We start from the raw sequence: 111,219 nt of genomic DNA, 5'->3' as shown, positions 1-111,219 counted from the left end.
CAACCGGCCGCTCGCGGACCATATCCGCGCGATTGCGCCGAAAGAAGCGAAGATCGCGAATTACCATCAGTTGAGCGCGGCGGTGGCGCGCGATGCCGGCAGTCCGCCTGATTTCAGCCAGCCCAACGTCTTCACGACGCTCGAAGAGCGCTTCGCCGCCGTGCCGGTGCCTGAGCACTGGAAGACGGATGTGCTGATCGTCGACGAGGGCCAGGATTTTCATGCGGCGTGGGTCGAAGCGCTGGAACGGCTGCTCAATCCGGATGGCGCATGGTGGTGGCTCGAAGACCCGATGCAGAACCTCTATTTGCGCGAGCCGGTTGCGCTGCCCGGCTGGACGATCCTGCGCGAAAGCACGAACTATCGCAGTCCGCGCGACGTGCTCGGCTTCATCCGCAAGATCGTCGGGCCGAACGTGCGGCTAGAATCGGGGAGTCCGTTCGATGGGTCCGATGTCACGGTGTCCACTTACGAGGACGGCCATCCCGAGGAAGTGATCGAAGCGACCAAGCGCGCGATCACTCACGCGCTGTCGCTCGGCTTTCGCAAGCAGGACATCGCGGTGCTGTCGTTCCGGGGGCGCGAGGGCTCGGCGCTGACGGCGGTCGATCATCTCGGGCCGCATCGGCTGCGCGCGTTCACCGGAACGTATGATTTGTTCGGCAATCCGGAGTATCGCGAAGGCGACGTGCTGCTCGAATCGATCTATCGCTTCAAGGGCCAATCCGCGCCGTGCGTGATTCTCACGGAAGTCGATTTCGATGTCCTCGACGATCAGGCCGCGCGCAAGGTCTTCGTCGGCGCGACGCGCGCAACGATGAAGCTGATCGTGGTCGCGTCGGAGCGCGCGGCGCACGAAATCGACGCGCTCGGTTGAGCGGCGTCGCCCGCCACGCCCGCTACGATCGAACATGGCCATCAATCGCACCGACGCTCCGCTTCGCACGCCGGTCGCGCGTCCGTGGCTGCGCCGCCTCTGGTACGCGGTGATGCTCGCGCTGGCGGTGGCGCCGCCGTTCGGCATCGTCGGCTATATGGTGTATTCGGGGCTCGTCTCGCGCGAGTCGCATCACATCGTGACGCCCTACGAAGGCGTGTACTGGAATGCCGCGCAGTTGCAGATCGCCTATGAGCGATTCGAGACGCAGGTGCTGCTGTATCGCAATGGCATCGACGAGGATGCCGACGCCGTGCGCGAAAGCTATGCGCGCCTGCTGGCACGCCTCGACGACGCCTCCAATACGACCCGCACGCCAGAGGGACACGAGGCGCTGCTCGCGCGTCAGCGAGAGATTTTGCGGCAGTTGCGCACGGCGCTCGCTTCAATCGAGTTCGATGTGCAGACCCTCCAGGGCGAGCGGCAGCGCACGCTGCGCATCATCGGCGTGCTGCGGCAGAACGCGCCCGCCGTCTCGGAACTGGCGAGCGGCCGGCGGCTCATGGATGCCGCCGAGCACGAGGCCATCTACTACGATTTTCAGGCGAAGCGCCGTTATCTGATCTATAGCGGCATTCTGCTCGGGCTGCTGTCGGCGGGGGCGACGTCGCTGCTGCTGCTCAACGGCTACCGGCGCACGCGGCTGATCGAACAGCAACGCGCCGCGCTCGCCGCCGAACATCAGGCGACGCGGGCGGCGCGCGAGGCGGGCGTCGCGAAAGACACGTTCCTCGGCATGATCAGTCACGAACTGCGCACGCCTTTGCACGCCATCGTGTCGTCGATCGAACTGCTCGGGCTCAATCTGCGCAACGAGGCGGACCGCAAGATCATTCAGCGGCTGGAAACCGGGGCGCGGCATCTCGAAGCGCAGATGCGCGATCTCACCGACTACGCGCGCCTCGGCGCGGGCAAGCTCGAACTGCGCATGGCCGTGTTCGATCCGGCGGAGTTGCTCGAATCCATCGTCGATGCCAACGCGCCCGCCGCCACGTCGAAGGGCCTGCATTTGCGCGGCGACTATACCGGCAAGCGCGGGCCGCTCGAGTCGGACCCGCATCGGGTGCGGCAGATCGTGACGAATCTCGTGACCAACGCGATCAAATACACGGATGCCGGATCCATCGACGTGCATTTCGCGCGCTCGGAAACGCGCCTCGACATCACCGTGACGGATACCGGGCCGGGCATTTCGCGCGAGCAATTGCCGCTGATTTTTCAGGAGTTCACGCAACTGGATTCGTCCAGCACACGGCGTTTCGATGGCGCGGGCATGGGCCTGGCGGTCGTGCGCGGGCTCGTCGAACTGCTGGGCGGGACCATCGAAGTGTCGAGCGAAGTGGGCGAGGGCGCGGCGTTTCGCGTGAGCTTGCCGGCGGCGTCCGTCGAGCGCATGCCCGAACTTGGCGAAACGCATGCCGATGCGCCCGGCTCGCGCAAGTCGCGCGTGCTCGTCATCGACGATCACGAGGCGATCCGCGAATCGCTGATCGAAATGCTGACGCATCTCGGCTATTGGGCAGTCGGGGCGCCGGATGTGGACAGCGCGCTCGCGTGGCTGCGCGCCTACGACGCCGACGTGATCCTCGCCGACCTCCACATGCCCGGCAAGGACGGCTATTCGTTCGCGAACGAGTATCGCGCGCGCACGGCGCCGGGCGGGAGCGTGCCGATCATCGCGGTGAGCGCGTATGTGCCGGAACTGGTCGATCCGAGCGCGTCGGTGCTGTTCTTCGATTACCTGCTGAAGCCCGTGCGATACGACGTGCTGAAGGCCGCCGTGCACCGGGCCGCGACCGCGCGGCGGCGCGCCGCCTGATGCGCGGCGCAATTGCGTTCAGGCGCGCAATAGCCGCTTGGACAAGTCCGCGACCAGAATGCCGAGCCGCGCGGGTTTCTCGAAGCACGTGACGTTGTAATCGCGGATGATCTGGCTGATCTCCGATTCGCTCGCCTTGCCCGTCATCAGTTCGCCGGTGAGCACGAACACCGGCGCATCGCGGTTGTCCGACTCGCGCACGGCCTTGATCGCGTCCGCCGACGTGTGGACGCCGAAGAGCCAGTCGATCACCACCGCATCGAATACCTGCGACTGCAGCGCGTCGAGGAACGCGTCGAGCCCGTAGAAGGCCATCGCCGTGAAGCCGGTCATCTCCAGATAGTCGTGCAGGTTGTCGGCGGAGGCGTGATCGTCATCGACGACGGCGATGATCGGCTTGTCGGTATCCGCACGGCGCGGCAGGATTTCGATCTTGTGCACGTCGCAGGCTTCCTGCAACAGCACGCCTTCGTGACGCGTCACGAGCCAGCGGCCGTTGACCTTCTGCGTGATGAAATCGGGCCGCGTGCCCGGTTCTAGCGCATTGCCGATCCACGCGGTGCACGGAATCTCGACGGAGCCGAGTTTCAGCACGGCGTCGTGCGGCACGCCTTCGGTGTCGTCGGGACGCGCGTTGATGGCGTCGAAGAGCTTGAGCGCGGGTTCGTCGAAGGCGTCGGCGACGCGGCGAATCTGCGCGATCGTCCACGGGCTGTTGCCGCGCAGTTTCCGGTGCCCCTGCGAAAAGCTGAGGTCCAGAATGCGGCACAACTCGGCCGTTTGCTGCCGCTTGCCGATGCCGTGACGGCTCATGAGCTCGCGCACGCGCTCGGCGACAGCGAGCGATTCCGAAGAAGACGTTTCAGTGACCATGCTGCCAGGCGAGTGCTGTAGGAGGTGGCGCGGGGTGGCGCCGGGGCGCATCGCGCGCACGCGGCCGATACGCGGTAAACGTTGATTGTAAACGCCGGCGCATCCTGCCCGAAAAAGCGAAACGGTCGATACACCGATGGTACGCGCCGCCGACAGCCGATCGCGTACGCTGGCGCGCACTGCGGTGTGATCACAAGCCGTCGATGACCGCATCGACGAGTTCCCGCGGCGTCGGAAACGCGCCGTGGCGGCGGCAAGACGGTCGAGACACTTGCGGATGACGCGGACGGAACCGGCCGTGCCGCTGGCGCTGATTTTTGTGACGTTCGCGTCGACTGGCGACAAGCGCACCGGTGGGAGCGGTTCGATGTTCGGCGCAGGCTGGCGTTGCATCCGGCGCAAGCGTCCGTGTTCCACCGCGCGTGATCGTCGAAAAAAAACCGCGAGAGTTGATCACCCTCGCGGCTTTTCATTGATTACGGCCGGCTTATTGCGGCTGAATGTTCGCGGCTTGCAGACCCTTCGGGCCTTGGCGCACTTCGAACAACACCTTCTGGTTTTCCTGCAGCGACTTGTAGCCGTCCGCGCGAATCTCCGAGAAATGCGCGAACACGTCGGGCGTGCCGTCATCCGGCGTGATGAATCCGAAACCCTTCGTGTCGTTGAACCATTTCACAGTGCCAGTTGCCATTTATTTCCTCTTCTCCTGCAGCGTTGAGCGAGGCATTCCTCGCGTGGGTTGATTCCGTTGTGCGGGCGGCGGGCGCGCGTTACGCCATCGCCGGCTCTTGCGGCATTTCGTCCAGCAGCGTGGCGAGCTGGCTGTCAGTATCGCGTCCGCTGAACTCGCGCAAGGTCGCGAGCAGCGTGCGCCACGGGGCAGGCCAGCGCGTTTCCCGCACGCATCGGCCCGTGCTGGCATCGGTGATCCGAAGCAGCGTGGTATCCGGAAAGTAGGTCAGAGTGACGGGCATTCCGTCGAGAACACAGGTCGCGGTACAGGCTTTTGGTTTGAACATGCTTTTTTGGTCGGTAGAAGTCGCTGGCCATTCAGCGGTGGTCGCATCAAGCAACGTGCGTGCCTGAGCCGCTCAGGGGCGGGCATATCGGTGCAAATCTGAAATTAGCTGCCATATTGTTGAACGAAGTATTGTCGTTTTCCCGGTTAATTGACGGAAGTTATCGTCTTATACTGCGCTGCAATAATGCTTTGGGAGGTATTCCATGTTCGTCGCTGTGCTGCTTCTGTGCCCCGTTGGTGTCGCTGCGCTTTTTGCGTTCGCACTCTTCGCCGACAAGGTTTTTCACAACGCCCGCTTGCCGAAAGCGCCACCTGTCGTCATTCCACAAGTGCCGCGCCGCGTCCGGATCCGGCATCACTGACGCCGGCCGATCCGGTTTCCCTATCGAACGATCGCCCTTTCGAATTGTTGCGTTATTGGTCCCCGGTCTATAGTGCTTGTCACGGCGCAAAGCCGATGCAAGAACAACGACAGGAGATAGGGCATGAACCGTATCGATCTGGCAGGGCGCAGTGTCGTCATCACGGGTGGCGCGCGGGGCATCGGCCTCGCCGTTGCCGAGCGCGCGCTCGCGTCGGGCGCGAACGTGGCGCTATGGGATGTCGACGCCGAGCGGCTCCAGCGCACGAGCGCCGAACTCGCGTCGAAGAACAAGGAGCGCATCGTCAGCGACGCCGTTGTCGAACTGACCGATGAAGCCTCCGTCGAAGCCGCCGTGCAGAAAACGCTTGCCGCGCACGGCAAGATCGATGTGCTCGTGAACAACGCGGGCATCACCGGCGGCAACGGCGCTACATGGGAACTGGCCCCCGACGTGTGGCGGCGCGTGATCGACGTCAATCTGATCGGCCCGTTCCTGACCTGCCGCGCGGTCGTGCCGCACATGCTGAAGGCGGGCTACGGCCGCATCGTCAATATCGCGTCGATCGCGGGCAAGGAAGGCAATCCGAACGCCTCGCACTACAGTGCGTCGAAGGCGGGGCTGATCGGCCTCACCAAGTCGCTCGGCAAGGAACTCGCGGGCAAGAACATCCTCGTCAACGCGGTCACGCCGGCCGCCGCCAAAACCGAAATATTCGATTCGATGTCGCAGCAGCACATCGACTACATGCTCTCCAAGATCCCGATGAACCGCTTCCTGATGCCGGAAGAAGCGGCGTCGCTGATTCTCTGGCTCTCGTCCGAGGACTGCGCGTTCAGCACGGGCGCGGTGTTTGATCTGTCGGGCGGACGCGCGACTTACTGATCCGCCCGTTTCACCGGAGAGAGACATGGAACATTCCGCATCGGCGGAAGGCGCGGTCACGTCTCGCGTGATGCGCCGGCTGCTGCCATTCCTCCTGCTGATGTACGTGCTCGCCTTCCTCGACCGCGCGAACATCGGCTTTGCGCAGAAGGCGCTGCAACAGGACACCGGCCTCACGAACGCCGCGTTCGCGTTCGGCGCAGGCGTGTTCTTCGTCGGCTACGCAATCTTCGAAGTGCCGAGCAACCTGCTGCTCCACCGCGTCGGCGCGAAGCTGTGGATGTGCCGCATCATGGTGACGTGGGGCATCGTTTCAGCGGCGATGGCCTTCGCGCATTCCGCGACCACCTTCTATGCGCTGCGCTTTCTGCTCGGTGTCGCGGAAGCCGGGTTTTTTCCCGGCATCGTCTATTACCTGACGCGCTGGTTTCCGCAGGCATCGCGTGCGCGTGCGCTCGGCGTGTTCTACTTCGGCGCGCCGCTCGCGTTCATCTTCGGTGCGCCGCTTTCCGGACTGCTGCTCGATCTGCACGGCATGCTCGGCCTCAAGGGCTGGCAGTGGCTGTTCCTCGTGGAAGGGCTGCTTGCTTCGATCGTCGGCGCATGGGCGTTCTGGTATCTCGACGACGATCCCGCCCGCGCACGATGGCTCACGCAGGAACAGCGCACGCTGCTCGTCGCGCGTCTCGCGGATGACTCGCGCCGGGCGTCGTCGCACGGACCGAAAAGCGTGCTGGCGGCGCTCGTCGATCCGCGCGTGCTCGTGCTGTGCTGCGTGTACTTCCTGATTCAGGCGTCGGTGTACGGCGTCGTGTTCTATCTGCCGCAACAGGTGGCGGCGCTGCTCGGCACGAAGGTCGGCTTTCGCGTCGGGCTCGTGACCGCGCTGCCGTGGATCGCGGCGGTCGTCGTCACGTGGATCGTCCCGCGCTATGCGGATCGCACGTCGAAGCACCGGACTTGCGCCGTCGCGCTGCTCGTGATGTCGGGTGTGGCGATCGCCGTCTCGGGTATCGCGGGTGCGCCGATCGTTTCGCTGCTCGCGCTGTGTTGCGCCGCAAGCGGCTTCATCGCCGCGCAGCCGCTCTTCTGGACATTCCCGACGTGCTATCTCACCGGCGCGGCCGCCGCCGCCGGCATTGCGCTCATCAACTCGCTCGGCGGACTCGGCGGATTCTTCGCGCCGATGGCCCGCACCGCTGCCGAAGCCGCGTTCCATTCGACCAGCGCCGGTCTCGCCGTGCTCGGCGCGGCGAGCGTGCTGGCCGCGCTCGTCATCGTCGCGCTGGTGCGCGTGCCGGAGCGCGATCCGATTTCGGGCGGCGAGACCGCCAACGCATCCTGAACAAGAGGAGACAAACGATGTCCATGCCGACCATCAAGCACGTGCGCGCCTTCACCGTCCGCGGCGGCGGCGCCGATTACCACGACCAGGGCGCCGATCACTGGATCGACGATCACGTCGCCACGCCGATGGCGCGTTACCCCGAGTATCGCCAGAGCCGGCAATCGTTCGGTCTGAACGTGCTCGGCTCGCTGGTCGTCGAGATCGAAGCGAGCGATGGCACCGTCGGTTTCGCGGTGACGACGGGCGGCGAAATCGGCGCGTTCATCGTCGAGAAGCATCTCGCGCGATTCCTCGAAGGGCAGCGCGTGACCGACATCGAAAAGATGTGGGACCAGATGTACAACGCGACGCTGTATTACGGGCGTAAGGGCATCGTGCTGAACGCGATATCGGGCGTCGATCTCGCGTTGTGGGACCTGCTCGCGAAGGTGCGCGAGGAACCGGTGTTCCAGTTGCTCGGCGGCCCGGTGCGCGACGAACTGCAGTTCTATGCGACGGGCGCGCGTCCCGATCTGGCGAAAGAGATGGGCTTCATCGGCGGCAAGATGCCGTTGCAGCACGGCCCGGCCGAAGGCGAGGAGGGGCTCGCGGCGAACATCGCGAAACTGGCCGACATGCGCGCGAAAGTCGGCGACGACTTCTGGCTGATGTTCGATTGCTGGATGTCGCTCGACCTGAATTATGCGAAGCGTCTCGCCACGGCGGCTCACGAATACGGCCTGAAATGGCTGGAAGAAACGCTTCCGCCGGACGACTATTGGGGCTACGCCGAACTGCGCCGCTCCGTGCCGCGCGGCATGATGGTGACGACGGGCGAGCACGAGGCGACGCGCTGGGGTTTTCGCATGCTCTTCGAAATGGGATGCGCGGACCTCGTGCAGCCGGACGTCGGCTGGTGCGGCGGCATCACGGAACTGATCAAGATTTCCGCGCTCGCCGACGCGCATAACGTGCTCGTCGTGCCGCACGGATCGTCGGTGTACAGCTATCACTTCGTGGTGACGCGCCACAACTCGCCGTTCGCGGAATTCCTGATGATGGCCCCGAAAGCCGATCAGGTCGTGCCGATGTTCAACCCGCTGCTGCTCGATGAACCGGTGCCGGTCAATGGCCGCATGAAGGTGCCCGAGACGCCGGGCTTCGGCGTGCGGCTCAATCCAGAATGCGCGCTCACGCGGCCTTACACTCACTGACGAGGCGCACCATGCTGCTGGAAAACAAGGTCGTGATCGTGACGGGCGGCTCGCGCGGCATCGGCCGGGCGATCGCGCTGGCATGCGCGAGCGAAGGCGCGAACGTGGCGATCAACTATTGGCGCGACAACGATCAGTCGTACGGCAAGGCATCGGCGGCGGAGTCGATCATCGGCGACATCGAGGCGCTCGGACGGCGCGCGATTGCGGTCGAAGGCAACGTCGCCGAACGCGAGACGGGCATCGAGCTGGTGCGGCGCACCGTGGAGGCGTTCGGACGCGTCGACGTGCTGTCGAGCAACGCGGGCATATGTCCGTTTCACGCGTTTCTCGACATGCCGTCATCGGTCTATGAAACGACGGTCGCCGTCAATCTCAACGGCGCGTTCTATGTGACGCAGGCCGCCGCGAACCAGATGAAAGCGCAGGGCACGGGCGGCGCGATCGTCGCGACGAGTTCGATCAGCGCGCTCGTCGGCGGCGGCATGCAGACGCATTACACGCCGACCAAGGCGGGCGTGCATTCGCTGATGCAGTCATGCGCGATCGCGCTCGGGCCGTACGGCATCCGCTGCAATTCGGTGATGCCCGGCACCATCGCGACGGACCTGAACGCCGAAGACCTGTCCGATGCCGAGAAGCGCGCGTACATGGAAAAACGCATCCCGCTCGGGCGGCTCGGCGCACCCGACGATGTCGCGCAATGCGTGGCGTTTCTCGCGTCGGACCGGGCGCGCTATGTGACGGGCGCGTCGCTGCTGGTGGATGGCGGCTTGTTCGTCAACTTGCAGTGAGCGCAAGCGACGCCGCCGAATACTTCCGCAAGAGCGCGATGAAATACTCGGCCGGCTCGCTCAAGGTTTCGGATTTGCGTCGCAAGAGGCCGAAACCGGACAGGCTCTTGCCGATCTCGATGGGAAGTTCCGTGAGCAAGCCCGCGCGCAGGTAATCGCGTACGACGGACTCGGGGAGCATCGCGACGGCGTCGCTGTTCTGGAGCAGTTGCAAGGTGGCGAAGATGGACGCGCATTCGACGATATCGGCGGGCGTCGTCAGCCCGGCGCGTGCCAGTTCTTCCTCGAAGAGGCCGCGCGCCGGACTCGTGATCGGCTGAAGAATCCACGGCCAGCCGACGAGCATGTCGAGCGCGAGCGATGTCTTCACCGCAAGCGGATGCCCCGCCCGGACCACGAGGCGCATCGCTTCGCGTGCGAGCGGCTCGAAGTCGAAGTCGTTGTGTTGCAGGGGCGTGGTGAGCCGGCCGAGCGCGAGATCCACTTCGCGCCGATGCAGCAGTTGCACGACCTGATCGCTCGTCTCGCCGAGAATGCGCACGTTCAGAAGCGGCCGCTCGGACTTGAGTTCGGTGACGGCCATCGCGAGGACGTCGGGCGCGGCGCCCATGATCGCGCCGACGGTCAACTGGCCGTGGCCGCCACGCCGCTTGTTGTCGAGATCGTCGGCGAAGCGGGTGAGGTCCGCGAGCGAGCGTCGCGCGTAAGCGAGCGCGGCCGTGCCGAGCGGCGTCGGATGCATGCCGCGTGCGTTGCGCTCGAAGAGCAGGAAACCGAACGCCTCTTCAATGTCCGCGAGCATCCGGCTTGCGCTCGGCTGCGCGACGTTGACGGTGTCGGCTGCCTGATGAAGATTGCGCGTGTCGTCGAGCGCGACGAGCAGCGCGAGGTGCTTGAATTTCAGGCGGTTGACGAGCGATATCTGGGAGACGTTCTGATTCATTTGGCTGTCCGGATGATGCAAGCAACGCAACACGACATCGCGACCCTGCCTGATACGGTTTTGCGATCGGCCAATCCTGCTTTCGGATTGTCGTGTTATCGGTCGGCGCATTATAGTCGCAGCACAACGCGCCTCGTCTCACCGACAGGCGCACACACATAAAAAGGCGGGCCGCCATGGAGACAGTGGCATTTCGCATGACCCTCAAGCCGGGCATGCGTGAAGAGTACGCACGGCGCCATCGCGACATATGGCCCGAACTGGCCGATGCCCTGCGCGCCGCGGGCATCCGCGATTACCGCATCTTTCTCGACGAAGCGACCGGGCATCTGTTCGCCATCTACCAGCGCGCGGACACGCACAGCACCGATGCACTGCCTGCGTTGCCCATCATGCGCAAATGGTGGGATTACATGGCCGAACTGATGGACACGCACGCGGACAACGCGCCCGTTACGGCGCCGCTCGTGCCGGTGTTTCATCTTCCCTGAAGCGCATCGCTCGCGAGGAACCATCATGCAGGTCGTCGATCCGCATATTCATCTGTGGGATCTCTCCACGCATCACTACCCGTGGCTGGCGAATCCGCAGACATCGTTCGTCGGCGATGCGCGCGAGCTGAAGCACGATTATCTGATTCGCGACCTGCTGCGCGACGCGGGCAGCGTCGCGGTGCTGAAAGTCGTGCATGTCGATGCGAATCACGATCCCGCCGATCCCGTGGAGGAAACGCGGTGGCTGCAAGGTATCGCCGATGGAGAAGGGCGCGGCATGCCCGATGGCATCGTGGCGGGCGCGGATTTGTCGGCGGACAACGCGCCGCAAGTGCTGGAAGCGCACGCGGCGTTTGCGAACACGCGAGGCATTCGCCAGATTCTCAACGTGCATGACGATCCGCTTTACGACTATGTCGGACGCCACTACATGCACGAGCCGCAATGGCGCAGGCATTTCGCGCTGCTGAAACGCTACGGGCTGTCGTTCGATCTGCAACTGTATCCGTCGCAGATGAACGATGCGGCGGCGCTCGCACGCGAGCATCCGGATACGCGGTTCATCGTCAATCACGCGGGGATGTTCGTGGATCGCGCATCGCGTTCGGGGTACCGCGCGTGGCGCGAAGGCATGCGCGCGCTGGCCGCATGCCCGAACGTCGCGGTAAAGATAAGCGGCCTCGCGATGTTCGATCACGACTGGACCATCGAGAGCTTTCGTCCTTACGTGCTCGAAACCATCGACACCTTCGGCTGCGAGCGCGCGATGTTCGCATCGAACTTTCCGGTGGACCGGCTCTTCGGCTCGTACACGGCGATATGGAATGCGTATGCGCGCATCGTCGCCGATGCAAGCGAGAGCGAGAAGGACGCGCTTTTCGTGCGCAACGCCGAGCGCATCTACCGCATTTAGGAGGCACGATGACGACGCCCAGACTCGAACTGAGGCACGCGAGCAAGGCATTTGGCCGCGTGCGCGCGCTCGGCGATGGCAGCCTGCAACTCTTTCCCGGCGAAGTGCATGCGCTGCTTGGCGAAAACGGCGCGGGCAAGTCCACGCTCGTGAAGCTGCTCGCGGGCGTGTATCAGCCCGATGCGGGCGAACTGCTCGTCGATGGCGTGGCGCGGCGCTTCGGCAATCCCGCCGAAGCGCGCGATGCGGGCATCGCCGTGATCTATCAGGAACCGACGCTGTTCGCGGACCTGTCGATCGCGGAGAACATCTACATGGGCCGTCAGCCGCGCGACCGGTTCGGGCGCATCCGCTACGACGAGATGCATCGCGAAGTCGATGCGCTGCTCGCATCGCTCGGCGTGAGCCTGCGCGCGCAAAGGCTCGTGCGCGGGCTGTCGATTGCGGATCAGCAGGTCGTCGAAATCGCGAAGGCGCTGTCGCTCGATGCGAACGTGCTGATCATGGACGAGCCGACTGCGGCGTTGTCGCTGCCGGAAGTCGAGCGTCTCTTCGCCATCGTGCGCGCGTTGAAAGAGCGCGACGTCGCAATTCTCTTCATCACGCATCGGCTTGACGAAGTGTTCGCGCTCACGCAACGCATGACGATCATGCGCGACGGCATGAAGGTCCACGACGCGCTCACCGCCGACATGAGCATCGACGCGATCGTGAGCCGCATGGTCGGCCGCGATCTCGACACGTTCTATCCGAAAGCCGATGTCGCGCCCGGCGACGTGCGCCTCGCGGTGCGCAATCTCACGCGCGAGGGCGTGTTCAAGAACGTTTCCTTCGATGTCCGCGCGGGCGAAATCGTCGCGCTCGCGGGGCTCGTCGGCGCGGGACGCAGCGAAGTGGCGCGCGCCATTTTCGGTATCGATCCGGTCGACGGCGGCGAAGTGGCCGTCGCGGGCAAGAAGCTCGCGCTCGGCAAGCCGGCGGCGGCGGTGCGCGCGGGCCTCGCGCTCGTGCCGGAAGATCGCCGCGCGCAAGGGCTCGCGATGGAACTGTCGATTGCGCGCAATGCGTCGCTGACGGTGCTCGGCCGATTGATGCGGCATGGCCTGATCTCGGCGCGCAGCGAATCGACGCTCGCCGCCGACTGGGGCAAGCGCCTGCGCCTCAAGGCGAGCGATCTCGATGCGCCCGTCGGCACGCTGTCGGGCGGCAATCAGCAGAAGGTCGTGCTCGGCAAGTGGCTGGCGACGAACCCGAAGGTGCTGATCATCGATGAGCCGACGCGCGGCATCGACGTGGGCGCGAAGGCGGAGGTGTATCGCACGCTGGCCGAACTCGTGAAGGAGGGCATGGCCGTGTTGATGATTTCGAGTGAGTTGCCGGAAGTGCTCGGCATGGCGGATCGCGTGCTCGTGATGCACGAAGGCCGCATCAGCGCGGACATCGCGCGCGCCGATGCGAACGAGGAACGGGTGATGAGCGCGGCATTGGGCGCGCCGTCGCAGACCCTGGGGCGCGCAGCATGATGACACGACATTCTCCAACGCTACCCGCGATGCCGCCCGCCGAAACGAAGCGCGACAGCCTCGCCGTTTCCATCGCGAAGAGCCGCGAGCTGACGCTTTTCATCGTGCTGCTCGTGCTCGTCGGCGCGACGGCCGTCGTCAAGCCCGACTTCCTCAATGTGCAGAATCTGCGCGACGTCCTGCTCAATGTATCGATCATCGGCTTGCTGACGGCGGGCATGACGATCGTGATGCTGATGCGGCACATCGACCTGTCCGTGGCGTCGATCGTCGGCGTGAGCGCGTATGCGGTCGGCAGTCTCTTCGTGATGTTCCCGCAGATGCCGGTGGTCGTCGCGATGTTGGCGGGCGTCGGCGTTGGGTTGGCAATCGGCGCGGTGAACGGCGCGCTCGTCACCTTCGGGCGCGTGCCGTCGCTCGTCGCCACGCTGTCGACGCTGTATATCGTGCGCGGCGCGGACTACGCGTGGGTCCACGGCGGACAGATCAACGCGACCAGCCTGCCCGACGCGTTCGCCGCCATCGCGACCGGCACGCTGATCGGCGTGCCGAACCTGGTGTTGATCGCGCTCGTCGTGCTCATCGCGCTGTCGGTGTATCTGAAGCAGTATCGCGGCGGGCGCGAGCACTATGCGATCGGCTCGAATCCTGAAGCGGCGCGGCTGGCGGGCATCCGCGTCGACCGTCGCGTGATGATCGGCTTCCTGCTGTCCGGCGCGATCGCGGGGCTGGCCGGCGTGCTGTGGCTCGCGCGCTTCGGCACCGTCGACGCCAGCACGGCGAAGGGCATCGAGCTGCAAGTGGTCGCGGCGGCGGTCGTCGGCAGCGTGGCAATCACGGGCGGCGTGGGCACCATCGCCGGCGCGACGCTCGGCGCGCTCGTGCTCGGCGTCATCAACATCGCGCTGGTCGTGTTGCGCGTGTCGCCGTTCTGGCAACAGGCGATTCAGGGCGCGCTGATCGTCGCGGCAATCACGCTCGATACCTTGCTCGCGCGCTCCGTCGCGCGCCGCATGATGAGGAAACGCGATCATGGCTAAGCCCGACTCGGCTTTGTCCACGGCCCGGCGCCGTCACGTGCAGTGGGAAACGATGCTCGTCGTCGTGCTCGCCGTCTCGCTCGCGGCGGGGCGCGTGCTGTCGCCGATGTTCCTCTCGTCCGCGAATCTCTCGAACATGCTCGCGGATTTCACCGAGATCGCGCTGATCGCGTTGCCGATGACGCTCGTGATCGTCGCCGCCGAAATCGACCTGTCGGTGGCGTCGGTGCTCGGCGCTTCGAGCGCGCTGATGGGCGTGCTGTGGCACATGGGCTTGCCGATGCCGCTCGTCATCGCGTTGGTGCTCGCCTTCGGCACGCTGGCGGGGCTGCTCAACGGGCTCGTGATCGTGCGCTTCGGCCTGCCGTCGCTCGCGGTGACCATCGGCACGCTCGCGCTGTTTCGCGGGCTGGCCTACGTGCTGCTCGGCGATCAGGCAATTGCGGATTTTCCCGCGTCGTACACGGCGTTCGGCATCGAGACCATCGCCGGCACCTTCGTGCCGATGCCGTTCGTGCTCGTCATCGCGGGCGCGATCGTTTTCACCGTGCTCCTTCAGGCGACGCCGTTTGGCCGCAGCCTGTACGCGATCGGCGCGAATCCGACCGCCGCGCAGTTCTCCGGCATCGACGTGGCGAAGACGAAGCTCAGGCTTTTCATGATGTCCGGCGCGATGGCCGCGCTCGCGGGCGTCGTCTATACGCTGCGCTTCACGAGCGCACGCGGCGACAATGGCGAGGGCTTCGAACTGTCCGTGATCGCGGCGGTGCTGTTCGGCGGCGTGAGCATTTTTGGCGGACGCGGCTCGATGATCGGCGTGCTGCTGTCGCTCGTCATCATCGGCGTGCTGCGCAATGCGCTGACGCTCGCGGATGTATCCAGCGAAACGCTCACCATCGTGACCGGCGCGCTCCTGCTGTCGTCCGTGCTGATACCGAATCTCGTTGCGCGCTGGCGGGCGGCGCGCGAGAAGCGCCTGATGGCGCAGTTGCCCTGAACGCGTGTCGTGCCCGTTGATAACCAGCGCAGTCCTGCGCAATGACAGGAGACTTACCGACATGAAAACACCGTACCGACTCATGCGCGCCCCGCTGCTCGCGGCGGCTTTGCTGGCGGCCAGCGTCGCGCTGACGGCGAGCGCCGCCGAAGTGAAGAGCGGCCTCAAAATCGCGTTTTTGCCGAAGCAGATCAACAATCCCTACGAGGTCATCGCCGACGATGGCGGCATGGCCGCGATCAAGGAGTTCAAGGGCGAGGGCAAGGTCGTCGGCCCGTCGGATGCGGGGGCGTCGTCGCAGGTCAGCTACATCAACACGTTGATCACGCAGCGTCAGAACGCGATCGTCATCGCCGCCAACGATGCGAACGCCGTCGTGCCGTATCTGAAGAAGGCGATGTCGCAGGGCATCAAGGTCGTCACGTTCGATTCCGACACCGCGCCCGATGGACGGCAGATTTTCGTCAATCAGGCCGAATCGGAGGCCATCGGGCGCGGGCAGATTCAACTGCTGTCGAAGCTCGTCGGCGGCGAAGGCGAATTCGCGATTCTCTCCGCGACGCCGAACGCGACGAATCAGAACACCTGGATCAAATGGATGCAGGACGAGTTGAAGAAGCCCGAGTATTCGAAGCTCAAGCTGGTGAAGATCGCCTACGGCAACGACGACGATCAGAAGTCTTTCGTCGAAACGCAGGGCTTGTTGCAGGCGTATCCGAACCTGAAGGGCATCGTTGCGCCTACGTCAGTGGGAATCGCGGCGGCGGCGCGGTATATCTCGACTTCGCCGTCGAAGGGCAAGGTCGTCGTGACCGGGCTCGGCACGCCTAATCAGATGCGCGCGTTCGTGAAGAACGGCACGGTCACCGCGTTCCAGTTGTGGGACCCGGGCCAGTTGGGTTATCTGGCCGCGTTTGCAGCGGCGAATCTCGCGTCCGGCACCATCACGGGCAAAGAAGGCGATTCCTTCGACGCCGGCAAGCTCGGCAAGCGCACAGTTGGCAAGAGCGGCGAAGTGATTCTCGGCCCGCCGACGACCTTCGATGCGAGCAACATCGACCGCTTCAACTTCTGAGGCGAAACACGCGTGAGGCGGGGCGCCATGCTCGCATGCCGCTTCGCCTCAACGCCGCGACTTGGACAGCAAATGCCCGAGCCCGAGATTCGTCGCGATTTGCCAGACATAGACGCGCGAGTAGCGCACGCCGTAGCGCCGTTCGATCACTTCGCGCAGGCGCGAGTTGGTCCATGTATCGCTTGCGAAGCCGTGATCGCGGGCGGAGCCTTGCAGCGCCGCCGCAATCCAGCCGAGCGCGTTTTGATCCAGCACCGAGGCCCGCCCGCCGACGCCCATTTTGGCGAGCGCGTCGAGACCGCCTTCCGACACCAGCGCCTTGTAGCGGCGCACGGTCTGCACCGACAGATGCAGTTCATCCGCCACCTGTTCCACCGATACCCCTTCGAGCAGCATGCGGCCCGCCGTCATGCGACGCATGACGGTCGGGAGGGAAGCGGAGCGGGAATGCATGGCGCTCGTCCCTCGATGCGTCAACGAAGGCCGCACATCGTGATTCAGGCGCGGCATCCGCAAGCGCGATCGCCGTCCGGCGTTCGCCCAGGCGGGAACGGAAGTGCGTCGAGGGTAAGTTCGCGGCGTGCCTGTGCGTTCATGCGTGGCTCCTCCCGACCGGGAACGTTCGGACGACTCAACAGGGTCGATGCGCGGCGGACTTGTGCCCGCCGGCTACAGAGAAGAGCAATAAACCGTTTCCGGCACGATGGGGATGCATCGCCGAAAATTTTTGAACTTGATAAACGGCAGCGAATTGCCTATGACGCGATGGGCCTTCGATACGCCATGCGTAACGTCGCGCGCGTTGATTTCGCCCGGTTCAAGCGCGATCGTTCGATGCAATGTTCACGGCAACGGTTGGCCATGAAGCCGTCGCCTCACACGCGATAAAACTCGATGTCCTGTCCGGCATGCACCGCGCGTTTGAGCCATTCGGGCATATCGCCGACGCCGTCCCATGTATCGCCGCTGGCGTTGCGGAAAACCGGCTGGTCGCCACGGCTTTGCGGCATGACCGGAAGTTGCGGCATCGCCCGTTTGGGTTTCTGCGCGCCATTTGCTCCGTTGGTTTTCGTGAGCATGGGCGGCGGGGGCGTCTCCGACGCTTCGGCTAATGCTTCTGCCAATGCGCTTTCGGTGATGCCGAATTCGGCCATACGGCTGCGCAAATACGCAATGATGCTATCTCGCTTTCTTTCGTCCACGGCTTCCCTGATTCAGCTTTTTGATTTGCAGAAGACGAACCGATGCCCGCGCGGACCGGGGCGGTTCGATGGCCTGAATATGTATTTAATACAAGCGTGGCGCAGCGGCTGCTGCGCGTCAATTAGTGTATTTACCGCAAGGCTGTTTTTTTAATCCGCCAGTCGATGCCTGAATAGCCGGCATCGGGCCGATTGCGGATATCGTCAGTTCGGGGATCACCGTGACGGACGCGCGACGAGCGTGCGCGCGGAAGTCACGCCGCAAGGCCTGAACTGGCCATGATCCGTGGAACACGAGGCTCGCGCCGCCGCGATTGCCGTATGGCTACATCCTCGCTTTGAACGCCGCTTTGGACTCTATTGTATGCTGCGCGCGGCAATTATTAAAAAAGTTTTAACGGCTATGCTGCTCTCCCGGTAATTCCGCACCGTGCGCGCGAATCGCGGCAATCAGTTCCGCCGGCGTAATCTCATAACGCACTTCACGATGAATTCCGGGTTTGCGCTCGTCGATTTCGATGAGCAGGACGGCCTTGCCGTCAGCGGCGGGTTCGAGCCGCAGCGAGCGCACTTCCTGGCCGCTCGCCTCATCGTATTCGGTCAGGAGCGTCATGGCTCCGGTGGCAGCGCTTCTCGGCATCGACATTCTTCCTCCCACTTGCGACATCGTTGTTGTTGTCCGCCGCATCGCCGGGCCGCGCGCAGGAGAAGGTGCGCGCCCATTCGACGATGCGTGGCGGTAAGACAGACGCGAAGCGCGGCCGCTTGATGCGGCGGGCGGCGCGGCTCCGGTGTCTCATTATTGCCTGTCAAAAGCGCGCGCGTCCAGCATGGGCCGCTATCCGGCGCGCCGTTCAGGCGGCCGCGCCGATGGCGTCCCGGGCTTCGGCGGTGATTTCGAACGAGCGCAGGCGCGCCGTGTGGTCGAAAATCTGCGCCGTCACGATCAGTTCGTCCGCACGCGTCTGCTCGATAACCGAACGCAGCCCCGCCTCGACGTCCGCACGATTGCCGACGACGGAACACGCGAGCGAGCGCTCGACGCCCGCGCGCTCGGCCGGCGTCCAGTCGATCGACTCGACGGGCGGCGGCAGTTGCCCCGGCGTGCCGCGCCGCAGATTGACGAACTGCTGCTCGAGCGACGTAAACAGAAAACGCGCTTCTTCCGTGGTATCGGCGGCGAAGACGTTGACGCCGACCGCCGCATAGGGCTTCTGAAGCGTCGCCGACGGACGGAACTGCGAGCGATAAACGTCCAGCGCCGTCAGCAGATAGTCCGGCGCGAAATGGGACGCGAACGCGAACGGCAGTCCGAGCGCGGCGGCGAGTTGCGCCGAAAACAGCGACGAGCCGAGCAGCCAGATCGGCACGTGCAGGCCCGCGCCCGGCACCGCGCGCACTCGCTGACCCTCGACAGGATCGGCGAAGAAGCGTTGCAACTCGGCGACATCGTCCGGGAACGAATCGGCGCTGCCCTGCAGGTCGCGGCGGAGCGCCCGCGCGGTGGTCTGGTCGGTGCCCGGCGCGCGGCCGAGCCCGAGGTCGATGCGCCCCGGAAACAGCGAGGCGAGCGTGCCGAACTGCTCGGCGATCACGAGCGGCGCGTGGTTCGGCAGCATGATGCCGCCGGAGCCGACGCGGATCGTCTTGGTGCCCGCCGCGATATGGCCGATCACGACCGACGTCGCGGCACTGGCGATGCCCGTCATGTTGTGATGCTCCGCGAGCCAGTAGCGCAGATAACCCCAGCGTTCAGCGTGCTGCGCGAGATCGAGCGAATGAGCGAACGCATCGGCGGCGGTAGAGCCGAGCGGAATGGGGGAAAGGTCGAGCAGCGAGAAGGGGATCATGGCGGAATCTTGGCTTTCGGTGACGTGACGCTCCCGCGCGATTAACACTGCGAACGCGGCAAACGCGGCAAACGCGGCAAACGCGGCAAACGCGGCGAACGCGGCAAACGCGGCAAACGCGGCAAACGCGGGAAAACTCGATTGTGCCGAAAGTCAGGAAAGTCTGCCGGGACCGGCTTGGAGGGATGCGCGGCGTGCATCGCGGTTATTCGCAAATGGAAGCTGCCGCCGTGATACACGTCCCGGCCGCGGTTTGTCTCCGAACGAATCGCAAGCATCTATCCGCGAGAAGGCCGTCTACCGAAACAACGACGCACGAACGCAAAAATCAGCATCCCGAACGGATTGCGTCCCGCTTTGACGCAGCCCGCACGGACGAGCGCGCGCGTGAGAGTGAGGGTTCGCCGACCGGCGTGAACGCCATGAGCGACGCGGAGCGGCAGGCGCTCGCCAGGATATGCGCGGCCTGATTTCACGCGAGCCGCGGATACCCCAGCTCGATCGCCTCGCGTTCGTATCGGTCGATGCACGCGTAATCCGCTTCCGTGAAGCGCAGGACGCCGCGGAGCCTTAGCCGCCCAGCCAAGGCCTCGTCCCGTGCGATGACATCGGATAGCGCGGTGGCGAGTGCATCGACGAGACCTTTCGGCACGCGCTTCGACGCGATAAACGGTAGCGCAGGCGCACTCGCCGTCACGCCGAGTTGGCGGATGCCCGCCGCCAGTTCCGGCCGATGCGCCCGCACGAACGCGAACGTAACGCAATCGATGGCGGCGACGTCGGCTGACCGCTCGACGGCGATCGCCCGCAGCGACGCCAGATGCCCGCCGCTCTTCGTGGCCGATGAAAAGAACCGCCCATCCGATGCCAGCGGCGCGACCGCATGACGAAACAGGTTCATGCCGCTGTTGGAATCGTCGTCGTTATAGACGGCGCGCAGTCCGCGGCACGCTTCGAGCGACGACGCGCCGACCTGTGCGCCCGCTACCAGCACGCTGCGATAGCCGCCGCGCTCGCAGCCGGGCGCATCGAACGCGGGCGTCGCGACCAGCTGCACGCGGCCATTCAGCGCGCGCAGCAGCGGATAGCCGCAGGTTTGCGAGAGCAGCACGTCGTCGCGCAGCCAGAAGGCGGTAAGGTCCGCGCCGGGATCGACGATCCGCACGGTATCGCCACGCGCGTCGAGCCACGGGGATACGCGCGTCACCACAGCGCCGAGCAGGGCGCGCCAGTCGTCGGCAAGGGCGGGCGCGATGTCGTACATCGGCAGAGCGGCGATCCACTGCATGAAGACGGGTAATCAGGCGGAAGGAGACTGCATCGTACCCAGTTCGCGACGGCCCGGCGCAATCCGCGCCGCAGCCTGCGCGCCCGTGTCCTGCGCAAACGGATGCACCGGCGACGCCGCTTTTGTGAACGCGTGCCGCGCGAACCATTCGCCATATCCCTGCACGACGAAGCCGCCGTTACCCGCGCGATACGCGTTACGCCGTTGCGCATAGATTTCGCCGAGGCCATACCACGGTACGCCGGGCAAGTCGTGATGCACCGCGTGATAGTTGTTGTTGAGGAAAAGCAGCCGCCACGGCCACGCGGCCTCGTTGATGACCGTGCGTTCGCGTTCGTCGTGAACCGCGCGATGCTCGCGAAACGATCGCACCGAAGCCAGCGCCAGCGACGCATAGCCGACGCCGAAAATAAACGCGCGCCACGGAATGCCGCATCGCGCATCGAGCCACCATGCGAGCGCAATCAGCGCCGTGACGTGAACGATCCAGCTTCCGGCGATTCGCCAATGCCGCGTTGCGAGCGCCTGCGCCGCTTCGCGCCACGACGCCGCGATCGAAAACCACGGCCCGATCAGCATGCGGCCTGCGAACGTGTTGCGCGCGGCGATCGCGGCCCGCAGCAGCGCGACCGCGTTGTTCCATTGTTCGGGCGTGACATAATAGCTCTCCGGATCGCGGCCGGGCACGGTGAGATGCGCGTCGTCGTGATGCCGCAGATGCGAGTCGCGATACACCGCGTACGGAAACCACACCGCGAGCGGCGCGATGCCGAACAGCATGTTGATGAACGGCCAGCGCGTCGGATGCCCGTGCAGCAGTTCGTGCTGCAACGACATATACCAGCACGACAGCACCGTCAGCAAGACGAGCGCGACCGGCAAGCCGAGCCTTTGTGCGTTGGTCGCGACGGCGAACCAGCCGCCATGCACCGCGACGATCACGAGCCACGTCGGCCATTCGCTGCGCCAGCGCCACGACGCGCGCCGATCCTGAATTGCATCGCGTTGTGCGTCGTCGATATAGCGTGGCATGGCGGGCTCTGTTCAGAGGAAGGACCATGTTAGCCGCGCAGCCTCATTCGCCCAACGAACGAATCGGCCTATGTTTTTCGCGGTGAAGGGAAAGGCGCGGGCATCTCCTGCGCCGCCTTGGGCTTTGCAAATGTTGACAAGTCGGTCGCACGCCCGTGCTATACCTCTGCCCGCTTGAAGAAGCGCATCCGTAACATGCCGACATTGCTTGATGGTTAGACATGCCAACGTGATGCAGTCACGGCGCGCGGCGATGCTCTCCGCGACGCCAATTTCATGAGCTGCAAGGAGAAAGAGTTGAAGAAGCTGATGGCTATGAGCGCCTGTGTGGCCGCCATTTCCGTGCTGACGGGTTGTTCCGGTCTGAACCGCACGAACGAGGAAGCCCTGAACCAGGCGGCGGGGATTGAAGTGACGAAGACGGATCAGGGTGTCGGCGTCCGTCTGCCGGAGAAGGTGCTGTTCGACTTCGACAAGGCCGCGTTGCGCGCCGGTTCCGCCGCCGCCATCGACCGCTCGGCCGTGCTGATCAAGCGCAGCACGAAGCCGGTGCTGGTCGAAGGTCATACCGACAACATCGGCGATCACGCCTACAACCAGACGCTGTCGCAGGAGCGCGCCGAGACCGTCGCGCGGGCGATCGCTGACAAGGGCGTGGCGCCGGCGCGCATCAACTACAAGGGCTATGCGTACGACCGTCCCGTCGCCAGCAACGACACCGACGAAGGCCGCGCGCGCAATCGCCGCACCGAAATCGTGATCATCGGCGAATCCGTCGAAACGATCATGGGCAAGTAAGCGGGTTCATTGCCGACTCGTTCCATCGCCCGGCCGTCGCATGCTTCGCGGCGGCCGGGCGATTTCGCTTGAGCGATAGCGAATATTGACCGGGGACCGAAGCGGGGTATTCTCTGACGCTCCGTCCAGCCCCGCGCGCATATGGCCCGATCTCCCGAACCCGGCACCGCGTCACTTTCCCCCAGTTCTTCCATCACGCCCCGGCTGCCGCGCCGCTCGATGCGCCTGCTCGCCGGGCTCGTCGTGTTCAATATCCTCGCCTGGGTCTGGGCGCTCGTCGCGTTTCGTCACTATCCGCTGCTGTTCGGCACGTCGATGCTCGCGTATTCGCTGGGGCTTCGCCATGCCGTCGACGCGGACCACATCGCCGCCATCGACAACGTCACGCGCAAGCTGATGCAGCAGGGCAAGCGCCCGCTCGCCGTCGGCATTTTCTTTTCGCTCGGGCATTCGACCGTCGTCGTGCTCGCGACGGCGCTCATCGCGGCGACCGCGCTCGCGGTGCAGGACCGCTTCTCGTCGTTTCGCGAGATCGGCGGACTGATCGGCACATCGGTGTCCGCGCTCTTTCTGTTGGCGATCGCGGCGATGAACCTGTTCGTGCTGCGCGGCGTGTGGCGAGCATTCCAGCGCGTGCGCCGCGGCGGCGCCATCGCCGAAGCGGATGCCGACATGCTGGTCATCGCCGGCGGTCCGCTCGCGCGCATCGTGCGTCCGCTGTTCGGCTTGATCGGCAAGAGCTGGCACATGTATCCGCTCGGCCTTCTGTTCGGACTCGGTTTCGATACGGCCACGGAGATCGGGCTGATGGGCATCGCCGCAAGCGAGGCGGCACGCGGCATGCCGGTCTGGTCGATCCTCGTGTTTCCGGTGCTCTTCACGGCGGGGATGTCGCTGATCGATACCGCCGACAGCATGTTGATGCTGGGCGCGTACGGCTGGGCCTTCATGAAGCCGGTCCGCAAGCTCTACTACAACCTGACGGTGACGCTGGTGTCGGTGGTGATCGCCGTGTTCGTGGGCGGCGTCGAGGCGCTCGGCCTGATGGCGGACCGGCTGCAACTGAAAGGCGGGTTATGGGATTTCGCCGCAATGCTCTCGGAGCACTTCGGCGCGCTCGGCTATGCGATCGTCGGTCTCTTCGCCGCATGCTGGCTCGTGTCGGCGCTGATCTACAAGTGGCGCGGCTACGACGCGCAGGACGCCGTCAATGCGCGCTGACTGACATTCTCTTTACACGGGCATCGTTCCTGCTGTCACCGTGCGCGTGCCGCCCATCGATCCTGCATCGGGCGGCCTACACGGAGAACAATCATGGCAGAGCTGGACAAGGACCCGTCCGCGGGACAAGACTCACCGCACCTCGACGACGCCGAACGCGAACAGGCGGCCGAGCACTCGACGCCACACGCGCTCGTGATTCACGAGATCGTGCGCGAAGAGGGCGAGGCCGCGATGGAGCGCACCTTCGCGGCCCTCATGTGGTCCGCGCTCGCCGCCGGCCTCTCGATGGGCTTCTCGTTTCTCGTCCAGTCGATCCTCGAAAGCGAACTGCCCGATACGAGCTGGCGCAGCCTGATCGCGAGCTTCGGCTATACGATCGGCTTCGTCTTCGTGATCCTCGGACGCCAGCAGCTATTCACCGAGAGCACGTTGACGGCGGTTCTGCCGGTGCTGACGCGGCGCGACCTGAAGACGCTCGGAAAGACGTTCCGGCTATGGGGCATCGTGCTGTTCTTCAACCTCGTCGGCACGGTGATTTTCGCGGGCCTGCTGCAGATTCCCGGCGTGTTTTCGCCGGACGTGATCGAGTCGCTCGCGAAGGTGTCGAAGGCGCCGCTGTCGGGTGAATTCGGCGTGACCGTCGTGCGCGCGATGTTCGCCGGCTGGCTGATCGCGCTAATGGTGTGGCTGCTGCCGAGCGCCCGTTCCGCGCGTCTTCTCACCATCCTGCTCGTGACCTATACGGTCGCCGTGAGCAAGCTGTCGCATGTGATCGCGGGATCGGTCGAATCGGCGTATGCGGTGATGACCGGCGCGGCCAGCGTATCGGACTACTTCCTCGTGTTCCTCGTGCCGACGTTCATCGGCAATGTGATCGGCGGCGTGTCGCTGGTGGCGATCGTCAATCACGGCGCCATCGCGCCGGAGATCAACGGGACGGCGCGGCACGCGGACTGAATGCAAGGAGGGCCCGCGCGCTGCGATGCGACGCGGGCTACTTGTTGTTGCCCGCGCCCGTGCCGTACAGGCCGTTGTTGAATCCGCCCGCGCCGTCGGTCTTGTGTGCCTTTCCGACGGTCGAGCCGCGCGACTTGCCGGCGGCATCCTTCGATTGCGGACGCTGCGATTCATGCACCACCGTTCCCGATGGATTAGCCCGGTTGGTCGAATCCGACGTGCGGTTTTCCTGCTGATCGGAACCGGCAGGCTGCGTGATCTGGGCGTGGCTGGTCGTGCCGAATGCGGCGGCAGCACACGCTACAAGAGTGGCGGCGATTCGATGTGACGATACTGACATGGCGCCTCCAGGCGTGGCTCAAAGGAGTTTCATATCGAGCACGAACGATGCCTGAGGCCAATTCGCCTGCCGGGTATTGCAAGCACGCGCGGTATGCCCCGCGCAAGACGACCGGGGATCGCGCCCGCGGCGCGAGTGGCGAAAGCGGTTGTCAGGCCGCTTTCGCCCAAAGCCTGTTGGTCGTCCTTTTGCGGCTTCCGCCGTCGCGTGGCGTGCTTTGCATGGCGTCGAGCGCAATGCGCAACGCCTCAATGCGCTGCGTCTGCGCCGGCACGAGCGCATAGCCGTTGACGACGGCCGTGAGTCGTTCACGCCAGTATTCGACGTTGAGCGTGCCGGGCGACTGATTATTCATCGTGCGAAGCTGCGCGACCGCGCGTTCGATATGCTGAAGTTCGACATCCGCCAGAGCCGAGGGCAACAGGCTGCCCGTGGCCTCGCTTTTTTTCTTCTTCATCGCTGGTCTTCCTCTCAGCCGCGCGGCGCACGCTCTTCGTCGTTACGCCAGCCGGCACCCCGTTTCGCCCGCGCGATCTCTGCTGAATCGTCGCGAGCGGCCCTTGCTCGTTATCTTCACGATCGTGACCGTTGTGCTTCTTTGAATCCTTGTCGATCAAAGGTACGACCGTTGAACGAAATGTACGCAACGAGCCCCGTATGGCTCCGTCTGTCAACGCACACTCGACGCGGGCGACGCCCGGCTTTCGATGCTGCGACGCGCCACACGCGATGCAGGGGACCTACGCGTCTTCGTCCGATAACGGCCCGCCCGCGCGCTTGCCGCTGCGTCCGATTTGCGCTTCCATCGCCTGGTCGAGCTTGCTGACCTTGCGCGGCCTGGCCGGCTCGCGCGCGTTGACGAATGCGATGAAGTCGTCCATCGGCAGCGGCTCGCAGAGCTTTCTGGAGCCTTCAGCCGAGCGTTCGATGAGATAGAAGTAGCCGCCCGGCATGCTGACGGCCGCGTAGTTCGGATTGCCGCTGCGGGTCTTGAGCCGTTCGACGGCGTTGATGGCTTTGGTCGAGCGCATGATGCCTCAGGCTCCGCGCGTCACGGCGCGCATTTCTTGCCCGCGCCTTCGAGCCACAGGTTCGATGCGTGGCGCTCGCCCGGATAGAAGCGATAGACCGTCTGGCCGTTGTCGTAACGGACCTTGATGACGTTCGAATCGCCGAATTCGAGCATCGCGCCTTGCGGAATCGCGGTCTGCTTGAACGTGGCGTCGTGCTTCTTCGCTTCCCCGGCGATGCATTGAACGATGCTGTTGACCTTGTTTTCCGTCGATGCGGTATCGACTTCCGGCTGGCCTGCATCGGCGTTATAAAAGCGGCCGCAAGCGGCGAGGAGCATGGGCAGCGCGAGGGCCGCGGCGAGTTTTTTCATGGTCTTCCCGTTATCGTGGGTTCAGGCGATCACGTGATTAGAGCACAGCGCCCTTTACAGTTCGGACAAGTAGCGGAGCAACCTCCGCGCCCGCGCTTCCTTGGCGCTGCACCGGCGCTCTATCGGCGCTTCATGCGTCCGGCGGGATGCCGAGCAGCGGCAGCGCCGCGCCGACGATGCCCGAGAACACCGGCCCCGCGACCGTTCCGCCGTAATACGTGCCGCCGGACGGCTCGTCGATCATCACCGCGACGATCACGCGCGGATCGCTCATCGGTGCGATGCCGACGAACGATGCGCGGTACTTGTTCGCCGCATACGACCGCCCGACCTGCTTGCGCGCGGTGCCGGTCTTGCCGCCCACGCGATAGCCGTCGACTGCGGCGGCGCGTCCGGTGCCGTTCGGGCCCATCGCCATTTCGAGCATGTTGCGCACGGCGGCCGCCGTCGCGGGCTTCATGAGGGGCACGCTCTCGCGCCGTTTCTCGCCATGAATGAGCGTGGCTGCGTGGAAGTGCCCGTCGCCGGCATAGGGCGTGTAGAGCTGCGCGATTTGCAGCAGCGAGAGGGAAAGGCCGTAGCCATACGCCATCGTCGCCTGTTCGATGGGCTTCCATCGCTCGGGCGAGCGCAGCCGCCCCGTCGCCGCGCCGGGAAACGTGAGTTCCGGCGCGCGCCCGATGCCGTATTCGCGATACTTGTCCCAGATGGTCTGCGCGGGCAGTTGCAGCGCGAGCTTCGTCAGCGCGACATTGCTCGACATCTGCACGGCTTCCGACACGGTGATGACGCCGTGATTCGACGTATCGTGTATCACGTTCGGGCCGATCTTCATGGTGCCGGGGCTCGTGTCGATGCGCGTATCCGGCCGCACCTTGCCGAGGTCGATGGACAGCGCCGCGACCAGCGGCTTGATGGTCGAGCCGGGTTCGAACGTGTCCGTCAGCGCGCGATTGCGCAACTGCTCGCCGGTGAGCCGGCTGCGGTCGTTCGGGTCGAAACTCGGGTAATTGGCGAGCGCGAGCACTTCGCCGTTCTTTGCATCGAGCACGACGACGCTGCCCGCACGCGCCCGATGCTTCGCGATCGCCATCTTCAGTTGCGAATGCGCAAGCTGCTGAATGCGCCGGTCGATGGTCAGTTGAATCGTCTCGCCGTTCTGCGGCAGGTCCGTTTCGCCGATCTGTGACACGACGCGCCCCAGCCGGTCGCGAATGACTTCGCGCTGGCCCGCTTCGCCGGCGAGACGCGCATCGGCGGCCAGTTCGACGCCTTCCTGACCTTTGTCCTCGTTATCCGTGAAGCCGACGACATGCGCCGCCGATTCGCCCTCGGGATAAAAGCGTTTCGTATCCGGCACCAGCGTGACGCCCGCGCGCCCGATCTCCGCGATGTGCTCGGCGGCTTGCGCTTCCACCTGCCGCTTGAGCAGCACGAAGCTGCGATCGGTGCCGAGACGCCGCGTCAGCTCGCGCGGCGGCATGTCGAGGAGGCGGGCGATGTCGTCGGTGCGCGCGCCGTCGAATCGTTTCGGATTCGCCCAGACTTCGTACGTGGACAAGCTCACGGCGAGCATCGCGCCATGCCGGTCGACAATGCGCCCGCGTGTCGCCGCGAGCGCCAGCGTGCGTTGATAGCGCTTCTGTCCTTCGCCGATGTAGAACTCGCGATCGACCACTTGCACCCACATCGCACGTCCGGCGAGCGCGAGAAACGCGGCCGTCACGCCGGCGAAGACAAGCCGCGAGCGCCACGCGGGCAAGCGGCTTCCGAGCATCGTGCTGCGGTGATGCGTATGAAACTCGCGGCCGCCGGTCGTTTTTTTTCTGAACATCGGGTGTGTGCGGTCTCGTGTGATCAGGCCGGATCAATTGAAGGAGGCGTGAAGAGCCGTGCGAGCGCGGCGTCCAGGTCGGCGGAGGAAACGGGGTTCGCGCAATCGGGCGCATCCGGCAGATGAATGCCGATCTCTCCGCTCAACGTGCGGCGCAGGTCCGCCACGCTGGACGACTCGCGATGCGTAGTGCCTTCGTGATCGTCGTGCGAGGAGAAGCGCTGGTTGAACAGCCCGTAGCGGCGGCCCGGCGCGAGGCGCGCGGCGAGCAGGTTATGCACGAAGATCGACTGCGGAAAGGTCGAGACGAAGTGGTTCGACATCTCGTAGTCGATGTCGTATTGCGGATCGAAGTCGAAGCGATAAACCGGCGTCCACTTGCCTTCGATCAGCGCTTCCAGCCGGTAGTGCGGCAGCCGCGCGTCGGGCTCGATGCTCTCCAGGCGAAACGCGCCGTGAGGCGTGATCTGCTCGAGCCCGCTTGCGAGCGCGAGCGGCGCGGACAGCGTCATGCCGCCGAAGCCGACATCGGTGACGAACGCGCCTTCGTCCAGTTCGACGACCAGCAGCATGTGCGAACGCGGCGGCATCGCGGCGTCGGTGCGGCCCCACAGCACGCGCGCCGCGTAGCTTCTGACGCGAAAACCCAGCGCTTCAAGTACGCTGCGGAAAAGCAGATTGTGTTCGTAGCAGTAGCCGCCGCGCCGGTCGGTCACGAGCTTGCACTGCAACGACGCCAGATCGAGCCGCACCGGACGCCCGAGCAGCACGTCGAGATTTTCGAAAGGGATCGCCTGAGGATGAAGCAGATGCAACGCGCGCAGTGTGTCGAGCGTCGGCGCGGGACGTTGTGCGTCGCGATAGCCGATGCGCGCGAAGTAAGCGGACAAATCGATGGATGTGTCGGTTGCGTTCATGTGAGTAAGCGGTGAAGGCGCGACGCGTCGTCGTCAGCGCGGACATTTTACGACACGAAAGGCGAGAAATTACAAACAGCATACAAAGAAGCGCACGCGCCGAAAGACGCAGCGTCGAATTGAACTGTGCCGCATCGGCGAGGGTCTTTCCAGCTTCAGCCCAACGGATGAGGATCTCAAGTCATGTCAATTGACGCAAAGCAGTCGAGCGATTCGAGCACATCGGCGAAGCGAGCGCCCGCCTGCACGCTGGTCATCTTCGGCGCCGCAGGAGATCTCACGAAGCGGCTGCTGATGCCCGCGCTCTACAACCTGTCCGCCCAAGGCTTGCTCGACGACGACATGCCGATCATCGGCGTCAATCATGGCGAGCGCGAAACCGCGCAATGGCGCGATGAACTGACGCAGGCGCTGCGCAAGTTCGCTGCCGACAAGGCGAGCACCTTTCATACGTCGGAGTTGAACGAAGACGCGTGGAACCGCATCGCGCAAAAGCTCGAATACTTCTCGGGCGAGTTCGCCGAAGACGAAACCTTCACGCGCCTCAAGGAACGGCTCGCGCAGCAAAAGAGCGGCAATGTCGTGTTTTATCTCGCCGTGAGCGCGCGCTTCTTCGCGCCGATTGCCGAGCGGCTCGGGCGCACCGGCTTGCTGGAGCAGAAGGACGGCGCGTTCAGGCGGATCGTGATCGAGAAGCCGTTCGGCACGGACCTCGCCTCCGCGAAGGAACTCAACCGCTGCATCCTCGCGCATGCGGACGAATCGCAGGTGTATCGCATCGATCATTTTCTCGGCAAGGACACCGTGCAGAGCATCCTGGCGGTGCGCTTCGCCAATGCGATGTTCGAGCCTGTCTGGCGGCGCGAGTACATCGACCACGTGCAGATCACGGCGGCGGAAACCATCGGCGTGGAAGGGCGCGGCAGCTTCTACGAGCAGACGGGCGCATTTCGCGACATGCTGCCGAACCATCTGTTCCAGTTGCTGGGCATGGTCGCAATGGAGCCGCCGAATTCCTTCGATGCCGAAAGCGTGCGCGACAAGAAAGCCGACGTCTTCGACGCGATCAAGCCACTGACTGCGAACGATGTCGTGCTCGGCCAGTACGAAGCCGGACCCGCCGGCTGCGCGTATCGGGACGAGCCGGGCGTCGCAAAGGACAGCCGCACCGAGACCTACGCGGCGGCGCGCGTTTATGTCGAGAACTGGCGATGGGCGGGCGTGCCGTTCTATCTGCGCACCGGCAAGCGGCTGACGGAGCGGCGCACGGAGATTTCGGTGCAATTGAAAGCTGTGCCGTTCCGCCTTTTCCGCGATACTCCCGTCGATGCGCTTACGCCCAACGTCTACACGCTTCGCATCGATCCGGCGCACGGCACGAGCTTCGATTTCAACGTGAAGATGCCCGGCCCGCGGATGCAGGTCGGCGCGGTGCGATCGGCGTTCGACTACAGCGATTTCTTCGCCGCGAGCGCGAATGTCGGCTACGAGACGCTGCTATACGACTGCATGCTCGGCGACCCGACGCTGTTTCAGCGCGCCGACAGCATAGAGACGGCGTGGGCGGCGGTGGATCGCGTGCTGCATCCGGATGCCGAATTGCCCGTGCACGGCTATGCGTCGGGCAGCGCGGGCCCGGAAGCAGCGGATCAGCTGCTCGCCGCCGATGGCCGCGCGTGGCGTCCGCTGACCGATGCCATCGACAAGAAGTAATTCTCTTTCGAACAAGGACAAGCAGCGTGAGCACGGAATCGAAAACGAAGCACAGGACGCGCGTTTCCACCGCCAAGGGCGCGCCGAAGGCTGACCGTATCCTCGCCATCGACATCGGCGGCACAGGGTTGAAGGCGGCGGTTCTCGCCGAAGACGGCGAGATGAAGAGCGAGCGCGTGCGGGTGCCGACGCCCAGGCCCGCCACGCCCGATGCCGTCGTCGATACGCTGATGACGCTCATCGAGCCGATCATCGCCGAGCCGCCGACGCATCTTTCGATCGGCTTTCCCGGCGTCGTGCGCGACAACGTCGTGCTCACCGCGCCGAATCTTGGCAACGAATACTGGTATCGGGTGCCGCTCGCGGACATGATCGCCGCGCGTCTCGGCGGCGTGCCCGCGCGAATGATCAACGATGCGGAGATGCAGGGTCTCGCCGTGATAGAAGGCAGCGGTATCGAAATGGTGCTGACGCTCGGCACCGGCGCGGGAACCGCGCTCTTTCGCGACGGCGAACTGATGCCGCATCTGGAGCTCGCGCATCATCCGGTCTCGAAGGGCCGCACTTACGACGAATACATCGGCAATGCGGCGCGCGAGAAGGCGGGCAACAAGCGCTGGAACCGGCGCGTCGAGAAGATCATCGGCATACTGGCGACGCTCGTGAACTACGACAAGCTGTGGATCGGCGGAGGAAATGCCGCGCATCTGAAGTTCGACTTGCCGCCGAATGTCGCGGCCGTGTCCAACGCGGCGGGCATCGAAGGGGGCGCGAAGCTGTGGCATCCGCGTTCGGTTCGCGAGACCCGTCAACTGCCTCACTTCAATCAGCGCGAAGGAGCGCTCTCATGAACGCCAAAGGCCAATACGGTTTGCATAGCGTCGACGGCGACGACGCGGCCGCCTTCGAGGCGCTTGCGCACGTGGAACTCGTCGTATCGGATTGCGACGGCACGCTGCTTCATACCGACAAGTCGATCAGCGACGCTGCGAAGGACGCCGTGCGCCGCCTGCACGAAGCGGGCGTCGCCTTCACCGTGGCGAGCAGCCGGCCGGGCGCGGGCATGCGGTATATCGTCGAAACGCTTGCCGTCGACATGCCTTACGCGTCGTACAACGGCGGCAATCTCGTCGATCCGCGCACGCGCGAAGTGCTCGCCGCCCACAAGCTGCCGCGCGACGCGGTGCAGACCTCGCTTGAAGCGCTCGCGGCGGCGGGCGTCGATGCATGGGTGTTCGTCGGCGACGTGTGGTATCTGACGAATGCGGAGGGCGCATACGTGCCGCGCGAGCGTCGCACGGTCGGTTACGACGGCGTGCTCGTGCAGCGTTTCGATGACGTGGATCTGGATGCAGTCGACAAGATCGTCGGCTCGACCGCCGATGCGCCGCTGCTCGAACGCGTCGAGCAGCAATTGCAAACGCGGCTCGAAGGGCGCGCGAACGCGGCGCGCTCGCAGAGCTATTACCTCGACATCACGCACGTGCTGGCCAACAAGGGCGAAGCGGTGCGCGAACTGGCGCGTCGCAAGAACGTGCCGCTCGAACGCGTGGCCGTGCTCGGCGACATGACCAACGACATCGCGATGTTCGAGATTGCGGGGGTATCGATTGCGATGGGGCAGGCGTCGGAAGGCGTGCAGCGCCGCGCGAGCCTGGTATCGGCGACGAATGACGCCGATGGATTTGCGGTGGGAATCAACGCGCTGCTGTCGGCGCTAGGGTAAAACCGGGGCGCCGCCCGCCGCGGATCAAGGGCTTTGAAGCAGCCTTCGGATCAGCGGTGGACGCTACTGACACACGCCGGTTGCTTTAGCGCCGGCGCATCGGTGCGCGTGCCGCGCCGCCGCTAGCACGTTCGTCTTTGTGACGGAAGTTGATGCGGCCTTTCGTGAGGTCGTACACGGACAGTTCCAGCGTGACACGATCGCCCGCCAGAATACGAATGTGGTTCTTCCGCATGCGGCCCGATGCGTACGCGCCGACGACAACGCCGTTGTCGAGCGTCACGCGATAGCGGCTGTCGGGGAGGACTTCGTCAACGATGCCATCGAGTTCGATGAGTTCTTCTTTCGCCATGTGAGCTCCAGTTATGAGTTTGTAAGGTGATGCGCTTGCCTGATTCACACATCCGTTGCCCGCGTCGGCGCAATCGCGCGCTCTTTCTCAGGCACACAACGCCGATTCGCGGATGGAGGCATGAACGGCCGCGCCAGAAGGCATCGTCGCTGCAATGCGTCAGAAGCGATGTAAAGCGTAGTCCGGCACGCTCGAACGGCGAGCGCGCCACGTCTCGATTCAGGCTCGTCTTGAGCTTGACGGCATAGGCCGGAACGACTGCGCTCGCCGGAAGACGGGGAACGCTGGCCGGCATGACCGGGACGGCGACATTGGCGCGGGAATCGCTCGACGTGAGGGTCAGGCGACGGCACGGCTGCCAACGTGCGGTGTGATGCGTGACTGCAGGAGTGATGTGTCCGCTGCTGCTACTAGTTGCGGCCCGCGACCGGAATTGCAAGGCTCCGGGCTTTCAGCAAACATGTCCGATTAGACAGACGACACCGCGCAAAAGTTCCCGCGCGACGCCCTATGAATGATCGGTATTCGATGCAGACTTCGCATCGCAGGCGCCATTATAACCAACCTGCCCTCTTGAAGCGCAGATAAAGCAGGACATCGACGATCAGCATGACCGCGATGCATGTCGGATAGCCGTACGTCCAGTCCAGTTCCGGTATGCGATGAAAGTTCATGCCGTAGATGCCGGCGATCATCGTAGGGACGGCGAACAGCGCAGCGAACGAGCCGAGGCGCTTGGTCACCTCGCTTTCCGCGAGCGCGATCAGACCGAGATTCACCTGAATTGCCGTGACGATCATTTCCCGGCGGCCTTCGATGGTCTTCACGATGCGCAACAAGTGGTCGTACACGTCGCGGAAATAGTCCTGCATGCCCGCGCATACGCCGGGCGGCCGGCCGCCGTACAGCTTGCTGACGGCTTCCAGCAAAGGCGCGGTGTGATGCTGCATGAGCGTCATGCGGCGCTTGAGCGAGTAAAGATCCTCGATGATCTCCCGCGACGCCGCCGAACCGTTGTGCTCGAAGATGCGCTCTTCCACTTCGTCGAGATCCGCGCCGAGCGTCTCCAGAATCGGGAAATAGCGGTCGACGACGGCATCCAGGAGCGCGTACATCACGAAGGCCGGGCCGTGCTTGAGCAATTGCGGCTCACGCTCGCAGCGCTTGCGCACTTCCTGAAAGCCTTGCGTCGTGCGGTTGCGCACCGAGATCACGTAGTTCCGTCCGACGAACACATTGATTTCGCCGACGAGCAGTTCGCCTTCTTCGTCGAACTCGACGGTATGAAACACGGCAAAGAGCGAATCGCCGTATTCCTCGATCTTCGGCCGCTGATGCCCGTGTTGCGCATCCTCGACCGCCAGTTCATGCAGGCCGAACTGATGCGCCATATGCGCGAGTTCGCCCGGCCCCGGTTCCTTCAATGCGACCCAGATGAAAGAGTCGGGCAGGTCACGATACGCGTTGATGTCGTCGATATCGACGTCTGCCAGTTTTCGGCCGTTCTGATAAGCCGCGCAATTGACCAGCATGGGGCGCCCTTGTTAACTCGATGTAATGAGCCGTGCGCCTCATGCCCGGCGGGCGCGAGCGTGCGGCTTCGTCATCGTTCGAATCTTAGCGGATTGGCTTGTATAACGGGCCTTGGCGTCCCGCGCGGATACCGAATGCGTACCGCCTCGTTCAGTTCGGCGAGTAGTCGAGCGCGGGCACGACTTCGGAAGCGGGCAGTGCGGCGGGGCCCGATTGCATCGAGTCGAGCTTGGTCAGCTTGCCTTCGACCGTCGCGCCGACATCCATGCGCAGCTTTTGATAGTAGATATTGCCGTGGACGTGCGCGTTCGGTTGCAGCTCGACGAAATGCGCGACCATCACGTCGCCGACGACGCGGCCATTGATGATGACATCGTATGCGCTCACGTTGCCGTGAATCGCGCCCTGATCGCTGATGACGAGAAGCGATTCGTCGCCGGGGCGGCCGGTGACGTTGCCGGTCACCTGACCGTCCATGCGCAGCCCTTCGCTGAATTCGAGGTCGCCCGAGATATGCACGTTATGGGCGATGAGCGTGGAGAGCTTGGCCGGCTTGACGCCGTGGGGGTCCTTCTTCGATGAAAACATGGCGAGTCCTTGCGATGCGATAAAGGTTGCTTCAAACAGCCACGCCGCGCGGCGTGGCAGTGTCGTCCGGATGAATCAGCGTTGCTTCCTGAGGAAGGCGAGGTCCGTCTGCAATCGTTCGATTTGCGCGGTGCCTTGCGCCACCCGCTGCTCGAGCGCGGTGCGGGTGGCGGCTTCCTGTTCGAGCGCAAACTGCGCGTGCGTCAACTGCTCACGCAGTTCCCGTTCGGCGACGGGCGGCGCGCACAGCACGTCGAGTTTGCGCGACTGGTCCTGCGAATTCTTGAGCGCGAAGCCCGCCGCCACGAGCGCGCCGGCCGCGCAGATAGCGGCGATGATGCCGGGCACGTAGGCGGCGTTGCGCTTCGGCGTCAGCGAATAGCTATGCTGCGTGAGCTTCAGCGACGCGCGTTTGGAATCAGCTTTGCGCATGGGGCTTGTGCCTGAAAAGCGAGAGATAGGGCTTCGGATCGAGTTGCGCGCCGCCGACAATGACTTCGAAGTGCAGGTGCGGCCCGGTGGAGCGGCCCGTCGATCCGACTTCGGCGATTTCATCGCCGGGCATCACGAACTGGCCTTCCTTGACCAGTAAGCGCGATGCATGGCCGTAGCGTGTGACGACGCCGTTCGCATGACGGATATCGATCGCGTTGCCGTAGCCGTTGCGCTCGCCCGCCAGAACCACACGGCCGCCTGCGCTGGCATAGATGGCCGTGCCGGTCGGCGCGACCATGTCGAGGCCCGGATGAAAGCTCACGTGGCCCGTGAACGGATCGACGCGGTTGCCATAAGGCGAGCCGTAGCGAGAGCCGGGTGCGGGATCGCGGCCGGGAAACGCCATGTACGCCGTGTAGTGCGCGAGCGTCTGGCCTTGCAGTTGCGAAAGGGTGTCGTCGAGACAACCGACCATCTTTTCGGCGCGCTTGAGCCTCTGCGCCGGCGTGCCGGCGCTCGCGCGATCCGCATTGCACAGGCGCGGCGGCAGTTCGGGGCCGCCGGAGCCGTCGAGCGCCGTCGCGGATTCCTCGCTGTCGGGCAGCGGCGGAACGTCGTGCACGCCTGACGCCGCGCCGCTGCCCGGCGAGCCCTTCAGCCGGCTGTCGAAGTCGCGCAGTTCGCCCACCTGCGCCGACAGCGCCGCGACGCGTGGAGCAAGCGAGCTGAGATCGGCGTCGATGCGGCCAAGCTGCTCGATCTCGAACGAACGCCGCGCCGCGAGCGCCTGCTTTTCGCCGAGATGCGTGCGGGCGAACATCGTGCCGATGACGATGCCGAGCGCAAGCGCCGCGACCAGAAGCGCAATCAGCGCAATGACGGCGATGGTGCGCGCGGTGCGCGCTTCGACGAAGCGAACGCGCTGGCTGGACATCGACCGCATGGACCAGATGACGAACGACATCAGCGGGCGGCAGTCGGTTGACGAGGTTGATCGAAGCAGGATTCGAAACGAATCGCGCGATGCATCGGCGTTTGTTCGGGATAGCGAATCAAAATAATACGGAGCTGGTTGTTGACGTCTTGTGACGATGTGCGATGCATCGTCGGAAAGCGGCATTAAAACACTTGAGCGCGATAACAACGTCAAAAAGGGTGAACGGGCGATGGGGCTTGGCCCCGGCGTGCGGCAACTGGAGCGCAATGGCCGAAAGGCGGGCGTCGCCGCATCGATCGGGTGTTGCTCTAGTGCCGTGAAGGACGGTTGCCTCACTATACTCAGAGGGTCGAGCATTCCGATAATCCGACCAGGGAGACATCCGTGAACACCGTTGCTGAACAACCGGCGCAGCGCGCGTCCGTGCGCACCGCCAAGCTGCTGATCGACGGCGAGTTCGTCGATTCGAAAACGAGCGAGTGGCGCGATATCGTCAATCCGGCGACGCAGGAAGTCGTCGGCCGCGTGCCGTTCACGACCGCCGACGAAGTGAACGCGGCCGTCGCCGCCGCGCAAAAGGCGTTTCAGACGTGGCGCACGACGCCGCTCGGCACGCGGATGCGGATCATGCTGCGCCTTCAGGACCTGATCCGGCAGAACATGAAGCGGATCGCACAGACGCTGACCGCCGAGCAGGGCAAGACGCTCGCGGACGCCGAGGGCGATATCTTCCGCGGGCTCGAAGTGGTCGAGCACGCATGCTCGATCAGCACGCTGCAACAGGGCGAGTTCGCGGAGAACGTCGCGGGTGGCGTCGATACGTACACGCTGCGTCAGCCGATCGGCGTCTGCGCGGGCATCACGCCGTTCAACTTCCCCGCGATGATCCCGCTCTGGATGTTCCCCATGGCGATCGTGTGCGGCAACACGTTCGTCCTGAAGCCGTCCGAGCAAGACCCGCTTTCGACCATGGAACTCGTGGAACTCGGGATGGAAGCGGGCATTCCGCCGGGCGTGCTCAATGTCGTGCACGGCGGAAAGGATGTCGTCGATGCGCTGTGCACGCATCCCGACATCAAGGCGATATCGTTCGTCGGCTCGACGGCCGTCGGCACGCACGTCTATAACCTCGCCAGCCAGCATGGCAAGCGCGTCCAGTCGATGATGGGCGCGAAGAATCACGCCGTCGTGCTCCCCGACGCCAACAAGGAGCAGACGCTCAACGCGCTGGCGGGCGCGGGCTTTGGCGCGGCGGGCCAGCGCTGCATGGCGACGTCGGCTGTCGTGCTGGTCGGCGCGTCGAACCAATGGCTGCCGGAACTCGTCGAGCGGGCGCGCGGGCTCAAGGTGAACGCGGGCGCGGAGCCGGGCGCGGACCTGGGGCCGGTCGTGTCGCGGGCGGCGCAGGAGCGCATCCTCGGGCTCATCGACAAGGGCGTGGAAGAGGGCGCGACACTCGCGCTCGACGGACGCGGCGTCAAGGTGCCGGGCTATGAGAACGGCAACTTCATCGGCCCGACCATCTTTTCCGGCGTCACGACCGACATGAGCATCTACAAGACGGAGATCTTCGGGCCGGTGCTGTGCGTGCTCGAAGCGGCCACGCTCGACGACGCCATCGCGCTCGTCAATCGCAATCCGATGGGCAACGGCGTCGGCCTCTTCACGCAAAGCGGCGCGGCGGCGCGCAAGTTCCAGAGCGAGATCGACATCGGGCAGGTCGGCATCAATATTCCGATTCCGGTGCCGGTGCCGTCGTTCAGCTTTACCGGCTCACGCGGCTCCAAGCTCGGCGATCTCGGCCCGTACGGCAAGCAGGTCGTGCAGTTCTACACGCAGACCAAGACGGTGACGGCGCGCTGGTTCGACGACGCCACGGTGAACGACGGCGTCAACACGACAATCGCGCTGCGATAAAAACAGGAGGAAGGCAATGCAAATCGGTTTTGTTGGCCTCGGTCACATGGGCGGCCCGATGGCTGCGAATCTGCTGAAAGCGGGTCATGCGGTGACCGCCTTCGATCTGTCGGCGCCCGCGCTCGATGCCGCGAAAGCCGCGGGCGCAACGCTCGCCGCATCGCCGCGTGCGGCGGCGGAAGGCGCTGAAGCCGTCATCACGATGCTGCCCGCCGCGCAGCACGTGAAGGCGGTCTATCTGAACGACGACGGCGTGCTCGCGGGCGTGAGCGCGGGCGTGCCGCTCGTCGACAGCAGCACGATCGATCCCGCGACGGCGAAGCTCCTCGGTGAAGCGGCGGCCGCGCACGGCAATCCGTTCGCGGATGCGCCGGTGTCGGGCGGTGTCGTCGGCGCGCAGGCGGGCACGCTGACCTTCATGGTCGGCGCGGACGAGGCGCTGTTCGAAACGCTGCGTCCGGTGCTCTCCGGCATGGGAAAAAACATGGTGCGCTGCGGCGAAATCGGGACCGGGCAGATCGCGAAGATATGCAACAACCTGCTGCTCGCGGTCTCGATGATCGGCGTTGCCGAAGCGATGAAGCTCGGCGAAACGCTCGGCATCGATCCGGCGAAGCTCGCGAACATCATCAACACCTCGACGGGGCGATGCTGGAGCGCGGACACGTGCAATCCGTATCCGGGCATCGTCGAAACAGCGCCGGCATCGCGCGGCTATAGCGGCGGCTTCGGCGCGGACCTCATGTTGAAGGACCTGGGTCTTGCCGTCGATGCGGCGCGCGGCGCAAAACAGCCGGTTTTCATGGGGGCGCTGGCGCAGCAGTTATATCAATCAATGAGCCAGCAAGGACTCGGCGGACTTGATTTTTCAGGCATTATCAAGCTATACGGGAAGCAATAGTTCGCACGCACGTGCGTGCAGAATAAAGTCTCATAAATAGCTGTTTTATTAAGCCGCACTGCACAATGCATCGCGCTCGGCCTTAGTGGTCGAACTGATCGGGAATACGATGATTCGCTTTCCCAAAAAATGTCCTATTCTGAAAGCACGACGCGCGTGTGCCGTTGAATTAAGCGTCTCGCTAAACGGCTTCACGCGTGTCACCGATGCAGGCGAAAAGCCCGGCCTTTCGGGCGATCAGATGAGGAGTACGCGATGCAAGTCACACGTCACTTGAACATGGAATTGCGGCACGCCACCGTGCCGACTTATGTCGCCAGCTATTTCTTTCCGTTGCTCTTATTGGCATACGAAGCGTGGCGAGTGGGATCTTGGGTCGCGGTGAATGGCTTCAACTTCACCAACTTCAGCGCGATGGGCTATGAGTTCGCGCTGATGATCGCTGTGTTCGCCATGCAGGTGATTGTCGAAATCGCGTTTTTGGCGGGTGCCGTGCTGACGCGGCACAAGGACGTCGGCCACCGGCTGGCGAATCTGTCGCTGGGTCTGTTCTGCTCGCTGGTCGTGCTCGGCTTCGATCTTGCACTGCAATATGGATTGGGCGGAAGCTGATCGACTACGGTTGCATCGCAATGAAAAAGGCCGGCTTTGCAGCCGGCCTTTTTCTTCTAATGCGCGGTCTAGCAACCCGCCGCGCTCGGCCATCCGGGCGTCGCTTCCGCGCGTTTCTCGTAGCACTTCTTGTCGGCGTCCTTCAGCGCCGTGCGCAAGCCTTCCTCCACCACCGGGTGATAGAACGGCAGCTTGAGCGCGTCATCGAGCGTCAGTTGCAGTGGAATCGCCCACGCGAGCAGATGACCCAGGTGCTCCATCGCCGGACCGCAGCCTTGCGCGCCGCGCAGCCTGCCGGTCGTCGCATCCGCATAGACGTGCAGCAGGCCGCGATTCTGCCGCATCACCCGGCTTCGGCCCTGCGTTTCGAACGATGCCTCGCCGGTCACGGTCATCTGCTTGTCGAGACTGTCGTACGATGCGCCGACCATCACCGCCTGCGGCTCGCAGAACACGATCGAGAACGGCACCTTGCGCTTGACCGCCTGCACGTCGGGAAAACGCGCGGCGTTGTCACCGGCGAGCTTGCCTTCGTCGGCGGCGTCGTGGAGCCAGGGACGCGTGCCGTCGCAATCGCCCGCGATGAAGATGGCGCTCTCGCCGCATTGCATCGTGGTTTCGTCGAACAGCGGCACGCCTTTGTCGTTCAGTTCGATGCCCGCTTTATCCAGCGCGAGCGGCTTCACATTCGGCGCACGGCCCGTCGCGGCAAGAACGAGGTCGAAGCGTTCGGTGCGTTGCGCGCCATCGGGCGACGTGAAGCGCAACGTCGGCTGACCGTCTTCGAGCGTCATCTCGTCGATCTTCGCGTCGGGGTCGAAGTAGAACTCGCTCGCGAGCGCGGCGGTGAGCGAATCGCGCACCGGCGTGTCCGACAGCGCCGCGACGCTGCCGCCCTTGCCGAACATGAAGACGTCGACCGACAGCCGCGACAGGGCTTGCCCCAGTTCGAGCGCGAGCGGCCCCGCGCCGAACACCGCGATGCGCTTTGGCAGCACGCGCAGTTCGAACAGATCGTCGCTCGTGATGAGCTTGTCGCCGAACACTCTCAACTCGTCGGGGATGCTGGGCGATGCGCCCGTCGCAATGACGACACGCTTCGCTTCGACGCGCGTATTCGCACCGACGATCAGGCATCCCGGCGATTCGAACCGCGCCTGACCGCGCAACAGCGTTCCTTCCGGAAAGTCCCGCGTTTCCTCGATGACGCCGCTCACGAAGTGATCCCGCTCGCGCCGCACGTAGTCCATCACGCGCGCGGAATCGGCTCGAAGCGCAGCGCCGCCGCCGATGCCGCGCGGCTCGAGCGAGCGTGCGTCGTGCAGGCCGTTGGCGGCGGCGAGCAAAAGTTTCGACGGCATGCAGCCGACCCGCGCGCACGTCGTCCCCAGTTCGCCGCCTTCGATCAACACGGCTTTCGCGCCCGCATCGCGCGCTGCGCGAAATGCGGCCATGCCGGCCGTGCCCGCGCCGATCACGGCGACATCCACTTCGATTGTTTGCATGAGACCGCCGTTTTCGATCGGCCGCATGTCAGCCGTTGTCCGCGAAGCCGGGATAAAGCGTCATCCCGCCATCGACAAAAAGCGTGGTGCCGACGACGTAATCGCTCTCGTCGGATGCAAGCCACACCGCCGCGCGCCCGATATCGTCCACTTCGCCGATGCGTCCGTATGGCACGAGCGTCAGCAGCCGGTCCATCGCTTCCTTCGATGCCCACGCGTCCTGGTTGATCGGCGTGCGGATCGCGCCGGGCGCAATCGAGTTCACGCGAATGCGCTGCGGCGCGACTTCCTGCGCGAGCGATTTCATCAGCATCTGAATGCCGCCCTTCGACGCCGCGTAGTTCACATGGCCGGCCCACGGAATCACTTCATGCACGGAACTCATGCAGATGATCTTGCCGAGCGCCTTCGAGACCGGGCGCGGCCCGCGTCGCTGAAACTCGCGCACTGCGCGTTGCGCCGTCAGGAATTGACCGGTGAGATTCGTATCGATGACCTTGCGCCAGTCGGCGAGCGTCATGTCGGCGAAGGCCGCGTCCTGCTGCAGGCCCGAGTTCGCGATCACGATATCGACGGTGCCGAAACGTTCGATGACGGCCTTGAACATCGCGTCGACGTCGTGTTCGTCGGAAACATCGGCGGCGACCGGCAGCGCTTCGCCGCCAAGCGACGCAATCTCATCGGCGAGCTTTTCGGCAGGCTCCGCGTGCGAGTGATAGTTGACGGCGACGTGCGCGCCCGCTTCGGCGAGCGCCTTCGCGACGCCCGCGCCGATACCCGAACTTGCACCCGTCACGAGCGCGATCTGGCCTGCGAGAGCTTTCTGCATGAATGTCCCTGCTGTCGTGTGAATATCTGGCTCGAGCAAGGGACGCGCCCGCATCACGGCGCGAGCAGTCCCTGATACACCTCGGCGTAGCGCAGCGCCGCCGATTCCCAGCCGAAGTTCTGCATCATCGCGCGCTTGACGACCGCTTTCCACTCGGTGCGGCGTCCCTTGAGCGCGAAAGCCCGGCGGATCGCGGCGACGATGCCCGCACGGTCGAAATGCTCGAATACGAAGCCGGTCGCGAGCCCGTCCGCGAGATTTTCCAGCGAGCAGTCGGCGACCGTGTCCGCGAGCCCGCCCACGCGATGCACCAGCGGCAGCGATCCGTAGGCGAGCGCATAGAGCTGCGTGAGTCCGCAAGGCTCGAAGCGCGAGGGCACCATGACGACGTCGCTGCCCGCGATGATCGAATGCGAGAGCGTCTCGTCGAAACCCAGCACGACCGCGACCGCGCCGGGATGCGCCGCCGCTGCGTTCTTCATGCCGGTTTCGAGCGCCGGATCGCCGGTGCCGAGCACGACGAGCTGTCCGCCGCGCTGCACGATGTCCGGCACCGCCGACAGCAGCAGGTCGAGCCCCTTCTGTTCAGTCAGCCGGCTGACGACGCCGAAGAGCAGGGCATCGTCGTCGCGCGCGAGGCCCACGCGTTCCTGCAGCGCCGTCTTGCACTTGCTCTTGGCGGCGGGCTTGGCGGCGGTGTAGCGCGCGGCGATGGCCTCGTCGATCGACGGACTCCAGATCGTATAGTCGACGCCGTTCAGTATGCCGCTGATATCGTGGGTGCGCGTCTGCAGGAGACCGTGCAGTCCCGCGCCGTGCGCCTGTGTCTGGATTTCCCGGGCGTAGGTCGGGCTGACCGTGGTGATGCGGTCCGCGTAGAACAGCCCCGCCTTCAGGAAGGAAACGTGGCCGTAGAATTCGAGGCCGTCGACCGCGTAGAAGTCGCCCGGCAATTGGAGCACGCCGAATTCCGACGCGGGGAACACGCCCTGATAGGCGAGGTTATGCACGGTCATCACGCTCGCGACATGCGGTGCGCCGTCGCGCTCGAACGCGCGCAGATAGGCCGGCGCGAGGCCCGCGTGCCAGTCGTGCGCGTGGACGATATGCGGCTTCCATTCGGGATCGGCGCCGGTGGCGATGCGCGCGGCGGTCCATCCGAGCAGCGCGAAGCGGCGATCGTTGTCCGCGTACGGGCGATGCGCGGCATCGAGATAGGGATTGCCGGGGCGGTCATAAAAGGCGTCCGCACGCACGACGTAGACGACGACCCCATGCGGCTTCAGCACGCCGCGTTCGAGGCGTACGCCGGCTGCGCCGAATGCGCCGCCGAGATCGGCGACGGGCGTGAGATCGGCGAGGCCCGCGAGCACGGCGGGAAAGCCTGGCAGCACGACGCGCACGTCCATGCCTAACTGCGATTGCGCGAGTGGCAGCGCGCCGGCGACATCGGCGAGTCCACCGGTTTTCAACAGCGGAAACATTTCTGCTGCGACGTGCAGCACGCATACGGTCATTGATCCTCCTGTTGGCTGCGGTTGGTGCTTCACCGCCTTATTGCGGCGCCATGCGAGAAATAGCGGTCGGTCGCGGTTGGCTGTTGTAGCGGCTTATTGTGGCTTCATGCGGCGAAGTAGCGATTGGCGCTTCAGCAGTCTCACTGCGGCTCCGTGCGACGAAGTAGCGGCCGGCCGCAGTTGACACCTGAGCGCGCTACCACAGCCTCATGCGACGAAGTAGCCGCCCTCGCGCCCCGAAAGCGGCAATGCGACTTCGACTCACCGAACGCGCCGAAGCGGCGCTTCAGCGCATACTCCGGCGTCCGGGCAACATCGGTTCTGTCGGTAGTCATCTGGCTTCGCTCGACAGCGCCTGCGAAGCCCAAGCCCAACTACCGCGGCGCAAGCCGATCGAGCGCCTCCCGCGTGACGAGCGTGATCCCCGTCTCGGTGCGGAAAAATCGCGCGGCGTCGTCGTCCGGATCCTCGCCAATGACGAGCCCTTCCGGCACCGTGCATCCCCGATCGACCACCACGCGCTGCAACCGGCAACTTGGCCCTACGGTCACCTGCGGCAACAACACGGCCTCGTTGATGTTGCAGAACGAATGCACGCGCACCGCCGACGAAAACACCGACTTCGACACCTGCGATCCCGATATCACGCAGCCCCCGCACACGAGCAGGTTCGTGATCGCGCCTTGCTGGCCGTTGAGATCGCGGACGAACTTGCCCGGCGGCAGCTGTTCCTGATTGGTCCAGATTGGCCAGTTGCGATCGTAGAGATCGAGCTGCGGAATCGTTGAAGCGAGATCCAGATTGGCTGCCCAATAGGCATCGACGGTGCCGACATCGCGCCAGTACGCCGGCGCGTTCGGATCGGCGTCCGAGGTGACGCAGGACATGCTGAACGGATGCGCGATCGCCCGGCCGCTCGTCACCACGCGCGGCAGGATGTCCTTGCCGAAATCGTGATCCGTGCTCGACGCAGCGATGTTCTCTTCGAGCAGGTGATATAGATACTTCGCGCTGAACACGTAGATGCCCATGCTCGCGAGCGCGATATCCGGCTTGCCGGGCATGGCGGGCGGATCGGCGGGCTTTTCGAGGAAGTCGGTGACGCGGCGGTTTTCATCGACATGCATCACGCCGAAAGCGGTCGCCTCCATGCGCGGCACTTCGATGCAGCCGACCGTGCAGTCCGCGCCGCTCTCGACGTGGTCCAGCACCATGCGCGTGTAGTCCATCTTGTAGACGTGATCGCCCGCGAGCACGATGATGAATTGCGGCGCGATCGACCGGATGATGTCGAGATTCTGGAACACGGCGTCGGCGGTGCCGCGATACCAGCTCGAATCGACGCGCTGCTGCGCCGGCCAGATATCGATGAACTCGTTGAACTCGCCGCGCAGAAAACCCCAGCCGCGCTGCAGATGGCGCAACAGCGAATGCGCCTTGTACTGCGTGACGACCGCGATGCGGCGGATGCCCGAGTTGAGGCAGTTGGAAAGCGCGAAATCGATGATGCGGTATTTGCCGCCAAAGTGGACGGCGGGCTTCACGCGCTTGTCCGTAAGCGGCCCGAGACGCGTGCCGCGCCCGCCGGCGAGCACGATTGCGAGGGTCGACTTTTGCAAATCGGTGCGATTCTTAGACGGCGTCTCCATGTCAGCTCCTGATTTGACTCGGGTTCGTTAATGTCGTGTATGCGGGTGGTGCAGGGGTCCTCGTGTGATGGCCGTGCGTGGGGCGCGGGCGGCGCGCCTTTGCAATCGTTGCATTATCCGGCGCGCATTCGAATTCGTGTGCTGAAGTCGTTCGATTTTTTATTGCGGTGCTGACCGAGATATCCGCAGCGGACCAGTGCACGGCATCGGCGACGGTTCGAGCAAGCATCATGCCGTCGCAGTCGTGCCTGCTGTTGCAGGCGCGCGACTACGCGGCATGCTTTGCCGCAATTTATAACCGCCACACCATGCCGCGGCGCGTCGAGGCACGGCACAATACGGAGCACGTTCAGGCGTCGCCTGCCTGGACGCCCGCCGATCATCGCTCATGCCTCGCCCCGGAATCGCAATATGAATAACGTCCTGAGTATCCAGTCGCACGTCGTCTTCGGGCATGCGGGCAACAGCGCGGCGGTGTTTCCCATGCGCAGGCTCGGCGTCAACGTGTGGCCGCTCAACACGGTGCAGTTCTCGAATCACACGCAATATGGCCGCTGGACCGGCGGCGTGGTGGATGCGGAAGAACTGCAAAGCGTGATCGAAGGCATCGGCGCGATTGGCGTGCTCGGCCGCTGCAACGCGGTGCTGTCGGGCTATCTCGGGGCGACCGAACAAGGACGCGCGGTCGTCGAGATCGTGAAGATGGTGAAGGCGGTGAATCCGCGCGCACTGTATTTCTGCGATCCGGTGATGGGCACGACGGGCGGCTGCACGGTCGCGCCGGGCATCGAAGATTTCCTCGTCACGACGATGCCCACCGTCGCCGACGCGATGATGCCCAACCACACCGAACTCGAGAAACTCGCGGGGCGGACTATCGAAACGGTCGAAGAGGCGGTCGATGCATGCCGCGACGTCATTGCGCGCGGGCCGCGTATCGTACTGGTCAAGCATCTGCTCGATCGCAACAGCCGTGCTGATACCTTTAACATGCTCGCCGTCACCGCGAGCGAAGCGTGGTTCGCACAGCGGCCGTTGTATCCGTTTGCGCGGCAGCCGGTTGGCGTCGGCGATCTGACGAGCGCGGTGTTCGTCGCGCGCACGCTGCTCGGCGATTCGCTGCGCAATGCGCTCGAACATACGCTGGCGGCAGTGAACGCCGTCGTCAAGACAACCTACGATGCCGGCCGCTACGAACTCGAGATCGTGGCTTCGCAGGATGAAATCGCGAAGCCGACGGACCGCTTTCCGGCCATCCGCGTGACGGGCGGCGACGTCGTGCGACGCGGCTAGGCTCCGCACCGGACTCAGGCAGTCGCCGCGGCTGCCATCGCCCGGAAATTCTCTGGCGTAGCGAACGCCAGGTACTGGGCCTGCATCTCGGGCGTGAGGAATTCGAGCATGGTCGAGTTCTCGATCCAAAGCTCGATCACATCGAAGAAATCGTTGCCGCGCGTGCATTGCACGGCGCGCCATCCTTCGCGCTCGCCAATCGCCAATACCTGATCGGCGCTCCGCTTCGTGGCGATTGCCATGTGGAATGCGCTGTATTGAGGGCGGTCTATCGACCCCGCGCCGTAACTTACGCTCGTCTCGTGTCCGCCGCCCGGCGTGATGACGCGATCGCCCGGATAGACCTCGATGATGGTGCCGCGATCGTCGCCGGCCACGGCCATCCAGGCATCGGGAAACGGCGAGAAAGGCGCGGCGAAGCCGTCCCATAGTTCGGCGAGCACATGAGCGACGTGCTTCGGATCACGGGCGGGAATGGATGCGTGGAAGATCATGGGGAGCGCTCCGGTCGGGATGAGGAGACTGCGCGGGCGATGCTTTCATGCGGCTGTCAGCGCTGTCAATTGGCGTTTTCGGACGAGTTGCGGATTAATACTTTATTTTGTCTTCCGCCGTCGAGCAGTATGAACATATGAACGATTAAAACCGCGATAAAATCCGCCCGCACTGGAATATGGGGACATTTCTACTTGCGACTGCGCAGCTTGAACGTTACGCTTCGTCTCACCGGCGAATTCGCTCGCCGAAATGCGTTTCTATTAATCACCGTATTCGTGATTGATTAACCCGCGCCCGTCAGGGCGTTATTCCGTGGCCTTCGGCACAGGTCCGGCTAAATCGACCGAATGTCCAGGCCATACACGGCAAAACTTGCGTGCATGAGACCCGCGCCCGGAGCGAAACGAACCGTTTCGTCTGTCTTATGCCGTTTTCAATGGTTTTGCGAGTGTGCTCGATTCACGCGGACAAGGCATGCATGCGCATGCCGTCGAATGCGTTGTGCGTTTAAAGCGTACCTCGCCACAAGAGTTTGATTAACGAAAAGCGGAGTTGAGACATGAAAGAAGGAAAGCATGCTTATTGGATGAGCGCAATTGCTTCGGCGGCGGCGCTCGTCGTACTGGCCGGTTGCGGCGGCGGAGGTGATTCGTCGAGCGCGAGTTCGCCCTCGGGCGCGAGCTCGCCCTCGGGCGCAAGCGCGCCCTCCGGCGCCAGCACCCCGACGACGACCACGCCCACGCTCGCCGCAGCGACACCCGTGATCGACGGCAGCACGATCGGCGCCGCGCAATGGCCCGATGGCTCGACGGCGACCGGCGGCGCGGGCCAGGCGGTCGGCGGCCTGAGCTGCGCACCGGCAGGCGCGTCGTACACCTATTCCCATCTTTCCATCTATCAGAACGGCAAGCAGCTCGCGCTGCCCGCCAACATTGGCACGTTGGGCTCGAGCCTCACTCTGCAGCGCGGCTGCGTCTATCCGGTCCACACCGACGACGCCAGCGGCAAGATCCGCATCGATGCGACGACCAACACGCAATACACGCTCGGCCAGTTCTTCGCGGTCTGGGGTGAGACGCTGTCGGCGACGAACGTCGCAGGCGTGACGGGACCGGTCACGGCATGGGTGAACACGGGCGGGACGCTCACGAAGTACACGGGCGATCTCGCGAGCCTCGTGCTGCCGCGCAACGGTGAAGTGACGCTGGAAGTCGGCACGCCGCTCACGCAGATTCCGACCTATGCGTGGACCGATCCGCCGCCGCTCGCCACTACGCCGATCACGCTGACTTACGGCGGCACGGTGGGCACCCTGTATTGGCCGAACGGCGCGACGTCGACGGGCGGAACCGGCTCGCCGGTGGATGGCGTGGTCTGCGCATCGGGGATGGCCGAAACGTACCACGTGCATACGCATCTCGCGATCGTCTATAACGGGCAAACGCGTGCGCTGCCGGCGAACATCGGGCTTCCCGGCTCGTGCAACTATGAGCTGCACACGCACGACAACACCGGCATCATTCACGTCGAGACGCCCAACAACAAGCGCTTCACGCTGGGTCAGTTCTTCGACATCTGGGGTGAGCCGCTCACGACGACGAACGTCGCGGGCCTGACCGGAGACGTGGTGGTCTACATCCGCGACAACGGCGACATCCGGCGCTATATGGGCGATCCGCGCAACATCCAGCTCGGTTCGCTGCGCGAGATCACGCTGCAGGTCGGCACGCCGCCCATCGGTTCGATCGCTCAGTACAACTGGTACGAAGCGCAATAAGCGCGTGACGTGAGCTTGCAGGACGAAGCCGCCGTTTCATACGGCGGCTTTTTCTTTGCGCCAAAAAAAAGCCGCCTGGGGTGGTAGGCGGCGAGAGCGCGTCCGTTGCGAGACTGTCCCTGTCGGGGAACGGACGCGTGAGGAGACAACTGGACCTCGGTCAGTATGGCAAACGCCGATGACCGGCTCAATCGTCTGTTTGAAGCAGTGCGTTTCGGTTCGGCCCGATTATGCCGATGCCCCGATACGCCGCCGCGCGATCGCGATGAAGCAAGCGATCCGTACTGAAACGGCGGCATGGGCCGTTGCCGTTCAGCGGTTCAAATCAGCATTCGTTCGACGGCGCCAGTCGCGGGTAACCCGGCTGCGCGGAATCGATCGTCGTCACGCATGCACCATCGGGAAGATCGAGCGTGCTGTCGATGTCGCGCTTTACGCCTTCGCGCATCTGAATGCTGTAGCGATAGACCTTGGCCGTCGGCTCCGGGCTTTTGTCGAAGAGGCTCGTCAGGTCGAAGCTCAGTCCCGCACCGGCTCCGACGCCGCTCCATCCGCCGCCGCCGATGCCGCCCGCGCCCACGCCGACCGTCGGCGCAGACGACGATGCCGCACCGGTCGCGACCGTCGTCAGATATTGCTTGCCGGCGACACGGCCGCTCGCGAGCTTCGCATCGGGCGGCATCGCCGTGGATGCGCCCGGTCCGCTCGCGCATGCCGCGAGCAGCGCCAGCCCGGCAGCGGCGACGCCTGCGCGCGCCACGCGTTTCAAAATGCGTTGGTTAGAATTCGTCACAGCTTGATTGACCCTTGATTGACCCTCTGTTCTCGCCGGCGTCGGCGTCGGGCAAAAAAATGCCGCCCGTGAAAGGGCGGCTGGTCGATGCAGGCCATGAGTGCGGCCCGCTGCCATGCCGGGCCAGCGTGCGCTCCCGAGGGGACGATGGCGCGGCGCTATGGTGCAGGAACGCGCCGGCCGTTTGAACCAGACTGGTCCTATTCCCAACGCGCGTTGCGAGGAATCAGCCCTTGATCAGATAGTCGACGATCGCATCGCAGACGCGGCCGAACATCTGCGTGCCGGTGACGGTCGGACAGCCGCGCGCGCGGGCCGCTTCGATGAACGGCGTAAGCGGCGGCTTGGTCACGACATCGCCGACAAAGGTCGTCGGGGCAAGGCGGGAGACGTCGATCGGAAGCGGATCGCCGGGCCGCATCCCCGCCGGCGACGCATTCACGACGATGTCGTAGGTCTCCGCGCCCGCGTCATCGGCGATGCCGACCGCGCCGCGCCCGAGCGATGCGAGCCGCGAGGCGAGGGCGTCGGTGCGCGCCGCATCGAAATCGCGGATGGCGAGCGACGCCACGCCCGCCTCGACGAGCGCATGACCGATCGCCGAGCCCGCGCCGCCCGCGCCGATCAGCAGCGCGCGCTTGCCCTGCGGCTCGCAGCCCGCATCCCCGAGCGCCGCGACCATCGCGACGCCATCCGACATGCCGCCGTGCCACGTGCCGTCGGCGTTGCGCCGGAGCATGTTCGTCGCCCCGAGAAAGGCGGATTCGCTCGCGAGGGTGCCGCAATACTTCGTCGCGTTGAACTTGTGCGGCACCGTGATGATGACGCCATCCACGTTTTGCATCCGCGTGACGCCCGCGAAGAATGCGTCGAGGTCGGCGGGCGCGACGTGCGCGGGAATCACGATGGCGTCGCGTCCGGCGGCGCGCAATGCCGCTGTCACGCCGGAAGGCGAGCGCACCTGCGCGATCGGATCGCCGACGATGAAGTAGACGCGCGTTGCGCCGCTCAAGCCCGCATCGAGCGATGCAGAGAAGGTTGTGTCCTGCGCCATGCTTTCGATGTCTCCTGTGAAGCGCCCGTCGTGGAGCGTGCGAGCGCGTGATGTCTCGATGAAAAAATTCGTCAACGCGTGGACGAAACTGTAGTTGAAAACGGAATAGGATTCAACAAAACGCTTTTTTCCTGTGAGGCAACTAACCGTCGACCTTTTCCAACTACAGCGAATCGGAGGAGCACACGCATGATCAAGAAACGGCTGGCAATTGCAGGCGCGGGAGCCATCGGACGGATGCACATGGAGCGCGCGCGTCTGCATCCTGATTGCGAAGTGATCGCGGTGGCGGACCCGTCGGCGGGAGCGCAAGCGTTTGCGCAAGAGCACGGCGCAAGCTGCTTCTCCGCCGTCGACGCAATGCTCGACGCCGCATCGCCCGACGGCGTGATCGTCGCGACGCCGAACGCCACGCACGTCGAAGCGGGCCTCGCGTGCATCGCGCGCGGGATCCCGGTGCTGATCGAAAAGCCAATTGCCGATACGGTCGAACAGGCGCGCGTGCTCGTCGATGCCGCCAGTCGCGCGGGCGTGCCGCTTCTGGTCGGTCATCATCGGCGGCATAGCCCGATTCTGCGGCGCGCACGCGAAATCGTCGCGAGCGGGCGTATCGGCAAGCCGGTGTCCGCTAATGCGCTCGCGACGTTCTACAAGCCCGATCCTTACTTCGATATCGACTGGCGCAGGCAGGCCGGCGGCGGACCAGTGCTGATCAACCCGATCCACGACATAGACATGATGCGGTTCCTGCTCGGCGAAATCGCCGAAGTGCAGGCGCTGACGTCGAGCGCGGTGCGCGGCTTCGAGGTTGAAGACACGGCCGCGGTGCTGCTGCGCTTCGAGAATGGCGCGCTCGGCACGCTGACGGTGTCGGACTGCGCGGTGTCGCCGTGGAACTGGGATCTGGGGGCCGGCGAGGCGGCGCACTATCCGCGGCAGAGCGTGAATACGCACTTCGTCTCCGGCACCGATGCGTCGCTCGCCTTGCCGCAGCTCGATGTCTGGGAGTATCGCGGGCAGAAGGGTTGGCACGATCCGCTGACCATCGAGCGCACCGCGCCGCATGCCGGCGATCCCTATCACGAGCAATTGCGCCATTTCGCGGCGGTGATCGACGGCAAGGAAACGCCGCTCTGTTCCGGCCATGACGGCGCGCGCACGCTCGCCGCGACGCTGGCGGTGCATCGGTCGGCGAGCGCGCGCGCGCCGGTCGCACTGGCGTACTGACCCGGTATCGCAAAAAAGCGCTTGGCACGAGCTGCTATTGTGGAATAGCATTCCACAATCGGATACGGTTCCAAGAAGGGGCGAAAGATGGTGGAGACGGTAGCGAGCCTGAGCGGCAACGAATTATTCGATGTGGTCGTCATCGGCGCGGGCGGCGCGGGCATGTCGGCGGCGCTGTTTGCAGCGATCGACGGCGCGCGCGTGCTGCTCGTCGAAAGCACGGAATACGTCGGCGGAACGACTGCCTATTCGGCGGGCACAACATGGATTCCCGCGTCGATGCACATGGCGAGCGTCAATCGCGACGATTCGCAGGCGACGGCGGAAGCCTTTCTGAACCGTGCCGTCGGGGCACGCAGCAGCGCCGCGATGCGCCGCGCGTTTCTCGACGCCGGGCCGAAGGCGGTCGCGCATATCGAAGCAAACTCCGATGTGAAATACCGGGCGCGCCCGTTCCATCCCGACTACCTCTCGGAACTCGAAGGCTCGACGCTCTGCGGCCGTGCGCTGGAGCCGCTGCCTTTCGACGGCCGCAAGCTGGGCCGCGCATTTGCGCTGATTCGTCCGCCGATTCCCGAGTTCACCGTGCTGGGCGGGATGATGATCGACCGCGACGACATCGGGCATCTGCTCAACATGACGAAATCGCTCGCGTCGTTCAAACATGCGGCGAAGCTGCTGGCGCGACACGCACGCGACCGGATCGGGTCGCCACGCGGCACGCGGCTCGTGATGGGCAACGCGTTGATCGGCCGTCTGCTTCATTCGCTGATGCAGCGCGGCGTCACCGTGCTGACTCGCACGACGGTCGGAGCACTGCATACAGGCAAGCGGGGCGTCGAGGGCTTAACCCTCGCTCAGGGCGCCGAGCGGCGGCGCGTTTCGGTGACGGGCGGCGTGATTCTCGCGAGCGGCGGCTTCAATCGTCATGCCGCGCGGCGTGCCGATATGCTGCCCGGCGCCGATGCCGCATGGTGCCCAGGCGCGCCCGGGCATACCGGCAACGCGCAGGATCTCGCGCTTGCCGCAGGCGCGCGGTTTGGCGAGGGCGCGTTGTCGCACGCGTTCTGGGCGCCGGTTTCCGTGCGCAAACGAGCCGACGGCACAACCGCCGTGTTCCCGCACTTTCTGATGGATCGCGGCAAGCCGGGCATGATCGTCGTCGATGCCAGCGGCAGGCGCTTCCTGAACGAGAACACGTCGTATCACCTGTTCGGCATCGCGATGCAGGAAGCACATCGCACGAGGGCGTCGGTGCCGGCGTACCTCATTGCGGATTCCGAAGGAATTCGTAAGTATGGGCTTGGCATGGTGCGTCCCGGCGGCAAAGGACTTCAACCTTTCATCGACGATGGCTATCTCACGCAGGCCAGCTCGCTCGACGAACTCGCAGCGAAGCTCGGCATCGACAAGACAGGGCTTGCGGATAGCGTCGCGCGCATGAATCGTTATGCCGAAACAGGCGTCGATCCGGACTTTCAGCGCGGCACGACCGACTATCAGCGCGCGAACGGCGACGCCAACTGGACAGGCCCGAATCCTTGTCTCGGCCCGATTGCACAAGCGCCGTTCTACGCGGTGCGGCTTTATCCCGGCGATATCGGCGCGGCGACGGGGCTCGTCACCGACACGAACGCCCGCGTGCTGAATCGCGACGATCAGCCGATCGGCGGCCTCTACGCGTGCGGCAACGACATGCAGTCGGTGATGGGCGGCGTCTATCCGGGGCCGGGCATCACGCTCGGGCCGGGGCTGGCTTTTGCGTATTTGGCTGGCCGGCATGCGGCGGCGCGGGCGGCATCGCCGGAAGCCAGTCATGCGGTTGCGCGCGAGGAAACGCGAGCGCAGAGATCATGAGCGCGCTGCAATGCGACGTCCTCGTGCTCGGATCGGGCGCAGGCGGCCTGTCCACGGCGGTCACATCAGCTACGCTGGGTTTATCAGTCATCCTATGCGAAAAGGAAGACGTGTTCGGCGGCACGACCGCGTGGTCGGGCGGCTGGATGTGGCTTCCATGTAATCCGCTCGCGAGGCGCGGCGGTATCGTCGAACATGCCGATGCACCGCGCACCTATCTGCGCAACGAACTCGGCAAGCACTACGATGCCGGGAAAGTCGATGCGCTGATCGAGCACGGCCCGCGCATGATCGAGTTCTTCGAGCGGAATACGTCGATGCGTTTCATCGACGGCAATCGCATTCCCGACTTTCACACGACGCAAGGCGCGGGCAGCGGAGGCCGCTCCGTGTGCGCGATGCCGTTCGATGGCCGCGCGCTTGGCCCGCTCATCGACAAGCTTCGTCCGCCGCTCACGGAGATGACGATCAGCGGCATGGCGATCGCATCGGGACAAGATCTCACGCATTTCTTCAACGCGACGCGCTCGGCGCGCTCCGCGTGGCACGTGACGAAGCGCTTCGCCGCCTTTGCGATGCACAAGCTGCGCCATGGCCGCTCGATGCATCTCGTGAACGGCAACGCGCTCGTCGCGCGTCTGTTGAAGTCTGCCGCCGATCGCGGCGTGCGGCTGGAAACGCGTGCAAAGGCCGTCGATTTGATACGCGATGGCGCACGCGTGACCGGCGCGCGCGTCGAGATGAATGGCGTGCTGAAAGACGTGATCGCGCGACGAGGCGTCGTGCTGGCGTGCGGCGGCTATCCGCACGACCGCGCCCGCCGCGCGCGCACCTTCGCGTACACGCCATCGGGCGATGAACACTGGTCCGCTGCGCCGCGCAGCAATACAGGCGACGGCGTGCGCATCGGCGAAGCGGCCGGCGCGCATTTCGACGCATCGATGAAGGCGCCGGCGGCGTGGGCGCCCGTATCGCTCGTGCCGAAGCGCGAACGTGATGCGGTCGCGTTCGCGCATCTCATCGAGCGGGCAAAGCCGGGCTTGATCGCGGTGACGCGGGCCGGGCGGCGCTTCGTGAACGAGGCGTCGTCGTATTACGACTTCGTCTCGGCGATGATCGACGTCACGCCGCCTGGCGAGGAAGTATGCGCGTGGCTCGTCTGCGATCACCGGTTTCAACGGCGCTACGGGCTGGGCGCGGCGAAGCCGTTCCCGTTCCCGCTGCATCGCCATGAGCGCGCCGGCTATCTGAAAACCGCGCCGACGATCGAGGCGCTCGCCCGCCAGTGCGGCGTCGACGCCCACGCATTGAGCGAAACCATCGCGGCCTACAACGCGCATGCGAAAGACGGCGCCGATCCGCAGTTCCACAAAGGCTCGACGCCCTACAACCGCATACAGGGCGATGCGTCGCACGAGCCGAATCCGTGCGTCGCGCCGATCGTCGATGGTCCGTTTCACGCGGTCAAGGTACTGCCCGGCAGTCTGGGGACCTTCGCGGGCCTCGCCTCCGATGCGCGCGCCCGCGTTCTCGATGAGACCCGCACGCCGATTCCCGGCCTCTACGCCGTGGGCAACGACGCGGCCAGCATGATGGGCGGCCACTATCCGGCGGGCGGCATCACGCTCGGACCGGCGATGACGTTCGGCTATCTCGCGGGCCACGACCTCGCTCGTCCCGCCGATACCGATATCGACGCCGATACCGATAACGCATTTTCTCTATCCAGTCACGCAAGGACGATCCCATGAATCTGTACGACACAGTCACGCTCACCGTGAAGATCGGCGCCAACGCGCAGGTGTTCGAGCACATTCAGGCAAGCGCCGCGCAGCCCGGTTCGACGCTGCTCGGCTGCTGGTATTCCGATATCGGCGCGCTCGGCAAGGTGATGGTGCTGCGCGGCTTCGAATCGGAAGCGGCGCTGATCGGCGAACGCAGGCGGCTTCTTCTCGAAGGCAATCCGTTCGGCTGCGGCGAGTTCGTCACCGATGTCGAAGTGAACAGCTACGCGATGTTCCCGTTTCTCCCGCCGATCCAGCCCGCTGAACACGGCGGCATCTACGAGATGCGCGTCTATGGCACGAAGCTGGCGAGCCTGCAGCACACCATCGACGCGTGGGAGAAGGCCGTCCCCGAGCGCACGAAGCGCTCGCCGCTGATCGGCGCGATGTTCGCACTCGACGGCGCGGTGCCGCGCTTCCTCAACATCTGGCCGTACAAGTCGGTGGACGAGCGCTCGCGCATTCGCGCGGAAGCGGTGAAAGACGGCATCTGGCCGCCGAAGGGCGGGCCGGCGCATCTCACGACGATGGAATCGACCATCTACGTGCCCGCGCCGTTTTCGCCGCTGCGCTGAGGATCGCGACATGACGACGCCAACACGCAAACTGTCGCTTTCCGCACTCACGGTGCTCGAACTGACGCCGCCGCAGATGGTCGAGTGCGCGGCGCGGGCGGGTTACGATTTCGTCGGCCTGCGGCTCTTGCCCGCGACGGACACGGAGGTTCGGCACGAGATCATCGGCGCGACGCGGCTCAAGCGCGAAACGCTCGCGGCGCTGCGCGACACCGGCATCCGCGTGCTCGATGCCGAAATTCTGCGGCTCCAGCCCGATACCGATGTGACCGCGTACGAGCCGATGCTCGAGACCGCCGCCGAACTGGGCGCGCACTTCGTGCTGGTCGCGGGCAACGATCGCGATGAGGCGCGCACCGTCGACCGGCTCGCGCAACTGTGCGATATCGCCAGGCCCTACGGTCTCGCGCCGAGCCTGGAGCCGATGCCCTGGACCGACGTGAAGGACATCGAGCAAGGCGCGCGCATCGTGAAAGCGACGGGGCGCGCGAACACCGGGCTGGTCGTCGATCCGATTCACTTCGACCGCGCGGATTCGTCCGTCGATGCGTTGCGTGCGCTGCCGCGTGAGAATTTCGGCTATCTCCAGTTCTGCGACGCGCCCGCCGAGCGCCCGGCCGATCTCGCGACGCTGCTGCATCAGGCTCGCTGCGCGCGGATGATTCCGGGCGAAGGCGCCATCGACCTTGCTGGCATTCTTCGCGCGCTGCCGGACGACTTGCCGATTTCCATCGAAGCGCCGATGGACGAATGGGCCAAGACCGCGACGGCGCTCGAGCGCGCAAAGCGTCTGCGGGAAGCGACGATAACGGTGCTCGACGCGACGTACGGTTGAATTCCGCGGTGGAATCGTGTTCTCATTCCGAACAGGACATTTCGAACGAGAAACTAAATGGCAGGAAACCTCGAGCGCGCGTTGTCGATCATCGAATTGCTCGCGAAGAACGGCGGGCGCATGCCGCTCGCGACCATCGCGGATACGCTCAACATTCCGCGCAGCGGCACGCATCGGCTGCTCGCGATGCTGATCGACGAGGGCTACGTGCGTCAGGACAAGGATCACGGCGAGTACATGCTCGCGCTGAAGCTTGTGTCGCTCGCGCTCATCTATCTGTCGACGGGCGGCGTGCTCGATGTCTCGCAGCCGGTGCTGGACCGTCTCGCGGCGGCATCGGGGGAACTGGCGCGGCTCGGCGTCGTCGAGGACGATCACATTACGTTCGTCGGCAAGGCGCAGGGCGCGAAGTCCGGCCTGCGCTACGACCCCGACATGGGCAGCCAGCCACCGCTGCATTGCACGGCGAGCGGGCAGGCGTGGCTGTCGTCGTTGTCGGACGAAGAGGCGCTCGCCCTCGTGTCGAAGCAGGGCGGCCTAGGTAAGCCGGGACAAGGCGGCCCGAAGGCGCCCAAGACCATTCAGCAATTTCTCGCCGAGCTGCACGCCGCCCGAAAGCGCGGCTATGGCATCGCGAGCGAGACGTACGAGGCCGGCATGACGTCGATGGCCGCGCCGATTCATCATCCGGTGACGGGCGCGGTGGTCGGCGTCGTGAGTCTCGCGGGACCGACGAGCCGCCTGCCCGACGCACGTCTGAAGGAACTTGCGCCTGCGTTGCTGGAGGCGGCGTCGGATATGGGGGCCGCGACGTTGAGCTCGCCGTACTTCAAGCGTTCCGCGATGAAGGCCGATGCTCCCGAACCGGCGCGCACGGAAGGAAAGAAGCGCAAGACGGCGGTTTGACCGCGATTGGCCGAACGGTCGTCGACCGTGCAGTATCATGGTTTGCGCGACTCGAAGTCATCACGTCGCGCACGCGCGCCAGCGTCATATGTTCGACTGAAGCGCCTCACAGAAACGCATCCAGGAGACCTCCGTGCAACGAGTCGATCCCGCTGCCTTCACTCCCGAACTCGCCGTCGATGCCCTTTTGAACGGTCCCGGCGCCATCTGCGTGCGAGGCTTGTTCAGCGCGGCGCAGGTCGACGAAGCGCGGCGGATCGTCATGGCGCAGTCCGACGATCGCGCGCAGACGATCACGCATTTTCAGGGGCAGGCCGCGCAAGACGACACGCTGCATTTGCAGCGCCGCGTATGGAACCTGCTCGCGAAAGGCGACGTGTTCTCGCAGATGGCCGAGCAGGAAAGCATCGTCGCGGCGATGCGGCGCTTTCTCGGCGACGACTTCATCATGGGCTCCATCGCGGCAAACCGCATTCTGCCAGGCGGGCCGGGACAGGAGCCGCACATCGACTATCCGTACTGGGACTATCACATGCCCGCTACGTTTCCGGTCGGCATCAACGCGAGCTTTCCGCTCAACGCACAAGTGACCATTCCGCTCGATCCGTTCACCGCCGAAACCGGCGCAACGGCGTTCGTGCCGCATACGCAGCATACGCTTCGGTATCCGAACGAAAATGATCGCTTCTACGAGCGGGCGGCACGCATGGAGGCGGAACCGGGCGACGCCATCGTGTTCTTCGGCGCAACGTGGCATTGCGCGATGCCCAATCACAGCACGCGCGACCGCAGCGCCGTCCTGATCCAATACCTGCCGAAATTCGTGAAGCCGATGGAAGACCTGCGCGCGATGGTCGGCGAAGCGTTCGTGAAGCGCGCGAGCAAGACGATGCGCCAGTTGCTCGGACTGAACTACCCGTATCCGCAAAACCTCGAAGCCATCGAACGGGCCACGAACGCTGAAGGCCGAACGAACGCGAAACGCTACTGAGCGGCGGGCGGCACGCCGCCGCCGGTCGCCATCCAGAGCACTTCCGCGTCATCCTCGCTGGTTGAAATCGCGGCGTGACCCGTGCGGCTGTCGAAGTAGAGACTGTCGCCGGCGTTCAGATGCGTCGGCGCGTACAGTTCCGAATAAAGACACACGCTGCCGCTGATTACATAGAGGAATTCCTCGCCTTCGTGACGGCCCCAGTCGTCGAACGCGTCGAGCGTGTGCGCCGAGATGCGGATGCGAAACGGCAGCATCGCCTTGTGGGCGAGATCGGTGGCGAGCAATTCCATCTGATAGCCGCGATACGCATGGCGCTGGCCTTCGTTGCGGCGCGTGAGCGCGCGGCGGCCGCTCGCGGTAGGCGCGCTCGCGCTGCCGAACAGTTCGCCCAAATCGATCCGCAAGCCGCGCACGATCTTCTGCAATACGTCGAAAGTCGGCGACATCAGCCCGTTTTCGATCTTCGACAAGGCCGAGCGCGACACGCCGCATAGCCGGCTCGCGGTTTCGAGCGTCATGTTCTGCGCGACGCGGGCCTGTCTCACTCTGCGCCCGAGATCGGCGAGAGACGCTTCGGGCGAGTGGTTCATGGGGACGGTGTTCATGGGGGCGAGGCGCGTTTTGTTTCCGATAATACATCAGCGCCCGGCCGGCCGTCCGGACTGGAGAAAACCCGAATATTGGCTGCATTGTGAGCGCGGACAACGGCGAGTATAGTCTCCGGACAGCGAAAAGTTTCTGATCAGAAACACGCGGCGCCTCTCAACGCATCGGCTTCAAAAGGACTTCATCGTGGACGCTCAATCGATTCTTTCCGACCTCGGCGTCAGCAGCCTCGTCGCTGACGGCGACATCGCCGTGACTTCACCGATCACGGGCGAAGTCATCGGGCGCGTGAAGCGTCACACGTCCGCGCAGGTCGACACCACCCTCGCGAACGCGCGCACCGCCTTCACCGCGTGGCGCAATGTGCCCGCGCCGCGCCGTGGCGAACTCGTTCGATTGCTCGGCAATCGCCTGCGCGAGAAGAAGGCGGCGCTCGGGCGGCTGGTGTCGCTCGAAGCGGGCAAGATTCTTCAGGAAGGCCTCGGCGAAGTGCAGGAGATGATCGATATCTGCGACTTCGCCGTGGGCCTGTCGCGGCAGTTGTACGGGCTCACGATCGCGTCCGAGCGCCCGGGGCACCGGATGGCGGAGACGTGGCATCCGCTGGGCGTCTGCACCATCATTTCGGCGTTCAATTTTCCGGTCGCGGTGTGGTCGTGGAATGCGGCGCTCGCACTCGTCTGCGGCAACGCGGTCGTGTGGAAGCCGTCCGAGAAGACGCCGCTTACCGCGCTCGCGGTCGATCGCATTTTGCGCGACGCCATCGAGGAATTCGGCAGCGCGCCTGAGGGCCTGGCGTCGGTCGTCATCGGCGATCGCGACATCGGCGCGCAACTGGTCGCGGACAAGCGTTCGGACATCGTCAGCGCGACGGGCAGCACGGAGATGGGCCGCGCGGTGGGTGTTGAAGTGGCGCGGCGCTTCGGACGCCCCATTCTGGAACTCGGCGGCAACAACGCGGGCATCGTCTCGCAGACGGCGAATCGCGATCTCGCGCTGCGCGGCATTCTCTTTTCGGCGGTCGGCACGGCGGGGCAGCGCTGCACATCGCTGCGGCGTCTGTTCGTGCATGACAGCATCTACGATGAAACCGTCGCGCGCCTCAAGGACCTCTACGCGAAAGTCCCGGTCGGCAATCCGCTCGAAGCGGGTGTGCTGATGGGGCCGCTCATCGACGTGCAGGCGTTCGCTCGCATGCAAGATGCAATCGAGCAGGCCAAGGGCGAGGGCGGCAAGGTCTCCGGCGGCGAGCGCGTGGCGGTGGACGGTTGCGAAGGCGGCTATTACGTGCGTCCGGCGCTCGTCGAAATGCCGGCGCAAAGCGAGATCGTGTTGAAGGAAACGTTCGCGCCGATTCTCTACGTGATGCGCTACACCGATTTCGACGAAGCCATCGCCGCGAATAATGCCGCCGTGCATGGCTTGTCGTCTTGCGTCTTCACCACCGACTTGCGCGAGGCCGAACGCTTCCTGGCGGCGTCGGGGAGCGACTGCGGCATCGCGAACGTGAACATCGGGCCGAGCGGCGCGGAAATCGGTGGCGCATTCGGCGGCGAAAAGGAAACCGGCGGCGGACGCGAATCCGGTTCCGACGCATGGAAGGCGTACATGCGGCGCGCGACGAACACCATCAATTACTCGTCGGAATTGCCGCTTGCGCAGGGCATCGACTTCAACCTCGGCTGACGCATTCACTCGCGACGGGGGCGGCGTGGCATCTCATGTGGTGATCGTCGGTGGCGGGGTGATCGGCAGTTCGGCGGCGTATTTCCTGCGCGCATCGGACCCGAGCGTGCAAGTGACCGTAATTGAGCGCGATCCGACTTACGCGCGCTCGTCGTCGGCGTTGTCGGCGGCGTCGATCCGGCAGCAGTTTTCCACGCCGCTTTCGGTGCGGATGTCGCTCTACGGTATCGAGTTCCTGCGTGCGGTCGGCGAGTGGCTCGAAGTGGATGGCGAGCGTCCTTGCATCGATTTGCACGAGGGCGGCTATCTCTTTCTCGCGACGCCTCCCGGCGAAGCGACGCTGCGCGAGAACCATGCGATGCAGCGCGATCTCGGCGCGGATATCTCGTTGCTCGATCCCGCCGGCCTGCGCGCGCGCTTTCCGTGGCTGAACACCGACGACCTCGCCGCGGGCGCGTTCGGTGAAAGCGGCGAGGGCTGGTTCGACGGCTACGGGCTCGTGCAGGCGCTGCGACGAAAGGCGCTATCGCTCGGTGCGCGCTACGTCGCGGCGGAAGTGACTGGCATCGAACGCGAAGGCCGGCGCGCCACGCGCGTGCGTGCATCCAACGGCGAAGCGTATGCCTGCGATGTCGTCGTCAATGCGGCGGGCGCATGGTCGCGTTCGCTGGCGGCGATGCTCGACATCGACATTCCCGTGCGTGCGCGGCGGCGCAGCATCTTCAATGTATCGTCGCCCGCGAAGCTCGAGCGTAGTCCGCTGCTCATCGACCCGACCGGCGTGTATTTTCGGCCCGAGGGACGCACCTATATTTGCGGCGCTTCGCCCGCCGCCGATAACGACCCCGATGACCTTCCGCTCGACGAAGTGGATCACGCGCTTTTCGATGACGTCATCTGGCCCGCGCTCGCGCATCGCGTGCCGCAATTCGAGGCCTTGCGCGTCGAGCATTGCTGGTCCGGCTATTACGAATACAACGTGCTCGATCAGAATGCGATTATCGGCGCGCATCCGGGCATCGATAATTGCATCTTTGCCAGCGGATTTAGCGGGCACGGTCTTCAGCACGGTCCGGCGACGGGGCGCGGCATTAGCGAACTGATTTTGCACGGCCGCTATACGACGCTCGATTTGTCGCCGCTTGGCTGGGCGCGCATTATCGAGGGAAGGCCGATTGTCGAGAAAAACGTCGTGTAAAAGCGATCGTTTAAAATGCCGTCGCCGCGAACGGGCAGGCATCATTCTGGCTGGCTTGAAGACAGGCGGAATCGTTATCGAGGTCAGGCAATTGAGAAGCGTCCGCCAGGCGCGCATTTTTTAAATCATCCGCACAGTTTCGGACTGCGTCCATCAATGAAATCCACTAGGGCCACTTGGCCCGTAGAAGCGCATTCTGGAACTGTTAAGGAAAAAGGAGGCGAAAGATGGATGTTCGATCAAATATGTCCAACACGCGTTCTGCGGAATGGATGGAAGACTCCGAAGCACCGGGCGATACGACGGCTCATGCGTCGCATCGTTCCAGCCAGGTCAGTGGCGAGCCGGAATATGTTGCCGAAATTTGCGGCCGTTTCGCCGGCGAAAAAGCAGACGAGGAACAAAAGTCTTGCGTGGTTCGGGGATATAACTAATCGTTTTACGACGTAATGACTTGCGCGCGCTATCGCTATTTAGCGGGGCGCGCAAGGGCGGTTGCCCCTAGTCCAGATCAATTCGCGCTTTGACGCGAAGTTTCTCTAATTCCTGCGGCCCCGAATCTCGCCAAACTGCCGTCGCACATAACGCAGCGCACAGGCACGGCGACACGATGGCACAATCCCTTGCATCGGATCATTGAGACGACCACGCATCTTGTCGTCCACGGCAATTACGACGCAGGGAGACTGTAGCTTGGCGAATCTGGATCTCGACAATCCTTTCCTCGAAGCGCTCGGCGCGACGCTGACCGAATGGCGCGCCGGCTACGCCGAATTCACGATGCCCATTCACGCGGGCCATCTGAACCGTCAGCGCATCCTTCAGGGTGGCGCAATCGCCACGCTGCTGGATGTCGCCTGTGGTTACACCGGCCTGTTCACGACCGGCTCGACACCCATACACGGCTTCACGTTGTCGCTGACGGTGAACTATCTCGATCGCGGCATCGGCGACAAGGTCGTGGCGAAGGGCTTTCTCGAACGGCAGGGCCGGTCGGTGTACTTCGCGCGTGGCGAAGCGTGGGTCGATGGCCGGCTCATGATCGCGAGCGCGCAGGGTACCTTCAAGTACGCGCGGTGAACAAACAGGATGCGGCGAATGGCATGCGGCATGCAATGCGCTGCATGCCGCATGCAAAATGCCAACTCAGTGAGCCAGCATCCGTCGGCAATGCCGCGCAATCTGCCGCTCTTCGTCCGTTGCTACGACACGATGTTCGGCATGCAAAAAACCAAGACCATCGAGTATTTGCGTGCGGATCGCCTCAGCATGTTCGCCGATTCCGCCGCTGAAGACGATCAGATCGACGCCGCCCAGCAGCGCCGCATACGCGCCGATGTGTTTGCGGACTGCCGCGCAGAACACGTCGATCGCGAGCGCGGCGTCCGCATCGCCACGGTCGCGACGCGCGAGCAGCCCTTCCATGTCGTCATCGGAACCGGATAGCCCCTTCATGCCGCTTGCGCGATTGACGAGCGTTTCCAGCGCGTCCGCATCGCGCGCTTCGTGGCGCAGAAGGTGAATGAGCACGCCCGGATCGAGATCGCCGCTGCGCGTGGCCATCGGGATGCCGCCGGTCGGCGTCATGCCCATCGACGTATCGACGGAGCGGCCATCTTTCACGGCGCACAGGCTCGCGCCGGAGCCCAGATGCGCGATCACCACCCGCGAAGGCAAGCGCGCGCCGAGCGTGTTCACGATCGACTCGTACGACAGCCCGTGAAAGCCGTATCGCACGACGCCGCGCTCCGCGTACTCGCGCGGTAGAGCAAAACGCTGCGCGCGCTCGGGCATCGTGCGATGAAACGCGGTGTCGAAGCACGCAAAATGCGGCACGGTCGGGAAGATGCGCTGCGCCTCGTCGACGAGCGCGAGCGATTGCGGCAGATGCAGCGGTGCAAATGGAATCGCCTCACGCAACGCGTCCTTCACGCTCGCTGTGATTTCGCCGTGCGTCCGCACATGCGGGCCGCCGTGCACGATGCGATGCCCGACGCCCGCCAGCGGCTCGCGCAAATGGCTCGCAAGCGCATCGGCGACGCGCTGCAAAGCATCGTGCTGCGACTCCATCAAGTGATCTTGCGCGATATCGATCTTGCCATCGGACGAGCGCATCGACAGCGAACCGCTCGCGCGTCCGATGCCTTTTGCGCTGCCCGAGAGCCACGCCGCTTCATCGCCATCGCGCGCGATGAATACGCCGAACTTGAGCGACGACGAGCCGCTATTGAGCACCAGGATGCCTTGTGTCATGGCCTCAGCCCTTCCAGGTCCAGTCGCGAATTTCCTCGCGATCGATGCCTTCGTCGTGCGCGTAACGCACGCTTTCGATGATGCGGTTCTTGAGCAGCTCCTTCGTATGCGCGGCGGTGCTGGAAAGACCCGGCACGCGATCGATCACGTCGATTGCAAGCGTATAGCGGTCGACGCCGTTGATGATCGCAAGCTCGAAGGGCGTGTTGATATTGCCGCGCTCGCGATAGCCATGCACGTGCATGTTTGCGTGATTGGTGCGGTTATACGTGAGCTTATGCACGAGCGACGCATACGAGTGAAAGTTGAAAATCACCGGCTTGTCGCGCGTGAAGATGGAATCGAAGTCGCGATGCGACAGGCCATGCGGATGGTCTGTGTCGGGCATCAGCCTGAACAGATCGACGACATTGACGAAGCGAATCTTCAGCTCCAGGCATTCGGCCTTGAGTATTTCGACGGCGGCGAGCGCTTCCATCGTGGCGATATCGCCGGCGCATGCGATCACCACATCCGGCTCATGCCCCTGATCCGTCGATGCCCAGTCCCAGATGCCGATGCCCTTCGCGCAATGGACGATCGCATCCTGCATGTTCAGATACTGCAAATGTGGCTGCTTGTCCGCGACGATCACGTTCACGTAGTCATGCGAGCGCAGGCAATGATCCGCGACGCTCAGCAGGCAGTTCGCATCCGGCGGCAGATAAATACGCACGACGCCCGGGCTCTTGTTCGTAACGACATCGAGAAAGCCGGGGTCCTGATGCGTGAAGCCGTTGTGATCCTGCCGCCAGACGAGCGACGTGATCAGCAGGTTGATCGATGGCACCGGCGCACGCCACGCGAGTTCGTTCTTCGCCTTTTCGAGCCACTTGGCGTGCTGGTTGAACATCGAATCGATCACGTGCACGAACGCTTCGTAAGTCGCGAAGAGGCCGTGGCGGCCGGTCAGCACGTAGCCTTCGAACCAGCCTTCGAGCGTGTGCTCCGAGAGCATCTCCATCACGCGGCCATCGGGCGAGAGCGCGCCGCCGTCGGCGTCTTCCGGCTTCGTTTCCGCAAGCCACCGCTTGCCGGATGCTTCATAGACGCCATCGAGCTTGTTGCTCGCGGTTTCATCGGGACCAAAGAGGCGGAACGTCTTCATGTTGCGGCGGATCACGTCGCGCAGGAACGTGGCGAGCACGGCGGTCGGCGATTGATAGATCGCGCCCGGCTTCTCCACATCGAACGCATACGCGCGAATGTCGGGCATATCGAGCGATTCGCGCAACACGCCGCCATTCGCATGCGGATTCGCGCTGATGCGCCGCGTGCCCTCCGGCGCGAGTTCGCGCAGGCTTTCGATGAGCCGGCCGTCGTCATCGAAGAGTTCTTCGGGCTTGTAGCTTCGCATCCATTCTTCCAGCACCGCGAGGCTCTTCGGATTCGTGGCCGGATCGGGCACCGGCACCTGATGGGAGCGCCAGAAGTTTTCCACCTTGTGACCCGCGAATTCCTTGGGGCCGGTCCATCCTTTCGGTGTACGAAGCACGATCATCGGCCACCGCGGGCGCGTAAGCTCGCCCGGATTCGCGCGTGCGCGTTGCTGGATGTCGTTGATGTCGCCGATACAGCGTTCGAGCGTCGCGGCCATCGCCTGATGCATGAGTTCGGGCTCGTCGCCTTCGACGAAATGCGGCTCGTAGCCGTAGCCCTTGAACAGCGCTTCGAGCTCGTCGTGCGGAATGCGCGCGAGGATCGTCGGATTCGCGATCTTGTAGCCGTTGAGATGAAGGATCGGCAGCACGGCGCCATCGGTCGCCGGGTTAAGGAACTTGTTCGAATGCCACGATGTGGCGAGCGGTCCCGTTTCCGCTTCGCCATCGCCGACTATGGTTGCGACGATCAACTGCGGATTGTCGAAGGCCGCACCGAATGCATGCGACAGGCTATAGCCCAATTCCCCGCCTTCATGGATGGAACCCGGCGTTTCCGGCGTGCAATGCGAGCCGATGCCGCCCGGCGATGAAAACGCGCGAAAGAGCCTGAGCATGCCGCGTTCATCGTAACTGCGGTCGGGATATATCTCGGAGTAGTGGCCTTCGAGATACGAATTGGCGAGCGTCGCGGGCGCGCCGTGACCGGGGCCCGACACGAACAGCACATCGAGGTCGTCGCGCTTGATGAGCCGGTTCAGATGCACCCAGACGAACGATTGACCGGGGTCCGAGCCCCAGTGCCCAAGCAGGCGGCGTTTGATGTGTTCGGGCTCGAGCGGCTCGCGCAGTAACGGATTGGCGCGCAGATAGATCATGCCGACGGAGAGGTAATTGCATGCGCGCCAGTAGGCGTCGATGTTGCGCAACAGGTCGGCGGAAAGCGGTGCGGGCGTTGCGGTTTTGCCCTGGACGTCGTCGTTCACTTGCTTCTCCTTGCGGTCAGCGTTGCGTGGAGCGTCGGTCTTGCGGCTTCGTACCCGGGAAGGATGAGGAAGCGTCGCGCTGATCATACTTTGGATCGCGCGACGCGTTGTTGACAGAAACGGAGGGCGCGCTCACTCCATGGCGGATTGCGTGACGTCGTAATCCATCAGCAAGGCTTTGTTGTCTTCCCACGCACCGATGTAGTGAACCATGAAGCTGTCCGGGAGGCGGTAAGACCACGGCGTATTCCATTCGATGAACGACGAAATGTGCGTTGCATCGAAGCCCGCATGCTGCTTGAATTCGCGGCTGAAAAAAAACTGGTCCCCGTGATTCACATAGACGCTCGACCTGTCCGGAAGTTGCCCGCATACATCGAGAATGCGCTGGAACGCATCGTAGTTCTGCTGCGTGCGCTTGAATCCCATGATGCCGGAATTGAAGATCCAGGTGCCGACATCGCGGGCGAAAAGGGCATCGTGCCCGTACATGATCGATTCGAGCTTGCGGTTCGTGTCGTTGAAAAGCACATCGGCATCGACCCAGAAAACCCATTTGTGATGCGGCAGATACTCACGCAAGAGCGCGGGCTTGAGCCAGTTGCCGGCGGTCTTGCCATCGTTCAGATGCGACGGAATCTCGCGATGCAGATAGAGCGTATAGCCGTGCCGCTCGCAATAGCGTCTGAAGTTCGCCTCGGCAATGCGTCCGTAACGCACGACGTTCGGCGTGTAAAGCGTGACGACAGCGATGGCCTGTTCCGGCTGATAGACGCTATGCGGCTCCGTGTCGCAAGCCTCGGTGCCGGGAAACGAGAGCAGCGGCAGGTTGCGCGTCAAGCGTTCGTTGACATGCGCGAAGAGCGCCGCGCGAAACCGCCGATGATGCTTGTCGTCGGCGATACAGACGGAAAACGTGCTCCACGTGGCCCAGACGCTCTCCAGATTGGCCGCAGCCGGAACGACCACATGGGCATCGGCGATCTTGTGGCGCGAGGGCAGCGCTTCGAAGTCGCATAGCAACTGGCCTTCGTCGGGGGGAAGCTCCACGCCGAACCGGCAGTGCGTGACGACTTTGAGCAGCTTGCGACGAACCCGCTCGGTGTTGCGCCAAAGCTGGATATCCGTCTGAGGAAGCGGCGATTCGGCGCATGTGAGAAGCCAGTCGCGGCCGTCGAGCAGCGTGGGAAGCGGCGTCGAGCCGAGAATCACGGCGTTCTCGCTGAGCAGCAGCACGATCTCGCCCGGCTCCACACGTTTCAGCTGGTGCAGCAGCACCTCGTATTTGTACGTCCACAGCTTCTCGGGCGCGCTGCCGGATTGCTGCGACATGTCAATCTGCACGTGCCGGTAATCATGCATGCGTGCGTAGCGGCGATGATTGGCGAGCGCGCCCGGCGCGTGATCGAAGAAAAGGCTGATGACGAGCATGAAGAGCCTGAAGGCGAGCGATTGAAAACCGCCTAGCATCGCCTCAAATAGGAACAGTTCGGATGGGACGTGTCCTAAAACAGCGCCAGATCGCTTGAATGCACCGTTGCGCGTCCTGTCGCGAGCGACTCTAGAATGTTCCGATGACCGCCGAATCCGAATCCCCTTCACCCGATACCGCGCTCGACGGCTTTCATGCCGCCGTCGCCAAGTGGTTTCGCGCACATTTCGCCGCGCCGACGTCCGCGCAGGCGCGCGCCTGGCCGCTCATTCATGCACGCCGCTCGACGCTCGTCGCCGCGCCGACGGGCTCGGGAAAGACGCTGACCGCGTTCCTCGCCGCGCTGGATGAACTGGTGCGCGACGGCGTGGCGGGTGGCGGCGTTCTGCCGGATGAGACGCGCGTCGTGTATGTGTCGCCGCTGAAGGCGCTGTCGAACGATATCCGCGTCAATCTGCAGGAGCCGCTTGCCGGCATCGCGCAGCAATTGCGGGAGATGGGCGCGGCCGCGCCGGAAATCCGCGCGGCGGTGCGCACCGGCGACACCACTCAGCAGGAGCGCAACGCGGTGCGCAAGCGTCCGCCGCATATCCTCGTGACGACGCCCGAATCGCTCTACGTGCTGCTGTCGTCGGAATCCGGCCGCGCGATGCTGTCCACCACGCGCACGGTGATCGTCGACGAAATCCACGCCGTCGCGGGAAGCAAGCGCGGCTCGCACCTGAGCCTCAGCCTCGAACGGCTCGATGCGCTCTGCGAGGCGCGCGGCGCGTCGCGTCCGGTGCGCGTCGGCTTGTCGGCGACGCAAAAGCCGATCGAACTCGTCGGGCGTTTTCTGGCGGGCGAGGGCCAGCCGTGCGAAATCGTCGATGTCGGGCACGTGCGCGCCCGCGATCTCGCGCTCGAACTTCCGCCGATGCCGCTCGAAGCGATCATGTCGAACGACATGTGGGAGCGCGTCTACGACAGGCTCGCGGAACTGTCGGCGCAGCATCGGACGACGCTCGTGTTCGTCAACACGCGCCGCATGGCCGAGCGCGCGGCGCGGCATCTGACGGACCGGCTCGGCAAGGAGGCCGTCGCGGCGCACCACGGCAGCCTGGCGCGCGAGCATCGGCTGGACGCGGAACAGCGGCTCAAGCGCGGAGACTTGCGCGTGCTGATCGCGACGGCGTCGCTGGAACTGGGTATCGATATCGGCGATGTCGATCTCGTCTGCCAGATCGGCTCGCCAGGATCGATCGGCGCGTTCCTGCAGCGCGTGGGGCGCTCGGGGCATCACGTCGGCGGGCTGCCGAAAGGACGGCTCTTTCCGACTTCGCGCGACGATCTGATCGAATGCGCGGCGCTGCTCGATTGCGTCCGCCGTGGCGAGCTCGACGCGCTGACGATTCCCCGCGCGCCGCTCGACGTGCTCGCGCAGCAGATCACCGCGGAGGTGGCGTGCCGCGAGTGGGGCGAGGACGAACTGTTCGGGCGCATACGGCGCGCGCACCCTTATGCGACGCTCGACCGCGCGCACTACGACGCGGTGCTCAGGACGCTGGCGGAAGGCTATACGGGGCGGCAGGGCGTGCGCGGCGCTTACGTGCATCGCGATGCGGTGAGCGGCACGCTGCGGGGCCGGCGCGGCGGCAAGCTGACGGCGGTGACATCGGGCGGCGCCATTCCCGACAACGCGGACTTCGCGGTGCTGCTCGAGCCGCAGGGCTTGCAGATCGGCACGGTGAACGAAGACTTCGCCGTCGAAAGTCTCGCCGGAGATATCTTCCAGCTTGGAAATACGTCGTACCGGATCGTGCGGGTGGAAGGCGGCCGCGTGCGCGTCGAGAATGCGAACGGACAGCCGCCGAATATTCCGTTCTGGCTCGGGGAAGCCCCGGGACGCAGCGATGAGCTGTCGTTCGCAATTGCGCGGCTGCGGGCGGAAGTCGATGCCCGGCTTAGCGAGGGCGATGGCGCACAGGCCGCAGGAAGCAGTAACGTCGATGCCGCCACCGCCTGGCTCGCCGGCGAAGCCGGCATCGGCATGGAAGCCGCGCGTCAGATCGTCGGCTATCTGGCCCGCTCACGCGCCGCGCTCTCCGTGCTGCCGACGCAGGATACGCTCGTCATGGAGCGCTTCTTCGACGAATCCGGCGGCACGCAGCTCGTCATTCACGCGCCGTTCGGCAGCCGCGTGAACCGGGCATGGGGACTCGCGCTGCGCAAGCGCTTTTGCCGCACCTTCAACTTCGAACTGCAGGCGGCGGCGACCGAGGACGCCATCGTGCTTTCGCTGACGGGCGGGCACAGTTTCGCACTCGATGAAGTCTGGCGTTATCTGAAACCGGCGACGGCCGAGCACGTGCTGATTCAGGCGCTGCTCGACGCGCCGCTCTTCGGCGTGCGCTGGCGCTGGAACGCGACGAACGCGCTCGCGCTGCCGCGTTATGCGGGCGGGCGCAAGGTCGCGCCGCAATTGCAGCGGATGAAAAGCGAAGACCTGCTCGCCGCCGTGTTTCCGGATCAGGTTGCGTGCGCGGAGAACATCGCCGGGGAGCGTGAGGTGCCGGCGCATCCGCTCGTCGAACAGACCATCGACGATTGCCTGCACGACGCGATGGACAGCGACGCGTGGCTCGCGCTGCTACGGCGCATCGACGCGGGCGCGGTGCGGCTCGTGACGCGCGACTTGCCCGCGCCTTCGCCCCTGGCCGCCGAAATCCTGTCGGCGCGGCCTTACGCGTTTCTGGACGATGCCCCGCTCGAAGAGCGCCGCACGCAGGCCGTGCTCGCGCGCCGGTGGACCGATCCGCAGTCGACCGACGATCTCGGCGCGCTCGACGCCGAAGCCATCGCGAGCGTGCGTGCCGAAGCATGGCCGTCGGTGACGAGCGCCGACGAAATGCACGAGGCGCTGACGATGCTCTCCTGCATCACCGATGCCGAAGCCGCCGCGAGCGACGGCTGGCCCGCCTGGCTCGACGGCCTGGCCCGCGCCGGCCGCGCGACGCGCCTCAGGATCTCCGATGACGACGCGCTGTGGACGCCGGTCGAGCGCCTCGCGTGCGTGCGCGCCGTCTACCCGCATGCGCCGATGCATCCGCGTCTCACGCCGCCGCCCGGCTTCGACGATGCCTGGAGCGAAGACGACGCGCTGGTCGAAATGGTGCGGGCGCGGATGTCGGGCTTCGGGCCGCTGACCGTGCCGGAGATCGCGCGGCCGCTGGCTCTGCCGGCATCGGCCGTCGCGGTTGCGTTGACGCGGCTCGAAAGCGAAGGCTCCGTGATGCGCGGCCACTTCACGCCGCACACGCCAGGCGCGCCGGGCATGGACGAACAATGGTGCGAGCGGCATCTGCTTGCGCGGATTCATCGGTACACCGTGCGCCGGCTGCGTCGCGAAATCGAGCCGGTCGAGCGGCAGGACTTCATGCGCTTCCTGTTCGAATGGCAGCGCGTGGCCCCCGATGCCCGTGGCGAGGGCCGCGACGCGCTGCTCGCCGTGCTCGAACAGCTCGAAGGTTTCGAAGCGCCCGCCGTCGCGTGGGAGGACGAGATTCTGCCCGCGCGCATCGCCGATTATTCGGGCAACTGGCTCGATGAAATTTGCCGCGCGGGAAAGATCGTCTGGTCGCGGCCGGCGGGGCGCGCTCGTGCGACGGGCGGCCCGGTGCGCGGCACGCCGATCGTCCTGTTGCCGCGTCGCCAGCTTGCGGCGTGGAACGCGCTGACGGCCGCGGACGAGTCGCCGCAACAGTCATCCCGGGCGCAACGGGTCTTCGACGCGCTGAGCGCGCACGGCGCGATGTTCTTCGACGAACTGCTCGCGGACACGCGGCTCCTGCGCACCGAACTCGAAGACGCGCTCGGCGAGCTCGTCGCGCTGGGACTCGTCAACGCCGACAGTTTCGCGGGTCTGCGCGCGCTGCTCGCTCCCGCCGCGAAGCGCAATGCGTTGTCGCGCCGATCGCGCGGGCGAACGGGCGGCCTGTTCATCGGCGGAATGGACGATGCGGGGCGCTGGGCGTTATTGCGAAGAGCAAGCGCGGGCGAAGAGCACGGTCGAGGCGGCGACATCGAGCACGTCGCGCGGACGCTGTTGCGGCGTTACGGCGTCGTGTTCTGGCGGCTGCTGGAGCGCGAGGCGCAATGGCTGCCGCCGTGGCGCGATCTGCTGCGCGTCTATCACCGGCTGGAAGCGCGCGGCGAGATTCGCGGCGGGCGCTTCGTCGCGGGGCTGGCGGGCGAACAGTTCGCGTTGCCCGAAGCGGTGCCGGTGTTGCGCGAAATGCGCAGGCGGCCGAAGGAAGGCGTGTTCATCGCGCTGAGCGCGGTGGACCCGCTCAATCTCGTCGGCACGCTGCTGCCGGGCGAGAAGGTGCCGGCGCTGGCCGGCAATCGCGTGCTATATCTGGATGGCGTGCCGGCCGGCGCGGTCGTCGCGGGCAAGACGCGCTATTTGGGCGGCTCGGGCGACGCGGACGGCGAGACGCGCGAACGCATGCGTCTCGCGCTCGTCAGGCGCACGGCGCGCTCGTTGAGTCCGGGCGCCGTTGTGCAAGGTTGATGCATCACTTCGAAACGATCTTGTTGCGGAATGGCCCCGGCTGCTGAACCGGCACGTCCTTCACCGGCACGCCCGGATAATCGACGACTCGCCCGGGATTCGAAGCGCGTATGCGAAACAGCGGACGCGCGGCATCGCGTGCGCCGCCGGCGATCGTCGTCATTGCCTGCCGGTCTAGCTCGACGCTGTCCGCGAGATCCCTGATTTTGATGACAGCCATGACTGCTTCCTCCTTCGTGATGGAGCCGTGCCGCGGGGCATCGTTTCGAGTATAGGCAATCCCGGCCGGCTCCTTGCCGCGATCGCATCGAGGCGACGCCATCCACGTGATAGCGACGAAAGGCGGCGAAAAGCCGAAGCTTTTCGCCGCAAACGCCGCGTTCGATGTTCGATGCTTCTACTGCGGCGCGCGCGTCAGAACGACGCCGATGCGTTCAGCTTGCCGATCTGCATCGGGTTGATGTCGAAGTGCGGCGAGACGCCCGCGCCGACATAGCCGATGTTGCTCAGCGCCGTGACATCGACCTTCTGAATCTGCGTGAGGTTCTGAAGAATGCCGACGTTCACTTCGACGTTGGCATACGGCCCGTAGCCTTGCCCGCCGGATACGGCGGACATCGCGCGGCAGTCGAGTTCCTTGCTATGGGACAGGTCCCTGACGATGATGGACGACATGGTGGTGCTCCTCGCGAAGGGTGTCGTTGTTCCGGCTCAAGCCCAGGCGAGCCCGCCGCCGATGTTGATGTTGCTCGTGTTGCGCGCCTTCTGATCCGGCTGGACCTTCGAGTGAATGTCGTCGGCGAACGCGACATTGACGCCGTTCTCGTTGAACGTCTTCTGGTCCTGTTGCACCATCTGCTGCGTGTTGAACGACAGCGAAACCTTCGAGATGTCGAAGACCGGCACGAAATAGCTCGAGCCGCCTCGCACGGCCGACATCGCGCGGCGATCGAGTTGTTCGGTGACGGGCAGGTCCTTGATGGTCAGCGTCTTCATTGCGGTTCTCCTGATTGCGCATGGCGCGTTCGGTGGTGGATTGAGCAACATGTCTGCTCGGGCCACTACAATGCATCAGCCATGCCATGCGTGATGCTGCAAAGCGCCAGACGCTGCGATGCCTTACGTGACGGGCGTGTGCGGGGGAAGAACCCGCGCGCCGTGAAATCGTCGATTCCATTGAATGCCGCCGCGCGACCGACAGCCGTCGCGATGTGTCGGTATCCGAACGACATGTGCGCGATGCCGCTCTTCGCTGAAAACGCCATTTGCCTAAGCCGCATGCGAGGGCTAGTATCGAACGAGCATGGGTTGTTTGGTACGACAAGTGAGTTTGTCGGTCGATTGGCGCCGCAACGAGTCGCACAGATGACTAGCTTCCGAGAAGCGCTTCGCACATATCGGGGCGATGGCGGTTCGCGCGACGCGTTTTTTGCAGGGGTCGATGGCGCATTGGCCGCCGATCGCACGCCGGGCGCGCGGCTCATCGAGATCCTCGACGAGGAGAACGCGGCGAATCCCTTGCCGCGCGATATCTATTCGGCCATACGTCGCCGCATCGAACATACGGCGCGCATGCGCCCGACGCCGGACCCCGGCACGACCTATCAGCCAGGTCGCGACGAAACACGCCTGCACGTGACGCCCAATGCGCCGCCGCCGCTGCCGCCGCGCGCATCGGACGCCGCAGGCGCGGGCGCCGACGCGACCGGCGGGACCGGCGCGACATCGGGACAGGCGACGCAGGTGCTTCCCGAAGTCGATCAGGTGAAGGGCGTCGGCGATACGCTAAACAATCGCTTCGTGCTCGAAGAATGTCTCGGCATCGGCGGGATGGGCACCGTTTATAAGGCGCTCGATCTGCGCAAGCTCGAGGCGTCGGACCGTCGCCCTTATGTGGCGATCAAGGTGCTGAATCTGCAGTTTCGCGGCAATCCCAATTCGCTGATCGCGCTGCAACGCGAGGCCCGCAAGGCGCAGCAACTTGCGCATCGCAATATCGTCACCGTGTACGACTTCGACCGTGACGGCGCCGTCGTCTATCTCACGATGGAATATCTGTCCGGCCAGCCGCTATCGAAAATACTTCGGATGCCGAATTTCAGGGGCATGCCATTCCACGAAATGTTCCGCATCTTCAAGGGCATGGCGACGGCGCTGGCGTATGCGCACGAACGCGGCTTCGTGCATTGCGATTTCAAGCCTGCCAATGTGTTCGTCACCGATGCGTCGGAAGTGAAGGTCATCGACTTCGGTATCGCGCGCGTGATTCAGCGGCCCGAAGAGGACACCGAGGCGACCGTCTTCGATCCCGGCAGCCTCGGCGCGCTGACGCCCGCGTATGCGAGCCCGGAGATGCTCGCGCATCGCGAGCCCGATCCGCGCGACGATATCTATGCGCTCGGCTGCATCGCGTACGAGCTGTTGACCGGAAAGCATCCGTTCGACCGCGTGCCCGCGTTGCAGGCGAAGAGCGCGGGCATGAAGCCGCAACGTCCCGAGAATCTCGGCAACAAGCAATGGAAGGCGCTGAAAGCCGCGCTCGCTTTCGAGCGGGAAGAGCGGACGCCGACCGTCGCACAGTTTCTCGATGAGTTCAGCGAGGAACAGCCGGTTGCATCGGCGCAAGCGAAGACGAAGCGCGTTGCAGCGCCGAAGCTCGCTATCGGAGCGATGGCGCTGGTGTTGATCGCCGGCGCGGGGTACGTGTTCTTCGCGCATCAGAAGGGCCGCAATTCGACTGCGACGACGGCGACGACGGCCGCGCCAGTGACCATGCCCACGCCCGAACGACCCGCGATCACGCCGGCGTTGCCCGCAGCACCCGCGCCGACGCTCACGATTGCCGCGGTCGCGCCGGTGCTCGCGAGCGTGCCGTGCTCGGCGCTCGTGGCGTCGGTGCACGATCAGACGGTCGACGTGCAAGGCTTCGTGTCGGAGAAATACGGGCTCGCGCGGCTGAAAGAATCGCTCGGCCGCGTGCCGGGCGTCCGTGCGACGAACTTCGGCGTGCAGCAGGTCAGCGACGACAAGTGCGACATGCTGACGACGTTGGCGCCGTACTGGACGGCCAATCGTCAGGCGGGGCGTCCTGCGTCAGTGCATACGCGATCGAGCCAGACGCGCCTTACGGAAGGCGATCCGCTGATCGTCGAACTAATGACGCCCGCGTTCGATTCCTACGTGAACGTCGATTACTTCATGCTGGACGGCAGCGTGGTTCATCTGCTGCCGAACGGGCGTTCGCGCGACAATCAGGCGCCGCCGAGCTATAGCGCGACCATCGGAGCGATGGGCGACTGGGTGGTCGGCAAGCCTTTCGGCGCGGAGATGATCGTGTTGACGGTGGCGCCCGCGCCGCTCTTCGACGCTCCACGTCCCGACAGTGAAGCGAAGCCGGAATATCTGCGTGCAGTGGACAAACGCCTGAAGGCGCTCGCGGCCCGTTACGGACGCGAGCGCGTGCTGGTCGATATCTTTCAAATCACGACGCAGCCAAAGAAATAACCTAGCTTTGCGGCTTCTCGATGGCCGCCTTCAGTTCGTGCAGCGCCTCTTCGACGCGTTGAGTTACGAGCGCATAGGCCTCGGCCTGCGTTTGCTGCGTGGTGCGCGCGATGTCCTGCATGTCGGCGAGCGCATTGTGCAGTGTGCGCTGCACGACTTCGTTCGCATTGAACGGCGGTTTTGCCGACGACGAAGCGAACTGCTTCGCAATGTCTTCGAGTTCGCCGAGCGTGCGGCGCAGGATTTCGACTTGCTTGTCGCGCAACGCTTCCATGCCGCCGAACGCCACACGATTGGTCGCGGCGAGCGCTTCGACGTCCTTGCGCCGCGATTCCATGATCGCGGTGACATCGAAGCCCGGCAATTGATATTGCTGGAACATGGCGGCAAACTGGCTGAACGGATCGCTGAATTTTGATTGATTCATCTTGCCTCCCAGGTTCTTCCCGTATGACCGCGAGCGAGACGGAAGAAACCAGCGTCGTCGCGCGGCAATGTGCGGTCGCGGCAATTGCAAAGACGCCGCATCCCGACCCCGATACTACCAATATAAGTACCCGAAATGGGGCAAGGGAAAACACCAGAACGGCGGGGCCGCCTTGACTCAGGTCAATACGGATACCGCAGCAGCGCCGACGATAAAAAATGAAGGCGCCGTGCGGTGCAAAAGGGGAAAGAGATGATAAGCACCGAAGCGCGGATCGTCGCGGCGGCGATTGCGGTCTTCACGGCGCTGGCGGGAATCGTCGTCGCGCTGCACGGCCTTGTCTTCGACAAGCTGAGCGTGCTCAACTATGGCGTGCTGACCATCCTCGTCGGGGTTGCGTCTTTCGCCGTCATGCTGATGCCGATGCCGGAAGACCAACCCTGAATGCCATCGTGCGGCGGGTTGACGGGCTAGACCCGCCAGGCGTCCTCCTCGCCGGCGAATACGCTGTGCTCCGCCTTGATTTGCGCCCGGTCGATGCACTGCACGTGCCACCGGCCCGCGCACTCCTGACGCGCCGCATCCCCATACCAGACGACGCGCCCGGCGAGCCCTTCGCTCGGTCCGTCGGGCGCGTCGACGTCGAGTTGCTCCAGCATGCAAATGGGCTGCTGCGTGTGCTGATCGCAGATCATCGTTCCGTTGGAACCCGAGCGCAGTCCGCCCCAGTCCGGCACGTCGATCGCCTGGTGGCCCTCACGCGACCAGCGGCGGGATTCCTTGTCGAGCCACAGGATGGCGTAGGCGGCGTCCTGAGCGCCTTCGAACCCATCCAGCTTGACGGTGATACGCATGACATCCTCCATGAACATCGAGTTCAGCGAATGCGACGCTCCGGCGCGATCGCGCTGGCCATGAGCGTTCGGTTTGTATGCGGCATTTCACCCGGACTTCGAAGTGTCTCGCGCCGCTCGTCGTGCGTCGATTGAATCGCGTGCATGCCCTGGATTTGACACGTCGACATGATTGCACGCGCACCCGGTTCGATTGATTGAACGGCTTTCAGTTCGCTCTTCGTGATGCGAAAGATCTTGTGCGCCGCATCAGTGCGGCACGGTCTGTCAAAGCAAGTCCGGTGCCGGGCGTTTGATCCCAGCTTTTTCTTTCAGCTTAGCTGCGTATTTTGACGGTGACGCGACAAGCGTCATGAGCGCGGTGAATTGTCCGCATGGTTCGCGCGCTCTGTTCGTGCATGCGTGCACGGATCGCAAGCGCGACGCCCAAGGATGCGGCGCGGATCATTAAGGCATGCATTGCATTGCACCATGAACCGGTCAGCCGATGCGCTCGAGCCGCGTACGATCCACGATACGCAGTTGCCGTCCGTGAAGCGAAATGGCGCCCTCGCGCTGCAGCTTCGACAGCATGCGGCTCACGGTTTCGAGTTCGAGGCCGAGATAGCTGCCGATATCGGCACGCGTCATCGGCAGGATCACATCGTCGCAGGCATCGGGCCGCGCGCCGCCCGCATCGAATCGCATCGACAAGTCCAGCAAGAAGGCGGCGACGCGTACGAGCGCGGGCATCGTGCCGAGCATCAACGCGAGCCGCGCCGCGCGCACGATCTCCGCACTCATGATCGCGAGCAACGCGTGCTGCATCGGCGCATATTCGCGGCAAAGCGGTTCGAGAATGCCGACCGGCATGATGCGGACGACGCTGTCTTCGAGCGCGATCGCGTCGCTTTCGTGATGACCCGTGCAGATGCCATCGAGCCCGAGCGTCTCATCGATCAGATGGAACGCGGTGACTTGCGCATGCGGAACGGCGTCGTCGTTGGCGCTCGGGTACGCGGCCACGCTCTTGAAGCAGCCGGACTGCACTGTATAGAGGCTTCGCAACGGCTCGCCTGCGCAATACAGCGCATCGCCGCGAGCGATGGAGCGCGTGGGAAACGGAAGTGCATCCGTGTCCGTGAAGTGAACGTGCAGGGCAGGGACGTGATGCCGCGCACCGGGACCCGCTGGTGTGGCCATGGTCTTCTCTCCTGCCGGTTCCACCGCTTTTAGTATGGGCGATGGCGGCGGGATTGGTACTCCGTTCGATTCACGGCTGCGTTTCGTTTGGCGATGCCGGCATTGGCAAGACGATGACCGCTTCGACGCCGCCGCCTTTACGCGCGCGCAAGTCGAACCGGCCGCCATGCAACCGTGCGATGCGTTCGACGATCGCAAGCCCGAGGCCCGTGCCTTTCGGCTGACCTTCGCCGCCGCCGCGCTTGAACGGCTGCTTGAGCGATTCCGGGTCCTGCGTGCCGAGGCCCTTGCCGCGATCCGCCACGACGATGCACGCCGCGTTCGCCTGCTCATCGGTCCATGTACGCACTTCGAGTCCGCTGACGCCATAGAGCACTGCGTTCTGCATGACGTTCATCAGCATGCGCATCACGCTGATCGGACGAAACGCGAACGTTCGGATGCTGCCGAGCGATAGCGAAAACTCATGCCCAAGACCCGCGAAATCCGCCGCAAGACTGGCAACGAGCGCATTGAGATCGCCGGCGACCGGCGTTTCCTTCGCGCCGCTGCCCGCGTAATCCATGAACTGCTGAAGAATGCTGTCGATCTGATCGAGATAGCTTTCCGCCGATGCCGCGAACACTGCATCCGTCGATGGCACAGCGGACATCGCCATGGCGAGGCGCAGCTTCGTCATCGGTGTGCGAATGTCGTGGGAGATGCCTGCGAGCATCAGCGCGCGGGTGGCTTCGGCTTCGGTGAGCGCCGCCGTCATGCGATTGAACGCGTCGCTGACCTGGGCGATTTCGGTCGGGCCGTCGGTCGGCAGCACGCCGGGGTCATCGCCGCTGGACACGCGGCGCGCGGCATCGGCGAGATGTTCGAGCGGGCGATTCAGATGGCGCTGGATCGCATACGCCGTCGCGACGGCGAGCGCGCCCAGTCCGAGCGAGAGCAGCAGCGCCGTCGCGAGGCCATCGTCGTGCGCCGCTTCGGGAACGGGCAACGCCATCCAGCGCGGCTCGCCCGACAGATGCACGCGAATCCATAGCCGCTGCTGTCCATCGTCGGACGTATCGGCGCTTTGCCAGCGCACGGGCATATCGGCGGGAAGATGACGGCGCAGGCTTTCGACGAACGTCTCGCGCTGATACGTCCGGTAGAACCGCAAACGCGATTCGTCGACACTCGCGCTGGCGGCGGCAGGAAGATCGCGGCGCACGTCGAGATGCGCGGTGACGTCGCGCGCCGTGCCGGGTGAGGTCGAACGTAGCACCGTATCAAGCGTCTGGATATAGCTTGCGAACGTGGCCGCGGCGCGTTCGATGCGCGGCGTCTGGATGAAATGCAGCAGCACCGCGAGCGCGCATACCTGACTGACGGCGACCAGCGCGACGAGCAGCAGCACATTGCGCGCGAACAGCGAGCGCGGCGCCACCCTCACGATTCGACATCCGCGAGCAGCATGTAGCCGACGCCCCACACCGTCTTGATGAAGCGCGGCTTGCCGGGATCGTCCTCGATCAACTGACGCAGCCGCAACACCTGCACGTCGATGCTGCGATCGAGCGCGTCGTGATCGCGGCCACGCGTTCGCGCGATGAGGTTGTCGCGGCTGACCGCGCGATTCGGTGACGACCCGAGCGCGTGCAGCAACTGCATCTGCGCGGAATGCATCTGGAACGGTTCGCCGCCGCGCGAAAGCCGTTGCTTGGCGAGATCGAGCCGGAAATCCCCGAAGCGGATGACTTGCGAAGTCAGCGTCGGATCGCCCGCGGCGATCTTCTGGCGGCGCAGCAACGCGCGCACGCGAGCGACGAGTTCTTGCGGAAGGAAGGGCTTGGCGAGGTAATCGTCGGCGCCGGTTTCCAGGCCCACGACCTTGTCGACCGGATCACCCTTCGCCGTGAGCATCAGGATCGGCAGCGTGTGGCCCTCGGTACGCAACCGGCGGCAGACGGAGAGGCCGTCTTCCGGCTCCATCATCCAGTCGAGCACGAGCAGGTCGTACGGTTCGCGCTGGAGATAGCGGTCGAGCCGCTTGCCGTTCTCGACGACGCGCACGTCGAAACCGTGCGATGTCAGGAAACGCTGAAGCATGTTGCGCAACTCGGCTTCGTCGTCGAGCACGATGATCTTCGGCAGGGCTTCCATGCAGCGGCCTCCGTGGGCTTTCAGCGTTGCGTCGCGTGTTCGCGCAGGAAGGCCTCGATCTGCGGCAGTGTGACGTAGCCGTTTTTTTGCGCGTCGATTTCGTCGAAGTGTTTCGCGACCATCGGCATGCCGGTCAAGGCCTGATCGCGGGTGAGCTTGCCGTCGTGCGTGGTGTTGGCCTGCGCGAAGCGCGTCTGCAGCTTCGGCATGGCTTGCGCAGCCTGTCCGATGTGCGGGCTCGCGCCCATCGGCTGCGTCGCGGTTTGCGCGTATGCCCCGCCCGACGCGAGCGCGGCGCAGCAGGCGAGCACGGCGGCGATCTTGTGCATCTCTTTCTCCTCGATTCGAATGCAACGTCGATGTGATTCTATTGAGCCGCACGCCGATGGCAATGTCAGGGATGCTACCGGGCATGTCGCCATATTTCACGGCATCGCGGCGCGTGATCGCCGACATTCGGCGACACATCTTTGCGCTCACCGTTTGCGCAGTCCTTCGCTATCGTTCTGCTGGCCGGCTAAGCCGCCACTTCTTTCGATGATCGAGGACATCCATGATGAACATCCGTCTCTTCAGTGCTACTGCCGTCGCCGCAATCGGTCTGACGTGTGCGCAAGGCGCATCGGCGGCAACGACCGTCAGCGTCGCGTACGTTGCGCCCGCCGTGGTCTACGCGCCGCCGCGCCCGGTGTACTACTACGCGCCGCGATACTACGTGCCGGCGCGCACTGTCGTCGTCGCGCCTGCCGTCGCGCCGGTGGCCGTGCTTCCGCCGCCGCCGCCGATGCCCGCGCCCGTCCCCGTGTATGCCCCCGTTCCCGTCTATGCGCCCGCCGTGCGCGTCACGTACGCGCAGCCGGTGCTCGTCGCGCCTGTCGTCGTGATGCATTGAGGATAGTGCATTGCATGCTCAGCGATGTCCATGCGGGTCCGCTCCTTGCGCATCGCTTGCGATGGCGCCGTCGCCGGCTCCTATACTGGATGAGACCGCATCGGGCAGACGCGTCCGATGCGGGATCGCCGGAAGGAGGGCCGAGCCATGTTATTCATCGTGAACTGGACCGCGCTGCCCGAAGTGCAGAAAACGGCAGCCGAACGCTTCTTGCAAAGCGGCGGTGCGCCGCCCGATGGCGTGCGCTTGCTGGGGCGCTGGCACGGGATCGGATCGATACGCGGCTTCGCCGTGTGCGAATGCAGCGAGGTGGAACCGATCGCGCGATGGGCGCTTGGCTGGGCCGACCTGTTCTCGCTCGACATCGTGCCCGCGATGACCGACGAACAAGTCGGCAAGCTGCTCACGGAAGCGGCCGCGCAATAACTTTGTCGAAGACGGGCATCGGTCATTCAAAAGGAGACAAGCGTGACGCAAGCCACCACCACCGAACCGTGCATCATATCCGTCGCCATTACCGGGTCCGTGCCGCGCAAGAAGGACAATCCGGCGGTGCCGATCACGATCCCCGAGCAGATCGAAAGCACGCACGAGGCTTACGAAGCGGGCGCGACGCTCGTTCATCTGCATGTGCGCGACGAGGACGAGAAGTCGAGTTCGGACCGGCATCGCTTCGCGGAGCTGCAAGAGGGCATCCGCAAGCATTGCCCCGATATCATCATCCAGTTCTCGACGGGCGGACGCGGACGATCGTTCGAACAACGCGGCGCGATGCTCGACCTGAAGCCCGACATGGCGTCGCTGGCGACGGGATCGGTCAATTTCCCGACCATCGTTTATGAGAACCCGCCCGACTTCGTGCGCTCGCTCGCGCAGCTCATGCTCGATCACAACGTAAAGCCCGAAATCGAAATCTTCGATCTGGCGATGCTCTACAGCACGGTCGATCTCGTCAATCAGGGCTTGCTGAAGCCGCCGGTTCACGTGCAATTCGTGCTGGGCGTGAAGAACGCACTGCCGGCGCGCCGGGAGATTCTCGAATTCGAGGTGGCGCAACTCAAGAACCTGCTGCCCGACGCAACATGGACCGCTGCGGGCATCGGACGTCATCAGCTCGAAGTGAATCACTGGACGCTGCAAATGGGCGGCCACTGCCGAACGGGCCTCGAAGACAACGTGCGCTGGGACAAGGACACGCTCGCGAAGAGCAATGCACAACTAGTCGAACGGGTGGCGTCGCTGTGCGCGGAGTATGGACGGCCGGTGGCGAGCGCGAAGGAGGCGCGGCAGTTGTTGGCGCTTTGAGCGGGACGGCGAGGCGAGTGGCGAAGCGGGATGCCGCGATCGAGGCGATTGTTTTCAGGTCGACAAGTCCAGAATCTGTCTTACAATCGACTCCCATCCTGACAAGCACGCCACGGCGCGAACATGAACGAGCGTAAGTCGCACGGCCTCGCGGACCGCATCTACAGCGATATCCTCAGCAGCATTATCGAAGGCGAGTTCAAGGAGGGCGACCGGCTGATGACCGAACACGCGCTCGCCGAACGCTTCGCCACTTCGCGGCCGACTGTCCGCGAGGCGCTGGCGCGTTTGCGCGCGGACGGGATCATCGTCACGCGACGCGGTTCGGGAACCACGGTCGGTCGCCGGCCCGACCCCAATGTGCGCCGTTTTGCACCGCTCGAAACGCTGTCGGACATCCGGCGCTGCTACGAATTCCGCATTGTCACGGAAGCGGGCGCCGCGGAACTGGCCGCGTCGAAGGCGGACGACGACGACCTTTCTGCCATCCAGGACGCGTGGGATAGGCTGGAGCGCGTGGTGGAAGCGCAGCAGGGCATCGGCGCCAAGGATGATTTCGCGTTCCACCTCGCCGTGGCGCGCGCGTCGAAGAATCAGTTCTTCATCACGGCGTTGTCGTTCATCGAAGAGCAGGTCGTATTCAGCATGAACCTGTCGCGCAATCTGTCGCTCGTGAAGACGCTGGAACGGCAGCGGCTGGTTCAGCGCGAGCATCTCGATGTGCTCGATGCCATCCGCGCCAGGAATACCGCACGCGCCGCCGATGCGATGAAAACGCACCTCGAGAACGCGCTGGACCGCATGTTCGGCGACTAGTTGTCATACGACTGTCCTGCGATTTCTGGCGGCTTTTCGATCTGGCTCTAGGTTGTTTGACAACTTTGGCGGGACTTGTTACTTTCTGCGCACATCCAGTCACCAGGCGAGGCGCAATGAAAGTCGATCCCATAGCAATCAGCGAACTCTCTGAAAGCGTGATGGCCGTGCCGCCGCTGGCACGGCGCGCAGACTTCACGCTGGAACCCGAGCAGAACCGCGCGCTGATTGGCCACATCGAAACAGGCGGCGTTCGCACGCTCCTTTATGGCGGCAATGCGAATCTCTACCACGCCGCCGTGAGCGAGTATCGCGAGTTGCTTGACATGTTGGCCGAAAGCGCGGATTCGCAGACGCGGGTGATCCCCGCCATCGGTCCGGATTATGGGAAGATGCTCGACCAGGCGGCCATCCTCGCGCAGACGCAATACCGCACCGCGATGGTCCTTCCGCTCGCGGGCTTCACCACGCCGCAGGGCGTGGCGACAGGCCTGAGACGCCTCACCGACAGAGCCGGGATGCCGTTCACGCTCTACATCAAGAGCGAGGACTATATCGACGTCGACACGCTCGCGGCGCTCGTCGCTGACGGCACGCTGCTCGCGGTGAAATACGCGATCGTCCGCGCCGATCCGTCCTGCGATCCTTACCTGCGCCGCCTGCTGCAGAGCGTGCCCGCATCGCAGGTCGTATCGGGGATGGGCGAGCGTCCGGCGCTGATCCACACGCGCGATTTCGGGCTCGCCACGTGGACCACCGGCTCCGGCTGCATCGCGCCGCACGCGGTGATGGCGCTGCTGCGCGCCGCGAAGTCCGGCGATACCGCCGCCGCCCAGCCGCTCTACGATCGCTTCCTCCCGCTCGAAACCCTGCGCGACGATATCTCGCTGATCCGCGTGCTCCACGATGCCGTGACGCTGTCGGGCATCGCCGACATGGGGCCGATCCTGCCGCTGCTCAGCAACACGCCCGATCACGCGCTGCCCGCCGTCGAACAAGAGGCGCGGGCGCTGCTCGCGTTCGACCGTCGCTGTCGTGATAACGAAGGAAAACGGCGGTTAAAAGCGGTTAAACAAGTCGGGTAACAAGCGGTTCGGGTATATCCCGACCGTCTCACGGAGCGTCAATCCGCGCGTGGACCAGGCACCTTTCAGCGGGCTTGGGAAACACGCAAAGGCGACCGCAATTTGCTTGACATACGACGAGTGGGTTGGCTATTTTTCAGCTTCGTGAGCTAATGACGGATCGCGAGGACGCAAACCGACACAACAAAGTCCGCGCGGCCCGGGGCAAACAACCAGAACGAAGTTCCAACAGCGGTTGCGAGAGAAGTGAGGAGACAAAATGGCTTTCAAGGCAGGACTGTCAGTGAAACTGGCGGCGTTGTGCGTCGCTGCGAGCGCGGCGTTCGCGACTAGCGCGGCCCATGCGGCCGATCCCGTGGCGATCAACATCGTCGACGTCGCGGGCAATCTTCAACTGACGCAGAAGGGTTTCGAGGCGTTCAAGGCCAAGTACCCGAACCTGGTTTCCAGCATCACGTTCACGAACGCGCCCGCACCGCAATTGCCGGGCAAGATCAAGGCGATGCAGGGCGCTGGCCGCTCCGACATCGACCTCGTCGTGACCGGCACCGATGCGCTCGCCGCCGGCATCCAGCAAGGCCTGTGGGAGAAGCTGCTGCCCGAGCAAGCGGCCGTGTTCCCCGGTGTGCTCGACAAGTACGCGCCGGGTCCGCGCAAGATGCAGGACATCGCGCAGGGTTACGGGCTCGAAGTCACCTACATGCCCGCCGGTCCGTTGCTCGAATACAACCCGGCGAAGGTCAGCGATCCGCCGAAGACGCCTGAACAACTGCTCGCCTGGTGCAAGGCGCATCCGAACAAGCTGATCTACGCGCGCCCGGCCAACTCCGGTCCCGGCCGCACCTTCCTGATGGGCCTGCCTTACGTGCTCGGCGACAAGAACCCGACCGATCCGATCAACGGCTGGGACAAGACGTGGGCGTTCCTTAAAGAGCTGAACGAATGCATTCCTTACTATCCGGGCGGCACGTCGGCGGTGATGAAGGAACTTGGCGAAGGCACGCGCGACATGACGGTGACCGTAACCGGTTGGGACATCAACCCGCGTGCGCTCGGCATCGTGCCGGCGGAATTCAAGGTGCAGGCATTCGACAACATGACGTGGGTGAACGACGCTCACTACATGGTGATCCCGAAGGGCGTGCCGAAAGAAAAGCTCGACGTGCTCTACAAGCTGATGAACTTCATGCTGGAGCCCGCGCAGCAGGCGCTGACCTATGACGACGGCTACTTCTATCCCGGCCCCGCCGTGAAGGACGTGCCGCTGTCCGCCGCGCCCGCGAAGAGCCAGGAAGTGATCCAGAAGTTCGGCCGTCCGGAGTACGCGAAGCTGCTGGCTGACCGTCCGCACGTGGTGCCGCTGAACGCGCAGGCGATGGTCGCCGCGTTCCAGAAATGGGACCGCGAAATCGGCGCGCAGAAGACCAAGTAATCGGCTGTTCATTGCCATGAGACGGCGGCGCTCCTCGCGAGGGGCGTCGCCGCTTGCACAAAGAGCGCGGGAAATCGTCATGAAGCACACTTTTGAGCAGTTGCGCCTGGACTCGGTCTCGCGCAGCTTCACCAACGCGGAAGGGCATCAGCTCGCCGCGCTGAAGGGCCTCGATCTCAACATCCAGCGGGGCGAATTCATCGCGTTGCTGGGACCATCGGGTTGCGGCAAGTCCACTGCGCTGAACTGCATCGCCGGCTTGCAGCCGTTGACGGGCGGGGGCATCTGGCTGGATGACACGCGCATCGACATCCTGCCGCCCGAGAAACGCGGTTTCGGCATGGTGTTTCAGAACTACGCGCTGTTTCCGCATATGTCGGTGCTGGATAACGTCGGCTTCGGACTGAAGATGCGCGGCGTGCCGAAGGCCGAGGCGGTCAAGCGCGCGAAGGCCGCGCTGCAACTCGTGCAACTGATCGGCCACGACGCCAAGCTGCCCGGTCAGCTGTCGGGCGGCCAGCAGCAGCGCGTGGCGATCGCCCGCGCGATCGTCATCGAACCGCCGCTGGTGTTGATGGACGAGCCGCTGTCCAACCTCGATACGAAGCTGCGCATCGAAATGCGGGCTGAAATCCGGCGCATCCACGGCAAGCTCGAACGCGCGACCATCTACGTGACGCACGATCAGGACGAGGCGCTGTCGATGGCCGACCGCATCGTCGTGATGAGAGAGGGCGTGGTGCAGCAAGTGGCGTCGCCGAAGGAAGTCTATTCGCGGCCGAAGAACCTGCACGTCGCGCGCTTCATGGGCTTTCGCAATGTCGTGCCGTTCACGCTCGAAGGCTCACAGGGCGAGTCCGTCGCGGTGACTGCGAACGGCGTGCGCCTGCTCGGCACGCCGATGGAAGGCTTCGACAGCAAGCAGGTCAGCGTCGCGCTGCGTCCGGAAGACATGGAACGCGCGTCGCCCGGCGACCAGAACGCATTCGACGCGCACGTCGAAACCGTCGAATACGGCGGGCGCGATTCGCTCATCATCGTGAACACGGCGTTCGGCAAGCTGTGGGCGCGCATCGCGGGCGAATGCAGCGAAGGCGAGCGCATCGCGTTGCGCGTCGCGCCGTCGAAGGCGCTCGTGTATGGAGAAGAAAAATGATCGCGCTTCCCGCGCAGCCGCGCGATCCGAAGGGCTGGCTCGTGACGCCGGCGCTCGTCTTCATCGTCGCGCTGTTCATCTATCCGTTCGCGTATGGACTCATGCTGTCGTTCAACCCGATGAACGGCGGCGGCGTCCTGGCCAACTACGTCACGTTCTTCACCGATACGTCGATGTGGCCGACCATCATCGTCACGCTGAAGCTCGCCGTGCCCGCGACGATCATCAACGTGGGCGTCTCGGTGCCGGTGGCCTTCGCGCTCAGGCGCTCGTCGCCGTATCAGAAGTTCGCGACGACCCTGCTCGTGATTCCGGTCACGCTCGGCACCGTGCTGATCGCCGACGGCATGCTCACGTACTTCAGCCCCAACGGCTGGTTTCCGCAGGCGGTCCAGGCGCTGCATCTCTACGGCGACGAAGTGCGGCTCACGCATAACTACTGGGGCGTGCTGATCTCGCTGATCGTGTCGGGCTTTCCGTTCGCGTTCCTGCTGACGCTGTCGTACGTGACGGGCATCGACCCGACGCTCGCGCGCGCAGCGGCCACGCTCGGCGCGAGCCCGTGGCAACAGTTTCGCCAGATCTATCTGCCGCTCCTGCTGCCGGGCCTCACGATGACCGCCTGCCTTTCGTTCGTGCAGGCGTTCTCGGTGTTTCCATCGGCGGTGCTGCTCGGCGCGCCGGCCGGCCCGACGCGCGTCATTTCGATCGCCGCATCGGAAGCCGCGTTCGAGAGTTACGACTATTCGCTGGCATCGACGATTGCGATCGTCATGGGCTTCGTGCAACTGCTCGTCGTGGCCGGCATGCTCGGCGCACGGCGCTTCTTCTACACGGGTCCGGTGACGGGAGGCAAGGGATAATGGCTACCGACAATCGCGCGGCTTCCGCCTGGCAAGCCCCGGCTCCGACTCAACGATCCGGCAAGAACATGAAACAGCATGCGAGCCTGCGCGACAGGCTGTGGAAGTTCTTCGTCTGGACGACGATGGGCTTCTTTCTCGTCAACGTCCTGCTGCTGATCGCGACCGTCGCGGTCAACTCGGTCGCGACGCGGTGGTTCGGCACGCTCTTGCCGCAAGGCTTCACGCTGCACTGGTATGCGCAGGCGTGGAGCGACTTCCAGTTGTCGAGCGTGCTGCTCGTGACGCTGGAAGTGGTGGGCGCGGTGGTGCTGCTGTCCATCGTGCTCGGCGTGCCGGCCGCGTATGCGCTCGCTCGGGTGCAGTTTCCCGGCAAGCGCCTCGCCATGCTGATCTTTCTGCTGCCGCTGATGGTGCCGCCCGTGACTTACGGCATCCCGATGGCGACGGTCATGTACAAGTTCCATCTGGCCGGCACGCTGACTGGCGTGATCCTCGCGAATCTCGTGCCGGCGCTGCCGTTCGTGATTCTCGTGATGACGCCGTTCATCGAGCAGATCGATCCGAATCTCGAATCCGCTGCGCGCATTTTCGGCGCGAACACGGCCCGCTATTTCCGCTATGTGCTGTTGCCGCTGCTCGTCCCCGGCATGCTCGCGGCGGGATTGCTGGTGCTGGTGCGGACCATCGGCATGTTCGAGCTGACGTTCTTCACCGCCGGTCCGACGACCCAGACGCTCGTCGTCGCGCTGTACTACGCGGTCTTTTCGACGGGCGTGCGCGCGCCGCAATCCATCGACGCCATGGCGATGATCTATATGGCCATCACGCTGATCTGGGTTCTCATCGCGCTGCAGTTCGTGAGCCCGACGCAGCTCGTCTCGCGCGTGAAGGAGCAGCGATAGCGATGCGCCCGGTTCTCGACCTGAAGGCCGAGCCGCTTCTGCGGATCGCGAATGGCGCGCATAGCGTGTATGTCGCGCCAGCGGCGGGCGGGCGCATCACGCGTTTCACGACCGATGACGCGCACGGCACGCACGACTGGCTCGTGCCGATCACCGCGTCGGCATGGCCGTGCGATGCGTGGCCGAAAGGCGGTAGCTATCCGCTGGTGCCATTTTCGAATCGCGTGCGCGACGCGCGGTTTCCCGCGCCCGATGGCGCGCGTATCGAGCTGGCCACGTTTCCCGGCATGGCGCACGCGCTGCACGGCTTCGGCCAGTACGCCGCGTGGAGCGTCGAGCGTCATGATGCGGATTGCATCGCGATGCGCTATGTGCATCGCGAGGGCGAGCATGGCTGGCCCCGGGCCTTCGAAGCGATACAGACCATCGAAGCCACCGCCGATGGCGCGCGCCTGTCGATGCGCGTCATCAATCGCTCCGCGCAGCCGATGCCCGCGGGCTTCGGTTTTCATCCGTATTTCGCGGCGCAGGAAGTCGAACTGGACGCTACGACGCTCTGGCGTCACGAAGCGGAAATCGCGGTCGGTGTGTCGGACGAAGCGCCGCCGCAACATCACGCGAGAGAGGACGACGGTTACACGCGTTATCTCAGCGGTTGGAACGGCCGCGCGACGCTGCGTTACGCCGATGGCCGCACGCTCGCGCTCGTCGCCGATGGCCCGCTCGATCACGTCGTCGTGCATTGTCCGGCGGGCGCGGGGTATCTGTGTGTCGAGCCGGTTTCGCACGTGAGCGACGGTTTCAACCTCCATGCGCAGGGCATGGCGGGGACGGGTGTGGTCGCGGTGCCGCCAGGTAGTGAAGTATCGGCGTCGCTCGTGATGGCAACCGGCGCAGGCCCGCACGCGAACCGCGCCGCCGGCGCCGCCTGACGCGCGCTTCGACGCAGCGCCTTGCGTTGGTCGAGTGCATCGCGTTCACCGGGAAACGGGGGTGGAAAAGAACGCATCGACCATATCGACGATGCGCCACGTCGAACACGGCCGGCGGCAATGCGCGTCGAAGCCGGCGTCTTTCAGCGATTCGACGGAATCGGCGGGCCATACGTTGCTCATCGCGACGAGCAGACGCCCGGTGACATCCGCGTCCATGCGCAGCGTGCGGATGAAGACATAGCCCGATTCGCTGTCGAGGCTCGTATCGAGCGCGAGCGCCTGCGGGCGCCAGTTGTGCACGAGCGAGCGCACCGAGCCGAGGTCCTGCGAATGAATGACCTGCAGGCCTTTATCCCGCAGTTGCAGCGCGAGCGAATCGCAAATGGACTTGTCCCTGTGCGCGATCAGCACGCGGCGCGTCGAAGCGCCGGCGGCTGCGCGCTTGATGCGCCACAACGCGAATTCGCTTTCGTGATCGGCTGATCGGGGCGACATGGCATCCTCCTCTTCGTCATGCGCCCAGTGTCGGCGTTGCGCGCCGCGCGCCCAACCCGGCACGGGCGGGGAGTCGCAAAGATTTTAGGAGACCCGCGAATGTATCCCTGCGAAAGGAGGGATGGGAAGCCGTTCGAGCCGCGCGTAACATCGGAAGCGTTCTCGGGGACTCGCAATGGAAAACGGTTATTTCAAAACAGTATTGCTGGTGGAGGACGAAGGGCTCACCAGGAGCGCGATGAAAAGCCTGATCCTGGCGAACGAGCCTCTACTCGATATCGACGAGGCGGACGGCTTCGAGCAGGCGAAAGCCAAGCTCGCGACGAACTCGTACGACCTGATGTTCCTCGACTACAACCTGCGCGGCGAGGCCACGGGCATCGATCTGCTCAACTGGATCCGCGAGGAAGAGCGCGAGGTTCAGACCATCATGCTGTCCGCGCAGGACGACCGCGATACCGTGCTCGAATGCATCCGCCAGGGCGCGTGCGGCTTCATCTCGAAGGGCAGCGAGCAGGGCGCAAGCGTATTCCGCGAGGCGCTCAAGACCATTCTGAACGGACGCGTCTACTTGCCCAACACCGTGCTTGGCAAGGGCGGTCATAGTCCAAAACCCGTTTCGACGCATTCCGGCGTGACGGTCGAATCGCTCGACCTGCCGCCGCGTCTCACCGAAACGTTGCGCTATCTGCTGCAAGGGCTGTCGAACAAGGCCATCGCGCGCAAGATGAACATCAGCGAAAACACCGCCAAAGAATATTCAAGCGACCTGCTCGCGCGTTTTCACGTGACGCGGCGAACGTTTCTGATCGTCGAAATGGCGCGGCGCGGAATTGAAATGCCGATGGGCAACACGTCGTCCGCTTCGTAGTTTTCAGACGGCGTCTCCCCGATTCTCAAAAATCCGAGCATTACACGCCGGGATGGTAAGGTAACGCTAGGACTATTTCTAAGACGGGATGAGTGCAGGTGAATAGCAGGTCGATGGTCAACAGAATGAAAGGCGCCGGCAAGGCCTTCGCGTGTGTAGCGGCAATTTCAACAGTGTTCGCACTCGGCGCGTGTGCGCCGCTCCCCGAGCAGCAGGCCAGCGCCGACGCAGCCGCCGCCGCTTCCGCCGCTTTCGCCGCATCGGCGGCACGGGCCGCGAGCGCCGCCGCAGCGGCATCGAAAGCCGCCGCGCCCGCGCCGGGGCCGACGGAACAGCGCATCGTCGTCGGCGGGGCTGGCGGGTATCGCATGACGGTCAAGGTGACGCCGCCCGCGCAGGTCTGCGACAACGCGGCTTTCGCCGATGGCGTCCGCTACGGCTACGCGCTGACCTGGAACCGGCTCGTCGGCGAGGAAATGCGCAACAGCGGCGGCAAGCCGCCCAGGCACAAGCTCGTCAAGTTCGACGCCTCCGCCGTCCACTCTCAGGACGACGACTACAAAATCCAGTGGAACGGCAAGGAGCGCACGAACGCGTGTGCTTCCGACGGCTATCTGATCGGGCGCATCGTCGGCACGCATCTGGCGGGCGAAGACCTGCGCAACGGCAAGTCCTCGTAAGCGCGACGCTTCAGTCGCACACGTGCGCGGCCGTCACGTAGCGGCTCGCCGCGATTTCGCCGTAAATCGTATAGCCGGTTCCTCTCGCGGCGGGTTGCGCGACGACGAGCACCATCGACGCGCCGCCCGCACCTTTCACCGACACGGCCTGGCTATCCGTGCCGAGCGCGTATTCGCGCACCGGGCCGCCGAGCGGCGTCCATCTGTCCTTCACGCAGCGCACAAAATCGAAGGTCGCCAGGGTCGACGTGCCCGAGCCGATTGGCACGGTCTTGAGCAGGGCGTCGTCCGTGGTCGCGCATCCGGCGAGACCAACCGTGATACAAGCCATCAACGCATTTGCGACAGTTTTTCTCATTTATCCGATCCCTCAGTGAGCGGTATCCGCTTAGTCTTTGCGCCGATGTTCGCGACGCGGCTTTTTTCGATGAGCAGCCATCGCTCCCGGCAGCGACGGTTTCGTCGATAGCAGTCAAGTCGGGTCAACCGTAGCCGTTATACAGACGTTTCTCAGTTCACAACGTTTCACATGGCGCGAGCGCAACGGTCGAAAGCCGAAGCCTCGCCCACTGTGCATCACACGCGGCCCCACTACAACGATTCGCGCGGCAACTGGCGGTTTCATCGTCGAGCTGCGGCGCGAGCAAGTTCACATAACGCATGTCTCGCAGAAAGTTGTTCGCCCGGCTTCGCGCCCACTCCACGCCCGGAGATTCCAAAGGCGCCTTTCCTGATTTGCAGCGCTTCGCGGCGCCCGCGCTGACGGTCGTCGTGTGCGCGCTGCTGCTCGTCCTGTTCCAGCATCTGTCGCATTCGGTCGATTACAAGTCCGTGGTCCGCTCCCTGCGCCTGCTCACGCCGCAAGCGTGGGGCGGGGCGCTGTTCGCGACGGCACTCAGTTTCGCCGCGCTCGTCGGGCGCGACGCGATCGGCTTGCGTCACATCGGCGTGACCGTGCCGCGCTCGCTGCTGTGGGTCGGCGCGACGGTCGGTTCCGCGCTCGGCAACGTCACCGGCTTCGGCGCGCTGACGGGCGGTGCGGTGCGCTGCCGCGTGTACGGCGCGGCGGACGTCACTGCGGCTCAAGTGGGCCGCCTGTCGATTTTCACGGGCGTGACGCTCGCCCTGTCGCTGGCGTTCATGACGGCGGTCGGCATGGTCGCTTCGGCGGGCACGCTCGCCGGCATGATGCATCTTTCTCCGGCGATACTGCGCGCGATCGGCGCGGCGCTCCTCGCCGTATTTGCCGCGATGCTCGTCTTCTGCGGACGCGAGCAGCGCACGCTGCGTTCGCGCTGGAGGTGGCTCGCGTTCAACGTGCCGACGCGCCGCGATTTCATCGCACAGACGGCGCTCGCCATCGTCGATGTGTTCGGCGCGGGCCTCGCGCTCTGGGCGATGCTGCCCGGCGCGCACGTCGGTCTCGCCGAGTTCATGACGGTGTTCTCGGCGGCGATGCTGCTCGGCATGATCGGCCACACGCCGGGCGGCGTCGGCGTATTCGAGGCGGCGATGGTTTTCACGCTGGGCCGCGAGGTCGCGACGCCCGACGTGCTCGCCGCGCTGCTCGCGTATCGCGCGATCTACTTCGGCCTGCCGCTGATTCTCTCCGCCGGCGTGATGGCCGCGTTCGAGGGCCGCGCGCTCAAGGGCCGCTTCGCGTTTCTGCGCCCGCATCGCGTGTCGCAGCTTGCGCCGCTGTTTCTGGCGATCGTCACGTTCGCAGCCGGCTCGATGCTCGTCATCTCCGGCGCGACGCCCGCCTTCAAGATGCGTATCGCGTTGCTCCAGACCGTGGTGCCGCTGTGGGTGCTGGAAAGCTCGCAATTGCTCGGCAGCGTGCTTGGCGTGCTGCTGTTGTTCGTCGCGCGTGGCCTGATGCGCCGGCTGGACGCCGCGTGGTGGCTCGCGTTGATCCTCGCGGTGGCGAACTTCGCGCTGTCGCTCGCGAAAGGCCTGGCATTCATCGAAGCGGGCGTGCTCGCGTTCCTGATCGTGCTGCTCGTCGCGACGCGCGAGCGGTTCAATCGCCGGGCCTCGCTTTTTGCCGAGCGCTTCACGCTGACGTGGCTGTTCTCCGTCGGCATGGTGATGGCGGTGGCCGTGTGGATCATGTTCTTCGCGTTCCGCGACGTCCCCTACGACACCGACCTCTGGTGGCAATTCGCCTTCGACGAGCGCGCCCCGCGTGCGTTGCGCGCGACGCTGGCCGCCGGCGTGTTCGCCTCGGCGTTCGCGGTGTGGCAACTGCTGCGTCCGGCGGCGGGCCGCTTCGTGAAGCCCGCGCCGCAGGATCTCGCCAACGCCGCGCGCATTTTCCGCGCGCAGGAGCGCAGCGACGCCGGCCTCGCGATGATGGGCGACAAAAGTTTCCTCTTCTCCGAATCGCGCGAAGCCTTCCTGATGTACGCGAAACATGGCCGCACGTGGGCCGCGCTGCACGATCCGGTCGGTCCGCGCAGCGAGTGGGCGGGGCTGATCCGCGAGTTCGTCGCGCTGGCGCACAAGCACAACGGCCGCGCCGCGTTCTATCAGGTGCGCGCCGATGCCCTGCCGCTGTATCTCGACGCCGGTCTCACGCTGATGAAGCTCGGCGAGGAAGCGCACGTCGCGCTGGCGGATTTCGACCTGAAGGGCTCGCACCGCGCCCATCTGCGCTACGCGCTCAAGCGCGGCGAACGCGATGGTTTCGACACTGAACTGATCGGCCCGGACCGCATCGCCGAATGCATGCCGATGCTGCGCGAGATTTCCGACGACTGGCTCGACAGCCGCTCCGCGCGTGAGAAGAGCTTCTCGGTCGCCGCGTTCAATGAAGACTATCTGGCGGCGCAATCGGTGCTGCTCGTGCGTCAGGCGGGCGCGCCGGTCGCGTTCGTCACCTTCATGACGACGGACCTCAACACCGAAGCGACCGTCGGCGTGATGCGCCATGTCGCGAATGCGTCGTCGTATGCGATGGAGTATCTCTTCACGAAGCTCGCGCTGCATCTGAAGGAAGCGGGATTCCGCTCGCTGTCGCTCGGCATCGCGCCGCTTTCGGGGATGGAGCCGACGCCGCTTGCCTCGCACTGGCACCGGCTGGCCGGACTAGTGTGGCGCTTCGGCGGGCGCTTCTACAACTTCCGCGGATTGCGCGGCTTCAAGAGCAAGTTCCAGCCGCACTGGGAGCCGCGCTATCTGGCGGCGTCCGGTTCGGTCGGCGTATTTTTCACTTTGGCGGACCTTTCGCTGCTGGCGGGAGGCTGGCGTTCATGATTCACTTTGGCAAGAAACTGGCGGCGCTCGCCGTATTGGGCGTATCGATCCTCGGCGCGGCCCACGCCTCCACCATTTCCGGCGGCCGCTACGGGCAGGTGACGCTGACCAGGCCCACAGGTGAAATGACGGGATTCGTCGTCCTGTTCTCCGATAAAGCCGGCTGGAGCCCCGCCGATGCCCAGGCCGCCGATGCGCTCGCGGCTAAAGGCGCGATGGTCGTCGGCGTCGATACGCCGCGTTATGCCGCACGCCTCGCGACGGAAAAGAAGGAGACATGCCACAACCTCGTCGGCGATGCGGAAGACATGAGCCATCAGCTCGAACGCACCGTGCAGACGAGCCGCTATTTCTCGCCCATTTTCGCGGGCTCCGCGCAGGGCGCGATGGTGAGCGAGCAGGCTTTGACGCAGGCTCCTGACAACACGGTGGCGGGCGCGGTGTCGCTGGCGGCGGATGCGCAGCTGGACGCGCGCTTCAAGCCGTGTCCGCCCGACCCGACGATCATCCACATGAAGGGCTTGCCCGGTTTCCTGGAGCGCGCCGCGTTGCAGCCGGGCCGCACCCGGGCCGATGCGATCGTCGCGATGACGGCGCCGCATCTGAAAAAGGCGGAAGCGCCCGTCGATAACGATGTCTCGGATCTGCCGCTCATCGAACTGCGGGCCGCCAAGCCGACCGATCTGCTCGCCATCGTCATTTCCGGCGACGGCGGCTGGCGCGATCTCGACAAGACGATGGCGCTCGCGCTGCAACGCGATGGCGTATCGGTGATCGGCATCGATTCGCTGCGCTATTTCTGGAGCGAGAAGTCGCCGGAGCGCACGGCAACGGACATCGCGCGAGTGATTCGCACCTACAACGCGCGCTGGCATACGAACCACGTTGCGCTCGTCGGCTACTCGTTCGGCGCGGACGTGATGCCGTTCGCGTACAACCGCTTGCCGGATGGGGTACGCGCGCAAGTGTCCTATGTCTCGCTGATGGGCTTCGCGCCCGAGGCGGATTTTCAGATTCGCGTGACGGGCTGGCTCGGCATGAAAGCGAGCGAGAAGGCGCTGAAGGTCAAGCCCGAACTGACGAAGCTGCCGCCCGCGATGGTCCAGTGCATCTACGGCGAAAAGGAAGACGACACGCTGTGCCCGACGCTCACCAAGACGGGCATCGAAGTCGTGAAGCTGCCGGGCGATCACCACTTCGGCGGCGATTACGATGCGCTCGCTCGGCGCATTCTGACCGGCTGGCGCAAGCAGATCGCGGCGCGGGCGGGAGCCTGAGCCCGCCCGATCTCGATCCGAGCTTTGCTTCGTGCCGACAGCGCCGCTCGATGGCCTTATCGAGCGGCTTGCACTCCGTTCAAACGCTCACTTGAGCGCGCCGAGGTAGTCGCGCTTGCCGATCGGCGCGCCGAGATGGCGCAGGATGTCGTGCGTCGTGACGACGTGAAAATAGAAATTCGGCAGCCCGAAGCCGAGCAAATAATCGACGCCTGAAAACGACGGCGAAAAGTCCGGAAACTTGAGCGTGACCGTGCGCGTTTCGCTATCGGCGAGCGCGGCCTGGTCGATGCTCTTCAGATACGCAATCGTCTTCGCGATGCGCTCCTGCAGCTTCGCAAAGCTGTCCTCGTCGTCCTCGAAGCGCGGCGCTTCGACGCCCGACAGGCGTTGCGCGGAGAGCTTCGCCGTATCGCTGGCGCGCTGAATTTGCGCGGCGAGCGGCAACATGTCGGGCGCGAGGCGTGCGCCGATCACATCGGCGTGGGCGAGGCCCTCTTCATCGGCGAAGGCTGCGCCTTTCTCCAGCAGGGACGAGCACACTTCCAGCCCGCGAATAAAAACCGGAATCGACGCGCGATACATCGAGAGGGACATGGTCTTGCGCTCCTTGGTTGTGCGGACCTTCGCGGTCCTCTTGTCGAAAGGACGACAAGCATAGCGCCGTGCGCTATCGGGCGCTCGAATGACCGCCCGCTATCCTTGCAAGCCTGGCGCATGCCGCGCTTCCCACGCACGCAATTGCTGATCGTAGCGGTCGAGCGCGTCCTGATAAAGATCGAAGACGCACGGATGGCAGCCGCTGTGGCAGCACTCGTCCGGCGATGGGCGTTCGGGCGGCGTCGGGCGCGGGTCGCCGGGTGTTTTCTCGGATGAGGTCATCGAAACTCTTCATTCTCGTGCGCGGACTCGGTCTCCCATTGTGCAACCCGCCGATGCTTTGCCGCTGGGGCTGCAAGCGACGCCGCGACGCCCCATGAGCCGGAGCTAACTTTTGGCGGTGCGCGCGCGCTGCACGGTGCGATACTGGCCGACATTCCGCCCTGGCTTCCGCCCAATCGAGTGATCGGAGGACCGTGACCGATGAATCAGACCGTCATCCGCGCGATGCTCGGCGCGCTCGCCATCGCGATGCTCGCCGGCTGCGCCGCGTCGCAAGAGGCGTCGCAGCGTGCCGACACGGCGCCGTATCGCGCAGAGATTCGCCGCACGCAGTCGGGCATCCCGCATATCCGCGCCGCCGACTGGGGCAGCCTCGGCTACGGTTACGGCTATGCACAGGCGCAGGACAATCTGTGTTCGCTCGCCGATGGTTTCGTGACCTGGCGCGGCGAGCGATCCGAGCATTTCGGTGCGGATGCGCGCCCGCCGAATCCGTCGATCTTTGGCGAGCCGCGCAATCTGGACTCTGACTTCTTCTTCCGCCTCGTCGATGACCAGGCCGCCGTCGACCGCTATCGCGCCGCGCAATCGCCGGATTTACGCAGTCTTATCGACGGCTTCGCTGCTGGCTACGACCGTTATCTCGCCGATCTCGACGCCGGCAACTTTCCCGGCGCTCATGCGGCCTGCCGTGGCGAGCCGTGGGTTGGCCAGATCAAGCCGGACGATATCTACCGGCGGCTGATCGCGGCGAATCTGGCGGGCGGATCGGCAAGATTCGTCGGGGCGATCGCGGCGGCGCATCCACCGAAGGCCGGAGCCGTGTCGGGCGATCCGGATGCCGTGCGTGGCGCACCGGGTGTCGGCAGCGCGCTCGATGCGAACGTCGTTCAGCCGCCCGAGCCAGCTCCGTCTGCGCCCCGCGTCGCTGGCGACGCGCTCGCGTCGAACGTGGCCGCAAGCAATCTCCGCTATCCCGTAGGCGAATTGCCCGGCATCGGCAGCAATGCACTCGCCTTCGGCGCGCCGATCACGCGCGACAAGCGCAGCATCCTGTTCGGCAATCCGCACTGGTTCTGGCGCGGTCCGGATCGTTTCTATCAGGCGCAACTGACCCTTCCCGGCCGGCTCGACGCAGCGGGCGTGTCGTTTCTGGGCGTGCCGCTGATCGTGCTCGGCTTCAACGAAAACATCGCGTGGACGCATACGGTGTCGACCGCGCGCCGCTTCGGCCTCTTCGAACTGACGCTCGATCCCGCCGATCCCACGCGCTACCGCTTCGATGGCGCGACCGAACCGATGACGCCCGTCCCGCTCTCCGTGCGCGTGCGCCGCACCGACGGCTCGATCGAGTCCGTGGCGCGCACGCTGTATCGGACGCGCTTCGGTCCGGTCGTCGATCTGTCCACGCTCAACGCCGCGCTCGGCTGGAACGCGCAGCGCGCCTACGCACTCGCCGACCCGAACGCGGACAACGTGCGCAGTTTCGAGAACTTTTTCGCGTGGAATCAGGCGCGCTCGCTCGAAGATTTCATCGGCATTCAGAAGCGCTATGCGGCGATTCCGTGGGCCAACACGTTCGCGATCGGCCGTGGCGATCCGCGCGCCTGGTTCGCGGACATCGGCGTGATGCCCGGCGTATCCGACGCGCTCGCCGATGCCTGCACGCCGCCCGCCGGCCGTGCGCTCGCGAGCCGCATGCCGGGCGTGCCGTTCCTCGACGGCTCGAAAAGCGCGTGCGCGTGGACGCAGCGGGGAACGCTGCCCGTCGATCAGATGCCGAGCGCGGCGCGTGGCGATTACGTCGGCAACTTCAACGACAGTTACTGGCTCACGAACGCGAACGCGCCGCTGTCGGGCTATCCGCGCATTGCGGGGGCGACGCGCTACGAGCAGTCGCTGCGCACGCGCTACGGGCATCTGCTTGCCGCGCGGCTGCAGCGGGAAAGCGCCGGGGTCACGCGCGAGGCGGTGGAATCGGCGGTGCTGGAGGCGAAATCGATGTCGGAGGCGCTTCATCGGCAGCCGCTGCTCGACGCCGTCTGCACGCCCGGGGCTGCAGCGAGCGCGCTCAACGACGCCTGCGACGTGCTGCGCAACTGGAACGGCACAGCGGATATCGACGCACGCGGCGCGAATCTCTGGGACGAGCTGTGGCAGCGTCTGATGCGCATCCCGCCAGAGCGTCTTTTCGGGACGCGCTTCGATCCGTCGCGTCCGCTCACGACGCCGAGCGGCATGAACACCAGCAATCCCGCCGTCGTGCAGGAGATCCGGCAGGCGCTGGGCGGAGCCGCGCTGTCGCTGCGGTTGAACGGCTTCGCACTCGATTCGCGGCGTGGCGATTTGCTGTACACGACGCGCGACGGCGCACGCATCCCGCTGTTCGGCGGCTGCGACGAGGCGGGCTATTTCACGGTCGTGTGCGCCGGGCGGCCGCTGGACGCGAAGGGGTATCCAATGGACGCGAACGGCGAGGGCGACAGCTACCTGCAAGTCGTGACCTTCACCGGAACCGGGCCGCAAGGCGTCGAAGCGGACACGCTGCTCGCGCCCGCCGAATCGGACGATCCTGCCTCGCCGCATTTCGGCGACGCCACGCGCCTTTTTTCGGCGAAACAGTGGCGGCGGTTTCCGTTCACGGATGAGGCGATCAACGCGGAGTCGTCCGCCGCGCCGTTCGTCGTCACGGGTCCGCGCTAGAAACGGCCCATTGTTCATACGGCAGGACATCACGCGGATCGTAAAGATTCCCGTCTATCATGGTGGTTTGTCCGCATGGAACCACCGTCATGAACTCTGGCGACAGCACACAACACGAAGAAGCGGTACGGCTCGATCCGTCCGCATTGCAGCAGTTCGTTAATCAGAAGTGGGACGACGAGATCGTTCCCGCCCTGACCGACTACATCGCGGTGCCCGCGAAAAGCCCGATGTTCGACGTCGACTGGGCGCGCCACGGTTTCATCGAACGCGTGGTGACGGACGCCGCGGACTGGGCGAAGAGGCAGCCCGTGAAGGGCCTGAAGATCGAAATCGTGCGGCTCACCGGCCGGACGCCGGTCATCTTCTTCGAAGCACCCGCGACACGCTCGGGCAGCACCGAGACTGTCGTCCTCTATGGACACCTCGACAAGCAGCCCGAATTCGAAGGCTGGCGCAGCGATCTCGGCCCGTGGACGCCCAAGCTCGAGGACGGCAAGCTCTACGGCCGTGGCGGCGCCGACGATGGCTACGCGACCTACGCGAGCATCACCGCACTCGCCGCGCTGGATGCGCAGGGCGTGGAGCGGCCGCGTTGCGTCGGCATCATCGAGACGTGCGAGGAATCGGGCAGTTACGACTTGCTGCCGTACATCGACGCGCTGCGCGACAGGCTCGGCGACGTCGGCCTCGTCATCTGCCTCGATTCCGGCGCGGGCAATTACGATCAACTATGGCTCACCACGTCGCTGCGCGGCCTCGTCGCCGGCGACCTCGAAGTGCAGGTGCTCGAAGAAGGGCTGCATTCGGGCGGCTACGGCGGCATCGCGCCGTCGACATTCCGCATCATGCGGCAACTCTTCGAGCGGCTCGAGGATGCGGCGACCGGCAATCTGCTACCGAAGAATTTCCATTGCGCGATTCCCGGCCAGCGCATGAAAGAGGCCGAAGCAACCGCGCACATCCTCGGCGACGATGTCTGGAAGAAGTTGCCCTGGAGTTGCGGTCAGGACGGCGGCAGCGTGCTGCCGACCACGACCGATCCGAAAGAAGCGCTGCTCAACTCGACATGGCGTCCGTCGCTGACGGTGACGGGCGCGGCCGGCCTGCCGCCGCTCGCGGACGCCGGCAACGTGCTCGCGCCGCGCACGGCGTTCAAGCTGTCGCTGCGCCTGCCGCCGCTCGTCGAAGCGACCGAAGCCGTCGCGCAATTGAAGTCGCTGCTCGAACTCGATCGCCGTACAACGCGAAGGTCACGTTCAAGCCCGAAGCCGGCGCGGCGACCGGCTGGAGCGCGCCGGAGCTTGCGCCGTGGCTGGCGTCGTCGCTGAACGATGCGTCGCGTCGTCATTTCGGCGCGGATGTCGCGTATATCGGGCAGGGCGGCACGATTCCGCTGATGAACACGCTCAAAGAAGGTTTCCCGCGCTCGCAATTCATGGTGTGCGGCGTGCTCGGGCCGAAGTCCAACGCGCACGGGCCGAACGAATTCCTGCACGTGCCCTACGCCAGGAAGCTGACGGCGGCTGTGGCCGAAGTGATCGCCGCAGCGCCCTGAGCGGTTCAGGGCTATTCCGGAAGACGGACGCCCGCCACGAGCGGGCGCTTTTTCGCCGTTTTCAGCGTTTTCTGAAAAACGAACTGGTCAGGCCAGTTGAACGTCTGTAAAGTAACAGGCACGCGCGCTTCTTCAGAAAGCGCCGCACCAGTAATCGATCAAAGGAGACGAGAGTCGCAATGAACGAAACCAGCAAACCCGAACAACGCATTGCCGCCGATACGCTGCACGCCTACGTCCGCGCCATCTGGGAACGCGCCGGAAGCGCGCCGCGCGAAGCGGAACTGGTCGCCGATCACCTCGTGATGTCGAACCTGTCGGGCCACGATTCGCACGGCGTCGGGATGATTCCTCGCTATGTGTCGTCGCTCGCAGACGGCCAGTTGCAACTGAACACGCACGCGGAAATCGTCCGCGACGCCGGCGCGGTGCTGACCGTCGACGGCCGCAAGGGCTTCGGGCAAGTCGTCGCCTACGAGGCGATGGAGCACGGCATGGAGCGCGCGAAGAAGTTCGGCGTGTGCGCGGTCGGCCTGCGCAACGCGCATCACATCGGGCGCATCGGACACTGGGCCGAGCAGTGCGCGAATGCAGGGCTCGTGTCGTTCCACTTCGTGAACGTGGCGGGCGATCCGCTCGTCGCGCCGTTCGGCGGGATCGACCGGCGCTTCGGCACCAACCCGTTCTGCGCGGCGTATCCGCGCGACGGCAAGAGCCCGCTCGTGCTCGATTTCGCGACAGCGGGCATCGCCTACGGCAAGACGCGCGTGGCGTACAACAAGGGCGTCCAGGTCGCGCCGGGCATGCTGCTCGACCACGAAGGCCGGCCGACGGTCGAACCGAAGGTCATGCACGAGCAGCCGTTCGGTTCGCTGACGGCGTTCGGTCTGCACAAGGGTTCCGGCCTGGCCGCGCTGTGCGAGATCTTCGGCGGGGCGCTCTCGGGCGGTTACACGACGCACGAAAGCACGCTCGAAAAGACCAGCGCGATCATGAACTGCATGACGTCGGTGATTCTCGATCCGAACGCCTTCGACGCCCCCGCCGCTCAGGCCGAAGCCGAAGCGTTTCTCGAATGGATGAAGGCGTCGCCGCGCGCCGAAGGCATCGACGCGATCTACGCGCCCGGCGAGCCGGAAGAAGCGCGCCGCGCGGAACGCCGTGCGAATGGCGTGCCGATCGATCCGACTACGTGGAAGCAGATTCGTGAATCGGCGCAGAAGTCCGGCATGGCCGAAGCGGACATCGAAAAGTTCGCGAGCGCGCTGAAGTAAGCGGCTCAGATGTGAAACGCGGCTAAATTGGTCAAGCCAATTTAGCCGCTTTTTCGTTGGTTGCGGATCAGCGAACCATTTCCTTCTCGATCCACTCGACCACGGACTTACGCTTCGGCGCCCAGCCCAGCAGCGTCCGCGCGCGCTCGCCGCGCACCCGGCTATTCGACCCGAGTCCGTAGGACGCCATCTCGTAGCCCCATTCTTCGATCGCCTGTTCCAGCGGCCAGTCTTCCGGCCCGCGCAGGCCGAGGGTCTTCGCCATTGCGACGGTCATGTCGCGGAACTGCGCTTCCCCGCTTTCGATGAAATAGAACGTGCCCGCCGGCGTCTTGTCGAGCGCGCGGCGATAGGCGTCGACCACATCGTCGATATGCACGTTCGACCAGATGTTCAGTCCGCGTCCCACATGCCGCACCACGCCGCTTTTTTTCGCCTGCCGCGCAAGACGCGGCAACTGCACGCTGGCGGTATCGGGAATCGCGCCGTGGCCGTAAATTAGCGTGTTGCAGAGCACGGCCGAGCGCACGCCGCGCTTCGCGGCATCCAGGACCAGATTGTCGATGGCGACGCGCGGCGCCTTGTCGGCTGTTGGCTCCGGCAGCGTGGTTTCGGTGTAGACGGAATCCGATGCCTCGCCGCCCGACGCATCGCCGACGATGCTCGATCCGCTCGTATGCAGGAACGGCTTGTTCGAGCCTTCGAGCGCGCCGATCAGCGCTTCGACCGCGCCGCGATGATCGCTGCTCGCCGCGTTGATGACGGCATCGGCCGTGCGGGCCTCCGTGGCGAGCAGAGCGGCGTCGTCGAGGCTGCCGACGACCGGCTCGATACCCGCATGCTTCAGAGAAGCGCTTTGCTCGGCGCGGCGAATGAGACCCCGCACCTGATGGCCGTCGCGCACCAGCCCCGCCGCAATCGAACCGCCGATGAAACCGCCCGCGCCCGTAACGAAAATCTTCATGTGCCTGCTCCTGAGAATTGAATCGGTAGGCAGAGTATCGCCGGCTTCGACTTTCGCAAAAAGCGTGGTAGTCTCAAATCAGCCTTGATTGCAGATCAATAATCATGCGCATCACCATGAAAACGAATACCGACGAACTGCTCGTGTTCGTTACCGTGATCGACAGCGGTTCGATGACCGCCGCCGCCGAAACCCTGCAGCAGACGGTCTCGGGGGTCAGCCGCACGCTCACGCGGCTCGAAAAGAAGCTCGATGCGACGCTCGTTCGCCGCACCACGCGCCGCCTGCAACTGACGGAGGAGGGCGAACTGTTTCTCGCCCGCGCTCGCGCCATTCTCGCCGCGATGGACGATGCGGAAGAGGCCATCTCGCGACGGCGCGAGCGTCCAGCCGGGCGGCTGCGCGTGGACGCGGCGTCGCCGTTTATGCTGCACTGCGTGGTGCCGCACGTGAAGGCGTTCGCAGCGCTTTATCCCGAGATATCGCTCGAGCTGACGAGCAACGAACGTATCGTCGATTTGCTGGAGCAGCGCGTGGATATCGCGATAAGAATCGGCGCGCTGCAGGATTCCACACTGCACGCGCGCACGCTCGGCAGCAGCCGGCTGCGCGTGCTTGCTAGCCCGGCTTACCTCGCGGAGCACGGCGAGCCGCGCGATGTCGAAGAGTTGATGCGCGCCCGGCTCATCGGTTTTACGGCGCCCGAAAGCCTCAACGACTGGCCGCTGCGTGATGGCCGCACCGCGTTCGTGACGATCAAGCCCGCAGTCTCCGCGTCGAGCGGCGAAACCATCCGGCAACTCGCGATCGACGGCGGCGGCATCGCGTGTCTCGCCGATTTCATGACCGCCGCCGATGTCGAAGCCGGCCGCCTTCGCACGATTCTCGAAGACGCACTCGAAGACGTTCGGCAGCCGATCAGCGCGGTGTATTACCAGAGCCAATCGCTGGCGGCCCGCGCTCGCGCGTTCCTCGATTTCCTTGCGAGCAGACTCAAGCTCTGACCCATCGACGCTCTACCCATCAACGACGATGCCACCGATAGAAACCATCAACGCTCCCGGCCTGCCGATTCCCGCAGGCCACTACAGCCACGCGACGCGCGCCGGCAATCTGGTCTGCGTCTCCGGCCAGTTGCCGATGCGCCGCGACGGCACGCATACCGGCGACCGCCCATTCGAAGAGCAGGCGGAGCAGACCTTGCTCAATCTCCGAACCGTGCTCGAAGCGGCGGGCGGCGGCCTGACGGACTGCATCGAAGTGACGGTTTATCTCGTCGGCGTCGAGCACTGGAAGGCGTTCAACGAGATTTACGCGCGACACTTCGGCGCGTGGAAGCCGGCGCGCGCCGTCGTGCCCGTCGGCGCGCTGCACTACGGCTATCTGCTAGAGATATCGGCGCGTGCGTGGATCGAGCGCGTCTAGGCGAGATCGAACGATGCGGTGAGGTCGCCGAGCGGCGCTTCGCCGTTCGCCGCGAACGCCCGGTCCCGCGCGACGACGCCATCGAGTGGCGCAAGATCGTGCACGCGCGAGATGAAGCGCAGGATCGAATTCGTGTCGTAGACCGTGTGGTCGACGTAACCCTTCCGGGCGAACGGCGACACGACGATCGCCGGAATGCGCGAACCCGGTCCCCAGCGATCGCCCTTTGGCGGCGCGACGTGATCCCACCAGCCGCCGTTTTCGTCGACGGTCACGATCACGACCGTGTTCTCCCACTGCGGCCCGCGGCGGATGTGCTCGATCACGTTCGAGATATGCCGGTCGCCGGATGCGACGTCCGCATAACCCGCGTGCATGTTCAGATTGCCTTGCGGCTTGTAGAACGTGACGGACGGCAGGCGGCCCGCGTCGATGTCTGCGAGCAGCTTGTTCGTCGAAGGATCGTCGCCGAGCCCCGCGTCACGCAGATACCGCTCGCGCGCTGCCGTGCCCGGCGCGAAGTTGCGGAAGTAATTGAACGGCTGATGGTGATACTGGAAGTCGGGCACAGCGCCGGTATCGCGATGCTCGAGCGCGTATTGCCACGCGCCGCTGTACCACGCCCAGTCGACGCCCTTCTCCGACAGGCGGTCCCCAATGGTCGCGTACGTCTGCGGCGGCAGCACGAATGCGTTCGCGGTATCCGCGAAACGCGGGTCGCTGTCGGGCGCGGGCTTGACGTTGCTCGGCTGATATGGCGGCGCCATCGTGTTGACCGCGTAACCGTCGGCGGTGAGCGAACTGTCGCGGACGAACTTCGGCGGACCCTCGAGCGCGGACTTCGGTGAATCGGGCGCGAGCTTCAGGCGCGAGCCGGTGGGATCGTCGCCCTCGACCGCCGAGATCAGCTTCGCCGCCGGGCTGTTGTGCGCGTCGGGGTAATACGGCGCCTGCGCCGAAATCAGGAAGATGTGATTCAGCCAGGAACCGCCGAACGCCGACATGAAGAAGTTGTCGCAGAGCGTGTACTGCTGCGCGAGGCCCCAGAGCTTCAATGTGTCCGGCGAGTTCCGGTAATGGCCCATCACGAGGCCGCCCGAGTCGCCCCACGCCGCGAACTGGTTGTTGCGCCCGGCGTTGATCTGCATCTGGTTCTGATAGAAGCGATGCACGAGATCGCGTGTGATGACGCCGGTCGGCAACGGATCGCCTTGTGCATCGGCGAGGCGGAACGGGCCGTTGCGCAAACCGGCGATTTGCTTCTCCGCGATCGCGTAACGCTTGCCGTCGAACTCCTGCGCTTGCGGCACGAGTCCGCCCCAGATTGCGGGCAGCGTGGGCAACGCCGTGACGCCATCACGGTCGAACTGCGTGTATTGGGAGGCCGGCACCGCCGACAGCGGATACTGCACGCCAGGAAAGTCGCCGTATAGATTCGCGAAGCTGCGGTTCTCCGCGTAGATCACGACAATCTGCCGCACCTTGGCGGCGAGCGTGCGGTCGAGCGAGAGATCGGCTGCCGTCTTGGGCGTCGACGGCTTGTGCTCGAAGAGATTGCATCCGCCGAGAGACAGGCCGGCAAGCCCGACGCCTGCCGCGATCAGCCGCCGCCGCGCCGGATCGGCGGGCGCGTCGTGGTCAGCCGGAAGGTCCTGATGCGGATGCTCGTTCTCTTTCATTGCCTGACTCCTCGTGAACGTTCAGGCTGCCGCCGGCTTGCCTCGCAACGTCGACGGCAGAAGACGGCGCACGCATCGCGATGACCTCAAATATCGCGCCGCGCCGCCGGACTGGCCGCGCGCATCGCTAATAGCGGCGCGTTAGCCGATTGACTGCGCATGATGCCGCATCGGCCGCTCGTGTGAAACCCGGTCAAACGGCTAGGCCGAACGACCGGCCATGCGATTTGGCCTATGCCATCCGGCCGGCTGTGCATCGGCGAGCGGCGTGACTAACATCAGCTCAACACCAGTTTTGCGCCAACGAGGACGAGCGTTGCGGCGAGGACATGGCGCAGCAGCGCTTCAGGCGCTTTGGACGACAGCGCACTGCCGACGGCGATGCCCGGAATCGAACCGACGAGCAGCGAAAGGAGCAGCGACCAGTCGACCGAGCCGACCATCCAGTGTCCCGCGCCGGCAATCAGCGTGAGCGGCACCGCATGGGCCACGTCGGAACCGACGATGCGCGCCGTCGCAAGACGCGGGTAGAGCAAAAGCAGCACGGTGACGCCGATTGCGCCCGCGCCGACCGAAGTGATCGACACGAGCACGCCTAGGATTGCGCCCGTGAGTATCGTCCAGGCGGCGGTGCGCGCGGGATTTGCGGGGCGGCTGCGCCCCTTTTCATAGGCGAGGCGTGCGAGCTGCGTGCGGAAGACGAGCGACACGGCGGTGATGAGCAGCGCGGTGCCGAGGATCAACTGAATGAGCCGCGCCGTGTCGGGCGAGGCCATGCCATGCCGATGGAGAAAATAGAGCGTCACGGCGGCGGCCGGCACGCTGCCCGCCGCAAGCCGACCGGTGATGCGCCAGTCGACCGAGCCTTTCAGACCATGCACGAGCGTTCCGGCGGTTTTGGTCGCGGCGGCGTAGAGAAGGTCGGTGCCGACCGCCGTCGCCGGATGGATGCCGAACAGAAGGACGAGCAGCGGCGTCATCAGCGAACCGCCGCCTACGCCCGTCAGGCCGACGAGGAAACCGACCGCGAGCCCGGAGGCGGAATAGAGGAGATCGATATGCGGAAAGGACATCGCGCGGAAGAGGACCCGTCAGGCAAGGTGGAGTCGAAAAACCGTCGATGATAGCCGGTAAGACGTTCCGTTGCTGCGCGTTGGCCGCGGGCGGAAGCTGCGGGCGTGCCGTAGCGGTTGGGAAAGAGGCGCAGTCCCCGCGCAACCGGGCGTTCCCGCCCGGCGCGCGCAAGCGCATTAAACCGCCACGCTTCCCACGTAATTTTCCGCCAGCGCCGTCGCCGCCGCCCGCGAAGTCGTCACGTGCTCAAGTTCCGCCACCTGCAACCGTTGCTCGAACGGCGAGGTGTCTTCGAGCTTGTGCAGCATGCGCGTCATCCACCACGAGAAATGCTCGGCGCGCCAGATGCGTTTGAGCGCCGTCTCGGTGTATCGGGCGAGCTTGTCGGCGTTGCCGTCGTGATAGAAGCCGACCAGCCCGGCGGTCAGCACGCGCACGTCCGATACCGCCAGATTCAGCCCCTTTGCGCCCGTCGGCGGCACGATATGCGCGGCGTCGCCCGCGAGGAAGAGCTTGCCCGACTGCATCGGCGTGGAAACGAAGCTGCGCATGCCGACAATGTTCTTCTGGAAAATCTTCCCTTCCGTGATCTGCCAGCCGTCAGCCGTATCGACGCGTGCGTGCAGTTCGGCCCAGATGCGGTCGTCGGACCAGGCATCGACGGAATCTTTCGGGTCGCACTGGAAGTACATGCGCTGCACGCCCGGCGAACGCGTGCTGATCAACGCGAAACCACGGTCGTGCCGCGCGTAAATCAGTTCGTCCGATGAAGGCGGTGCTTCGACCAGAATGCCGAACCAGCCGAACGGATACACGCGCTGATAGTCCTGCCGCACGGCTTCCGGAATCGACTGCCGCGACACGCCCTGCGAGCCGTCGCAACCAACGATGAAATCGCACTCCAGTTCCTCGTCGCGCCCTTCGTGGCGATACTTGATGCGCGGCTTGCGGTCGCTGTTGTCCGCGAAGTCGTGCAGCGAGACATCCGACACGCCGAACTTCAGCGCGCCGTTCGCCGCCATGCGTGCCGCGACCAGATCCTTGATGACCTCGTGCTGTGCATAAACGGTGATCGAATGACCGGTCAGCTCGGTCAGCGCGATGCGCCGGCGCTGTCCTTCGAACGCCAGCTCGAACCCGTGATGCAACGCGCCTTCGGCCTGCATGCGCGCGCCGAGGCCCGCTTCGTTAAGCAGGTCCATCGTGCCCTGTTCGAGCACGCCCGCGCGAATGGTGGACTCGATATCCACCCGGCTGCGCGTCTCGAGCACGACCGATTCGATACCGCGCTGATGAAGCAGATGAGAGAGCAGAAGCCCGGCCGGGCCCGCGCCGACGATGCCGACTTGAGTACGCATGTGTGTCTCCGTTGCGTCGTGATGTTGTGCACACAGTGTCGGCAACGCGGCCTTATGTCGCAACGCGATACGGCGGATAGCGCGTATCGGCGATTTGGATAAAGGCTTGAAAAGCGGCTAAAAGCGGGTCCGGTGCTTGCTGAATGAGGGTAAATCCCGACTCTTCATCAATGAGGACACCCATGAACACAAACGCCTATCCCACCCCGCCTTTCCCCGATCAGCAGCAGGACCGCACGCCGGGCCTCACCGCACCGATGGACCCGAAGCCCGATCACGGCGAACAGAGCTACAAGGGCAGCGGCAGGCTGGCAGGGAAGACAGCGCTCATCACGGGCGCGGACAGCGGCATCGGGCGCGCGGTGGCGATCGCCTATGCGCGGGAAGGCGCGGATGTCGCCATCGCCTATCTGGACGAACACGACGACGCGAAGGAAACCGCACGCTGGGTTGAGGAAGCCGGGCGCAAGGCATTGCTGCTGCCGGGTGATATCACCGATCGCGAGTTCTGCAAGGAACTGGTCGCGAAGACGGTCGAGGCGTTCGGACGCGTCGACGTGCTCGTGAATAACGCGGCGTATCAGATGACCTACGACAGCCTCGAGGAAATCAGCGACGACGAGTGGGACAAGACCTATTCGACGAATATCGGCGCGATGTTCCGCATCACGAAGGCGGCGCTCCCGCACATGAAGGAGGGCGGGGCGATCATCAACACGACGTCCATCAACGCGGACAGTCCGAACCCCGGTTTGATCGCTTATGCGAGCACGAAGGGCGCGATTCAGAACTTCACCGGCGGCCTCGCGCAATTGCTGGCCGAGCGCGGCATCCGCGCGAATTGCGTCGCGCCGGGGCCGATCTGGACGCCGCTGATTCCATCGACGATGCCGCCCGAAAAGGTCAAGAACTTCGGCTCGCAGGTGCCGATCAAGCGCGCCGGCCAGCCCGCCGAACTCGCCGCTGCCTACGTGATGCTGGCATCCGACGAGGCGAGCTACATCTCCGGCGCGACAATCGCGGTGACGGGCGGCAAGCCGATCATCTGAGCGGCCTGCCGCATCGCGAGGACCTTACTCGGCCGCCGCTTCCTTCAGCTGGTTGCGGCGGTACTCGCCTTGCCGCGTGAACATCCAGCCGGGGTATTCCGACGGCAACTGGCTGACTTCATCGAGCGCGGCGAGTTCGTCGCTGTTGAGCTTCACGCGCGTCGCCGCGATGTTGTCATCGAGCTGCTCGACCCGCTTC

General features: G+C 64.7%; 108 protein-coding genes and 1 pseudogene (2 of these 109 only partly in view). 58 read left to right on the top strand and 51 right to left on the bottom strand.

Annotated elements, in window-relative coordinates:
- Window positions 1-877, top strand: the 3' portion of a protein-coding gene (locus tag LDZ21_RS17325) for an ATP-binding domain-containing protein (protein WP_244795016.1). It extends 761 nt beyond the left edge of the window; 877 of the gene's 1,638 nt are visible here — the last part of the coding sequence; the start codon falls outside the window, past its left edge; it ends in the stop codon at window positions 875-877.
- 34 nt (window positions 878-911) lie between these two features.
- Window positions 912-2,756, top strand: a complete 1,845-nt coding sequence (locus LDZ21_RS17320) for an ATP-binding response regulator (RefSeq protein WP_244795015.1) — start codon at window positions 912-914, stop codon at window positions 2,754-2,756.
- 18 nt (window positions 2,757-2,774) lie between these two features.
- Here the strand turns inward: LDZ21_RS17320 and LDZ21_RS17315 are convergent, their stop codons facing one another.
- From LDZ21_RS17315 to LDZ21_RS17305, 3 genes are all read right to left on the bottom strand, one after another.
- Entirely contained in the window at window positions 2,775-3,629 is an 855-nt protein-coding gene (locus LDZ21_RS17315; protein WP_244795014.1) for a helix-turn-helix domain-containing protein, read from the bottom strand.
- A gap of 487 nt (window positions 3,630-4,116) precedes the next feature.
- Window positions 4,117-4,320 carry a cold-shock protein gene (locus LDZ21_RS17310; RefSeq protein ID WP_035969303.1) on the bottom strand — a complete coding sequence of 68 codons (204 nt, stop codon included), beginning with the start codon at window positions 4,318-4,320 and terminating at the stop codon, window positions 4,117-4,119.
- 79 nt (window positions 4,321-4,399) lie between these two features.
- On the bottom strand, window positions 4,400-4,603 hold the full coding sequence (locus LDZ21_RS17305; protein WP_404980856.1) for a hypothetical protein: 204 nt from the start codon (window positions 4,601-4,603) through the stop codon (window positions 4,400-4,402).
- Between the two features lie 532 nt (window positions 4,604-5,135).
- On the opposite strand from LDZ21_RS17305, the gene LDZ21_RS17300 reads away from it, so the two are divergent.
- Genes LDZ21_RS17300 through lra1 form a run of 4 tightly spaced genes read left to right on the top strand, consistent with a single transcriptional unit; the run spans window position 5,136 to window position 9,232 of the window.
- Window positions 5,136-5,897: an SDR family oxidoreductase gene (locus LDZ21_RS17300; protein ID WP_244795012.1), complete on the top strand. Its 762-nt coding sequence runs from the start codon at window positions 5,136-5,138 to the stop codon at window positions 5,895-5,897.
- 25 nt (window positions 5,898-5,922) lie between these two features.
- Entirely contained in the window at window positions 5,923-7,242 is a 1,320-nt protein-coding gene (locus LDZ21_RS17295) for an MFS transporter (protein WP_244795011.1), read from the top strand.
- Window positions 7,243-7,259: 17 nt separating this feature from the next.
- On the top strand, window positions 7,260-8,438 hold the full coding sequence (rhmD, locus tag LDZ21_RS17290) for an L-rhamnonate dehydratase (protein WP_244795010.1): 1,179 nt from the start codon (window positions 7,260-7,262) through the stop codon (window positions 8,436-8,438).
- An 11-nt stretch (window positions 8,439-8,449) separates the two neighbouring features.
- A complete protein-coding gene (lra1, locus tag LDZ21_RS17285; RefSeq protein ID WP_244795009.1) occupies window positions 8,450-9,232 on the top strand; it encodes an L-rhamnose 1-dehydrogenase Lra1 in 783 nt (260 codons plus the stop codon).
- Here the strand turns inward: lra1 and LDZ21_RS17280 are convergent.
- Entirely contained in the window at window positions 9,219-10,175 is a 957-nt protein-coding gene (locus LDZ21_RS17280) for a LysR family transcriptional regulator (RefSeq protein WP_244795008.1), read from the bottom strand. The two genes, lra1 and LDZ21_RS17280, sit on opposite strands and share 14 nt — an antisense overlap.
- A gap of 176 nt (window positions 10,176-10,351) precedes the next feature.
- On the opposite strand from LDZ21_RS17280, the gene rhaM reads away from it, so the two are divergent.
- The 6 genes from rhaM (at window position 10,352) to rhaS (ending at window position 16,217) form a co-directional block, all read left to right on the top strand.
- Complete coding sequence (rhaM, locus tag LDZ21_RS17275) at window positions 10,352-10,666, top strand: L-rhamnose mutarotase (protein WP_244795007.1); 315 nt, start codon at window positions 10,352-10,354, stop codon at window positions 10,664-10,666.
- A 25-nt stretch (window positions 10,667-10,691) separates the two neighbouring features.
- A complete protein-coding gene (locus tag LDZ21_RS17270; protein WP_244795006.1) occupies window positions 10,692-11,582 on the top strand; it encodes an amidohydrolase family protein in 891 nt (296 codons plus the stop codon).
- 8 nt (window positions 11,583-11,590) lie between these two features.
- Window positions 11,591-13,105 (top strand): sugar ABC transporter ATP-binding protein, encoded by a 1,515-nt coding sequence (locus LDZ21_RS17265; protein WP_244795005.1) that lies wholly within the window; start codon window positions 11,591-11,593, stop codon window positions 13,103-13,105.
- Window positions 13,105-14,145, top strand: a complete 1,041-nt coding sequence (locus tag LDZ21_RS17260) for an ABC transporter permease (protein ID WP_425306860.1) — start codon at window positions 13,105-13,107, stop codon at window positions 14,143-14,145. The genes LDZ21_RS17265 and LDZ21_RS17260 overlap by 1 nt, the downstream gene beginning before the upstream one ends.
- Window positions 14,138-15,142, top strand: a complete 1,005-nt coding sequence (locus LDZ21_RS17255; protein ID WP_244795003.1) for an ABC transporter permease — start codon at window positions 14,138-14,140, stop codon at window positions 15,140-15,142. The genes LDZ21_RS17260 and LDZ21_RS17255 overlap by 8 nt, the downstream gene beginning before the upstream one ends.
- A gap of 61 nt (window positions 15,143-15,203) precedes the next feature.
- Entirely contained in the window at window positions 15,204-16,217 is a 1,014-nt protein-coding gene (rhaS, locus tag LDZ21_RS17250; protein WP_244795002.1) for a rhamnose ABC transporter substrate-binding protein, read from the top strand.
- Window positions 16,218-16,265: 48 nt separating this feature from the next.
- Here the strand turns inward: rhaS and LDZ21_RS17245 are convergent, their stop codons facing one another.
- Window positions 16,266-16,670, bottom strand: coding sequence for a helix-turn-helix domain-containing protein (locus LDZ21_RS17245; protein WP_244795001.1), 405 nt, complete (start codon window positions 16,668-16,670; stop codon window positions 16,266-16,268).
- A gap of 422 nt (window positions 16,671-17,092) precedes the next feature.
- Entirely contained in the window at window positions 17,093-17,227 is a 135-nt protein-coding gene (locus LDZ21_RS31420; protein WP_425306858.1) for an H-NS family nucleoid-associated regulatory protein, read from the bottom strand.
- Here LDZ21_RS31420 and LDZ21_RS31415 point away from each other — a divergent pair.
- Window positions 17,226-17,573, top strand: a complete 348-nt coding sequence (locus tag LDZ21_RS31415) for a hypothetical protein (protein WP_425306857.1) — start codon at window positions 17,226-17,228, stop codon at window positions 17,571-17,573. The genes LDZ21_RS31420 and LDZ21_RS31415 overlap by 2 nt on opposite strands.
- 240 nt (window positions 17,574-17,813) lie before the next feature.
- On the opposite strand, the gene LDZ21_RS17235 is transcribed toward LDZ21_RS31415, so the two are convergent.
- The 4 genes from LDZ21_RS17235 to LDZ21_RS17220 all read right to left on the bottom strand — a co-directional run bounded on the left by LDZ21_RS17235 (window position 17,814) and on the right by LDZ21_RS17220 (window position 21,589).
- Window positions 17,814-18,059, bottom strand: a complete 246-nt coding sequence (locus LDZ21_RS17235) for a hypothetical protein (RefSeq protein ID WP_035969404.1) — start codon at window positions 18,057-18,059, stop codon at window positions 17,814-17,816.
- 214 nt (window positions 18,060-18,273) lie between these two features.
- Window positions 18,274-19,269 carry a luciferase-like monooxygenase gene (locus LDZ21_RS17230; protein ID WP_244794999.1) on the bottom strand — a complete coding sequence of 332 codons (996 nt, stop codon included), beginning with the start codon at window positions 19,267-19,269 and terminating at the stop codon, window positions 18,274-18,276.
- A 472-nt stretch (window positions 19,270-19,741) separates the two neighbouring features.
- Window positions 19,742-20,557: a phosphate/phosphite/phosphonate ABC transporter substrate-binding protein gene (locus LDZ21_RS17225; RefSeq protein ID WP_244794998.1), complete on the bottom strand. Its 816-nt coding sequence runs from the start codon at window positions 20,555-20,557 to the stop codon at window positions 19,742-19,744.
- Between the two features lie 12 nt (window positions 20,558-20,569).
- On the bottom strand, window positions 20,570-21,589 hold the full coding sequence (locus LDZ21_RS17220) for a fatty acid desaturase (RefSeq protein WP_244794997.1): 1,020 nt from the start codon (window positions 21,587-21,589) through the stop codon (window positions 20,570-20,572).
- Between the two features lie 297 nt (window positions 21,590-21,886).
- On the opposite strand from LDZ21_RS17220, the gene LDZ21_RS17215 reads away from it, so the two are divergent.
- The 3 genes from LDZ21_RS17215 (at window position 21,887) to LDZ21_RS17205 (ending at window position 24,568) form a co-directional block, all read left to right on the top strand.
- Entirely contained in the window at window positions 21,887-22,387 is a 501-nt protein-coding gene (locus LDZ21_RS17215; RefSeq protein WP_244794996.1) for an OmpA family protein, read from the top strand.
- Between the two features lie 219 nt (window positions 22,388-22,606).
- The gene (locus LDZ21_RS17210) at window positions 22,607-23,608 is read left to right on the top strand and encodes a HoxN/HupN/NixA family nickel/cobalt transporter (RefSeq protein WP_244795886.1); all 1,002 of its coding nucleotides are present in this window, start codon (window positions 22,607-22,609) and stop codon (window positions 23,606-23,608) included.
- Window positions 23,609-23,701: 93 nt separating this feature from the next.
- Window positions 23,702-24,568, top strand: a complete 867-nt coding sequence (locus tag LDZ21_RS17205) for a formate/nitrite transporter family protein (RefSeq protein WP_244794995.1) — start codon at window positions 23,702-23,704, stop codon at window positions 24,566-24,568.
- Window positions 24,569-24,605: 37 nt separating this feature from the next.
- Here LDZ21_RS17205 and LDZ21_RS17200 read toward each other — a convergent pair whose 3' ends face one another.
- The 6 genes from LDZ21_RS17200 to LDZ21_RS17175 all read right to left on the bottom strand — a co-directional run bounded on the left by LDZ21_RS17200 (window position 24,606) and on the right by LDZ21_RS17175 (window position 29,043).
- Entirely contained in the window at window positions 24,606-24,908 is a 303-nt protein-coding gene (locus LDZ21_RS17200; RefSeq protein WP_244794994.1) for a beta-xylosidase, read from the bottom strand.
- 151 nt (window positions 24,909-25,059) lie between these two features.
- Window positions 25,060-25,365 carry a hypothetical protein gene (locus tag LDZ21_RS17195; RefSeq protein ID WP_035969340.1) on the bottom strand — a complete coding sequence of 102 codons (306 nt, stop codon included), beginning with the start codon at window positions 25,363-25,365 and terminating at the stop codon, window positions 25,060-25,062.
- Window positions 25,366-25,648: 283 nt separating this feature from the next.
- Window positions 25,649-25,939, bottom strand: a complete 291-nt coding sequence (locus LDZ21_RS17190) for a hypothetical protein (protein WP_244794993.1) — start codon at window positions 25,937-25,939, stop codon at window positions 25,649-25,651.
- A 20-nt stretch (window positions 25,940-25,959) separates the two neighbouring features.
- Complete coding sequence (locus LDZ21_RS17185; RefSeq protein WP_035969346.1) at window positions 25,960-26,292, bottom strand: hypothetical protein; 333 nt, start codon at window positions 26,290-26,292, stop codon at window positions 25,960-25,962.
- Between the two features lie 130 nt (window positions 26,293-26,422).
- Window positions 26,423-28,126 carry a peptidoglycan D,D-transpeptidase FtsI family protein gene (locus LDZ21_RS17180; RefSeq protein WP_244794992.1) on the bottom strand — a complete coding sequence of 568 codons (1,704 nt, stop codon included), beginning with the start codon at window positions 28,124-28,126 and terminating at the stop codon, window positions 26,423-26,425.
- A gap of 23 nt (window positions 28,127-28,149) precedes the next feature.
- Entirely contained in the window at window positions 28,150-29,043 is an 894-nt protein-coding gene (locus tag LDZ21_RS17175; RefSeq protein ID WP_244794991.1) for an arylamine N-acetyltransferase family protein, read from the bottom strand.
- A gap of 183 nt (window positions 29,044-29,226) precedes the next feature.
- Between LDZ21_RS17175 and zwf the strand changes: the two genes are divergently transcribed.
- Genes zwf through LDZ21_RS17160 form a run of 3 tightly spaced genes read left to right on the top strand, consistent with a single transcriptional unit; the run spans window position 29,227 to window position 32,482 of the window.
- A complete protein-coding gene (gene zwf, locus LDZ21_RS17170; protein ID WP_244794990.1) occupies window positions 29,227-30,756 on the top strand; it encodes a glucose-6-phosphate dehydrogenase in 1,530 nt (509 codons plus the stop codon).
- Between the two features lie 26 nt (window positions 30,757-30,782).
- A complete protein-coding gene (locus LDZ21_RS17165) occupies window positions 30,783-31,607 on the top strand; it encodes an ROK family protein (RefSeq protein WP_244794989.1) in 825 nt (274 codons plus the stop codon).
- Entirely contained in the window at window positions 31,604-32,482 is an 879-nt protein-coding gene (locus LDZ21_RS17160) for an HAD family hydrolase (protein ID WP_244794988.1), read from the top strand. Before LDZ21_RS17165 ends, LDZ21_RS17160 begins: the two co-directional genes overlap by 4 nt.
- 85 nt (window positions 32,483-32,567) lie before the next feature.
- Here the strand turns inward: LDZ21_RS17160 and infA are convergent, their stop codons facing one another.
- The 5 genes from infA to LDZ21_RS17135 all read right to left on the bottom strand — a co-directional run bounded on the left by infA (window position 32,568) and on the right by LDZ21_RS17135 (window position 36,354).
- On the bottom strand, window positions 32,568-32,834 hold the full coding sequence (gene infA / locus LDZ21_RS17155; RefSeq protein ID WP_035969364.1) for a translation initiation factor IF-1: 267 nt from the start codon (window positions 32,832-32,834) through the stop codon (window positions 32,568-32,570).
- A gap of 554 nt (window positions 32,835-33,388) precedes the next feature.
- Complete coding sequence (gene corA / locus LDZ21_RS17150; RefSeq protein WP_035969366.1) at window positions 33,389-34,366, bottom strand: magnesium/cobalt transporter CorA; 978 nt, start codon at window positions 34,364-34,366, stop codon at window positions 33,389-33,391.
- A gap of 151 nt (window positions 34,367-34,517) precedes the next feature.
- Window positions 34,518-34,955, bottom strand: coding sequence for a bactofilin family protein (locus LDZ21_RS17145; protein ID WP_035969367.1), 438 nt, complete (start codon window positions 34,953-34,955; stop codon window positions 34,518-34,520).
- 75 nt (window positions 34,956-35,030) lie between these two features.
- Window positions 35,031-35,387: a hypothetical protein gene (locus LDZ21_RS17140; protein ID WP_244794987.1), complete on the bottom strand. Its 357-nt coding sequence runs from the start codon at window positions 35,385-35,387 to the stop codon at window positions 35,031-35,033.
- Complete coding sequence (locus tag LDZ21_RS17135; RefSeq protein WP_244794986.1) at window positions 35,374-36,354, bottom strand: M23 family metallopeptidase; 981 nt, start codon at window positions 36,352-36,354, stop codon at window positions 35,374-35,376. Before LDZ21_RS17135 ends, LDZ21_RS17140 begins: the two co-directional genes overlap by 14 nt.
- A gap of 357 nt (window positions 36,355-36,711) precedes the next feature.
- Here LDZ21_RS17135 and LDZ21_RS17130 point away from each other — a divergent pair, with 357 nt between their 5' ends.
- From LDZ21_RS17130 to LDZ21_RS17120, 3 genes are all read left to right on the top strand, one after another.
- Window positions 36,712-38,244 (top strand): CoA-acylating methylmalonate-semialdehyde dehydrogenase, encoded by a 1,533-nt coding sequence (locus LDZ21_RS17130; protein WP_244794985.1) that lies wholly within the window; start codon window positions 36,712-36,714, stop codon window positions 38,242-38,244.
- 16 nt (window positions 38,245-38,260) lie between these two features.
- Complete coding sequence (gene mmsB / locus LDZ21_RS17125; protein WP_244794984.1) at window positions 38,261-39,145, top strand: 3-hydroxyisobutyrate dehydrogenase; 885 nt, start codon at window positions 38,261-38,263, stop codon at window positions 39,143-39,145.
- A gap of 255 nt (window positions 39,146-39,400) precedes the next feature.
- Complete coding sequence (locus LDZ21_RS17120) at window positions 39,401-39,757, top strand: hypothetical protein (RefSeq protein ID WP_035969373.1); 357 nt, start codon at window positions 39,401-39,403, stop codon at window positions 39,755-39,757.
- Between the two features lie 68 nt (window positions 39,758-39,825).
- Here the strand turns inward: LDZ21_RS17120 and LDZ21_RS17115 are convergent, their stop codons facing one another.
- From LDZ21_RS17115 to glgC, 4 genes are all read right to left on the bottom strand, one after another.
- A complete protein-coding gene (locus LDZ21_RS17115; protein WP_244794983.1) occupies window positions 39,826-41,262 on the bottom strand; it encodes a dihydrolipoyl dehydrogenase in 1,437 nt (478 codons plus the stop codon).
- A gap of 28 nt (window positions 41,263-41,290) precedes the next feature.
- A complete protein-coding gene (locus LDZ21_RS17110; RefSeq protein WP_244794982.1) occupies window positions 41,291-42,091 on the bottom strand; it encodes an SDR family oxidoreductase in 801 nt (266 codons plus the stop codon).
- 53 nt (window positions 42,092-42,144) lie between these two features.
- On the bottom strand, window positions 42,145-43,608 hold the full coding sequence (gene glgA / locus LDZ21_RS17105) for a glycogen synthase GlgA (protein ID WP_244794981.1): 1,464 nt from the start codon (window positions 43,606-43,608) through the stop codon (window positions 42,145-42,147).
- A 374-nt stretch (window positions 43,609-43,982) separates the two neighbouring features.
- Window positions 43,983-45,257: a glucose-1-phosphate adenylyltransferase gene (gene glgC, locus LDZ21_RS17100; RefSeq protein ID WP_244794980.1), complete on the bottom strand. Its 1,275-nt coding sequence runs from the start codon at window positions 45,255-45,257 to the stop codon at window positions 43,983-43,985.
- A 411-nt stretch (window positions 45,258-45,668) separates the two neighbouring features.
- On the opposite strand from glgC, the gene pdxY reads away from it, so the two are divergent.
- On the top strand, window positions 45,669-46,550 hold the full coding sequence (pdxY, locus tag LDZ21_RS17095) for a pyridoxal kinase PdxY (protein WP_244794979.1): 882 nt from the start codon (window positions 45,669-45,671) through the stop codon (window positions 46,548-46,550).
- 14 nt (window positions 46,551-46,564) lie between these two features.
- Here the strand turns inward: pdxY and LDZ21_RS17090 are convergent, their stop codons facing one another.
- Window positions 46,565-47,044, bottom strand: coding sequence for a hypothetical protein (locus LDZ21_RS17090; protein ID WP_244794978.1), 480 nt, complete (start codon window positions 47,042-47,044; stop codon window positions 46,565-46,567).
- 590 nt (window positions 47,045-47,634) lie between these two features.
- On the opposite strand from LDZ21_RS17090, the gene LDZ21_RS17085 reads away from it, so the two are divergent.
- Complete coding sequence (locus LDZ21_RS17085; protein ID WP_244794977.1) at window positions 47,635-48,825, top strand: hypothetical protein; 1,191 nt, start codon at window positions 47,635-47,637, stop codon at window positions 48,823-48,825.
- 325 nt (window positions 48,826-49,150) lie between these two features.
- Here LDZ21_RS17085 and LDZ21_RS17080 read toward each other — a convergent pair whose 3' ends face one another.
- Together LDZ21_RS17080 and LDZ21_RS17075 are read right to left on the bottom strand one after the other, a co-directional pair.
- Window positions 49,151-49,618 carry a hypothetical protein gene (locus LDZ21_RS17080; RefSeq protein WP_244794976.1) on the bottom strand — a complete coding sequence of 156 codons (468 nt, stop codon included), beginning with the start codon at window positions 49,616-49,618 and terminating at the stop codon, window positions 49,151-49,153.
- A gap of 226 nt (window positions 49,619-49,844) precedes the next feature.
- Complete coding sequence (locus LDZ21_RS17075; protein WP_244794975.1) at window positions 49,845-50,672, bottom strand: shikimate dehydrogenase family protein; 828 nt, start codon at window positions 50,670-50,672, stop codon at window positions 49,845-49,847.
- Window positions 50,673-50,861: 189 nt separating this feature from the next.
- On the opposite strand from LDZ21_RS17075, the gene LDZ21_RS17070 reads away from it, so the two are divergent.
- The 7 genes from LDZ21_RS17070 (at window position 50,862) to LDZ21_RS17040 (ending at window position 58,847) form a co-directional block, all read left to right on the top strand.
- On the top strand, window positions 50,862-51,899 hold the full coding sequence (locus LDZ21_RS17070) for a Gfo/Idh/MocA family protein (RefSeq protein ID WP_244794974.1): 1,038 nt from the start codon (window positions 50,862-50,864) through the stop codon (window positions 51,897-51,899).
- A gap of 87 nt (window positions 51,900-51,986) precedes the next feature.
- Window positions 51,987-53,756: an FAD-dependent oxidoreductase gene (locus LDZ21_RS17065; protein ID WP_244794973.1), complete on the top strand. Its 1,770-nt coding sequence runs from the start codon at window positions 51,987-51,989 to the stop codon at window positions 53,754-53,756.
- Window positions 53,753-55,507, top strand: coding sequence for an FAD-dependent oxidoreductase (locus LDZ21_RS17060; RefSeq protein ID WP_244794972.1), 1,755 nt, complete (start codon window positions 53,753-53,755; stop codon window positions 55,505-55,507). Before LDZ21_RS17065 ends, LDZ21_RS17060 begins: the two co-directional genes overlap by 4 nt.
- The gene (locus LDZ21_RS17055; protein ID WP_244794971.1) at window positions 55,504-56,115 is read left to right on the top strand and encodes an NIPSNAP family protein; all 612 of its coding nucleotides are present in this window, start codon (window positions 55,504-55,506) and stop codon (window positions 56,113-56,115) included. The genes LDZ21_RS17060 and LDZ21_RS17055 overlap by 4 nt, the downstream gene beginning before the upstream one ends.
- Window positions 56,116-56,125: 10 nt before the next feature.
- Complete coding sequence (locus LDZ21_RS17050; RefSeq protein WP_244794970.1) at window positions 56,126-56,950, top strand: sugar phosphate isomerase/epimerase family protein; 825 nt, start codon at window positions 56,126-56,128, stop codon at window positions 56,948-56,950.
- Window positions 56,951-57,007: 57 nt separating this feature from the next.
- A complete protein-coding gene (locus LDZ21_RS17045) occupies window positions 57,008-57,856 on the top strand; it encodes an IclR family transcriptional regulator (protein ID WP_244794969.1) in 849 nt (282 codons plus the stop codon).
- 133 nt (window positions 57,857-57,989) lie between these two features.
- On the top strand, window positions 57,990-58,847 hold the full coding sequence (locus tag LDZ21_RS17040; RefSeq protein ID WP_244794968.1) for a phytanoyl-CoA dioxygenase family protein: 858 nt from the start codon (window positions 57,990-57,992) through the stop codon (window positions 58,845-58,847).
- On the opposite strand, the gene LDZ21_RS17035 is transcribed toward LDZ21_RS17040, so the two are convergent.
- On the bottom strand, window positions 58,841-59,455 hold the full coding sequence (locus LDZ21_RS17035; protein ID WP_244794967.1) for a helix-turn-helix domain-containing protein: 615 nt from the start codon (window positions 59,453-59,455) through the stop codon (window positions 58,841-58,843). The two genes, LDZ21_RS17040 and LDZ21_RS17035, sit on opposite strands and share 7 nt — an antisense overlap.
- A 187-nt stretch (window positions 59,456-59,642) precedes the next feature.
- Between LDZ21_RS17035 and amaB the strand changes: the two genes are divergently transcribed.
- From amaB to LDZ21_RS17015, 4 genes are all read left to right on the top strand, one after another.
- Window positions 59,643-61,142, top strand: a complete 1,500-nt coding sequence (gene amaB / locus LDZ21_RS17030; RefSeq protein ID WP_244794966.1) for an L-piperidine-6-carboxylate dehydrogenase — start codon at window positions 59,643-59,645, stop codon at window positions 61,140-61,142.
- Window positions 61,143-61,167: 25 nt separating this feature from the next.
- A complete protein-coding gene (locus tag LDZ21_RS17025; RefSeq protein WP_244794965.1) occupies window positions 61,168-62,340 on the top strand; it encodes an NAD(P)/FAD-dependent oxidoreductase in 1,173 nt (390 codons plus the stop codon).
- A gap of 227 nt (window positions 62,341-62,567) precedes the next feature.
- On the top strand, window positions 62,568-62,774 hold the full coding sequence (locus LDZ21_RS17020) for a hypothetical protein (protein ID WP_244794964.1): 207 nt from the start codon (window positions 62,568-62,570) through the stop codon (window positions 62,772-62,774).
- 259 nt (window positions 62,775-63,033) lie between these two features.
- Complete coding sequence (locus LDZ21_RS17015; RefSeq protein WP_035963863.1) at window positions 63,034-63,420, top strand: PaaI family thioesterase; 387 nt, start codon at window positions 63,034-63,036, stop codon at window positions 63,418-63,420.
- A 66-nt stretch (window positions 63,421-63,486) separates the two neighbouring features.
- Here the strand turns inward: LDZ21_RS17015 and LDZ21_RS17010 are convergent, their stop codons facing one another.
- The 3 genes from LDZ21_RS17010 to LDZ21_RS17000 form a co-directional block, all read right to left on the bottom strand.
- Window positions 63,487-64,593, bottom strand: a complete 1,107-nt coding sequence (locus LDZ21_RS17010) for an acetate/propionate family kinase (protein WP_244794963.1) — start codon at window positions 64,591-64,593, stop codon at window positions 63,487-63,489.
- A gap of 4 nt (window positions 64,594-64,597) precedes the next feature.
- Window positions 64,598-66,997, bottom strand: a complete 2,400-nt coding sequence (locus tag LDZ21_RS17005) for a phosphoketolase family protein (RefSeq protein ID WP_244794962.1) — start codon at window positions 66,995-66,997, stop codon at window positions 64,598-64,600.
- A gap of 132 nt (window positions 66,998-67,129) precedes the next feature.
- On the bottom strand, window positions 67,130-68,467 hold the full coding sequence (locus LDZ21_RS17000; RefSeq protein ID WP_244794961.1) for a glycosyltransferase family protein: 1,338 nt from the start codon (window positions 68,465-68,467) through the stop codon (window positions 67,130-67,132).
- 104 nt (window positions 68,468-68,571) lie between these two features.
- Here LDZ21_RS17000 and LDZ21_RS16995 point away from each other — a divergent pair, with 104 nt between their 5' ends.
- Entirely contained in the window at window positions 68,572-72,981 is a 4,410-nt protein-coding gene (locus LDZ21_RS16995) for a DEAD/DEAH box helicase (RefSeq protein ID WP_244794960.1), read from the top strand.
- A 4-nt stretch (window positions 72,982-72,985) separates the two neighbouring features.
- Here the strand turns inward: LDZ21_RS16995 and LDZ21_RS16990 are convergent, their stop codons facing one another.
- The 3 genes from LDZ21_RS16990 to LDZ21_RS16980 all read right to left on the bottom strand — a co-directional run bounded on the left by LDZ21_RS16990 (window position 72,986) and on the right by LDZ21_RS16980 (window position 73,977).
- A complete protein-coding gene (locus LDZ21_RS16990; protein ID WP_244794959.1) occupies window positions 72,986-73,201 on the bottom strand; it encodes a hypothetical protein in 216 nt (71 codons plus the stop codon).
- Window positions 73,202-73,395: 194 nt separating this feature from the next.
- Window positions 73,396-73,656 carry a hypothetical protein gene (locus LDZ21_RS16985; protein ID WP_035963858.1) on the bottom strand — a complete coding sequence of 87 codons (261 nt, stop codon included), beginning with the start codon at window positions 73,654-73,656 and terminating at the stop codon, window positions 73,396-73,398.
- 36 nt (window positions 73,657-73,692) lie between these two features.
- Window positions 73,693-73,977: a hypothetical protein gene (locus LDZ21_RS16980; RefSeq protein ID WP_035963857.1), complete on the bottom strand. Its 285-nt coding sequence runs from the start codon at window positions 73,975-73,977 to the stop codon at window positions 73,693-73,695.
- A gap of 369 nt (window positions 73,978-74,346) precedes the next feature.
- Here LDZ21_RS16980 and LDZ21_RS16975 point away from each other — a divergent pair, with 369 nt between their 5' ends.
- Window positions 74,347-76,485, top strand: a complete 2,139-nt coding sequence (locus LDZ21_RS16975; RefSeq protein ID WP_244794958.1) for a serine/threonine protein kinase — start codon at window positions 74,347-74,349, stop codon at window positions 76,483-76,485.
- Between the two features lies 1 nt (window position 76,486).
- Here LDZ21_RS16975 and LDZ21_RS16970 read toward each other — a convergent pair whose 3' ends face one another.
- Complete coding sequence (locus LDZ21_RS16970) at window positions 76,487-76,912, bottom strand: phasin family protein (RefSeq protein ID WP_035963851.1); 426 nt, start codon at window positions 76,910-76,912, stop codon at window positions 76,487-76,489.
- 252 nt (window positions 76,913-77,164) lie between these two features.
- On the opposite strand from LDZ21_RS16970, the gene LDZ21_RS16965 reads away from it, so the two are divergent.
- Window positions 77,165-77,356: a DUF2964 family protein gene (locus LDZ21_RS16965; RefSeq protein WP_244794957.1), complete on the top strand. Its 192-nt coding sequence runs from the start codon at window positions 77,165-77,167 to the stop codon at window positions 77,354-77,356.
- A 26-nt stretch (window positions 77,357-77,382) separates the two neighbouring features.
- On the opposite strand, the gene LDZ21_RS16960 is transcribed toward LDZ21_RS16965, so the two are convergent.
- The 5 genes from LDZ21_RS16960 to LDZ21_RS16940 form a co-directional block, all read right to left on the bottom strand.
- Window positions 77,383-77,766 carry a DUF3564 family protein gene (locus LDZ21_RS16960; RefSeq protein WP_244794956.1) on the bottom strand — a complete coding sequence of 128 codons (384 nt, stop codon included), beginning with the start codon at window positions 77,764-77,766 and terminating at the stop codon, window positions 77,383-77,385.
- Window positions 77,767-78,246: 480 nt separating this feature from the next.
- Window positions 78,247-78,948, bottom strand: coding sequence for a Crp/Fnr family transcriptional regulator (locus LDZ21_RS16955; protein ID WP_244794955.1), 702 nt, complete (start codon window positions 78,946-78,948; stop codon window positions 78,247-78,249).
- 70 nt (window positions 78,949-79,018) lie between these two features.
- The gene (locus tag LDZ21_RS16950) at window positions 79,019-80,374 is read right to left on the bottom strand and encodes an ATP-binding protein (protein ID WP_244794954.1); all 1,356 of its coding nucleotides are present in this window, start codon (window positions 80,372-80,374) and stop codon (window positions 79,019-79,021) included.
- Window positions 80,371-81,084 (bottom strand): response regulator, encoded by a 714-nt coding sequence (locus LDZ21_RS16945; RefSeq protein WP_244794953.1) that lies wholly within the window; start codon window positions 81,082-81,084, stop codon window positions 80,371-80,373. Before LDZ21_RS16945 ends, LDZ21_RS16950 begins: the two co-directional genes overlap by 4 nt.
- A gap of 20 nt (window positions 81,085-81,104) precedes the next feature.
- Window positions 81,105-81,413, bottom strand: a complete 309-nt coding sequence (locus LDZ21_RS16940) for an EF-hand domain-containing protein (protein ID WP_244794952.1) — start codon at window positions 81,411-81,413, stop codon at window positions 81,105-81,107.
- 224 nt (window positions 81,414-81,637) lie between these two features.
- On the opposite strand from LDZ21_RS16940, the gene LDZ21_RS16935 reads away from it, so the two are divergent.
- The 10 genes from LDZ21_RS16935 (at window position 81,638) to LDZ21_RS16890 (ending at window position 90,470) form a co-directional block, all read left to right on the top strand.
- Window positions 81,638-81,976 carry a hypothetical protein gene (locus tag LDZ21_RS16935; RefSeq protein ID WP_244794951.1) on the top strand — a complete coding sequence of 113 codons (339 nt, stop codon included), beginning with the start codon at window positions 81,638-81,640 and terminating at the stop codon, window positions 81,974-81,976.
- Window positions 81,977-82,123: 147 nt separating this feature from the next.
- Window positions 82,124-82,402 (top strand): DUF3303 domain-containing protein, encoded by a 279-nt coding sequence (locus LDZ21_RS16930; RefSeq protein ID WP_035963843.1) that lies wholly within the window; start codon window positions 82,124-82,126, stop codon window positions 82,400-82,402.
- A gap of 42 nt (window positions 82,403-82,444) precedes the next feature.
- Window positions 82,445-83,281, top strand: a complete 837-nt coding sequence (locus tag LDZ21_RS16925; RefSeq protein ID WP_244794950.1) for a 3-oxoadipate:acetyl-CoA acetyltransferase — start codon at window positions 82,445-82,447, stop codon at window positions 83,279-83,281.
- A 123-nt stretch (window positions 83,282-83,404) separates the two neighbouring features.
- The gene (locus tag LDZ21_RS16920; RefSeq protein WP_244794949.1) at window positions 83,405-84,097 is read left to right on the top strand and encodes a FadR/GntR family transcriptional regulator; all 693 of its coding nucleotides are present in this window, start codon (window positions 83,405-83,407) and stop codon (window positions 84,095-84,097) included.
- 116 nt (window positions 84,098-84,213) lie between these two features.
- The gene (locus tag LDZ21_RS16915) at window positions 84,214-85,182 is read left to right on the top strand and encodes a dihydrodipicolinate synthase family protein (protein WP_244794948.1); all 969 of its coding nucleotides are present in this window, start codon (window positions 84,214-84,216) and stop codon (window positions 85,180-85,182) included.
- Between the two features lie 259 nt (window positions 85,183-85,441).
- On the top strand, window positions 85,442-86,614 hold the full coding sequence (locus LDZ21_RS16910) for an ABC transporter substrate-binding protein (protein ID WP_244794947.1): 1,173 nt from the start codon (window positions 85,442-85,444) through the stop codon (window positions 86,612-86,614).
- Between the two features lie 79 nt (window positions 86,615-86,693).
- Entirely contained in the window at window positions 86,694-87,770 is a 1,077-nt protein-coding gene (locus LDZ21_RS16905) for an ABC transporter ATP-binding protein (RefSeq protein ID WP_244794946.1), read from the top strand.
- Window positions 87,767-88,633: an ABC transporter permease gene (locus LDZ21_RS16900; RefSeq protein WP_035963832.1), complete on the top strand. Its 867-nt coding sequence runs from the start codon at window positions 87,767-87,769 to the stop codon at window positions 88,631-88,633. Before LDZ21_RS16905 ends, LDZ21_RS16900 begins: the two co-directional genes overlap by 4 nt.
- On the top strand, window positions 88,633-89,538 hold the full coding sequence (locus LDZ21_RS16895) for an ABC transporter permease (protein ID WP_035963830.1): 906 nt from the start codon (window positions 88,633-88,635) through the stop codon (window positions 89,536-89,538). The genes LDZ21_RS16900 and LDZ21_RS16895 overlap by 1 nt, the downstream gene beginning before the upstream one ends.
- Before the next feature lie 2 nt (window positions 89,539-89,540).
- Complete coding sequence (locus tag LDZ21_RS16890) at window positions 89,541-90,470, top strand: aldose epimerase family protein (RefSeq protein WP_244794945.1); 930 nt, start codon at window positions 89,541-89,543, stop codon at window positions 90,468-90,470.
- A gap of 45 nt (window positions 90,471-90,515) precedes the next feature.
- Here LDZ21_RS16890 and LDZ21_RS16885 read toward each other — a convergent pair whose 3' ends face one another.
- Window positions 90,516-90,968, bottom strand: a complete 453-nt coding sequence (locus LDZ21_RS16885) for a response regulator (protein WP_244794944.1) — start codon at window positions 90,966-90,968, stop codon at window positions 90,516-90,518.
- A gap of 238 nt (window positions 90,969-91,206) precedes the next feature.
- On the opposite strand from LDZ21_RS16885, the gene LDZ21_RS16880 reads away from it, so the two are divergent.
- A complete protein-coding gene (locus tag LDZ21_RS16880; RefSeq protein WP_244794943.1) occupies window positions 91,207-91,839 on the top strand; it encodes a response regulator in 633 nt (210 codons plus the stop codon).
- A gap of 173 nt (window positions 91,840-92,012) precedes the next feature.
- The gene (locus LDZ21_RS16875; protein WP_244794942.1) at window positions 92,013-92,519 is read left to right on the top strand and encodes a hypothetical protein; all 507 of its coding nucleotides are present in this window, start codon (window positions 92,013-92,015) and stop codon (window positions 92,517-92,519) included.
- Between the two features lie 10 nt (window positions 92,520-92,529).
- On the opposite strand, the gene LDZ21_RS16870 is transcribed toward LDZ21_RS16875, so the two are convergent.
- Window positions 92,530-92,877 (bottom strand): hypothetical protein, encoded by a 348-nt coding sequence (locus tag LDZ21_RS16870; protein ID WP_244794941.1) that lies wholly within the window; start codon window positions 92,875-92,877, stop codon window positions 92,530-92,532.
- 302 nt (window positions 92,878-93,179) lie between these two features.
- Here LDZ21_RS16870 and mprF point away from each other — a divergent pair, with 302 nt between their 5' ends.
- Together mprF and LDZ21_RS16860 are read left to right on the top strand one after the other, a co-directional pair.
- A complete protein-coding gene (gene mprF / locus LDZ21_RS16865) occupies window positions 93,180-95,777 on the top strand; it encodes a bifunctional lysylphosphatidylglycerol flippase/synthetase MprF (protein WP_244794940.1) in 2,598 nt (865 codons plus the stop codon).
- Window positions 95,774-97,054 carry a virulence factor family protein gene (locus LDZ21_RS16860; RefSeq protein WP_244794939.1) on the top strand — a complete coding sequence of 427 codons (1,281 nt, stop codon included), beginning with the start codon at window positions 95,774-95,776 and terminating at the stop codon, window positions 97,052-97,054. Before mprF ends, LDZ21_RS16860 begins: the two co-directional genes overlap by 4 nt.
- Before the next feature lie 87 nt (window positions 97,055-97,141).
- On the opposite strand, the gene LDZ21_RS16855 is transcribed toward LDZ21_RS16860, so the two are convergent.
- Complete coding sequence (locus tag LDZ21_RS16855; protein ID WP_244794938.1) at window positions 97,142-97,651, bottom strand: DUF1993 domain-containing protein; 510 nt, start codon at window positions 97,649-97,651, stop codon at window positions 97,142-97,144.
- 99 nt (window positions 97,652-97,750) lie between these two features.
- Window positions 97,751-97,936 (bottom strand): oxidoreductase-like domain-containing protein, encoded by a 186-nt coding sequence (locus tag LDZ21_RS16850; RefSeq protein WP_244794937.1) that lies wholly within the window; start codon window positions 97,934-97,936, stop codon window positions 97,751-97,753.
- Between the two features lie 201 nt (window positions 97,937-98,137).
- Here LDZ21_RS16850 and LDZ21_RS16845 point away from each other — a divergent pair, with 201 nt between their 5' ends.
- From LDZ21_RS16845 to LDZ21_RS16835, 3 genes and pseudogenes are all read left to right on the top strand, one after another.
- Window positions 98,138-100,639: a penicillin acylase family protein gene (locus tag LDZ21_RS16845; protein ID WP_244794936.1), complete on the top strand. Its 2,502-nt coding sequence runs from the start codon at window positions 98,138-98,140 to the stop codon at window positions 100,637-100,639.
- Window positions 100,640-100,728: 89 nt separating this feature from the next.
- Window positions 100,729-102,197, top strand: a pseudogene (locus tag LDZ21_RS16840) (M20 family metallopeptidase).
- 179 nt (window positions 102,198-102,376) lie between these two features.
- Entirely contained in the window at window positions 102,377-103,471 is a 1,095-nt protein-coding gene (locus LDZ21_RS16835; protein ID WP_244794935.1) for a malate/lactate/ureidoglycolate dehydrogenase, read from the top strand.
- Between the two features lie 67 nt (window positions 103,472-103,538).
- On the opposite strand, the gene LDZ21_RS16830 is transcribed toward LDZ21_RS16835, so the two are convergent.
- Window positions 103,539-104,435: an NAD-dependent epimerase/dehydratase family protein gene (locus LDZ21_RS16830; protein WP_244794934.1), complete on the bottom strand. Its 897-nt coding sequence runs from the start codon at window positions 104,433-104,435 to the stop codon at window positions 103,539-103,541.
- 116 nt (window positions 104,436-104,551) lie between these two features.
- Here LDZ21_RS16830 and LDZ21_RS16825 point away from each other — a divergent pair, with 116 nt between their 5' ends.
- Together LDZ21_RS16825 and LDZ21_RS16820 are read left to right on the top strand one after the other, a co-directional pair.
- Complete coding sequence (locus LDZ21_RS16825; protein WP_244794933.1) at window positions 104,552-105,439, top strand: LysR family transcriptional regulator; 888 nt, start codon at window positions 104,552-104,554, stop codon at window positions 105,437-105,439.
- 28 nt (window positions 105,440-105,467) lie between these two features.
- Window positions 105,468-105,860 (top strand): RidA family protein, encoded by a 393-nt coding sequence (locus tag LDZ21_RS16820; RefSeq protein ID WP_244794932.1) that lies wholly within the window; start codon window positions 105,468-105,470, stop codon window positions 105,858-105,860.
- Here the strand turns inward: LDZ21_RS16820 and LDZ21_RS16815 are convergent.
- The 4 genes from LDZ21_RS16815 to LDZ21_RS31180 all read right to left on the bottom strand — a co-directional run bounded on the left by LDZ21_RS16815 (window position 105,857) and on the right by LDZ21_RS31180 (window position 110,155).
- A complete protein-coding gene (locus tag LDZ21_RS16815) occupies window positions 105,857-107,539 on the bottom strand; it encodes an acid phosphatase (protein ID WP_244794931.1) in 1,683 nt (560 codons plus the stop codon). The two genes, LDZ21_RS16820 and LDZ21_RS16815, sit on opposite strands and share 4 nt — an antisense overlap.
- A gap of 278 nt (window positions 107,540-107,817) precedes the next feature.
- On the bottom strand, window positions 107,818-108,612 hold the full coding sequence (locus LDZ21_RS16810) for a sulfite exporter TauE/SafE family protein (RefSeq protein WP_244794930.1): 795 nt from the start codon (window positions 108,610-108,612) through the stop codon (window positions 107,818-107,820).
- A gap of 177 nt (window positions 108,613-108,789) precedes the next feature.
- Window positions 108,790-109,971, bottom strand: coding sequence for a 4-hydroxybenzoate 3-monooxygenase (locus LDZ21_RS16805; protein WP_244794929.1), 1,182 nt, complete (start codon window positions 109,969-109,971; stop codon window positions 108,790-108,792).
- A gap of 52 nt (window positions 109,972-110,023) precedes the next feature.
- The gene (locus tag LDZ21_RS31180) at window positions 110,024-110,155 is read right to left on the bottom strand and encodes a hypothetical protein (protein ID WP_280519419.1); all 132 of its coding nucleotides are present in this window, start codon (window positions 110,153-110,155) and stop codon (window positions 110,024-110,026) included.
- Between LDZ21_RS31180 and LDZ21_RS16800 the strand changes: the two genes are divergently transcribed.
- Entirely contained in the window at window positions 110,154-111,020 is an 867-nt protein-coding gene (locus LDZ21_RS16800) for an SDR family oxidoreductase (protein WP_244794928.1), read from the top strand. The genes LDZ21_RS31180 and LDZ21_RS16800 overlap by 2 nt on opposite strands.
- Before the next feature lie 24 nt (window positions 111,021-111,044).
- Here the strand turns inward: LDZ21_RS16800 and LDZ21_RS16795 are convergent, their stop codons facing one another.
- Window positions 111,045-111,219: the 3' end of an aldo/keto reductase gene (locus tag LDZ21_RS16795; RefSeq protein WP_244794927.1), read on the bottom strand. The gene runs 878 nt beyond the window's last position; 175 of the gene's 1,053 nt are visible here — the last part of the coding sequence; the start codon falls outside the window, past its right edge; the stop codon is at window positions 111,045-111,047.

Origin of the sequence: Caballeronia grimmiae (genome assembly GCF_022879615.1) — a bacterium.
Lineage (GTDB): Bacteria > Pseudomonadota > Gammaproteobacteria > Burkholderiales > Burkholderiaceae > Caballeronia > Caballeronia grimmiae.
This window is presented reverse-complemented; position numbering and strand designations above follow the sequence as displayed.

What these genes read in the sequence shown, in the direction of transcription:
- infA (WP_035969364.1), bottom strand. Translation starts at nt 32,834, where the DNA reads ATGGCGAAAGAAGAACTCATCGAACTCGATGGCATCGTTGACGAAGTC.
- LDZ21_RS31420 (WP_425306858.1), bottom strand. Translation starts at nt 17,227, where the DNA reads ATGCCGCAAAGCCGTGGCGACCAGCCGGTTTTCCGCAACGCCAGCGGC.
- LDZ21_RS16965 (WP_244794957.1), top strand. Translation starts at nt 77,165, where the DNA reads ATGATAAGCACCGAAGCGCGGATCGTCGCGGCGGCGATTGCGGTCTTC.
- LDZ21_RS16920 (WP_244794949.1), top strand. Translation starts at nt 83,405, where the DNA reads ATGAACGAGCGTAAGTCGCACGGCCTCGCGGACCGCATCTACAGCGAT.
- LDZ21_RS16820 (WP_244794932.1), top strand. Translation starts at nt 105,468, where the DNA reads ATGCCACCGATAGAAACCATCAACGCTCCCGGCCTGCCGATTCCCGCA.
- LDZ21_RS16825 (WP_244794933.1), top strand. Translation starts at nt 104,552, where the DNA reads ATGAAAACGAATACCGACGAACTGCTCGTGTTCGTTACCGTGATCGAC.
- LDZ21_RS17000 (WP_244794961.1), bottom strand. Translation starts at nt 68,467, where the DNA reads ATGCTAGGCGGTTTTCAATCGCTCGCCTTCAGGCTCTTCATGCTCGTC.
- corA (WP_035969366.1), bottom strand. Translation starts at nt 34,366, where the DNA reads ATGCTGGTCAATTGCGCGGCTTATCAGAACGGCCGAAAACTGGCAGAC.
- LDZ21_RS16855 (WP_244794938.1), bottom strand. Translation starts at nt 97,651, where the DNA reads ATGTCCCTCTCGATGTATCGCGCGTCGATTCCGGTTTTTATTCGCGGG.
- LDZ21_RS17185 (WP_035969346.1), bottom strand. Translation starts at nt 26,292, where the DNA reads ATGAAAAAACTCGCCGCGGCCCTCGCGCTGCCCATGCTCCTCGCCGCT.
- zwf (WP_244794990.1), top strand. Translation starts at nt 29,227, where the DNA reads ATGTCAATTGACGCAAAGCAGTCGAGCGATTCGAGCACATCGGCGAAG.
- LDZ21_RS16940 (WP_244794952.1), bottom strand. Translation starts at nt 81,413, where the DNA reads ATGCACAAGATCGCCGCCGTGCTCGCCTGCTGCGCCGCGCTCGCGTCG.
- LDZ21_RS16810 (WP_244794930.1), bottom strand. Translation starts at nt 108,612, where the DNA reads ATGTCCTTTCCGCATATCGATCTCCTCTATTCCGCCTCCGGGCTCGCG.
- LDZ21_RS17230 (WP_244794999.1), bottom strand. Translation starts at nt 19,269, where the DNA reads ATGATCCCCTTCTCGCTGCTCGACCTTTCCCCCATTCCGCTCGGCTCT.
- LDZ21_RS17305 (WP_404980856.1), bottom strand. Translation starts at nt 4,603, where the DNA reads ATGCCCGTCACTCTGACCTACTTTCCGGATACCACGCTGCTTCGGATC.
- LDZ21_RS16830 (WP_244794934.1), bottom strand. Translation starts at nt 104,435, where the DNA reads ATGAAGATTTTCGTTACGGGCGCGGGCGGTTTCATCGGCGGTTCGATT.
- mprF (WP_244794940.1), top strand. Translation starts at nt 93,180, where the DNA reads ATGTCTCGCAGAAAGTTGTTCGCCCGGCTTCGCGCCCACTCCACGCCC.
- LDZ21_RS17310 (WP_035969303.1), bottom strand. Translation starts at nt 4,320, where the DNA reads ATGGCAACTGGCACTGTGAAATGGTTCAACGACACGAAGGGTTTCGGA.
- LDZ21_RS17280 (WP_244795008.1), bottom strand. Translation starts at nt 10,175, where the DNA reads ATGAATCAGAACGTCTCCCAGATATCGCTCGTCAACCGCCTGAAATTC.
- LDZ21_RS16990 (WP_244794959.1), bottom strand. Translation starts at nt 73,201, where the DNA reads ATGGCTGTCATCAAAATCAGGGATCTCGCGGACAGCGTCGAGCTAGAC.
- LDZ21_RS16850 (WP_244794937.1), bottom strand. Translation starts at nt 97,936, where the DNA reads ATGACCTCATCCGAGAAAACACCCGGCGACCCGCGCCCGACGCCGCCC.
- LDZ21_RS16835 (WP_244794935.1), top strand. Translation starts at nt 102,377, where the DNA reads ATGAACGAAACCAGCAAACCCGAACAACGCATTGCCGCCGATACGCTG.
- LDZ21_RS31180 (WP_280519419.1), bottom strand. Translation starts at nt 110,155, where the DNA reads ATGGGTGTCCTCATTGATGAAGAGTCGGGATTTACCCTCATTCAGCAA.
- LDZ21_RS16985 (WP_035963858.1), bottom strand. Translation starts at nt 73,656, where the DNA reads ATGTCGTCCATCATCGTCAGGGACCTGTCCCATAGCAAGGAACTCGAC.
- LDZ21_RS17300 (WP_244795012.1), top strand. Translation starts at nt 5,136, where the DNA reads ATGAACCGTATCGATCTGGCAGGGCGCAGTGTCGTCATCACGGGTGGC.
- LDZ21_RS17190 (WP_244794993.1), bottom strand. Translation starts at nt 25,939, where the DNA reads ATGCGCTCGACCAAAGCCATCAACGCCGTCGAACGGCTCAAGACCCGC.
- LDZ21_RS16845 (WP_244794936.1), top strand. Translation starts at nt 98,138, where the DNA reads ATGAATCAGACCGTCATCCGCGCGATGCTCGGCGCGCTCGCCATCGCG.
- LDZ21_RS17265 (WP_244795005.1), top strand. Translation starts at nt 11,591, where the DNA reads ATGACGACGCCCAGACTCGAACTGAGGCACGCGAGCAAGGCATTTGGC.
- LDZ21_RS17220 (WP_244794997.1), bottom strand. Translation starts at nt 21,589, where the DNA reads ATGCCACGCTATATCGACGACGCACAACGCGATGCAATTCAGGATCGG.
- LDZ21_RS17045 (WP_244794969.1), top strand. Translation starts at nt 57,008, where the DNA reads ATGGCAGGAAACCTCGAGCGCGCGTTGTCGATCATCGAATTGCTCGCG.
- LDZ21_RS17270 (WP_244795006.1), top strand. Translation starts at nt 10,692, where the DNA reads ATGCAGGTCGTCGATCCGCATATTCATCTGTGGGATCTCTCCACGCAT.
- LDZ21_RS17135 (WP_244794986.1), bottom strand. Translation starts at nt 36,354, where the DNA reads ATGTCGTTCGTCATCTGGTCCATGCGGTCGATGTCCAGCCAGCGCGTT.
- LDZ21_RS16930 (WP_035963843.1), top strand. Translation starts at nt 82,124, where the DNA reads ATGTTATTCATCGTGAACTGGACCGCGCTGCCCGAAGTGCAGAAAACG.
- LDZ21_RS17195 (WP_035969340.1), bottom strand. Translation starts at nt 25,365, where the DNA reads ATGAAGAAGAAAAAAAGCGAGGCCACGGGCAGCCTGTTGCCCTCGGCT.
- LDZ21_RS17010 (WP_244794963.1), bottom strand. Translation starts at nt 64,593, where the DNA reads ATGACACAAGGCATCCTGGTGCTCAATAGCGGCTCGTCGTCGCTCAAG.
- LDZ21_RS16910 (WP_244794947.1), top strand. Translation starts at nt 85,442, where the DNA reads ATGGCTTTCAAGGCAGGACTGTCAGTGAAACTGGCGGCGTTGTGCGTC.
- LDZ21_RS16805 (WP_244794929.1), bottom strand. Translation starts at nt 109,971, where the DNA reads ATGCGTACTCAAGTCGGCATCGTCGGCGCGGGCCCGGCCGGGCTTCTG.
- LDZ21_RS17055 (WP_244794971.1), top strand. Translation starts at nt 55,504, where the DNA reads ATGAATCTGTACGACACAGTCACGCTCACCGTGAAGATCGGCGCCAAC.
- LDZ21_RS17255 (WP_244795003.1), top strand. Translation starts at nt 14,138, where the DNA reads ATGGCTAAGCCCGACTCGGCTTTGTCCACGGCCCGGCGCCGTCACGTG.
- LDZ21_RS16815 (WP_244794931.1), bottom strand. Translation starts at nt 107,539, where the DNA reads ATGAAAGAGAACGAGCATCCGCATCAGGACCTTCCGGCTGACCACGAC.
- LDZ21_RS16880 (WP_244794943.1), top strand. Translation starts at nt 91,207, where the DNA reads ATGAAAAGCCTGATCCTGGCGAACGAGCCTCTACTCGATATCGACGAG.
- LDZ21_RS16885 (WP_244794944.1), bottom strand. Translation starts at nt 90,968, where the DNA reads ATGTCGCCCCGATCAGCCGATCACGAAAGCGAATTCGCGTTGTGGCGC.
- LDZ21_RS17225 (WP_244794998.1), bottom strand. Translation starts at nt 20,557, where the DNA reads ATGCAGTGGATCGCCGCTCTGCCGATGTACGACATCGCGCCCGCCCTT.
- LDZ21_RS17065 (WP_244794973.1), top strand. Translation starts at nt 51,987, where the DNA reads ATGGTGGAGACGGTAGCGAGCCTGAGCGGCAACGAATTATTCGATGTG.
- LDZ21_RS16945 (WP_244794953.1), bottom strand. Translation starts at nt 81,084, where the DNA reads ATGGAAGCCCTGCCGAAGATCATCGTGCTCGACGACGAAGCCGAGTTG.
- LDZ21_RS17060 (WP_244794972.1), top strand. Translation starts at nt 53,753, where the DNA reads ATGAGCGCGCTGCAATGCGACGTCCTCGTGCTCGGATCGGGCGCAGGC.
- LDZ21_RS17090 (WP_244794978.1), bottom strand. Translation starts at nt 47,044, where the DNA reads ATGATCTTCCACGCATCCATTCCCGCCCGTGATCCGAAGCACGTCGCT.
- LDZ21_RS17235 (WP_035969404.1), bottom strand. Translation starts at nt 18,059, where the DNA reads ATGCCGAGAAGCGCTGCCACCGGAGCCATGACGCTCCTGACCGAATAC.
- LDZ21_RS16935 (WP_244794951.1), top strand. Translation starts at nt 81,638, where the DNA reads ATGATGAACATCCGTCTCTTCAGTGCTACTGCCGTCGCCGCAATCGGT.
- pdxY (WP_244794979.1), top strand. Translation starts at nt 45,669, where the DNA reads ATGAATAACGTCCTGAGTATCCAGTCGCACGTCGTCTTCGGGCATGCG.
- LDZ21_RS17050 (WP_244794970.1), top strand. Translation starts at nt 56,126, where the DNA reads ATGACGACGCCAACACGCAAACTGTCGCTTTCCGCACTCACGGTGCTC.
- LDZ21_RS17200 (WP_244794994.1), bottom strand. Translation starts at nt 24,908, where the DNA reads ATGTCAGTATCGTCACATCGAATCGCCGCCACTCTTGTAGCGTGTGCT.
- glgA (WP_244794981.1), bottom strand. Translation starts at nt 43,608, where the DNA reads ATGACCGTATGCGTGCTGCACGTCGCAGCAGAAATGTTTCCGCTGTTG.
- rhaS (WP_244795002.1), top strand. Translation starts at nt 15,204, where the DNA reads ATGAAAACACCGTACCGACTCATGCGCGCCCCGCTGCTCGCGGCGGCT.
- rhaM (WP_244795007.1), top strand. Translation starts at nt 10,352, where the DNA reads ATGGAGACAGTGGCATTTCGCATGACCCTCAAGCCGGGCATGCGTGAA.
- LDZ21_RS17205 (WP_244794995.1), top strand. Translation starts at nt 23,702, where the DNA reads ATGGCAGAGCTGGACAAGGACCCGTCCGCGGGACAAGACTCACCGCAC.
- LDZ21_RS16980 (WP_035963857.1), bottom strand. Translation starts at nt 73,977, where the DNA reads ATGAAGACGCTGACCATCAAGGACCTGCCCGTCACCGAACAACTCGAT.
- LDZ21_RS16905 (WP_244794946.1), top strand. Translation starts at nt 86,694, where the DNA reads ATGAAGCACACTTTTGAGCAGTTGCGCCTGGACTCGGTCTCGCGCAGC.
- LDZ21_RS17315 (WP_244795014.1), bottom strand. Translation starts at nt 3,629, where the DNA reads ATGGTCACTGAAACGTCTTCTTCGGAATCGCTCGCTGTCGCCGAGCGC.
- LDZ21_RS17020 (WP_244794964.1), top strand. Translation starts at nt 62,568, where the DNA reads ATGGATGTTCGATCAAATATGTCCAACACGCGTTCTGCGGAATGGATG.
- LDZ21_RS16870 (WP_244794941.1), bottom strand. Translation starts at nt 92,877, where the DNA reads ATGAGAAAAACTGTCGCAAATGCGTTGATGGCTTGTATCACGGTTGGT.
- lra1 (WP_244795009.1), top strand. Translation starts at nt 8,450, where the DNA reads ATGCTGCTGGAAAACAAGGTCGTGATCGTGACGGGCGGCTCGCGCGGC.
- LDZ21_RS17070 (WP_244794974.1), top strand. Translation starts at nt 50,862, where the DNA reads ATGATCAAGAAACGGCTGGCAATTGCAGGCGCGGGAGCCATCGGACGG.
- LDZ21_RS16960 (WP_244794956.1), bottom strand. Translation starts at nt 77,766, where the DNA reads ATGCGTATCACCGTCAAGCTGGATGGGTTCGAAGGCGCTCAGGACGCC.
- mmsB (WP_244794984.1), top strand. Translation starts at nt 38,261, where the DNA reads ATGCAAATCGGTTTTGTTGGCCTCGGTCACATGGGCGGCCCGATGGCT.
- LDZ21_RS16995 (WP_244794960.1), top strand. Translation starts at nt 68,572, where the DNA reads ATGACCGCCGAATCCGAATCCCCTTCACCCGATACCGCGCTCGACGGC.
- LDZ21_RS17260 (WP_425306860.1), top strand. Translation starts at nt 13,105, where the DNA reads ATGACACGACATTCTCCAACGCTACCCGCGATGCCGCCCGCCGAAACG.
- glgC (WP_244794980.1), bottom strand. Translation starts at nt 45,257, where the DNA reads ATGGAGACGCCGTCTAAGAATCGCACCGATTTGCAAAAGTCGACCCTC.
- LDZ21_RS17140 (WP_244794987.1), bottom strand. Translation starts at nt 35,387, where the DNA reads ATGCGCAAAGCTGATTCCAAACGCGCGTCGCTGAAGCTCACGCAGCAT.
- LDZ21_RS16900 (WP_035963832.1), top strand. Translation starts at nt 87,767, where the DNA reads ATGATCGCGCTTCCCGCGCAGCCGCGCGATCCGAAGGGCTGGCTCGTG.
- LDZ21_RS17245 (WP_244795001.1), bottom strand. Translation starts at nt 16,670, where the DNA reads ATGCATTCCCGCTCCGCTTCCCTCCCGACCGTCATGCGTCGCATGACG.
- LDZ21_RS17175 (WP_244794991.1), bottom strand. Translation starts at nt 29,043, where the DNA reads ATGAACGCAACCGACACATCCATCGATTTGTCCGCTTACTTCGCGCGC.
- rhmD (WP_244795010.1), top strand. Translation starts at nt 7,260, where the DNA reads ATGTCCATGCCGACCATCAAGCACGTGCGCGCCTTCACCGTCCGCGGC.
- LDZ21_RS16860 (WP_244794939.1), top strand. Translation starts at nt 95,774, where the DNA reads ATGATTCACTTTGGCAAGAAACTGGCGGCGCTCGCCGTATTGGGCGTA.
- LDZ21_RS16975 (WP_244794958.1), top strand. Translation starts at nt 74,347, where the DNA reads ATGACTAGCTTCCGAGAAGCGCTTCGCACATATCGGGGCGATGGCGGT.
- LDZ21_RS16915 (WP_244794948.1), top strand. Translation starts at nt 84,214, where the DNA reads ATGAAAGTCGATCCCATAGCAATCAGCGAACTCTCTGAAAGCGTGATG.
- LDZ21_RS17035 (WP_244794967.1), bottom strand. Translation starts at nt 59,455, where the DNA reads ATGAACACCGTCCCCATGAACCACTCGCCCGAAGCGTCTCTCGCCGAT.
- LDZ21_RS17295 (WP_244795011.1), top strand. Translation starts at nt 5,923, where the DNA reads ATGGAACATTCCGCATCGGCGGAAGGCGCGGTCACGTCTCGCGTGATG.
- LDZ21_RS17120 (WP_035969373.1), top strand. Translation starts at nt 39,401, where the DNA reads ATGCAAGTCACACGTCACTTGAACATGGAATTGCGGCACGCCACCGTG.
- LDZ21_RS16895 (WP_035963830.1), top strand. Translation starts at nt 88,633, where the DNA reads ATGGCTACCGACAATCGCGCGGCTTCCGCCTGGCAAGCCCCGGCTCCG.
- LDZ21_RS17180 (WP_244794992.1), bottom strand. Translation starts at nt 28,126, where the DNA reads ATGTTCAGAAAAAAAACGACCGGCGGCCGCGAGTTTCATACGCATCAC.
- LDZ21_RS17320 (WP_244795015.1), top strand. Translation starts at nt 912, where the DNA reads ATGGCCATCAATCGCACCGACGCTCCGCTTCGCACGCCGGTCGCGCGT.
- LDZ21_RS17085 (WP_244794977.1), top strand. Translation starts at nt 47,635, where the DNA reads ATGAGCGCAATTGCTTCGGCGGCGGCGCTCGTCGTACTGGCCGGTTGC.
- LDZ21_RS16800 (WP_244794928.1), top strand. Translation starts at nt 110,154, where the DNA reads ATGAACACAAACGCCTATCCCACCCCGCCTTTCCCCGATCAGCAGCAG.
- LDZ21_RS16970 (WP_035963851.1), bottom strand. Translation starts at nt 76,912, where the DNA reads ATGAATCAATCAAAATTCAGCGATCCGTTCAGCCAGTTTGCCGCCATG.
- LDZ21_RS31415 (WP_425306857.1), top strand. Translation starts at nt 17,226, where the DNA reads ATGACCGGAAGTTGCGGCATCGCCCGTTTGGGTTTCTGCGCGCCATTT.
- LDZ21_RS17210 (WP_244795886.1), top strand. Translation starts at nt 22,607, where the DNA reads ATGCGCCTGCTCGCCGGGCTCGTCGTGTTCAATATCCTCGCCTGGGTC.
- LDZ21_RS17115 (WP_244794983.1), bottom strand. Translation starts at nt 41,262, where the DNA reads ATGCAAACAATCGAAGTGGATGTCGCCGTGATCGGCGCGGGCACGGCC.
- LDZ21_RS17110 (WP_244794982.1), bottom strand. Translation starts at nt 42,091, where the DNA reads ATGCAGAAAGCTCTCGCAGGCCAGATCGCGCTCGTGACGGGTGCAAGT.
- LDZ21_RS16890 (WP_244794945.1), top strand. Translation starts at nt 89,541, where the DNA reads ATGCGCCCGGTTCTCGACCTGAAGGCCGAGCCGCTTCTGCGGATCGCG.
- LDZ21_RS17145 (WP_035969367.1), bottom strand. Translation starts at nt 34,955, where the DNA reads ATGTTTTCATCGAAGAAGGACCCCCACGGCGTCAAGCCGGCCAAGCTC.
- LDZ21_RS17160 (WP_244794988.1), top strand. Translation starts at nt 31,604, where the DNA reads ATGAACGCCAAAGGCCAATACGGTTTGCATAGCGTCGACGGCGACGAC.
- LDZ21_RS17075 (WP_244794975.1), bottom strand. Translation starts at nt 50,672, where the DNA reads ATGGCGCAGGACACAACCTTCTCTGCATCGCTCGATGCGGGCTTGAGC.
- LDZ21_RS16955 (WP_244794955.1), bottom strand. Translation starts at nt 78,948, where the DNA reads ATGGCCACACCAGCGGGTCCCGGTGCGCGGCATCACGTCCCTGCCCTG.